The sequence below is a fragment of the Mycobacterium kiyosense genome (genome assembly GCA_021654635.1).
Taxonomy (GTDB): Bacteria; Actinomycetota; Actinomycetes; order Mycobacteriales; family Mycobacteriaceae; genus Mycobacterium; species Mycobacterium kiyosense.
Window position 1 is genome coordinate 978,474 of the sequence record AP025179.1, and the last position, 115,343, is coordinate 1,093,816.

Annotated in this window: 96 protein-coding genes, 3 tRNA genes and 19 pseudogenes (2 of these 118 cut by a window edge); 75 read left to right on the forward strand and 43 right to left on the reverse strand. The window is 67.1% G+C overall.

The window, feature by feature from the left end; all coding sequences use genetic code 11:
* Positions 1–1,643: the 5' portion of a lysylphosphatidylglycerol synthase transmembrane domain-containing protein gene (locus tag L6444_RS04615; protein WP_236983807.1), read on the reverse strand. Its footprint begins 733 nt before the window's first position; only the first 1,643 of its 2,376 coding nucleotides appear in the window; it begins with the start codon at positions 1,641–1,643; its stop codon lies off the left edge, out of view.
* Between the two features lie 144 nt (positions 1,644–1,787).
* Between L6444_RS04615 and L6444_RS04620 the strand changes: the two genes are divergently transcribed.
* Positions 1,788–2,741 (forward strand): class I SAM-dependent methyltransferase, encoded by a 954-nt coding sequence (locus tag L6444_RS04620; protein ID WP_236981035.1) that lies wholly within the window; start codon positions 1,788–1,790, stop codon positions 2,739–2,741.
* Between the two features lie 6 nt (positions 2,742–2,747).
* Here the strand turns inward: L6444_RS04620 and L6444_RS04625 are convergent, their stop codons facing one another.
* Complete coding sequence (locus L6444_RS04625; RefSeq protein ID WP_236981037.1) at positions 2,748–4,019, reverse strand: metal-dependent hydrolase family protein; 1,272 nt, start codon at positions 4,017–4,019, stop codon at positions 2,748–2,750.
* Between the two features lie 83 nt (positions 4,020–4,102).
* Positions 4,103–4,654, reverse strand: coding sequence for a DUF2510 domain-containing protein (locus L6444_RS04630; protein WP_236981039.1), 552 nt, complete (start codon positions 4,652–4,654; stop codon positions 4,103–4,105).
* 90 nt (positions 4,655–4,744) lie between these two features.
* Here L6444_RS04630 and L6444_RS04635 point away from each other — a divergent pair, with 90 nt between their 5' ends.
* Positions 4,745–7,840, forward strand: a complete 3,096-nt coding sequence (locus L6444_RS04635; RefSeq protein ID WP_236983809.1) for a DUF3427 domain-containing protein — start codon at positions 4,745–4,747, stop codon at positions 7,838–7,840.
* Here L6444_RS04635 and L6444_RS04640 read toward each other — a convergent pair.
* Positions 7,837–8,934: pseudogene (locus L6444_RS04640) on the reverse strand (HNH endonuclease). The gene L6444_RS04635 and the pseudogene L6444_RS04640 sit on opposite strands and share 4 nt — an antisense overlap.
* A 118-nt stretch (positions 8,935–9,052) precedes the next feature.
* Here L6444_RS04640 and L6444_RS04645 point away from each other — a divergent pair.
* Positions 9,053–9,154 (forward strand): annotated as a pseudogene (locus L6444_RS04645) (VapC toxin family PIN domain ribonuclease); the annotation flags it as partial.
* Here L6444_RS04645 and recD read toward each other — a convergent pair.
* From recD to recC, 3 genes and pseudogenes are all read right to left on the reverse strand, one after another.
* On the reverse strand, positions 9,151–10,923 hold the full coding sequence (recD, locus tag L6444_RS04650) for an exodeoxyribonuclease V subunit alpha (protein ID WP_236981041.1): 1,773 nt from the start codon (positions 10,921–10,923) through the stop codon (positions 9,151–9,153). The pseudogene L6444_RS04645 and the gene recD sit on opposite strands and share 4 nt — an antisense overlap.
* Positions 10,920–14,234 carry an exodeoxyribonuclease V subunit beta gene (gene recB / locus L6444_RS04655; RefSeq protein WP_236981043.1) on the reverse strand — a complete coding sequence of 1,105 codons (3,315 nt, stop codon included), beginning with the start codon at positions 14,232–14,234 and terminating at the stop codon, positions 10,920–10,922. Before recB ends, recD begins: the two co-directional genes overlap by 4 nt.
* A pseudogene (gene recC, locus L6444_RS04660) lies at positions 14,234–17,531 on the reverse strand (exodeoxyribonuclease V subunit gamma). The gene recB and the pseudogene recC overlap by 1 nt, the downstream one beginning before the upstream one ends.
* 106 nt (positions 17,532–17,637) lie before the next feature.
* Between recC and cynS the strand changes: the two are divergent.
* Entirely contained in the window at positions 17,638–18,093 is a 456-nt protein-coding gene (cynS, locus tag L6444_RS04665; protein ID WP_444980218.1) for a cyanase, read from the forward strand.
* 25 nt (positions 18,094–18,118) lie between these two features.
* Here the strand turns inward: cynS and L6444_RS04670 are convergent, their stop codons facing one another.
* Positions 18,119–18,895 (reverse strand): SDR family oxidoreductase, encoded by a 777-nt coding sequence (locus L6444_RS04670; RefSeq protein WP_236981048.1) that lies wholly within the window; start codon positions 18,893–18,895, stop codon positions 18,119–18,121.
* 74 nt (positions 18,896–18,969) lie between these two features.
* Here L6444_RS04670 and L6444_RS04675 point away from each other — a divergent pair, with 74 nt between their 5' ends.
* Complete coding sequence (locus L6444_RS04675; RefSeq protein ID WP_236981050.1) at positions 18,970–20,031, forward strand: patatin-like phospholipase family protein; 1,062 nt, start codon at positions 18,970–18,972, stop codon at positions 20,029–20,031.
* Between the two features lie 6 nt (positions 20,032–20,037).
* On the opposite strand, the gene L6444_RS04680 is transcribed toward L6444_RS04675, so the two are convergent.
* The 3 genes from L6444_RS04680 to L6444_RS04690 form a co-directional block, all read right to left on the reverse strand.
* Positions 20,038–20,733, reverse strand: coding sequence for a crotonase/enoyl-CoA hydratase family protein (locus L6444_RS04680; RefSeq protein WP_236981052.1), 696 nt, complete (start codon positions 20,731–20,733; stop codon positions 20,038–20,040).
* A 42-nt stretch (positions 20,734–20,775) separates the two neighbouring features.
* Positions 20,776–21,609, reverse strand: coding sequence for a hypothetical protein (locus L6444_RS04685; RefSeq protein ID WP_236981054.1), 834 nt, complete (start codon positions 21,607–21,609; stop codon positions 20,776–20,778).
* A gap of 121 nt (positions 21,610–21,730) precedes the next feature.
* Entirely contained in the window at positions 21,731–22,447 is a 717-nt protein-coding gene (locus L6444_RS04690; RefSeq protein WP_236981056.1) for an MBL fold metallo-hydrolase, read from the reverse strand.
* A gap of 84 nt (positions 22,448–22,531) precedes the next feature.
* On the opposite strand from L6444_RS04690, the gene L6444_RS04695 reads away from it, so the two are divergent.
* From L6444_RS04695 to rplA, 12 genes are all read left to right on the forward strand, one after another.
* Positions 22,532–22,750 (forward strand): type II toxin-antitoxin system VapB family antitoxin, encoded by a 219-nt coding sequence (locus tag L6444_RS04695; RefSeq protein ID WP_236981058.1) that lies wholly within the window; start codon positions 22,532–22,534, stop codon positions 22,748–22,750.
* A gap of 111 nt (positions 22,751–22,861) precedes the next feature.
* Positions 22,862–22,935: transfer RNA gene (locus tag L6444_RS04700), tRNA-Thr, on the forward strand.
* 48 nt (positions 22,936–22,983) lie between these two features.
* Positions 22,984–23,057: transfer RNA gene (locus L6444_RS04705), tRNA-Met, on the forward strand.
* 56 nt (positions 23,058–23,113) lie between these two features.
* Positions 23,114–23,281 carry a 50S ribosomal protein L33 gene (gene rpmG / locus L6444_RS04710; protein WP_205876410.1) on the forward strand — a complete coding sequence of 56 codons (168 nt, stop codon included), beginning with the start codon at positions 23,114–23,116 and terminating at the stop codon, positions 23,279–23,281.
* 58 nt (positions 23,282–23,339) lie between these two features.
* Positions 23,340–23,819 carry a (3R)-hydroxyacyl-ACP dehydratase subunit HadA gene (gene hadA / locus L6444_RS04715; protein ID WP_236981060.1) on the forward strand — a complete coding sequence of 160 codons (480 nt, stop codon included), beginning with the start codon at positions 23,340–23,342 and terminating at the stop codon, positions 23,817–23,819.
* Positions 23,806–24,234: a (3R)-hydroxyacyl-ACP dehydratase subunit HadB gene (gene hadB, locus L6444_RS04720; RefSeq protein ID WP_236981062.1), complete on the forward strand. Its 429-nt coding sequence runs from the start codon at positions 23,806–23,808 to the stop codon at positions 24,232–24,234. The genes hadA and hadB overlap by 14 nt, the downstream gene beginning before the upstream one ends.
* A gap of 4 nt (positions 24,235–24,238) precedes the next feature.
* Entirely contained in the window at positions 24,239–24,739 is a 501-nt protein-coding gene (hadC, locus tag L6444_RS04725) for a (3R)-hydroxyacyl-ACP dehydratase subunit HadC (protein WP_236981064.1), read from the forward strand.
* 118 nt (positions 24,740–24,857) lie between these two features.
* Positions 24,858–24,930 (forward strand) — tRNA-Trp (locus L6444_RS04730).
* A 126-nt stretch (positions 24,931–25,056) separates the two neighbouring features.
* The gene (gene secE / locus L6444_RS04735) at positions 25,057–25,566 is read left to right on the forward strand and encodes a preprotein translocase subunit SecE (protein ID WP_236981066.1); all 510 of its coding nucleotides are present in this window, start codon (positions 25,057–25,059) and stop codon (positions 25,564–25,566) included.
* Between the two features lie 26 nt (positions 25,567–25,592).
* Positions 25,593–26,324, forward strand: coding sequence for a transcription termination/antitermination protein NusG (gene nusG, locus L6444_RS04740; RefSeq protein WP_236981067.1), 732 nt, complete (start codon positions 25,593–25,595; stop codon positions 26,322–26,324).
* Positions 26,325–26,366: 42 nt separating this feature from the next.
* Positions 26,367–26,798, forward strand: a complete 432-nt coding sequence (gene rplK / locus L6444_RS04745) for a 50S ribosomal protein L11 (RefSeq protein ID WP_180916890.1) — start codon at positions 26,367–26,369, stop codon at positions 26,796–26,798.
* Positions 26,799–26,875: 77 nt separating this feature from the next.
* Positions 26,876–27,586: a 50S ribosomal protein L1 gene (rplA, locus tag L6444_RS04750; protein WP_236981069.1), complete on the forward strand. Its 711-nt coding sequence runs from the start codon at positions 26,876–26,878 to the stop codon at positions 27,584–27,586.
* 210 nt (positions 27,587–27,796) lie between these two features.
* On the opposite strand, the gene L6444_RS04755 is transcribed toward rplA, so the two are convergent.
* The 9 genes and pseudogenes from L6444_RS04755 to L6444_RS04795 all read right to left on the reverse strand — a co-directional run bounded on the left by L6444_RS04755 (position 27,797) and on the right by L6444_RS04795 (position 36,691).
* A complete protein-coding gene (locus tag L6444_RS04755; RefSeq protein ID WP_236981071.1) occupies positions 27,797–29,014 on the reverse strand; it encodes an RNA polymerase sigma factor in 1,218 nt (405 codons plus the stop codon).
* A gap of 9 nt (positions 29,015–29,023) precedes the next feature.
* Positions 29,024–29,723, reverse strand: a pseudogene (locus L6444_RS04760) (YciI family protein).
* 96 nt (positions 29,724–29,819) lie between these two features.
* Positions 29,820–30,719 (reverse strand): hydroxymycolate synthase MmaA4, encoded by a 900-nt coding sequence (gene mmaA4, locus L6444_RS04765; protein WP_236981073.1) that lies wholly within the window; start codon positions 30,717–30,719, stop codon positions 29,820–29,822.
* Between the two features lie 144 nt (positions 30,720–30,863).
* On the reverse strand, positions 30,864–31,745 hold the full coding sequence (locus L6444_RS04770) for a cyclopropane mycolic acid synthase family methyltransferase (protein WP_236981075.1): 882 nt from the start codon (positions 31,743–31,745) through the stop codon (positions 30,864–30,866).
* A gap of 144 nt (positions 31,746–31,889) precedes the next feature.
* Positions 31,890–32,753: a cyclopropane mycolic acid synthase family methyltransferase gene (locus L6444_RS04775; protein WP_236981077.1), complete on the reverse strand. Its 864-nt coding sequence runs from the start codon at positions 32,751–32,753 to the stop codon at positions 31,890–31,892.
* A gap of 155 nt (positions 32,754–32,908) precedes the next feature.
* Positions 32,909–33,769: a cyclopropane mycolic acid synthase family methyltransferase gene (locus L6444_RS04780; RefSeq protein ID WP_236981079.1), complete on the reverse strand. Its 861-nt coding sequence runs from the start codon at positions 33,767–33,769 to the stop codon at positions 32,909–32,911.
* Between the two features lie 84 nt (positions 33,770–33,853).
* Positions 33,854–34,756 carry an alpha/beta fold hydrolase gene (locus L6444_RS04785; RefSeq protein ID WP_236981081.1) on the reverse strand — a complete coding sequence of 301 codons (903 nt, stop codon included), beginning with the start codon at positions 34,754–34,756 and terminating at the stop codon, positions 33,854–33,856.
* A 5-nt stretch (positions 34,757–34,761) separates the two neighbouring features.
* Complete coding sequence (locus L6444_RS04790) at positions 34,762–36,108, reverse strand: ABC1 kinase family protein (protein ID WP_236981083.1); 1,347 nt, start codon at positions 36,106–36,108, stop codon at positions 34,762–34,764.
* A 26-nt stretch (positions 36,109–36,134) separates the two neighbouring features.
* Positions 36,135–36,691 (reverse strand): annotated as a pseudogene (locus L6444_RS04795) (DinB family protein).
* Positions 36,692–36,773: 82 nt separating this feature from the next.
* On the opposite strand from L6444_RS04795, the pseudogene L6444_RS04800 reads away from it, so the two are divergent.
* The 3 genes and pseudogenes from L6444_RS04800 (at position 36,774) to L6444_RS04810 (ending at position 42,508) form a co-directional block, all read left to right on the forward strand.
* Positions 36,774–40,972, forward strand: a pseudogene (locus tag L6444_RS04800) (glycoside hydrolase family 38 N-terminal domain-containing protein).
* A complete protein-coding gene (locus tag L6444_RS04805) occupies positions 40,942–41,586 on the forward strand; it encodes a DUF7158 domain-containing protein (protein WP_236983811.1) in 645 nt (214 codons plus the stop codon). The pseudogene L6444_RS04800 and the gene L6444_RS04805 overlap by 31 nt, the downstream one beginning before the upstream one ends.
* Before the next feature lies 1 nt (position 41,587).
* Complete coding sequence (locus tag L6444_RS04810; RefSeq protein ID WP_236983813.1) at positions 41,588–42,508, forward strand: ROK family protein; 921 nt, start codon at positions 41,588–41,590, stop codon at positions 42,506–42,508.
* A 14-nt stretch (positions 42,509–42,522) separates the two neighbouring features.
* Here the strand turns inward: L6444_RS04810 and L6444_RS04815 are convergent, their stop codons facing one another.
* Positions 42,523–42,843 carry a hypothetical protein gene (locus L6444_RS04815; protein WP_238305404.1) on the reverse strand — a complete coding sequence of 107 codons (321 nt, stop codon included), beginning with the start codon at positions 42,841–42,843 and terminating at the stop codon, positions 42,523–42,525.
* A gap of 219 nt (positions 42,844–43,062) precedes the next feature.
* Between L6444_RS04815 and rplJ the strand changes: the two are divergent.
* Together rplJ and rplL are read left to right on the forward strand one after the other, a co-directional pair.
* Positions 43,063–43,646 (forward strand): annotated as a pseudogene (gene rplJ, locus L6444_RS04820) (50S ribosomal protein L10).
* Positions 43,647–43,694: 48 nt separating this feature from the next.
* The gene (gene rplL, locus L6444_RS04825) at positions 43,695–44,087 is read left to right on the forward strand and encodes a 50S ribosomal protein L7/L12 (RefSeq protein ID WP_236981085.1); all 393 of its coding nucleotides are present in this window, start codon (positions 43,695–43,697) and stop codon (positions 44,085–44,087) included.
* Positions 44,088–44,136: 49 nt separating this feature from the next.
* Here rplL and L6444_RS04830 read toward each other — a convergent pair whose 3' ends face one another.
* Positions 44,137–44,820, reverse strand: coding sequence for a TetR/AcrR family transcriptional regulator (locus L6444_RS04830; RefSeq protein WP_236981087.1), 684 nt, complete (start codon positions 44,818–44,820; stop codon positions 44,137–44,139).
* 83 nt (positions 44,821–44,903) lie between these two features.
* Here L6444_RS04830 and L6444_RS04835 point away from each other — a divergent pair, with 83 nt between their 5' ends.
* The 4 genes from L6444_RS04835 (at position 44,904) to L6444_RS04850 (ending at position 55,621) form a co-directional block, all read left to right on the forward strand.
* Positions 44,904–46,427 carry a carotenoid oxygenase family protein gene (locus tag L6444_RS04835; RefSeq protein WP_236981089.1) on the forward strand — a complete coding sequence of 508 codons (1,524 nt, stop codon included), beginning with the start codon at positions 44,904–44,906 and terminating at the stop codon, positions 46,425–46,427.
* Between the two features lie 126 nt (positions 46,428–46,553).
* A complete protein-coding gene (locus tag L6444_RS04840; RefSeq protein WP_236981091.1) occupies positions 46,554–47,558 on the forward strand; it encodes an ABC transporter ATP-binding protein in 1,005 nt (334 codons plus the stop codon).
* Between the two features lie 557 nt (positions 47,559–48,115).
* Entirely contained in the window at positions 48,116–51,607 is a 3,492-nt protein-coding gene (rpoB, locus tag L6444_RS04845) for a DNA-directed RNA polymerase subunit beta (protein WP_370653077.1), read from the forward strand.
* Between the two features lie 63 nt (positions 51,608–51,670).
* Positions 51,671–55,621: a DNA-directed RNA polymerase subunit beta' gene (locus L6444_RS04850; RefSeq protein WP_236981095.1), complete on the forward strand. Its 3,951-nt coding sequence runs from the start codon at positions 51,671–51,673 to the stop codon at positions 55,619–55,621.
* A 197-nt stretch (positions 55,622–55,818) separates the two neighbouring features.
* Here the strand turns inward: L6444_RS04850 and L6444_RS04855 are convergent, their stop codons facing one another.
* On the reverse strand, positions 55,819–57,759 hold the full coding sequence (locus tag L6444_RS04855; protein ID WP_236981097.1) for a neutral ceramidase: 1,941 nt from the start codon (positions 57,757–57,759) through the stop codon (positions 55,819–55,821).
* 80 nt (positions 57,760–57,839) lie between these two features.
* Between L6444_RS04855 and L6444_RS04860 the strand changes: the two genes are divergently transcribed.
* The 5 genes from L6444_RS04860 to L6444_RS04880 are packed head-to-tail and all read left to right on the forward strand — an operon-like array spanning position 57,840 to position 62,712.
* Entirely contained in the window at positions 57,840–58,598 is a 759-nt protein-coding gene (locus L6444_RS04860; protein ID WP_236981099.1) for a deoxyribonuclease IV, read from the forward strand.
* A gap of 51 nt (positions 58,599–58,649) precedes the next feature.
* A complete protein-coding gene (locus L6444_RS04865) occupies positions 58,650–60,278 on the forward strand; it encodes an acyl-CoA dehydrogenase family protein (protein ID WP_236981101.1) in 1,629 nt (542 codons plus the stop codon).
* Positions 60,278–61,216 carry a crotonase/enoyl-CoA hydratase family protein gene (locus L6444_RS04870; RefSeq protein ID WP_236981103.1) on the forward strand — a complete coding sequence of 313 codons (939 nt, stop codon included), beginning with the start codon at positions 60,278–60,280 and terminating at the stop codon, positions 61,214–61,216. Before L6444_RS04865 ends, L6444_RS04870 begins: the two co-directional genes overlap by 1 nt.
* A 3-nt stretch (positions 61,217–61,219) precedes the next feature.
* A complete protein-coding gene (locus L6444_RS04875) occupies positions 61,220–61,948 on the forward strand; it encodes a PaaX family transcriptional regulator C-terminal domain-containing protein (RefSeq protein ID WP_236981105.1) in 729 nt (242 codons plus the stop codon).
* Positions 61,945–62,712 carry a crotonase/enoyl-CoA hydratase family protein gene (locus tag L6444_RS04880; protein WP_236981107.1) on the forward strand — a complete coding sequence of 256 codons (768 nt, stop codon included), beginning with the start codon at positions 61,945–61,947 and terminating at the stop codon, positions 62,710–62,712. The genes L6444_RS04875 and L6444_RS04880 overlap by 4 nt, the downstream gene beginning before the upstream one ends.
* 6 nt (positions 62,713–62,718) lie before the next feature.
* Here L6444_RS04880 and L6444_RS04885 read toward each other — a convergent pair whose 3' ends face one another.
* Together L6444_RS04885 and L6444_RS04890 are read right to left on the reverse strand one after the other, a co-directional pair.
* Complete coding sequence (locus tag L6444_RS04885; protein ID WP_236981109.1) at positions 62,719–63,225, reverse strand: DUF3060 domain-containing protein; 507 nt, start codon at positions 63,223–63,225, stop codon at positions 62,719–62,721.
* 40 nt (positions 63,226–63,265) lie between these two features.
* The gene (locus tag L6444_RS04890) at positions 63,266–63,643 is read right to left on the reverse strand and encodes a DUF3060 domain-containing protein (protein ID WP_236981111.1); all 378 of its coding nucleotides are present in this window, start codon (positions 63,641–63,643) and stop codon (positions 63,266–63,268) included.
* A 168-nt stretch (positions 63,644–63,811) separates the two neighbouring features.
* Here L6444_RS04890 and L6444_RS04895 point away from each other — a divergent pair, with 168 nt between their 5' ends.
* The 8 genes and pseudogenes from L6444_RS04895 (at position 63,812) to L6444_RS04930 (ending at position 72,324) form a co-directional block, all read left to right on the forward strand.
* Positions 63,812–64,465, forward strand: a complete 654-nt coding sequence (locus L6444_RS04895; protein ID WP_236981113.1) for a TetR/AcrR family transcriptional regulator — start codon at positions 63,812–63,814, stop codon at positions 64,463–64,465.
* 262 nt (positions 64,466–64,727) lie between these two features.
* Entirely contained in the window at positions 64,728–65,102 is a 375-nt protein-coding gene (rpsL, locus tag L6444_RS04900; protein WP_007167812.1) for a 30S ribosomal protein S12, read from the forward strand.
* Positions 65,102–65,574 (forward strand): annotated as a pseudogene (gene rpsG / locus L6444_RS04905) (30S ribosomal protein S7). Before rpsL ends, rpsG begins: the two are co-directional and overlap by 1 nt.
* Before the next feature lie 70 nt (positions 65,575–65,644).
* Positions 65,645–67,753, forward strand: a pseudogene (fusA, locus tag L6444_RS04910) (elongation factor G).
* A gap of 99 nt (positions 67,754–67,852) precedes the next feature.
* Positions 67,853–69,043, forward strand: a complete 1,191-nt coding sequence (gene tuf / locus L6444_RS04915) for an elongation factor Tu (RefSeq protein ID WP_236981115.1) — start codon at positions 67,853–67,855, stop codon at positions 69,041–69,043.
* 388 nt (positions 69,044–69,431) lie between these two features.
* Positions 69,432–70,214 carry an SHOCT domain-containing protein gene (locus L6444_RS04920; RefSeq protein WP_236981117.1) on the forward strand — a complete coding sequence of 261 codons (783 nt, stop codon included), beginning with the start codon at positions 69,432–69,434 and terminating at the stop codon, positions 70,212–70,214.
* A gap of 87 nt (positions 70,215–70,301) precedes the next feature.
* A pseudogene (locus L6444_RS04925) lies at positions 70,302–71,125 on the forward strand (mycofactocin-coupled SDR family oxidoreductase).
* A 25-nt stretch (positions 71,126–71,150) separates the two neighbouring features.
* Positions 71,151–72,324: pseudogene (locus L6444_RS04930) on the forward strand (NAD(P)/FAD-dependent oxidoreductase).
* Between the two features lie 16 nt (positions 72,325–72,340).
* Here L6444_RS04930 and L6444_RS04935 read toward each other — a convergent pair.
* Genes L6444_RS04935 through mftR form a run of 4 tightly spaced genes read right to left on the reverse strand, consistent with a single transcriptional unit; the run spans position 72,341 to position 75,788 of the window.
* Positions 72,341–73,579 carry a VOC family protein gene (locus tag L6444_RS04935; RefSeq protein ID WP_236981125.1) on the reverse strand — a complete coding sequence of 413 codons (1,239 nt, stop codon included), beginning with the start codon at positions 73,577–73,579 and terminating at the stop codon, positions 72,341–72,343.
* The gene (locus L6444_RS04940) at positions 73,576–74,085 is read right to left on the reverse strand and encodes an RNA polymerase sigma factor (RefSeq protein ID WP_236981126.1); all 510 of its coding nucleotides are present in this window, start codon (positions 74,083–74,085) and stop codon (positions 73,576–73,578) included. The genes L6444_RS04935 and L6444_RS04940 overlap by 4 nt, the downstream gene beginning before the upstream one ends.
* A gap of 54 nt (positions 74,086–74,139) precedes the next feature.
* Complete coding sequence (locus L6444_RS04945) at positions 74,140–75,198, reverse strand: DUF2332 domain-containing protein (RefSeq protein ID WP_236981128.1); 1,059 nt, start codon at positions 75,196–75,198, stop codon at positions 74,140–74,142.
* Complete coding sequence (gene mftR, locus L6444_RS04950) at positions 75,195–75,788, reverse strand: mycofactocin system transcriptional regulator (protein WP_236983815.1); 594 nt, start codon at positions 75,786–75,788, stop codon at positions 75,195–75,197. The genes L6444_RS04945 and mftR overlap by 4 nt, the downstream gene beginning before the upstream one ends.
* Before the next feature lie 118 nt (positions 75,789–75,906).
* On the opposite strand from mftR, the gene mftA reads away from it, so the two are divergent.
* The 7 genes and pseudogenes from mftA (at position 75,907) to mftG (ending at position 82,463) form a co-directional block, all read left to right on the forward strand.
* Positions 75,907–75,996, forward strand: coding sequence for a mycofactocin precursor MftA (gene mftA, locus L6444_RS04955; RefSeq protein WP_236981137.1), 90 nt, complete (start codon positions 75,907–75,909; stop codon positions 75,994–75,996).
* The gene (mftB, locus tag L6444_RS04960; RefSeq protein WP_236981139.1) at positions 75,981–76,310 is read left to right on the forward strand and encodes a mycofactocin biosynthesis chaperone MftB; all 330 of its coding nucleotides are present in this window, start codon (positions 75,981–75,983) and stop codon (positions 76,308–76,310) included. Before mftA ends, mftB begins: the two co-directional genes overlap by 16 nt.
* A complete protein-coding gene (gene mftC / locus L6444_RS04965) occupies positions 76,307–77,509 on the forward strand; it encodes a mycofactocin radical SAM maturase (protein WP_236981149.1) in 1,203 nt (400 codons plus the stop codon). The genes mftB and mftC overlap by 4 nt, the downstream gene beginning before the upstream one ends.
* Before the next feature lie 2 nt (positions 77,510–77,511).
* Positions 77,512–78,688 (forward strand): annotated as a pseudogene (mftD, locus tag L6444_RS04970) (pre-mycofactocin synthase MftD).
* A gap of 216 nt (positions 78,689–78,904) precedes the next feature.
* The gene (gene mftE, locus L6444_RS04975; protein WP_236983816.1) at positions 78,905–79,603 is read left to right on the forward strand and encodes a mycofactocin biosynthesis peptidyl-dipeptidase MftE; all 699 of its coding nucleotides are present in this window, start codon (positions 78,905–78,907) and stop codon (positions 79,601–79,603) included.
* On the forward strand, positions 79,600–81,012 hold the full coding sequence (mftF, locus tag L6444_RS04980; protein ID WP_236981151.1) for a mycofactocin biosynthesis glycosyltransferase MftF: 1,413 nt from the start codon (positions 79,600–79,602) through the stop codon (positions 81,010–81,012). The genes mftE and mftF overlap by 4 nt, the downstream gene beginning before the upstream one ends.
* 8 nt (positions 81,013–81,020) lie before the next feature.
* Positions 81,021–82,463: a mycofactocin dehydrogenase MftG gene (mftG, locus tag L6444_RS04985; RefSeq protein WP_236981153.1), complete on the forward strand. Its 1,443-nt coding sequence runs from the start codon at positions 81,021–81,023 to the stop codon at positions 82,461–82,463.
* Between the two features lie 30 nt (positions 82,464–82,493).
* On the opposite strand, the gene L6444_RS30010 is transcribed toward mftG, so the two are convergent.
* The 5 genes and pseudogenes from L6444_RS30010 to L6444_RS30980 form a co-directional block, all read right to left on the reverse strand.
* Entirely contained in the window at positions 82,494–83,216 is a 723-nt protein-coding gene (locus L6444_RS30010; RefSeq protein ID WP_459551906.1) for a PE family protein, read from the reverse strand.
* A 143-nt stretch (positions 83,217–83,359) separates the two neighbouring features.
* A pseudogene (locus L6444_RS04995) lies at positions 83,360–84,611 on the reverse strand (cytochrome P450).
* Positions 84,612–84,664: 53 nt separating this feature from the next.
* Positions 84,665–85,594, reverse strand: a pseudogene (locus L6444_RS30015) (PE family protein); the annotation flags it as partial.
* A 246-nt stretch (positions 85,595–85,840) separates the two neighbouring features.
* Positions 85,841–86,062: pseudogene (locus L6444_RS30975) on the reverse strand (PE family protein); the annotation flags it as partial.
* Positions 86,063–86,349: 287 nt separating this feature from the next.
* A pseudogene (locus L6444_RS30980) lies at positions 86,350–86,597 on the reverse strand (hypothetical protein).
* Between the two features lie 127 nt (positions 86,598–86,724).
* On the opposite strand from L6444_RS30980, the gene rpsJ reads away from it, so the two are divergent.
* From rpsJ to rpsQ, 11 genes and pseudogenes are all read left to right on the forward strand, one after another.
* Complete coding sequence (rpsJ, locus tag L6444_RS05005) at positions 86,725–87,030, forward strand: 30S ribosomal protein S10 (RefSeq protein ID WP_003873519.1); 306 nt, start codon at positions 86,725–86,727, stop codon at positions 87,028–87,030.
* A gap of 16 nt (positions 87,031–87,046) precedes the next feature.
* Positions 87,047–87,700 (forward strand): 50S ribosomal protein L3, encoded by a 654-nt coding sequence (gene rplC, locus L6444_RS05010; RefSeq protein WP_236981155.1) that lies wholly within the window; start codon positions 87,047–87,049, stop codon positions 87,698–87,700.
* Positions 87,700–88,359 (forward strand): 50S ribosomal protein L4, encoded by a 660-nt coding sequence (gene rplD, locus L6444_RS05015; RefSeq protein ID WP_236981157.1) that lies wholly within the window; start codon positions 87,700–87,702, stop codon positions 88,357–88,359. The genes rplC and rplD overlap by 1 nt, the downstream gene beginning before the upstream one ends.
* Positions 88,359–88,661 carry a 50S ribosomal protein L23 gene (gene rplW, locus L6444_RS05020; RefSeq protein ID WP_180916934.1) on the forward strand — a complete coding sequence of 101 codons (303 nt, stop codon included), beginning with the start codon at positions 88,359–88,361 and terminating at the stop codon, positions 88,659–88,661. The genes rplD and rplW overlap by 1 nt, the downstream gene beginning before the upstream one ends.
* 32 nt (positions 88,662–88,693) lie before the next feature.
* The gene (gene rplB / locus L6444_RS05025) at positions 88,694–89,536 is read left to right on the forward strand and encodes a 50S ribosomal protein L2 (RefSeq protein ID WP_180916935.1); all 843 of its coding nucleotides are present in this window, start codon (positions 88,694–88,696) and stop codon (positions 89,534–89,536) included.
* A gap of 12 nt (positions 89,537–89,548) precedes the next feature.
* Positions 89,549–89,830: a 30S ribosomal protein S19 gene (gene rpsS, locus L6444_RS05030; protein ID WP_011739061.1), complete on the forward strand. Its 282-nt coding sequence runs from the start codon at positions 89,549–89,551 to the stop codon at positions 89,828–89,830.
* On the forward strand, positions 89,827–90,363 hold the full coding sequence (rplV, locus tag L6444_RS05035; protein WP_236981159.1) for a 50S ribosomal protein L22: 537 nt from the start codon (positions 89,827–89,829) through the stop codon (positions 90,361–90,363). The genes rpsS and rplV overlap by 4 nt, the downstream gene beginning before the upstream one ends.
* Positions 90,363–91,205 (forward strand): 30S ribosomal protein S3, encoded by an 843-nt coding sequence (gene rpsC / locus L6444_RS05040; RefSeq protein WP_236981161.1) that lies wholly within the window; start codon positions 90,363–90,365, stop codon positions 91,203–91,205. The genes rplV and rpsC overlap by 1 nt, the downstream gene beginning before the upstream one ends.
* Positions 91,206–91,208: 3 nt before the next feature.
* Positions 91,209–91,625 (forward strand): 50S ribosomal protein L16, encoded by a 417-nt coding sequence (gene rplP, locus L6444_RS05045; protein WP_047313519.1) that lies wholly within the window; start codon positions 91,209–91,211, stop codon positions 91,623–91,625.
* Positions 91,625–91,877 (forward strand): annotated as a pseudogene (gene rpmC / locus L6444_RS05050) (50S ribosomal protein L29). The gene rplP and the pseudogene rpmC overlap by 1 nt, the downstream one beginning before the upstream one ends.
* A gap of 7 nt (positions 91,878–91,884) precedes the next feature.
* Positions 91,885–92,243: pseudogene (gene rpsQ, locus L6444_RS05055) on the forward strand (30S ribosomal protein S17).
* On the opposite strand, the gene L6444_RS05060 reads toward rpsQ, so the two are convergent.
* Positions 92,244–92,822 (reverse strand): TetR/AcrR family transcriptional regulator, encoded by a 579-nt coding sequence (locus L6444_RS05060; RefSeq protein ID WP_236983817.1) that lies wholly within the window; start codon positions 92,820–92,822, stop codon positions 92,244–92,246. It lies immediately after the preceding pseudogene.
* A gap of 104 nt (positions 92,823–92,926) precedes the next feature.
* On the opposite strand from L6444_RS05060, the gene L6444_RS05065 reads away from it, so the two are divergent.
* The 4 genes from L6444_RS05065 to L6444_RS05080 all read left to right on the forward strand — a co-directional run bounded on the left by L6444_RS05065 (position 92,927) and on the right by L6444_RS05080 (position 99,053).
* Positions 92,927–94,246, forward strand: coding sequence for an oxygenase MpaB family protein (locus L6444_RS05065; RefSeq protein ID WP_236981169.1), 1,320 nt, complete (start codon positions 92,927–92,929; stop codon positions 94,244–94,246).
* A gap of 448 nt (positions 94,247–94,694) precedes the next feature.
* Positions 94,695–97,052 (forward strand): arylsulfatase, encoded by a 2,358-nt coding sequence (locus L6444_RS05070; protein WP_236981171.1) that lies wholly within the window; start codon positions 94,695–94,697, stop codon positions 97,050–97,052.
* A 69-nt stretch (positions 97,053–97,121) separates the two neighbouring features.
* Positions 97,122–98,012, forward strand: a complete 891-nt coding sequence (locus L6444_RS05075) for a formylglycine-generating enzyme family protein (RefSeq protein WP_236981173.1) — start codon at positions 97,122–97,124, stop codon at positions 98,010–98,012.
* Between the two features lie 90 nt (positions 98,013–98,102).
* Positions 98,103–99,053 carry a DUF4436 domain-containing protein gene (locus L6444_RS05080; protein WP_236981175.1) on the forward strand — a complete coding sequence of 317 codons (951 nt, stop codon included), beginning with the start codon at positions 98,103–98,105 and terminating at the stop codon, positions 99,051–99,053.
* Between the two features lie 4 nt (positions 99,054–99,057).
* Here the strand turns inward: L6444_RS05080 and pstS are convergent, their stop codons facing one another.
* Positions 99,058–100,182: a phosphate ABC transporter substrate-binding protein PstS gene (pstS, locus tag L6444_RS05085; protein WP_236981177.1), complete on the reverse strand. Its 1,125-nt coding sequence runs from the start codon at positions 100,180–100,182 to the stop codon at positions 99,058–99,060.
* A 445-nt stretch (positions 100,183–100,627) separates the two neighbouring features.
* On the opposite strand from pstS, the gene L6444_RS05090 reads away from it, so the two are divergent.
* The 12 genes from L6444_RS05090 to rplO all read left to right on the forward strand — a co-directional run bounded on the left by L6444_RS05090 (position 100,628) and on the right by rplO (position 106,940).
* Positions 100,628–101,455 (forward strand): DUF4436 domain-containing protein, encoded by an 828-nt coding sequence (locus L6444_RS05090; protein WP_236983818.1) that lies wholly within the window; start codon positions 100,628–100,630, stop codon positions 101,453–101,455.
* A gap of 305 nt (positions 101,456–101,760) precedes the next feature.
* Positions 101,761–102,585 (forward strand): DUF4436 domain-containing protein, encoded by an 825-nt coding sequence (locus L6444_RS05095; protein ID WP_236983819.1) that lies wholly within the window; start codon positions 101,761–101,763, stop codon positions 102,583–102,585.
* Positions 102,586–102,773: 188 nt separating this feature from the next.
* Positions 102,774–103,142: a 50S ribosomal protein L14 gene (gene rplN, locus L6444_RS05100; protein WP_003403649.1), complete on the forward strand. Its 369-nt coding sequence runs from the start codon at positions 102,774–102,776 to the stop codon at positions 103,140–103,142.
* Entirely contained in the window at positions 103,143–103,460 is a 318-nt protein-coding gene (gene rplX, locus L6444_RS05105) for a 50S ribosomal protein L24 (protein WP_236981179.1), read from the forward strand. It begins immediately after the preceding gene.
* Positions 103,460–104,023 (forward strand): 50S ribosomal protein L5, encoded by a 564-nt coding sequence (rplE, locus tag L6444_RS05110; protein WP_236981181.1) that lies wholly within the window; start codon positions 103,460–103,462, stop codon positions 104,021–104,023. The genes rplX and rplE overlap by 1 nt, the downstream gene beginning before the upstream one ends.
* A 4-nt stretch (positions 104,024–104,027) precedes the next feature.
* Positions 104,028–104,213, forward strand: a complete 186-nt coding sequence (locus L6444_RS05115) for a type Z 30S ribosomal protein S14 (RefSeq protein WP_011739072.1) — start codon at positions 104,028–104,030, stop codon at positions 104,211–104,213.
* 23 nt (positions 104,214–104,236) lie between these two features.
* A complete protein-coding gene (gene rpsH / locus L6444_RS05120) occupies positions 104,237–104,635 on the forward strand; it encodes a 30S ribosomal protein S8 (RefSeq protein ID WP_236981183.1) in 399 nt (132 codons plus the stop codon).
* A gap of 14 nt (positions 104,636–104,649) precedes the next feature.
* Positions 104,650–105,189, forward strand: a complete 540-nt coding sequence (rplF, locus tag L6444_RS05125; protein ID WP_236981185.1) for a 50S ribosomal protein L6 — start codon at positions 104,650–104,652, stop codon at positions 105,187–105,189.
* Between the two features lie 41 nt (positions 105,190–105,230).
* Positions 105,231–105,599: a 50S ribosomal protein L18 gene (gene rplR / locus L6444_RS05130; protein WP_236983820.1), complete on the forward strand. Its 369-nt coding sequence runs from the start codon at positions 105,231–105,233 to the stop codon at positions 105,597–105,599.
* A 53-nt stretch (positions 105,600–105,652) separates the two neighbouring features.
* The gene (gene rpsE / locus L6444_RS05135; protein ID WP_236983822.1) at positions 105,653–106,324 is read left to right on the forward strand and encodes a 30S ribosomal protein S5; all 672 of its coding nucleotides are present in this window, start codon (positions 105,653–105,655) and stop codon (positions 106,322–106,324) included.
* A complete protein-coding gene (gene rpmD, locus L6444_RS05140; RefSeq protein ID WP_236981186.1) occupies positions 106,321–106,503 on the forward strand; it encodes a 50S ribosomal protein L30 in 183 nt (60 codons plus the stop codon). The genes rpsE and rpmD overlap by 4 nt, the downstream gene beginning before the upstream one ends.
* A complete protein-coding gene (gene rplO / locus L6444_RS05145) occupies positions 106,500–106,940 on the forward strand; it encodes a 50S ribosomal protein L15 (RefSeq protein ID WP_236981188.1) in 441 nt (146 codons plus the stop codon). The genes rpmD and rplO overlap by 4 nt, the downstream gene beginning before the upstream one ends.
* Here rplO and L6444_RS05150 read toward each other — a convergent pair.
* A complete protein-coding gene (locus tag L6444_RS05150; RefSeq protein WP_236981190.1) occupies positions 106,937–107,863 on the reverse strand; it encodes an LLM class flavin-dependent oxidoreductase in 927 nt (308 codons plus the stop codon). The genes rplO and L6444_RS05150 overlap by 4 nt on opposite strands.
* Before the next feature lie 50 nt (positions 107,864–107,913).
* Between L6444_RS05150 and sppA the strand changes: the two genes are divergently transcribed.
* Positions 107,914–109,710: a signal peptide peptidase SppA gene (sppA, locus tag L6444_RS05155; RefSeq protein ID WP_236981191.1), complete on the forward strand. Its 1,797-nt coding sequence runs from the start codon at positions 107,914–107,916 to the stop codon at positions 109,708–109,710.
* Between the two features lie 11 nt (positions 109,711–109,721).
* On the opposite strand, the gene L6444_RS05160 is transcribed toward sppA, so the two are convergent.
* The 3 genes from L6444_RS05160 to L6444_RS05170 all read right to left on the reverse strand — a co-directional run bounded on the left by L6444_RS05160 (position 109,722) and on the right by L6444_RS05170 (position 112,393).
* Positions 109,722–110,633: a class I SAM-dependent methyltransferase gene (locus L6444_RS05160; protein ID WP_236981193.1), complete on the reverse strand. Its 912-nt coding sequence runs from the start codon at positions 110,631–110,633 to the stop codon at positions 109,722–109,724.
* A gap of 14 nt (positions 110,634–110,647) precedes the next feature.
* Entirely contained in the window at positions 110,648–111,610 is a 963-nt protein-coding gene (locus L6444_RS05165; protein WP_236981195.1) for a class I SAM-dependent methyltransferase, read from the reverse strand.
* Positions 111,611–111,733: 123 nt separating this feature from the next.
* Positions 111,734–112,393, reverse strand: coding sequence for a class I SAM-dependent methyltransferase (locus tag L6444_RS05170; protein WP_370653078.1), 660 nt, complete (start codon positions 112,391–112,393; stop codon positions 111,734–111,736).
* Between the two features lie 65 nt (positions 112,394–112,458).
* Between L6444_RS05170 and L6444_RS05175 the strand changes: the two genes are divergently transcribed.
* The gene (locus L6444_RS05175) at positions 112,459–113,316 is read left to right on the forward strand and encodes a helix-turn-helix transcriptional regulator (RefSeq protein ID WP_236981199.1); all 858 of its coding nucleotides are present in this window, start codon (positions 112,459–112,461) and stop codon (positions 113,314–113,316) included.
* Between the two features lie 109 nt (positions 113,317–113,425).
* Here L6444_RS05175 and L6444_RS05180 read toward each other — a convergent pair whose 3' ends face one another.
* The 3 genes and pseudogenes from L6444_RS05180 to L6444_RS05190 all read right to left on the reverse strand — a co-directional run.
* A complete protein-coding gene (locus L6444_RS05180) occupies positions 113,426–114,337 on the reverse strand; it encodes an MBL fold metallo-hydrolase (protein WP_236981201.1) in 912 nt (303 codons plus the stop codon).
* Between the two features lie 92 nt (positions 114,338–114,429).
* Positions 114,430–115,083 (reverse strand): L-fuculose-phosphate aldolase, encoded by a 654-nt coding sequence (locus L6444_RS05185; protein ID WP_236981202.1) that lies wholly within the window; start codon positions 115,081–115,083, stop codon positions 114,430–114,432.
* Positions 115,080–115,343 (reverse strand): annotated as a pseudogene (locus tag L6444_RS05190) (NAD(P)-dependent oxidoreductase) (it continues 720 nt past the right edge of the window). The gene L6444_RS05185 and the pseudogene L6444_RS05190 overlap by 4 nt, the downstream one beginning before the upstream one ends.

Consider the following 115,343-nt stretch of genomic DNA (forward strand, 5'->3'; position numbering starts at 1 on the left):
CCGTCGGCGCAAGCCCACAGCGCACCGGCCGCACCGACATAGGTCAACGCCGACACCGTCAAGCCCAGCAGCGCCCACCACCAGTTCGCATTGCGGAGTTCGGAGAAGAACGTCGGCACGGTGCTGATGAACGGGTACGCGACATAGACCAGGGCTCCGATCAGCACCAGCTGAATGACCTGGCTACGGCTGAACCGGGTGATCGTCTCGTCTTTGATCTGGTCGGCACCGGTCTGGCGCTTGACCTCTGCACGGGCATCGGCGATCACCGCTTTGGCATTGGGCACCTGTGCCCGGATCCGTTTGGGCACAGCGGATTTCGTGAGACGCCGGGAGGCGTCGAGGATGGTGGGCTTGCCGAACGCGTCGATCGCGGCGGCCACCGCGGCCTGCGCGTCGTACAACGCCGAAGTGGTCACCAGCAGGTGGGCGATGTCGGACTGCAGCTGGGCGTCGGTGGCGCCGTATTCGGCAGCGCCGAAACCACCGAACAAAACTCGGCCCTCGGCGACGGTGATCTCGTGGCAGCGCAGGTCGCCGTGGGAGACCTGGTGGTCGTTGAGGGTCCGCAGCGTCTTCCACACCTCCGACACCGGCGTCTGGGCAGCGCACTCGTCCAGCGGGATGCCCTGAACGGGGTTGTGCGCGTACAACGTCCAGCCGCGGTCGAGCGCGGCCATCGCGATCGTGGCGGAATTGGCGACGCCGATGTCGCCAATCGCGATGGCCATCAGCGCCCGGTGCTCGACGGCACGGCGCAGCGAGGTCTGCAGGGGAGCGGTCTCCGATCCGCGCAGCCGCAACTTCCACCAGAGCTGGCGCAGGGCGCCGCCGCTGCGTTGATGCGGTCCGTACAGTTCGACGGTCGCGGTGGCCTCGGGATCGGTGGATTCGGCCGACAGCACCAGCGGTCCGGGGCCACCGGGCCGAACCACCAGCAGCCTGGACGCCAGAAATCCGCGCTTGGCCAGCGCGCGGACCGCGCCGTCCAGCGGCACCTCGAGTGCCGGAGTTCCGACGACGAGCACCACGAATGCGCCGACGAACCAGCCCACCGCCAGTCCGACCACGGCGCGGGCCGGGACGATGGCGCTGACCACCAGGTGGATCGGCACGAAGGCCAGCAGCAGACCCCACCACCAGTGCCGCCAGCGGGCCGGCAGCCACGGCCCCGACACCGTCAGCACCGCCGCAAGCATCGCGATCCACCGGGGATCGTCCAGAAACTGGGCGGGCAGCGTGCTGAGTTTGTCGGATAGGTCGAAGTGCCAGCGCGGCGCGGCGATCCGGTTGCTGCTGATCGACAGCGGCAGGAAGGCCATCAACCCGGCCGCCGCGTACGCGGCGAGCAGCTTCCACTGCCGGGAAACGATCAGTCCGATCAGGATCACGAACGGCAGCGCCAGGATCGCGGTGCCGTACACCAGGTACACCAGATCGGCCTGGTTGGGGCTGAGCACGCCCACGATCTCGGAGATGGACTTCTCCAGGGCCACCCACCGCGGCCGGGTGATCAGCGAACTGGTCACCACGGCTATCAGTGCCACCGTTGCCAGCGCCAGCCGGATGATGTCGTTGGTCCGCCGGGTGAGTGGTTGCAGCAAGTTGCCGGACACGGTGATGTCGCGACCGTCAACTCGCATGTGCACGGGTCGTCCTTCGGGGTCCTTCGGATCGGTTGCGCGTGCCGGCGTCGGCTGTTCTACGACAACTTAACGTGCCGACCTCCGCCGATCCTGCTCAAGTAGGGTCGGCACGGATGTGTCCTGCGACGAGGAGGGCTGGGCGTGGCGCGCAGCGATGGCGACAGTTGGGAGATCACCGAAAGCGTGGGGGCGACCGCGCTGGGGGTGGCCGCGGGCCGGGCCGCCGAGACCGAGAGTGAAAATCCGCTGATCAGCGACCCTTTTGCCCGCGTATTTCTGGATGCCGCCGGTGATGGGGTGTGGAACTGGTTCGCGACCGTGGAGCTGCCCGACGAGGTGCTCGAGGCCGAGCCGCAGTTGCCCCAGCAGATGCAGTCGATGGTGGACTACATGGCGTGTCGGACCGCGTTCTTCGACGGCTTTTTCCTCGACGCCGCCCGCGCCGGGGTGCACCAGGCGGTGATCCTGGCCGCCGGACTGGACTCGCGGGCGTGGCGGTTGCCTTGGCCCGACGGCGTCACGGTGTACGAACTCGACCAGGCCAAGGTGCTGGATTTCAAGGTGTCCACGCTGGCCGATCATCCGTCGGGCGGCGCTGCCGCACCGTCCTGCCACCGCGTCGGTGTCGCGGTGGACCTGCGCGAGGACTGGCCTGCCGCGCTGCGGCAGGCCGGGTTCGACGCCTCAGCTCCGAGCGCGTGGTCGGTCGAGGGTCTGCTGCCGTATCTACCGGCCGCGGCGCACGAGTTGCTGTTCGAGCGCATTCATGCGCTAGCCGCCGCGGGCAGTCGGATCGCGGTGGAGGCGCCCGGCCCCGACTGGATGGACCCGGATCTGCTGGCGCGGCGGCAGGAGCGAATGCAGCGGCTGCGTGAGCTGATCGCCGAGGCGGACCCGGATCGGGAGATGCCCGCCACCCAGGAACTGTGGTACTTCGAGGAGCGCGAAGACGTCGGCGCCTGGCTGAGCCGACACGGGTGGAACGCGAATGTGACTCCGGCCGATGAACTGATGGCTGGTTACGGTCGCGGAGTCCCCGACGGGGTCGAGGACACCACGCCGCGCACGCTGTTCGTCTCGGCGGTGCGCTCGTAGCCGCCGCTAGGCCACGCTGCCCTTGACCAGACTGCCGCCCTTGATGATGGCGCTGAACGTCTCGGCGGGCCGGGTGATCAGGGAGATGTCGGCGACCGGGTCGCCGTCGACCAGGATCAGGTCGGCCAGGGCTGCTGCGGCCACCACTCCCAGCTGTCCCGGGTAGGGGTTGCGCGGCCCGGACATGGCCAGCAGCTGAGCGTTGTGAAATGTCGCCTGCTGCAACACTTCTGCCGGTGTGAACCATCGGGTCAGCTTGGCCAGCTGAGCGCCCTGGCGCGTCGCGAGGTGTGCGTCGAACAAGGTGTCGGTGCCGAACGCAATCTTGACTTTGTGCTTGATCGCGAGTTCGTAGGCGCGGTCGGTGCCGGCAACCATCTGTTTGAACTTGGGGAGGCTGGCCGGGGGCAAGGGGGTCGCGTCTTCGTCGTCGAGGAACGGCTGCAGGCACCACCAGATGTCCTTTTCGGCAAGCATCGCGACCGTCTCCTCGTCGAGCAGTTGGCCGTGCTCGATACACCGGACTCCGGCCGCCACCGCGGTGCGGACAGCTCGCGGGGTATAGGCGTGCACCGTGACGTAGGTTCCCCAGTTCTCGGCGGCCTCCACCGCCGCACGCATTTCGGCGAGGGTGAACTGGGAGACGTCGAGCGGGTCGTAGCTCGACGCGACGCCGCCGCCGGCCATCAGCTTCACCTGAGATGCACCGCGGCGCAGCACTTCTCGCGCGCCGCGCAGCACTTCGGCCTCACCGTCGGCGATGACCGCCGCACCGACGATCTCGGTGTAGCTCAGGTGGCCGCAGATGCCGCGCGGCACCTCGTTGGGCAGCCGGAAGTCGCCGTGCCCGCCGGATTGCGAGATGAAGGCCCCGGCCGGAAAGATGCGCGGCCCCAGGATCGCGCCCTCGTCGATGGCCTGCTTGATACCGAACACCGGGCCGCCCAGATCGCGGACGGTAGTGAACCCACGCAACAGCGTCTCCTCCGCGCTGACGACGGCTTTGGCGAAGACATAGCCGATCTCGCTGAGCTGCGCCATGATCGCCGGGATGGTGGTGAACGCGGCGTGCCAGTGCGCATCGATCAGGCCCGGCAGTAGCGTCTTGCCGGTGCCGTCGATCGTTGGGCCGGTTGATGTTTCGGCTCCGTTGTCGGCAGTCGGGGTGACCGCGGCGATCAGACCGCCGCGGACCGTGACGTCCATAGGTTCGGTGATGCGGGCGTCGACGCTGTCGAAGACGTGGACGTTCGAGATGCGGAGGTCGTGCGTTTCCATCCGGGACTCCTCGTCGAGACGCGGGAAACTGCCGTCGCTGGACGCCGCCAAGCATCCGTGGCCAGCCTAAAGAACGCGTCTGTTCATCGTGGAGGCGGTGGCGCGGGTGGGTACTGGCCATAGATTCCCCACGGCTCACCGGATAGGAACGCTTGGTGCTGGCCGTCGGCGCGGGCCGCGATCCTGGCCTGCTCCGCACGACGGTCGAGCGCGCGTTCGTAGGCCCGGTAGCCGAGATAGCCCAGGCCCGCCAGCGCCACCACCCCGAGGAACACCGCGGGATGGCTCACCGCCACGCCCAGCAGGAACAGGCCGCCGAAGACGCCGGCGATGATCAGGCCGGTGTTCGACTGGCCCGCGACCCGGGGCCGGGACGGGCTGGCGATCGCCACGATCAGCCAGATGGGTAGCCACATGCCGCAGGTCAGCAACGTCAACACCAGGTGCAGGGCGTGGTTGGGACCACCGGTGAGCACCACAGGCGGTGGCGTGCCGACGTTGTTGTTGATGATGATCGCCGGCGCGGGCGGGGGCGGCGGCTGACGGTAGGTCCACTGCCGGCCGTCGAAAAAGCGTTGTCCGGGCACGCCGGACGGATCCGGGTACCAGCCGGGAGAAGGTGTATTGCTGTGCATGGTGCGAATGCTAGGACCAGGGTCCGACAGCCCCGATCGAGTCGACCGGTGGTCCGGTGATGTGTCGGTTCGATGCGTTACGGTGCCGGCGTGGAGGAAGGTCTCTATGAATCGCTGGTGACCGAGCGGCTGAGCCGGGCGCTGGCCGCGCGTGCGGATCTCGAACCCGATATCGGGCCGGTCGACGACGCCGAGCAGCCGCTCACGCTGACCAGGCATCTGACGCCGCTGATCGAGCGCTCGCTGCGCGCGTCCAGGACTGCGCAGGCGCGGGCCCGGTTGGTGGACAAAATCTTGGCCGCGCTTTCGGATCCCGCGGTGCTGGACGAGACGCTGCATCAAGACGACCCGGCCAGGATCGACCGACTCGAATCCGTGGTGCGGGCGCACAAGCTCGGCGCGTCCCGCCCGGTGCGTCCGGTCACTCCGTTGTCGGATGCCGCGCTGATGACCAACGCCCGCAACGAGCCGACGCTGGCCGCGGAGCTGCGGGCTGAACTAGCCAGCGCTGATCGGGTGGATCTGTTGTGTGCCTTCGTCAAATGGCAGGGGTTGCGGCTACTCGAGGACCAACTGAACGAGCTGCGGCGCCGCAACGTGCCGGTGCGGGTGATCACGACAACCTATCTGGGGGCTACCGACGCGAAAGCCTTGGATGCGCTGGTTGACGACTTCGGTGCCGAGGTGCGCGTCAACTACGAAACGGACCGGACCCGTTTGCACGCCAAGGCCTGGCTACTGCGGCGAAACACCGGATTCGACACCGCGTACGTGGGCTCGAGCAATCTGTCGCACGCGGCGTTGGTGGACGGGTTGGAGTGGAATGTGCGGCTGTCGGCGATTGCGACGCCGCACTTGCTGGAAAAGTTTCGCGCTACCTTCGAATCATATTGGGAGAACTCGGAATTCGTCCATTATCAGCCGTCCGCCGATGGCGAGAAGTTGCGGCGTGCGCTTGACGTCGCCTCCGGGGCGCAATCGCGCGACCGGCTGACCGTCACGCTGTCCGGCCTGGATGTACAGCCCAAACCCTTTCAGGCCGAAATGCTGGAGGAGCTTGACGCAGAACGGGTTCTGCATGATCGTCACCGCAATCTGATCGTCGCGGCCACCGGAACCGGGAAGACCGTGGTTGCTGCGCTGGACTACCGGCGGCTCGCTCGAGACGTGCACGGTCGCGACCTGAAGTTGCTGTTCGTCGCGCACCGCAAGGAGATCCTGACGCAAGCGCGTCGCATTTATCAGGAGGTACTGACAGATCCCACCTTCGGTGAGCTGCTCGTCGACGGCCAGGTCCCGGTGCGATGGCGTCAAGTGTTCGCCAGCATCCAATCACTGTCCGCCGAACGGCTTGCCAAGCTGGAACCAGAACATTTCGACGTCGTCGTCGTCGACGAGTTCCACCATGCCGAGGCATCCTCGTACCGGCGTCTGCTCGATCATGTGAAACCGTTGGAACTACTCGGTCTAACGGCTACCCCTGAGCGCGGCGACGGCGTAGACGTACGCGAATTCTTCGACGGGCGGGTGGCCGCCGAGCTGCGACTCTGGGAGGCGCTGGAGCAGAACTTGCTCTGCCCGTTCCATTACTTCGGGATCCACGACGGTACGGATCTGGCAGACCTGCAATGGAAGCGCGGCGGCTACGACCTGGATGCGTTGAGCAATCTCTACACCGGCAACGACGCGCGGACCCGCGTCGTGCTCAAGGAGTTGCGCGACAAGGTGTCCGACGTGGCGGCCATGCGGGCGCTGGGTTTCTGTGTGAGCGTCGACCACGCGCGCTACATGACGCAACGTTTTCTCGCAGCGGGGATCAAGGCCCGGGCGGTGTGGGCGCAGACCGGGCCTGCCGAACGCCGGGCGGCGCTGACCGACCTGCGCAATCGGGAGATCAACGTGCTGTTCGCTGTTGATCTGTTCAACGAAGGACTGGACATTCCCGAGGTCGATACCGTGCTGTTCCTCCGGCCGACCGAGAGTGCCACGGTCTTCCTTCAGCAATTGGGCCGTGGTTTGCGGTTGACGCCGGGTAAGACGGTGCTCACCGCGCTGGATTTCGTCGGTAACCAACGCCGGGAGTTCCGTTTCGATCAGCGGTTCCGTGCGCTGACCGGGTTGGGGCGAAAAGCTTTGGAACGCCAGATACAGAACGGGTTTCCGTTCTTGCCGTCAGGTAGCCAGATCGTGCTCGACCCGGTGGCGCAGAATCTGGTGCTGGAAAACATTCGTCAGCAACTCGCACCGCGCTCCGCCGCGTTGGTGTCCGAGATCCGCTCTCATCCCAACGGCGAACTGTCTTCCTACCTGGACGAGTACGGACGCAGTCTCGAGGATCTGCTGCGACCGGGACGCTCATGGACGACGTTGTGCCGCGAAGCCGGCAAGCCGGTAGCCGCGCCAGGTCCACAGGAGCGCGTCCTGGTCAAACGGGTGCGAGCCGTTGCCCACGTCGACGACAGGCGACGCCGCGCTGCCTATCAGGCGATGTTAGGCGGTGAGACGCCGAGTCCCGCGGAAGAGCGTTTGGCGGAGATGCTGTTCTTCTCGCTATTTCCCGACGGCGGTGGCTTTCCAAGCGCCGCAGCAGGTCTCGCTGCGCTGCGGCAGGAGCCGGTCGCCGATGAGATGCGCCAAGTGATCGACATCGCCTTCGATGGTGCGCACCGCAGCACATACCCGTTAGGCCAGTTCGTTCCCGAACTCGACCGAGTGCCACTGGCCGTGCATGCCAGCTACTCCCGAGAGGAGATACTCGCCGCGCTCGGGTTCGCGTCACTGCGTCGCACCCCGAGCACCATGCGCGAGGGTGTCGCCTGGTGTGAATCGGCGCGCACCGATGCATTCCTGATCACGTTGAAGAAGAGTGAAACGGATTATTCTCCGACGACGATGTACCGCGACTTCGCGCTGAACCAGCAGCTATTTCACTGGGAATCGCAGTCCACCACCACTTCGGCGTCGCCGACCGGGCAGCGTTACATCAATCACCGTGAACGTGGCTCCCACATCTTGCTGTTCGTGCGCGAAACGAAGGGAAACGCATTCGGGGCCGCCCCGTATGTCTTCCTCGGTCCCGCTGACTACGTGTCGCACGAGGGCGAACGGCCCATGGCGATCACCTGGCGACTGCGTTGCCCGATGCCCACCGAGGTATACATGGCAGCGCGTGCTGCGGTCGCCTAGAAACGATCAGGGCCGGCTTCGATCCACCAGGGTGGGACGCTGATATCCAGTCGGGTGCTCGCGCGATATCCGGCCCACGTGGGCACGCCCGCCGGCTGCCCACGGTAAATGCCGCGCGCGGCCGCGATGACCCGGGGCCGCTGAGTTGGCCACTGGATGTCATTGGCAATCTGCTCCAACAGATTTGGGTCGCGCTCCAAGACCCGGTCGACGATGTCCACGGCGGGCAGCGCACCGCTCTTGTCGCTGTTGCATCTGCCGCACGCCAGCACCAGGTTGGCTTAGCCGTCGATTCCGACCAACGACCAGGGGAGCACATGGTCGATCGGGTTGTTGGTCGGTAAATGCGTATTGCAGTAGAAGCAGTGCGCGCCGAAAGCTTCTTTCAGTGGATCCCGGACAATGGCCAAGGCGGTACGCTCCCTGCCGAAGAGATGTCCCGCGACGTCGGGCACCTCGGCGTCGAGAAACCTGTTCATCCGGCGGACGTCGTCGACCCACATGATTTCCAGCGCGGGTTTGAGCAGTCCGGACAGCCGTGCCAGGCCGTGCGCCACCCCTGGGTGCAGCACGATGGCGTCCCCGTGGGCGCGCAGCGACGACCGGGAAACGTGATCGTGCAGGAACGAGTCGTCGTACAGAAACGGATCGCTTTGCGCCGACCCGGGCAGCCGTTGCAGCCGGTGCAGCGGCTGCTGCGCCAGGCACAGCGCAATCTCGTCAAGTGCACGCCGATATACCTCCGGCACGCGGATCATCGCCACGTCCAGCGAGCGTCCACTGTTTCCGACAGCGGACGCTATACGTAACTGGTTGACGGTGTGCAGGATCCGGGCTTTGGGTTGGGTGGACTGCTGCAATTCATGTCCGTCGAAGGGGCGCACCTGGCGCCAGTAGATCTCCAACACCCGGTGGGCCAGATCGGGAATCGGGACCGTCAACCTGTCCTCGGGTGCCGGCGGCAGATTCTCGATGCAGAAGTCGATGAGCGCGGTCAGGGTCGCCAGTTTGTAGGTCGCGGTGCGCAACCCGGTCTCCAGGATCGCCACGACGCGCTGCCCCAGTAGCAGCGGATCCAAACGATTCTCGTCCATCGCCCACAGTCACCTCTTCATCCACAATCCTAGGGTTTCCGGTGCCTGCGACCCAGGCTCGGCGCCCTCTCGTGTCAGAACTCGGCGCGACACTCGAGGCAGTCGAAACTTCGAGTTGCAGCTCGCGCGAAAAGACAACGGGCAGTTGGCAACTCTGGATAGCGGGCTGGCGGCCCTGCACAGCGACGTCGCCGTGCTCGTTCCCGTCGCGCCCGGCTAAATCGCCCGAGTGGCGTGCAGCCGATGCGCAAGCCCGCTGGCCCGGATCGCCCGTCGGCCGACGGCGGCGCGCACCGTGCTCTCGGAACCGACTACTCGGACCTTCTTCTTGGCCCGGGTGACCGCGGTGTAGAACAGCTCACGCGTCAGCAGCCGCGAATCCTCCGGCGGCATCAGCACAGTGACGTCGTCGGCCTGGCTGCCCTGGCTCTTGTGGATCGTCATCGCGTGCATGGTCTCGACATCGGACAGCCGGCTGGAGGCGAACCCGAGCAAGCCGTCGGTGCCGGCGATGACGACGCGAAGCGCACCTTCGTGCTCCGCGTCCAGGACAGTCACCCCGGCGTCGCCGTTGTAGACGCCCAGCCCATAGTCGTTGGTGGTGACAAGCACCGGTCTGCCGACGTACCAGGACGACCAGATCGGCTCGCCGGTAGCCTCGGCCAGCCAGCGCTCGACCTGTCGGTTCCAATATTGGATACCGTGCGGACCGCGGCGGTGCGCACACAACAGACGATGCTCGTCGAGGGTCGCCAGCGCGGCCGTCGCATCACCCAGCACCGCTGCCGCACGCAACCGAAGCGCGTGCGGGACAAGTACCTTACGCAGCTCATCGGTGGGCTCGGCGGTGTCGATCCACTCGACGTGATCCCCGCCGGCCCGCAACACTTCGACCGCCAGGTCGGCGTCACCGTCGCGGATCGCCAACGCCAGCGCACCGATCGACTCACCGAAGCGATGGGAGGTCTTCAACACCGCCAGTGCCTCGTCCTGCGGGCCCAAGCCGTCCACCAGGTCGGCCAGCACAGCGCCGGCCTCCACCGATGCCAACTGGTCCGGGTCGCCGACCAGCAGCAGACGCGTCTGGGGGCGCACCGACTCGAGCAGCCGGGCCATCATGGTCAGCGACACCATCGAACACTCGTCGACCACGATGACGTCGTGCGGCAAACGGTTGGCGCGGTGATGGCGAAACCGCGACGAGGAATCCGGCCGACTGCCCAACAACCGGTGCAGTGTGGTGGCGCGCAGACCCGAAACCCGTTGCTGGTCAACCTCACTGAGCTCACCGATCTCCAACTGTACCGCCTCGTTGAGCCGAGCCGCGGCCTTGCCCGTGGGCGCCGACAATGCGATGCGCAACCGCGGCCCGCCGGCCAGCTCCTGCTGCTCGGCGAACAGCGCCAACAACCGTGCCACCGTGCTGGTCTTGCCGGTGCCCGGCCCGCCGGTGAGCACCGTCAAGCCTTGGCGCAGTGCGGTGTTCGCGGCCGCCCGCTGTTCTTCGTAGTCGTGGGGGAACAGCCGGTCGAGCCCGGATATCTGCCCCGCCGCGCGGTTCGACAACAAGGCGCGGTTTGACAACAAGGCTACGAAATCGTCGGCGACCTGTTGTTCCTCCCGCCAATACCGGTCCAGGTACAGCAGGCGGCCGTCGTAAACCCGCAGCACGGGCGGGGATCCGGCCAGCGGGCTGGCCAGGACGGCGGCCAGCCACTCGTCGGGATCCGGCCACGGCAACCTCGGCACACCGACCTGTGCCTCCACCATGCGCAGGTCCAGGCAGACCGAGCCGCCCCGCAACGCGCGCACCACCAAGGCCACCGCCAGCGAAACCGACGGATCCGATTCGCCCGACATCTCCGAAAGCCGCTGCGCGACATGGACGTCCGCCGATTCGATCACGCCGGCCTCGTTGAAGGTCCGCAAAATCCCGGCAGCCCCCACGGCCTGCCGCCAGTCGGCCGGGTCGACGATCTCCACCGTCATGCCGCAGCCCTGCCGGCGTCGAGCAAATCAGAAATCGACGTCACCAGCGCCGCCGGCGGCGCCCAACTGAACACCCCGGCCGGATGCCCGTCCACCACCGGGGTGTCCGGTCCGCACATGCCGCGCAAGAACAGATACAGCACCCCGCCCAGGTGACGGGCCGGATCGTAGTCGGGCACGCGCCAGCGTAGAAAGCGGTGCAGCACAACGCTATACAGCAATGCTTGCAGCGGATAGTCCGAATGCAGCATCGCCTCGACCAGTCGCGGTCGGGTGTAATCGGCCGCCGTCAGCGAGGACCGGTCCGCATCGCCGAGCCAGTTGGTCTTGTAGTCGACCACCAGATACCGGTGTTCGGTGCCGTCGGGAATCCGCAACACCGCGTCGACCGAACCACTGAGATACCCGCGCAACGATTGGTCGCCCAGCGGTTCGCCGGCCAACCTGTCGGCATAGCAGGCCAACGGGTCATCGGCGGGTAGGTGCGAGCGCAACAACAAACCGACATCGGACAGCCGAACATCGGCCGCGCCCGCGCGGACGTCACCGCCGGCCAGGGGAAACTCGAAGTCCAACTCGCGCAGCCGGTCCGGCAGACCGATCTGCCGTAGCGTCACCCCCGCGGCCAGCGGGCCCAGGGGAGTGTCGTGCATCGTGACCAGAGCGGCGGCCAGTTCCGCGGCAGGCGTGTCCACCGGCCACCAGACCGAATGCACCCGGATCTGCGCTTCGAGCTCAGCGGCGAGATCGGCGGCGAACGGATCGGCCGTCTCCAGCACCGCGTGGACCAACGAACCGAACTTCGCGCCGGTCGGCAGTGCGGCCATCGGCGAGGGCACCGCGGATGTGGCTGCCGGCCTGGTCAACGGAATGTCGCCGACTTCGTCGTCCAGCTCGGCCACCTCAGGCTCGCTGCTCACGCCGACGGACACCCCCGGCCGCTCCGAGACCCGGATCAGCCCCGAGTAGGACGTGCGCCGCCATGCGGTGTCGATGGGCCGATGGAAGTGCCGAATGTCCAGGTCCGACGGCGCCATGCGGTCCGGAACGCCGGGCGACGGGCCGATCACCGATTCCTCGATGACCGGACCACTGGCGTCTTCCCACTCCCGCAGTCGCAACCACGCTTCCTCGTCGCTGATCTTGGCGGGCGTGCAGCGGTCGGGCACCACGGAATCCCCGGGGCGCCGGCCCCGCAGCAGCCGGGACAGGCCGCCGTTGGGTTCGTCGTGTGCTGGCGACCACCAGGCCACCACCTGTGACTGGGCCCGCGTCAGCGCGACGTACGTAAGCCGGCTGTCGTCGCTGGCCGCCTCTTGACAACCCAGCTGTTCCACCGCGGCGAAATCCGGACTGTCCTTGCCACCGACATGCAGGCAACGCACATCCCCGTCGTGGAACAGCACCAGATCGCGTTCCTGGATGTTGCGATTGAACGCGAACGGCAGGTACACGACGGGATATTGCAGGCCCTTGCTCACCCACACCGTCATGATCTGCACCGCCGCGGCGTCGCTGTCCAGCCTGCGGTTGCGCTCGGTGGCGCCACCCCGCTCGTCGCGCTGGTCGCGCAGCCAATCCCGCAGCGCGGGCAGCGAATACTGCTCGCGGTGGGCGGTTTCCTGCAGTAGCTGCGTCAAATGCGCCAGGTCGGTCATGTGTCGCTCGCCGCCCTGCCAGGACAGCACCCGATCGCTCATCCCGGCCATCTGCGCCGCCTCGAATATCGCCGCCACGCCGCGCTGCCGGGCGTGGTCGGCCCAGCCGCGCAAGGTGTCGGCGACGCGGTCGGTGAGCGCGTCCCCGCCGCTTGCCAGGTCCTCGGCGGTGTGGCCGAAGAACATCGTCGCCGCGGCGGCGCGCACGATGCCGGGGCGGTGCGGTTGGTCGAAGGCTTCCAGCAGCGCCAGCCAGTCGTCGGCGGCGGCTGAGGCGAACACATCCGAATCGCCGGTGTACACCGCGGGGATACCGGCGTCGGCAAGGGCGCGATGGCAGGCGCGGGCATCCTTGTGCGTCTCGACGATCACCGCGACGTGACCGGCCCCCAGCGGTTTGCCGTCGAACGTGGCGCCGCCGGCCAGCAGCGCGCCGATGTCCGCGGCGAGGTCGCGACCGATGTGCTCCCGCAGTTCGCCGATAGGAAGATTTTGAAGTCCATTGCGGCCCAATGTTTCTCGTTTCACAACGCGAAGCCGGAACGGATGGTTGCGGGGCGCCCCGGCCAGGCGGTGGCCCTGATGACAGGCCGTCACGTCGCGGACGACGATGTCGGGGCCGCCGAGTTCGGCACCCAGCAGCACCGCCTGCAGCCGGTCGACGAGCGCGGCGTCGCTGCGCCAGTTCATCGCCAGCGTCCGTTTGTCGCCCGCGGTCGCGGCGGCATGCAGGTAGGTCACGATGTCGCCGCCGCGAAACGCGTAGATGGCCTGCTTGGGGTCACCGATGAGGATCAGCGTGGACCGGCCGCTGAACGCACGCTGCAACACCTGCCACTGCACCGGGTCGGTGTCCTGAAACTCGTCGACCATCACGATCGGCCAGCGTTGATGCATGCGGACCCGGGCCGGGGAATCGTCGGTGTCGAGGGCGTCGGCCAACCGGATGAGCAGATCGTCGTAACCCAGGATGCCGCGCTTTCGCTTGCGCCTTTCCAGCTCGGCGAGAACGCTTTTGACGAAATTCACGCGCACCGCGGCCGGGGAGCCCTGCGCCGGATCGAGTGGCCGCAGCTGCGTCGACGGGTTGTTCACCGCCTTGCGGGCGATCCGCAGCGCCTCGGGATAATCCAGTACCGGATCGTCACGCTGCTGCCCGAAATGCGCAAGGTACAGATCGTCGACGATCTCGGTGACCAACTCGTCGAGATCTTCAACCAGAGTGACGCCGGCGTCCGTATCACCGGCCACACCAAGTGATTTCAGCACCAACTGGCAGAACTGGTGGATGGTGGCGATGGTCGCGGAGTCGAAGTCGGCCAACGCATCCCGCAGGCGTTGCCGGCGCCCCGCACGTTCGGAATCGGTGCCCGCGACGAGACGGCCCACCAGCTGGTTGTCGCCGACCGCGCCCGGATCGTCGAAAGCATTGAGCGTATCCACGATTTGGCATCGCACCCGTTCGCGGAGCTCCTGGCTGGCCGCCCGCCCGAACGTGATGAGCAACATTTCATCCAGGGTGGCCCGGCCCTCGGCGACGTACCGGGTCACCAGGCCGGCCAACGCGAACGTCTTACCGGTTCCGGCGCTGGCCTCCAGCACCGTGGTGGAGCGCGCGCCGGGCAGCGGGCCGAGCAGGTCGAACGGTTGCATCAGCGGTGGCTCCGTTCCGCGTGCACTTCGGCCCGCAGCATCGGCAGCCAGAGTCGAGCGGCGTAGGCGCCCAGGCGATTGTCTTCTCCCTCGTATTCCTCGCCGGGGCGCAGCGGCTGCATCAGATCAGTCAGCGGGGCGTGCCGTCCCCAGGCTCGCACGTGAGCCGGCTCGTCGTCCTCGCCGGGGTACCGGTCGGATTTCCACCGGTACCGGGCCTTGGTAATCGGGTCCTCACCGGCATAGCGGGCCACCGCCCACGCGTAGGAAGTCTTGACGGGCAACGGAATCGGCTCCCGGCGTCCGGCGTCGTAGATGGCCACCAGGTCACGCAACAGATCGGCGGCGGGCTGCGGTGGTTGTCCGAGGCACTCCTCGCGCGCAGTAGTGCCCCCGCTTCGGCCGGCCGATGCAGACGGCCGACCAGTCACGCCCGGGGAACTGGGCGAACAACGCCAACAACGGGATCCACGATTGCAGCAGATGCTTGCCGTCGAGCTTGGAGTACGTCACCGACACCAACCGGTCGCCGAACACATGCGGCACCGTGCCCGTCAACCGTCGACCGCCGAGGTCGATGTCGACGTCGTAGGCGGCCGCGTCGACGTGCCGGTGCTGCCGCGCCGCGTCCGCGAGCAGGGCGGCCTGGTCGCGGATCTCGGTCACCTTGCGCCAGCCGAGCCGGCCGGGTGGCAGCGTCCCGCGCCGCCACTCCGCGTGCCGGGCCTGGTCGGGAGCCATGCCGGCCAGGATGTCGTTGAGCATCCGATCACCGACGGTCCACGCCTCCAGCGCGTCGATCTCCACCGGCATGGCGTCCGCGACGCCGTCGACGTCCCACGGCAACGTGTACTCCAGCGCCCGGAAGAACCCCTTCACCGGATCTTTGAAGAACGAGACCAGGTCTGCGAGTGCGATGTCGTCGATCGGTGGGGGCGGCAGCGGCCCGCAGATGAACTTCGGTTGCTCGGCGCGCACACCGCTGGCCGACCGGGCCGCGCGCAAGACGGTCGGATCGAAGCTGAACGGCACCCCCGGGACCAGTCGGCCACGCTCGACGTTACGAATATCGAAGGGCTGCAACGGATGTTCGGTGACTATCCGGGAACGAACGTGTTGCTCGGTCGTGTTGTCCAGGGTGTCGAGCAACTCGGCCAGCGGGACCGCGGGTGGCCGACGTTGACCCGAATACTCGTTCGCGCCGGTGTAGGTGATGACCAGATGGTCGGTGGCCGCCCCGACGGCGTCGAGCAGCAGTTGCCGGTCCTCGGAACGGATGTCGCGCTCACCGGTCAGCGGGCGGCGGGCCAGCACGTCGTCACCGTCGACGACACCCAAGCGCGGGAAGACGCCGTCGTCCAGACCCACCAGGCAGATCACCCGGTGTGGGACCGAACGCATCGGGACCATGGTGCAAACGGTCAGCGTGCCGGTACGGAAGTTCGCCCGAGTGGGACGCCCGGCGAGGTGGCGTTGCAGCAGTGCGCGCACGTCGGTCAGCCGCAGCGGCGTCTGCGATCGGTCTCCCGCGGTACGGAGCACGTCGCCGAACTCGCGCTGCAGCTGGCTGGTCTGCCACGCATCGGCATCGTCGATCGCCGTCAACAGGGCGACGCCGTCGGTCAACGCGGTCAACCACTCCCGCAGCGCGCGGATCCCGGTGAGGGAATCGACCGCACGCCGCAACCGGTCGACGAACTCGGCGAACTGGCCCACCAGTTCGACCCGGTTGCTGCCGACATCGTCGAGCGGCAGCGTCGAATCGATCCACGAATGCGAAGCCTCCGACAGTGCGACCCCGGCCAGCACGCGGTCGACCCCGAATCGCCAAGTGTTGTGCACGAAGTCGACCCCGAACGGCGCGCGGTGCTCCTTGTCGAAACCCCACCGGATGTTCGCCTGGCGCACCCAGCGGGTGATGCCCTCCAGGTCGTCGTCGCCGAACCCGAAGCGCGCTCGCACCGGAGCGGCTTGGGCAAAGTTGAGCACCTCGCTCGCCGTCACCCGGCCGTTCGCCAGCTCGAGCAGCTGGGAAGCCACGCCCAGCAGCGGATTGGTTTGCAGCAGTGAACGATCGGCGAGCCGCACCCGCAGCCGGTGGCCGGGATGGACGCCCGGAACCACATCGCCGAGCCCGAAGTCGGCCACGATCAACGGCGCATAGGTCTCGATGTCGGGGCACATCACCAGGATGTCCCGCGGCTCCAGGGTGGGGTCGTCGGCGAGCAGGCCGAGCAGCACCTCGCGCAGCACGTCGATCTGGCGGGCCGGGCCGTGACAGCTGTGCACCTGGACCGAGCGGTCGTTCGGCGCAAGTGTGCGTCCCTGGGGCCGAACAGCGTTGGCGGTCAGGTCGGACTGCAGCCAGCCGAGCAGGGTGTCGGGTCTCTCGGCGCCGGCGAGTGCCTCGTCGGTCGCGGGATGAGCGGGCAGGCTACGTTGCAGCTCGCGCAGATCCCTGCCCAGCGTGGCCAACAGCGGATGCCCGACCTCGCGGTGACTGGTGTCCTCCCGGCGCGGCAGGACACCGTGACTGCCGGCCAGCGCCTGCCACAGCGCGTCGCTGGGATGCGGCAGCCACAAGTGCAGCTCGTGGTGGGTGGCCACCGCCTCGAGCAGTTCTACGTCGGTACCGGCCAACCGGGTATGCCCGAACAGGGACAACCTGGGCGGTAGCTCCGCGCGGCCGGCGTGCAAACGGGTGAGCGTCTTTTCGTGCCGGACGTGCGGTGGATCCGCGGGGACCCGGGCGACCAGCGCGCGCCACAATTCGGGCTGCCAGGCCAGATCCTCGTCGAGGTTGCCGCCGTTGCCGTCCAGCCAGTCGACCAGCAAACCGGGGCGTTGCCGAGCGTAGGAGGCGAACAGCCCGGCCAGCCGACGCGCCACCGCGTAACGTCGTCCCCGACGCAGTTCGGCTTCGTCTCCAATTTCGAAGTGCCCCAAATGTTTTGCCAGCGAGGCACACCACGGCTCGTCCAGTGAACAGTCGATCACCTCCAACAGCGGCCACGTCATGGCCTCGGGCGACCACGGATCGTCGTCCACGGTTCCGGTGACCTCGGCGATCAGCGACGCCGGGCTGCGGAACGACACGCCGGCGCACACACCGTCGCCACGATCCGGCTTGCGCCCCAATCGGTGGGACAGCCGCTGACTCAACCAGCGCTCGACCCCGCGGGCCGGCACCAGGACCAGCTCCAGGGCAAAGGGGTCCGCCAGCGGCTCGGCCAACAGGGCGCCCAGACCGTCGGCAAGCAGATCGGTCCGTTCGGCACGGTGTAGATGAAGCGCCATCGCGGGCCACCATAGTCCGTGGGGCCGACACGTCGCCGTCATGCTCGGCTTCCGATCGGGGGCTGCGGTGCGTCGACTCACGCCGGATCACGGCATGCTGGGGGACGTGAACAGACACGAGATCACCGAACAGATCGTCGTCGCCCGGTTGACCAGGGGTCTGAGCTGGCAGCAGCTGGCCGACGCCATCGATCGGCCGCTGCTGTGGACGACGTCGGCGCTGCTGGGCCAGCACCCGATACCCGCCGAACAGGGCAAGATCCTGGTCGACCTGCTGGGGCTGGACGAATCCACCGTGCCGATATTGGCGGCGACCCCGATGCGTGGCGGACTGCCGACCGCGGTGCCCACCGACCCGACCATCTACCGCTTCTACGAGGCGCTGCAGGTCTACGGCGGCGCGCTCAAGGAAGTTATCCACGAGCAGTTCGGCGACGGCATCATGAGTGCCATCAACTTCAGCATCGACCTACAGAAGAAGCCACACCCGTCGGGGGACCGCGTCGTGGTGACCTTCGACGGGAAATTCCTTCCCTACCAATGGACTTCGGCCCATCAGTGAGCCGCCAGCGTAACCGCACTCAGGGTTACTTGGGGGGCATCCGGATTCCACCGTCCACCCGGACGACCTCGGCGTTCATGTAGGAGTTGCTGAGCAACTCGAGAACCATCGAAGCCAGTTCGTCGGGCTTGCCCAACCGGTGCGGGAACAGCACCGACTCGCCCAGCTTCGCCTTGAACGCCTCGGAAGCTTCGCCTTCGCCGTAGATCGGGGTGTCGATCAGACCGGGAGCCACCGTGTTGACCCGGATCCCGACCGCGGCCAGGTCGCGGGCCACCGGCAGTGTCAGCCCGACCACGCCGCCCTTGGACGACGAATACGCGGCCTGGCCGATCTGGCCGTCGAAGGCGGCGACACTGGTCATGTTGACGATCGCCCCGCGCTCACCGGTCGCGCTGGGTTCCAGCCGGCTCATGGCCGTTGCCGCCAAGCGGATGCAGTCGAACGTGCCGACCAGGTTGATCGCCAACACCTTCTTGTAGGCATCCAGGTTGTGCGCCGAGGCGAACTCGCCGTCCTTGCCGATGGTTCGCTGCGCCCAGCCGATGCCCGCCGAATTGACCAGAGCACGCAACGGGCCCAGGTCGACCGCGGTGTTCACCGCATCCTCGATCTGCTCGGTCTTGGTGACGTCGACGGTGACGAAGGCGCCGCCGATCTCGTGAGCGAGCTCCTTGCCGCGCTCCTCCTGCAGATCGGCGACGACGACCCGGGCGCCCCGGGCAGCCAGTTGCCGAGCGGTGGCCGCACCGATTCCCGAGGCCCCACCGGTGACGATTGCACTGATTCCGTTGATATCCACCAGGCAACACTAACTATCCCCCGAATCGGAGATCGCCAGAGGATCTGCCCGCAGCGGTGACTCGGCCCCAGCCGATGGCTAGTCTCGACGGTATTCCTGATACCAAAGCACAGAATTCGAAGCCGGCGCGCCGCAAACCCGTCGACCTGGTGCTCTCCGGCGGCGGCGTCAAGGGCGTCGGTCTGGTCGGCGCCGCCGTCGCCGTCCTGGACGCGGGGTACACGCTCAAACGGGTTTCCGGCGTCTCCGCCGGATCACTGGTCGGGTCGATTCTGGCAGCCGCAGCCAACGGCAACCAGCTCACCACCGACCAGATCAAAGAGATCGCGCTCACCCTGCCCTACGACAAATTCCGGGACAGCGGACCCGTCGGTCAGCTACCGCTGGTCGGCTCGGCATGGGGACTGCTACGCGAAAACGGTTTATATCGAGGCGATTTCGCCCACCAATGGATCCGCAGTGAACTGAAGAACCTGGGCGTGACGACATTCGGTGACCTGGCCCTGACCGACCGGCAGATCAGTGTCGAGCGACGCTACCGGTTGGCGGTCACGGTCACCGACATCACCACCGGTCAACTCGCGCGGCTGCCCTGGGACTACCAACGGCTCTACGGTCTGGATCCCGACGAACAATTCGTTGCCGACGCGGTCCGCGCCTCCATGTCGATACCGTTCTTCTTCCGGCCCGTCACCCTGACCAGCAACACCGGACTCACCTCCACCCTGGTGGACGGCGGTGTGCTGTCGAATTTTCCGATCGACACCTTCGACCGGCCCGACTGCAAGCCGCCGCGCTGGCCCACCTTCGGCATCACCGTGGTGCCGGAACTGCCCGGCGACAACGAACAGGTGATCCCCGGCATCGGCGCGCTGCGCCTGCTGGGCCCGCCGTCAATACTGCTCGAACAACTGATCACCACCCTGATCGTCGGACACGATCAGACCTATCTCAACCAGCCCTGGGTCAAGGCCCGCGCGATCAGGGTCGACTCGACGGCGGTCAACTTCCTGGACTTCGGCATCACCCGCAACGACGCCGAGGCCTTGTACGACAAGGGTTACGCGGCGGCCCAAACATTCCTGTCGACGTGGAATTGGGTTGAGTACCTCGAGCGGTACCGCCAATACCAGTAGCCCCGGTTACCGGCCGAACTCCTTCTCGATGCCGTCGATGCCGGCGCGGATCGCCTTGAGGGCATCCGCGCGGGCCCGCAACTTCGTCGCGGCGTGCGCGGCCTGCTTGAGACGGGCGAATTCGTGCGCGGACTCCTCGGCGCGGGCGACCACCCGGTCGGGCAGCGCCATCTCGTCGATGAAGCCCGCGGCCAGCGCCGTCTCACCGAAGAAAGTCTTTGCCAGGCCGGCGGCCTGCTGGTAGGCCGACGGAGTCAGCCGCAGCTTCATGATTTCCATTGCGGCCCACGGGATCACCATGCCGATCGCGACCTCGTTGGCCTGAATGTTGGACGCGTGGGCGGCGATCCGGTGGTCGCCCGAGCACAGCAGAAACGCGCCCATCGCGATCGCCGGACCGGTGCAGGCCATCACCACCGGCTTGGGGTAGGTCAACAGCCGGTAGGACAACTCGAAGCCGCCGCGCAGCATGTCGATCGCCGGCTGCAGATCCCCGGACGTGAGGATCTTCAGGTCGAATCCGCCACTGAACACCCGCTCGTTCCCGGTGATCACCAACGCGCCGACCTCGTCGCGGTCAGCCTGGTCGATCGCGTCGTTGAGGGCCTGCTGCATGGTCGGCCCCAGCGCGTTGACCTTGCCGTCGTCCATCCGGATGACCCCAATGGCCTCGTCGTGGGTGTAAACGACCGGACCGCTCATCGAGTCTCTCCTTCGGTGTTCGATTGTGTCGCGTCGACGGTGCTACACGCGTTGGCTGTGATGCTTACCCAGCTCATTCTCGGCGTCACCCCAGCGCAGGCTGACGTCGGTCGGCTCGTCCAGCTGCCGCGTGCGCCACCTGTCCTGGGTTTCCTGCACCGCCCGGTTGATGCGGTCGATCTCGCCGCGGAACACCTCGGGGCGCGTTTCCTTGCTCGCGTAGTGGAAATAGGTGAGCACGCTGCGCAGCAGCTCGAGCTTCTGCTTCTCCCGCTTGGCCAGGTCGTGCGTCGTCATCAATTCGATGCGCTGCACGGGCGGCAGCGCGTCCCAGTCCAGCACCACCTTGGTCTCCAGCGGCTGTCGCTCCCGCTGCCAGAACTTCCAGCCCCGCGGCCGCTGCGGCCGGTCGTAGTAACTGACGGTGCCCTCGAAGCGGGACTCGACCCCGTGTCCGATCTCGGCCCGGTCGAGCGCCGAATCCCACACCATTCGCCACTCCTGGCCCGGCGCCAGCATCGGCAATTCCCGCGGCAACTGCAGTTCGACGACGTCGGCGTAACCGTCGGAAGCGTTTTCGTATTCGGCGACGGTCGGGGGATTGGGGAAGTTGAACCGGATATCATACGCCGCGGTGCGACCGAAATTGCGCACCACCAGCTCGATGACGTGCCAGTCCGCCACGTGCGGTTCCATCAGCATGGCGACGTACGGGCGCGTCTTCTCCGCGGCCAGCGCGCGGTTCCGCTGCAGCTGGCGGTAGGTGAAGATCAGCGCGACGACCCCCAACGCGAGTGCCGCCCATGCGGCCCACGCCAACCAGGTGCTGGACTCGGCGTTGGCGATCCCTTGCCAGCTTCCTTGGACCCAACCCATCGAATCCGCCCTCCGCTCGGGAATGTAGCTTCGATGATCGTAGAAGGACTAGCTGTGTATTGCTGCCGGACCTATCGATCGTGCCCAGAATGGCCATTCGTGTTCGCCCGAAAAACGACTATCAGCCGCCCATCATCATTCGCCACTGGTCGAGGTTAGCGGGCCGGTACACATAATTTGTGCGTTTGACCTCCGAGAGTGAGGCATTGGGCTCAGGCGCATACCAGTGCCCGGGAAACACCGTCGGGTCGCCCGGCAACGCCGCCAGCTGCTGCAGGCTGCGGAACATCTCGTCGGAGTCGCCACCGGGGAAGTCGGTGCGCCCGCACCCTTCCAGGAACAGCGTGTCGCCGGCCACCAATCGTCCGTCCAGCAGGAAGCACTGGCTGCCCGGCGTGTGCCCCGGGGTGTGCAGCAACTCGATCTCGATGTCTCCGATGCTGACCTTGTCCCGGTGCTCGTGGGTGGTCAGGTCGCTCAACGGGATCCCGGTTACCCGGGACACCCACAGCGCCTCATGGGTATTGACGTGTACCGGCACGCTCGCCCGGTCGAGCAGCTCAGCCAGGCCTTTGAGCTCGAAACCCATCATCGATCCGCCGACATGGTCCGGGTGGTGATGGGTGACCAGCACTCCCGACAAGTGCATGCCGTCGGCCTCGAGCGCGTCGACCAGATCGCCGGCGGCGTACGCCGGATCGACCACCACACAGTCGCCCGTTTGCCGATCGCCGATCAGGTAAGCGAAGTTGCGCATCTGCGTCGCGATCGGGTCGCCGGTGGCGAAATCACGGCCGGAAAGCAATTGACGGAAATACAGTCGATCGGTGTCAGGCATCCCATCAGAGTATGGGTTGGCCGAAGTAACCCCAATGCGGCCTTCGACCAGGGCAGACCTTGCCAGGGCTCGTAAAATGGATACATGCTGAAAAGGGTCGAGATCGTGGTTGAAGACTCTTTGCTTCAACAGGTCATAGGCAAGTACCACCTGGCCGACGCGCGCGAAGCCGTCTTCCTGGCGCTGAAAGCTCTCCTGGACGAAGCCGACGAGCCCGAGCACGAGCCGCAGGACGAAGAGTACGACGAGTTCAGCGACCTGAGTGCCTGGCGTCGCGACCCCATCGCGACACCGGCGAGCTGACTGCTGTTTGCGGAGTGCGGTCACCTCAACCGCCCCGTGGTTTGGAGACGTTGCGCGCCAGGCTGTACCCTCTTTTAGGCCCGGGACCGGACTGGTCGGCGCGGGCGAACGGCCCCCTTAGCTCAGTCGGTAGAGCGTTTCCATGGTAAGGAAAAGGTCAACGGTTCGATTCCGTTAGGGGGGCTCGGCGGACGCCGAGCAGGCGACGGCCCCGACCCTCGGGTTGGCGCTGAGGCGGTGTAGCTCAGTTGGTTAGAGCGAACGACTCATAATCGTTAGGTCGCCGGTTCGAGTCCGGCCATCGCTACAAGGCAACATTGGATTTAGACAGTTCTGAACGACAGACGCGAGAGAGATTGAGTCATGGCTTCCAGTACCGACGTCCGCCCCAAGGTCACTCTGGCGTGCGAAGTGTGCAAGCACCGCAACTACATCACCAAGAAGAACCGCCGCAATGACCCCGACCGGCTGGAGCTCAAGAAGTTCTGCCCGAATTGCGGCAAGCACCAGGGACACCGCGAAACTCGATAGCAGCCGCTGCAGTCGGTTTCAGATCTCCCGGGAAATACTTTAGGTAGGTTCAAGAGCTGTGGCGTTGTCCAAAGACATAGTCGGGATGCATTACCGCTACCCCGACTATTACGTGGTGGAGCGGGAGAAGATTCGCGAGTACGCCACTGCTGTCCAAAACGACGAACCCTACTTCTACGACGAGGATGCGGCGGCTGAACTCGGCTACAAAGGGCTGGCGGCACCGCTGACGTTCATCTGCGTGTTCGGTTACAAAGCTCAGACGGCGTTCTTCGACTACGCGAACATCGCGATCTCGGACGAGCGGATCGTCCAGATCGACCAGGTACTCAAGTTCGAGCGGCCGATCGTGGCCGGCGACAAGCTGTACTGCGACGTGTATGTGGACTCGGTACGCGAGGCACACGGCACCCAGATCATCGTCACCAAGAACATCGTCACCAACGACGCTGGTGACATCGTGCAAGAGACCTACACGACCCTGGCTGGTCGTGCCGGCGAAGATGGGGAAGAAGGATTTTCGGATGCCTCTGCGTGAGTTCAGTTCGGTAAAGGTGGGTGACCAGCTCCCGGAGCGGACCTACCCGCTGACCCGCCAAGATCTGGTCAACTACGCCGGTGTCTCGGGTGACCTCAACCCGATCCACTGGGACGACGAGATCGCCAAGCTGGTGGGGCTGGACACCGCGATCGCGCACGGCATGCTGACCATGGGTATCGGTGGCGGCTACGTCACGTCGTGGGTCGGCGACCCGGGCGCGGTGACCGAGTACAACGTGCGGTTCACCGCCATCGTCCCGGTGCCCAACGACGGCAAAGGCGCCGAGCTGGTGTTCAGCGGTCGGGTGAAGTCCGTCGACCCGGAAAGCAAGTCGGTGACCATTGCGCTGACGGCCACCACCGGTGGCAAGAAGATCTTCGGCCGGGCCATCGCCTCGGCGAAGCTGGCGTAGCGGGATGGCTCTCAAAACCGATATTCGCGGGATGACCTGGAAATATCCAGACTATTTCGAGGTGGGGCGCGAACAGGTTCGGCAATTTTCCCGCTCGGTCAAGTGCGATCATCAGGCCTACTACGACGAAGCTGCCGCCGCCGAGATCGGCTACGACGCCATTCTCGCCCCCCTGACCTTCGTGTCCATCCTGGCGAAACTGATCCAGGACGATTTCTTCCGCAACGTCGACGTGGGCTTCGAGACCATGCAGATCGTGCAGGTCGACCAGAAATTCGTCTACCACAAGCAGATCAAGGTAGGCGACAAGCTCTATGGCAGCCTGCGCATCGAATCGGTCGACGAGCGTTTCGGCGCCGACATCGTCGTCACCAAGAACTTCTGCCACAACCAGGACGGTGAGTTGGTCCTGGAGGCCTTCACCACCCTGATGGGTCACGAAGGAGACAATTCCATCCAGCTCAGGTGGGACAAGGAAACCGGGCAGGTAGTCAGGACCGCGTAATTAGTATCTGGGTCCTGCGTCGATGTACACTCGGACCTCGGGTTTTCCCATTACCAGCGCGCTGTCCGTCGGTTCGCCTCACCGCACGGGGAGCGCGCGAGTCATGTAAGCCCGCCGAAGGGGCGTAGCTCAACTGGCAGAGCAGCGGTCTCCAAAACCGCAGGTTGCAGGTTCAAGTCCTGTCGCCCCTGCTGAAGGCTGAAAGGCCCGAGGAGGAGCCGGACCATGGTGGTGCCGTGCCATGGTGGACACTGGAAGTGTGGCCACCGAAAGTGGCACGGGGGGCGCGGAACAGCTAGCGAACGAAGGAGCATGCGGTGAGCGACGAAGGCGACGTTGCCGACGACGCCGCAAGCAACGGCGGTGAGACCGAGGACAACGGCGGTCGGACGGCCGTGGTGACCAAGGCGGTAACGAGGCCGCAACGCCCGACGGGCAAGCGGTCCCGGCAGCGCGTGGAGATCGACGACGAGTCCTCGTCAGACGAGGAGACGTCCGCCGACGCCAAGGCCGGCAAGGTCTCCGTCACGAAGGACGCCAAGAAAGACAAGAAGGGCGCTGCGAAGTCGTCTTCGGCCAAAGCCAAGTCGGCCGGCAAGGACAGCAAGTCCAAGAAGGCCGGTTCGTCGGGTGCGGTCAACCCGTTCGTCTTCGTCTACAACTACCTCAAGCAGGTTGTAGCCGAGATGCGCAAGGTGATCTGGCCCAACCGCAAGCAGATGCTCACTTACACATCGGTGGTGCTGGTTTTCCTGGCCTTCATGGTCGCGCTGGTAGGCGGCGCGGACCTGGGCCTGAGCAAGCTCGTGCTGCTGGTGTTCGGCTGAGACAGAAATAGAGAGGACCGAAAACCGTGACTACCTTCGACGGTGACACGTCCGCGGGTGAAGCGGTCGACCTGCAGGAGGCCCAGGACGCAGGCGCCCCGGCTGAAGACGCAGGCGCCGCCCCGGCTGAAGACATCGACCCGGCCGCCGCGCTCAAGGCAGAACTTCGCGCCAAGCCAGGAGACTGGTACGTCATCCACTCCTACGCGGGATACGAGAACAAGGTGAAAGCCAACCTCGAGACCCGTGTGCAGAACCTCGACGTCGGCGACTACATCTTCCAGGTGGAGGTGCCCACCGAAGAGGTCACCGAGATCAAGAACGGCCAGCGCAAGCAGGTCAATCGCAAGGTGCTGCCCGGCTACATCCTGGTGCGGATGGATCTGACCGACGACTCCTGGGCAGCCGTGCGTAACACGCCCGGAGTGACCGGGTTCGTCGGCGCGACCTCCCGCCCGTCGGCGCTGGCGCTCGACGACGTGGTGAAATTCCTGCTGCCGCCGGGATCGGCCAAGAAGGTCGCCAAAGGCGCGGCCAGCACCGCCGCCGCGGCCGAGACGGGTGGGCTGGAACGCCCGGTTGTCGAGGTCGACTACGAGGTCGGCGAATCGGTAACGGTGATGGACGGCCCGTTCGCGACGTTGCCGGCCACGATCAACGAGGTCAACGCCGAGCAGCAGAAGCTCAAGGTGCTGGTCTCCATCTTCGGCCGGGAAACACCGGTGGAACTGACCTTCAGCCAGGTCTCCAAAATCTAGCCCGCTGGGCACCCAAATCACGGAAGGAACGTAGGACAACTCATGGCCCCGAAGAAGAAGAAAGTCGTCGGGCTGATCAAGCTGCAGATCGTGGCGGGTCAAGCCAACCCAGCACCGCCCGTCGGCCCCGCGCTCGGCCAGCACGGCGTCAACATCATGGAATTCTGCAAGGCGTACAACGCCGCGACAGAAGCCCAGCGCGGCAACGTCATCCCGGTGGAGATCACGGTCTACGAGGACCGCAGCTTCACCTTCGCGCTGAAGACCCCGCCCGCCGCCAAGCTGCTGCTCAAGGCCGCCGGCGTGGGCAAGGGCTCGGCGGAACCCCACAAGACCAAGGTCGCCAAGGTCACCTGGGACCAGGTGCGTGAGATCGCTGAGACCAAGAAGACCGACCTCAACGCCAACGACATCGACGCTGCGGCCAAGATCATCGCCGGCACCGCCCGGTCGATGGGCATCACCGTCGAGTAGTTCCCGCAGTAACCCGAAAGCGTGGGAGGGCCAGCTTCGGCCCGCTGACCACGGACCCAACCCAGATTGGATATCGAATGAGCAAGACCAGCAAGGCATACCGCGCCGCCGCCGAGAAGGTGGACCGCAACACCCTCTACACCCCGTTGCAGGCGGCCAAGCTCGCCAAGGAGACCTCCTCGACCAAGCAGGACGCGACCGTTGAGGTGGCGATTCGCCTCGGCGTCGACCCGCGCAAGGCCGACCAGATGGTGCGCGGCACGGTCAACCTGCCGCACGGCACCGGCAAGACCGCCCGCGTCGCGGTGTTCGCGGTGGGCGAGAAGGCCGAACAGGCGCAAGCCGCGGGTGCGGACATCGTCGGCAGCGACGACCTGATCGAGAAGATCCAGGGCGGCTTCCTGGACTTCGACGCCGCGATCGCGACCCCGGACCAGATGGCCAAGGTCGGTCGGATCGCCCGGGTGCTGGGCCCTCGCGGGTTGATGCCCAACCCCAAGACCGGCACCGTCACGCCCGACGTCGCCAAGGCCGTCGCCGACATCAAGGGCGGCAAGATCAACTTCCGGGTCGACAAGCAGGCCAACCTGCACTTCGTCATCGGTAAAGCGTCGTTCGACGAGAAGGCCCTTGCCGAGAACTACGGGGCTGCGCTCGACGAGGTGCTGCGCCACAAGCCGTCGTCGTCCAAGGGGCGGTACCTGAAGAAGGTGACGGTGTCGACGACCACGGGTCCGGGTATCCCGGTTGACCCGTCGATCACCCGCAACTTTGCTTCGGAGGGGTAGCGAGCAGCGCCGTAGGCGCTGCGAGCGGACCCGACCGTCGATCTGGCTGGGGTAGCGAGCAGCGCCGTAGGCGCTGCGAGCGGACCCGACCGTCGATCTGGCTGGGGTAGCGAGCAGCGCCGTAGGCGCTGCGAGCGGACCCGACCGTCGATCTGGCTGGGGTAGCGAGCAGCGCCACAGGCGCTGCGAGCAGCGCCACAGGCGCCGGGGCTAGCCACCGCACTCGGCAATACGCCGGCGCAAGAAGGCATGGCTCGGCGCAGAACCGTTGGACGCCAAGGCAATTCGATACCAGTCCACAGCCTCGCCGCGCCGGCCGGCGCGGCGTAGCAGATCCGCCCGCACCGACGGGACCAGATTCGACCGGGCCAACCGCGGATCGTCGGCCACCTGCGCCAAGGCAGCCAATCCGGCGTCGGGCCCATCGCGGAACCCGACCGCCACGGCCCGGTTGACCGCCACCACCGGCGAATCGGCGAGCCCCTGCAAGCGGTCATAGGCCGCGCAGATCGTCCGCCAGTCGGTCTGTTCCCAGGACCGCGCGGTAGCGTGTGCCGCCGCGATCACCGCCTGCGGCAGATATGGGCCCGTCGATCCCGCTGCCAGCCGCAACCGCTGCAGGCCGCGGTCGATCCGACTCCGGTCCCAGCGATGCCGGTCCTGCTCCTCGAGCGGCACCAGCCCTCCCGCGTCGTCGACGCGCGTCGTCCGGCGCGAATCGTGCAGCAGCATCAGGGCCGCCAAGGCGTGGCACTCCGGCTCCTGCGGCATCAGCGCACACAGCTCCCCGCCCAGCCGGACACCCTCGTCGCACAGTTCGTCGCGAATCGCCGACGGGCCGGCCGTCGACCAGTAGCCCTCCGTGAAAACCGAGTAGATGCAGCTCAGCACATGCGGGGTGCGTTCGGGCAGCAACTCCGCGGGCGGGACCCGCAGCGGGATGTTGGCGTGCCGAACCTTGTTCTTGGCCCGCGTGATTCGCTGACCGACGGCACTCTCGGTCTGCAGCAGCGCGCGGGCAATCTCGGCGACGGTCAGCCCCGACACCAGGCGCAGCGTGAGCGCCAGCTGCGACTGGCGGTCCAGCGCGGGATGCGCGCAGGTGAACATCATCCGCAGCTCGTCGTCGGGCACCGGCTGCGGCTCGGTGTCGTCGGTGCGCGCCCGGATGTCGTCCACCACGGCCGCCAATTCTTTTCCGGGACGCACTGATTCACGACGCAGCCGGTCGCGGGCACGATTGCGCGCCACCGTCACCAGCCAACCGCCGGGACTATCCGGAAACCCGTCGCGCGGCCAGGACCGAAGCGCCTCGGCGCACGCCTCCTGGACGGCGTCCTCGGCGAGGGTGAGGTCACCGGACCACCGCGCGAGCGCGGCGACGGCCGGACCCCACTCCCGCCGGAAGACGCCTTCCAGGCTGGTCACGTGGTGCGGCTACAGTCCGGAAATGCCGGCCAGACGGCGCAACTCCACCGCGGTGGCCGGGATCATCGACGCCACCTTCACGGCCTCGTCGCGGTCGTCGGCACCCAGCAGATACATTCCGGTGGCGATCTCCGCGCCCTCGGCGAACGGGCCATCCGTGATCAGCGTTTCGCCGTCACGGACGCGCACCGTCGTCGCGGTGGACCGGTCGTGCAGCGCGGCGCCCCCGATCACGTGGTCGCCCGCGGCGGCTGCGAAGTCCGCGTGCCGAGCCGACGCCGCCTCCCACTCCGGGGTGCCGGGCGGGTGCGCGGAGCCGGGCGGCTCCAGCAGCAGCGCAAGCCAGTCGTCACCGGTAAGCCGGCGCGACGGTTCGAGGGAGTGGACCACCGGCCACAATTCCACCGCCCCGAATGCGGCCACGGGGACGTCGCGTGCCAACGCCAGTGCGTCGTCGAGGTTCTCCACCTCGAACACGTAGTAGCCGCAGGCAATCTCGGCGGACTCGGCGAACGGACCGTCGGTGGCGATCGGCGCATCCTGCCCGCCGGTGATCCGCACCCCCGCCGCCATCGGCGCCAGCGCGTCGCCGGCCCGGATCGCCGGACCCGCCTTGGCGTGGAAGTTCTGAAAAAGCTGCCATCGCGGCCGCGCCGTCATCGGGCGTGCGGTCCTGCTCCCTGCTGATCAACAAAGCCAGATACTGCATGTGTCTCACCTCCGGCAGTGAGCGAAACCCTGATGTTCCACTCTCTACCTGTCCGACGAACGGCGCCCGGCGAATCCGACAGCCGGCCGGAGAAATCTAGGCGCTGACCGCCCCCGGCTTGAGGTAGGTGACCAGGCTGCAGTCGAGCATCTCGTCGTCGAAGTAGTGCTCGCAACCCCGCAGGTACTTCATGTACCGGTCGTACACCTCTTGCGAGGTCACCTCGATCGCCTTTTCCCGGTTCGCCTCCAGGGTGTTACCCCAGATGTGCAGGGTTTTGACGTAGTGCGACCGCAATGAGACAGGTTCGGGGACAACGAAACCGGCCTTCTCGCCGTGCTCGACCATCATCTCGGTGGTCGGCAGCCGGCCGCCCGGGAAAATCTCGGTGATGATGAATTTGATGAAGCGCACGGTCTCGAAGGTGAGCTTCTTACCCCGAGCGTGCATGTTGTACGGGTGGTAACTGACGCTGCTTTGGATGATCATCCGGCCGTCGTCGGGCAGGATGTCGAAACAGCGCTTGAAGAAGTCGTCGTAGTTCTCGTGCCCGAAGTGTTCGAATGCCTCGATCGACACGATCCGGTCAACGGGTTCGTGGAAGTCTTCCCAGCCGTGCAGCAGCACCCGACGCGACCGGTCGGTGTCGATGGAGTCCAGCACCTGCTGACTGCGGGCGTGCTGGTTCTTGGACAGCGTCAACCCGATGACATTGACGTCGTACTTCTCGACGGCGCGCTTCATCGTGTTGCCCCACCCGCAGCCGATATCCAGCAGCGTCATCCCCGGCTTGAGGTCCAGTTGGTCCAGGTTCAGGTCGACTTTGGCGATCTGGGCCTCTTGCAGAGAGATGTCCGGCGGCTCGAAGTATGCGCAGCTGTAGGTTCGCGTCGGGTCCTGAAACAGGGCGAAGAAGTCGTCGGAGACGTCGTAGTGCGCCTGGATGTCCTCGAACTGTGTCGGCTTGGTCGCGACGTCGTGGGATTTCTCGGCCATTAGCGGTGGTGTTCTCCTGGTGATGTGGCATTGCCGCGTCGCGCGCACGCGTCTCAAGTCATTGACGTGCAACCCTACCCGATCTGGCAGGTCAGCTGATCGGTTCGGGGCTGCCGCCGATGCCCGTCTGTGACACCGGAAAGTCTACTTCTGCAGGGTGAAGTGGTGGCAGTCGATGTAGCCGATCCGGAAGGACTTGGCAGAGCCGGTCAGGTATTTCATGTACCGCTCATAGATTTCCTCGGACTGGAGCTCGATGGCCGCTTCCCGGTTGGCTTCCAGGGCTTCGGCCCACAGGTCCAGCGTCCGGGCGAAGTGCAGCTGCAGCGATTCCACGTGGGTCACCGAGAACCCGGCCTTGGTCGCGTGCTCCTGGACCTTCTCGATCGACGGCAGCCGGCCGCCGGGGAAGATGTCGGTCACGATGAACTTGATGAACCGCGCCATCTCGAACGTGACGGGCATGCCTCGCTCGACGATCTGGCCGCCGGTCAGTCCGGTGATCGAGTGCAGCAGCATCACCCCGTCCGCCGGCAGGGCGTTGTAGACGAACTTGAAGAAGTCGTCGTAACGCTGGAAACCGAAATGCTCCAGCGCCTCGATGGTGATGATCCGGTCCACCTGCCCGTCGAAGTCCGCCCAGTCGCTCAGCAGCACCTGGTGCGTGCGGTTGGTGTCGACCTGGTCGAGCAGCTGCTGGCAGTAGGCGTGCTGATTCTTGGACAGCGTCACCCCGACCACGTTGACGTCGTACTTCTCCAGCGCCCGCTTCATGGTCGAACCCCAGCCACAGCCGATGTCGAGCAACGTCATGCCCGGCTCGAGTCCCAGCTTGCCCAGCGCCAGGTCCAGCTTGGCGATCTGGGCTTCCTCCAACGTCATGTCGTCGCGCTCGAAATAGGCGCAGCTGTAGGTCCGGGTGGGATCGGTGAACAGCTCGAAGAATTCGTTGGAGATGTCGTAGTGCGCCTGGACGTCGTCGTTGTTCTCTCGCCTGCTTCGGGCGCGAGTCAAGTTGTTAGACATTTGCCCTCCCGATGGGACCTGACCATCCCCCCGCGAGGTGGCCATCTCGGCACCCTACACGCGTGCTCGGGGCAACGTTCGTATCTGAAGGCCCCGGATGCCGCATTTTTCGAATTAGACCTACCAGACGTCACTTTGGTCTCTTTACTTCTCCAGCGTGAACTGGTTGACGTCGATGTATCCCACCCGGAACGCATCGGCACAACCGGTCAGATACTTCATGTATCGGTCGTAGACCTCTTCGGACTGCACCTTGATCGCCTCGTCCCGATGAGCCTGCAGCGCTTCGGCCCAAAGATCGAGGGTCCGCGCGTAGTGCGGTTGCAACGACTGGCGACGGGTCAGCTTGAAACCGGCCTTCGACGAGTGCTCCTCGACCTTCTCGATCGACGGCAGCCGGCCGCCGGGGAAGATCTCGGTCACGATGAACTTGATGAAGCGGGCCATCTCGAACGTCAGCGGCATGCCTCGCTCGATCATCTGATCCGGAATCAGCGCGGTGATGGTGTGCAGCAGCATCACGCCGTCATCGGGCAGCACCCGGGCGGCCAGCGCGAAGAAGTCGTCGTAGCGGTCGAAGCCGAAATGCTCGAACGCGCCGATCGACACGATCCGGTCGACGGGTTCGTCGAAGCGCTCCCAGCCTTCCAGCAGCACCCGCTTGGTCCGCGGCGAGTCCAGCTCATCGAACGACTTCTGGACGTGGGTGGCCTGGTTCTTCGACAACGTCAGGCCGACGACGTTGACGTCGTACTTCTCGATCGCGCGGCGCATCGTGGCACCCCAGCCGCACCCGACGTCCAGCAGAGTCATACCGGGCTGGAGTCGGAGTTTGCCCAGCGCCAGGTCGATCTTGGCGATCTGAGCTTCCTCCAGAGTCATGTCGTCGCGCTCGAAATAGGCGCAGCTGTACGTCTGGGTCGGGTCCAGGAAAAGCCGGAAGAAGTCGTCGGACAGGTCGTAGTGCGCCTGCACGTCGTCGAAGTGCGGTTTCAGCTTCTGAGCCATGATGCCTTTCCGGAACCCCGAAGGCCCCACGATCGCATGCCGAAGTCGTGCCTGATTTCATGCGAGCCCCCCGGCGCATGCCGCAGGCATCTTATCCGACACGACGTCGCATCGCTAAACCACGGCAGTGTCTTGCCAGGTGAAAGGGGTGGCCGCTACTTCGTCAGGGTGTACTGAGCGACGTTGGACAAACCCTTGCGGAAAAGGCCTGCGCAGCCGGTCAGATAACGCATGAAACGGTCGTAGACCTCTTGCGACTGGATTTCGATGGCGCGCTCGCGGTTGGCTTCCAAATTGGCCGCCCACATGTCCAATGTCCGCGCGTAATGCGGCTGCAGGTATTGGATTTGCTCGACCGCGAAACCACTGTTCTTCGCGTTGTCGATGATGTCGACTTCGCCGCACATGCCGCCGCCGGGGAAGATCTCCGTCGCCAGGAAGCGGAAGAAACGCAGATCGCTCATCGTGACGGTGATGCCTTGGTCGCGCCAGTACGTCTGCTCGTGGGTGAAGATGCTGTGCAGCAGCATCCGTCCGTCGTCGGGCAGGATCTCGTAGGCGCGGTCGAAGAACGCCGGCCAGCGTTCCTTCTTGAACGCGTCGAAGGCTTCGAAGCTGACGATCCGGTCGACCTTCTCGTCGAACTCTTCCCAGCCTTGCAGTCGCGCTTCGGTGTGGCGCGTAGTCGGGATCGCGGCGAGTCGGGCCTGGCTGCGCGCGGCGTGATTGCGGCTCAGCGTGATCCCGATGACGTTGACGTCGTACTTTTCCACGGCGCGCACGACGGCGCCGCCCCAGCCGCAGCCGACGTCGAGCAAGGTCATCCCCGGCTCGAGGTTCAGCTTGTCCAGCGCCAGATCCAGCTTTGCGATCTGCGCCTCTTCCAGCGTCATGTCGTCGCGTTCGAAATACGCACAGGTGTAGACCATGTTGGGGTCTAGGAACAGGGCGAAGAAGTCATCGGAGATGTCGTACGTCGCTTGCGACTCTTCGTAATATGGTCTCAATTCGGCCACTTGCGGCCACCTCCCGCGGACACGACTGCACCTCTCATATGCGTGTTACCCGAACACATTCTTCCTAAGCTGCCGGCTGATGTCTTAACCGGCAGCGGTGAAATTGCTTGTCAACTCTTCGATGACGCGATCCCAAAGTTGTCTGGGCAGATCATGACCCATACCGTCGACCAACACCAATCGGGCCCCATTGATAGCACGCGCGACCGCGCGACCACCGGCAGGGCGCATCAGTTTGTCGGCGCGGCCGTGAATCACCACCGTCGGCGCGGTGATGCGCCGGTCGTAGTGCAGTAGGCTGCCGGTGCCCAGGATGGCGCCGAACTGTTGGGTGATGCCCCACGGGTGGAAGTTGCGGTCGTAACTTTCGGCGGCGTCGGCGCGCATCTGTTCTTCCGGCGTCGGGTAGGCCGGGCTGCCGATGATCCGGCTGACCCGCACCGAGTTCTCGATGATGGTCTCGCGCGGCGAGCTCGGCGGCGGACCTTTGATGAGCGAGAACAGCGCACGCGGTGCCGGTGGCGGCAGGAATCGGTGGTTGTTGCTGGAGAAGATGATCGACAGCGACTTGGTGTGGTGGGCGAACCGCGCCGCGAAGACCTGCGCGATCATGCCGCCCATCGACGCCCCGACGATGTGCGCGTGCTTGATGTCGAGGTGTCTGAGCAGGGCCGCGGCGTCGTCGGCCATGTCTTCCAGCGTGTACGCCGCCCGGCTGGGCAGACCCAGCCAGGACCGCGCCATCCGGGTCACCAGCGGTGGCGGGGAGTAACGCTGCGTCTTGGTCGACAGGCCGACGTCGCGGTTGTCGAACCGGATGACCCGCAGCCCCTGAGCGACCAGTCGCTCGCAGAACGCGGTCCGCCACAGCAGCAGCTGGGCACCTAGTCCCATGATCAGCAACACGGGGGGATCCTCGAGGTCACCCATGTCCTCGTAATAGAGCTTCACATCGCTTGACTCGGCGAAGCCGCTTCGAACTTCCACCGCGCTCAGACCTCGACGTCGGATTGATGCTCGCGGCTGACCTCGACCATGAAGTTCGCGAAGTAGCCGGTGAGCTGCGGGTCGGACATCATCTGCCACTTGGGCGCCAGCAGCTTCATGTACCGCTCCACGTAGAGGAACTGCTTGCCGATCAGCACCAACTCGCGGGGCAGCTTGACGTCGTAGGCGTCGGCCAGCGCAGAAAGCTGGCGGCCGATGTCCGCGTAGGACATGTCGCCCAGCGACTGCATGGTCAGCGGGGTGGCGAACTTCTCCAGGTCCTTGGCGGCCTGCGCCTCGGGTTTCATGGTCCCGACCGCTCCCATCAGCACCACGATCTTGCCGGCCGCGGCGTGGTCCTTCTTCACCAGCAGCGCGTAGACCAGTTCACGCAACAGCCAGCGGGTACGCGGGTCGATCCGGCCCATGATGCCGAAGTCGAAAAACACGATCCGGCCCTCGTCGTCCACGTAGAGGTTGCCCGCATGCAGGTCGCCGTGGAACAACCCGTGCCGCAGCCCACCCTCGAACACGCTGAACAGCAGGGCTTTCACCAGCTCGGTGCCGTCGAACCCGGCCTTGCGGATCTCGGCGACGTTGTCGATGCGGATGCCGTGTACCCGCTCCATCGTCAGCACCCGTTCGCTGGTGAAGTTCCAGTGCACCTGAGGCACCCGGATGTTCTTGCCCAGCGGTGACGAGTGCAGATGCGACACCCAGGCGTCCATCGACTGCGCTTCCAGGCGGAAGTCGAGTTCCTCGGCCAAGTTGTCGGAGAAGTCGGCGACCACGTCCTGCGCCGAGAGCCGGCGACCCAGCTTGGCCAGTTCGACGGCCTGGGCGAAGCGCTGCAGAATCTGCAGGTCCGCGGCCACCCGACGCCGAATGCCCGGCCGCTGGATCTTGACCACGACTTCCTCGCCGGTCTTGAGGGTCGCGTAATGCACCTGCGCAATCGACGCAGACGCGAACGGCTTCTCCTCGAATGACGCGAACAGATTCGAGGGCTCGTCGCCGAGTTCCTCGACGAACAGCCGGTGTACCTCGTCGGTGTCAGCCGGCGGAACCCGGTCGAGCAGGGTGCGGAACTCACGGGACAGCGATTCGCCGAAAGCCCCCGGGCTGGACGCGATGATCTGTCCGAACTTCACATATGTCGGGCCCAGATCGGCGAAGGTCTGCGGGATTTCCTTGATGATCTTCTGCTGCCAGGGCCCCTTGCCCGGCAGTTTGGTGACCACGCGCGCGGCGGTGCGGGTGACCTGCCAACCGGTGACAGCGACCCGGGCCGCTTCGACCGGCAACGGCACCCGGTCGAGCTTGGCCACATCGCGGTGTTTGGTGGAGCTCATTGGAGCAGTGTGCCAAATCCGGGGAGTCAACTCCCAATCTGCGTGATGTCGCTCACCAGCGGGGCAGCTCGTTGGTGCAGGTAAAGGTCGCGCAGACAAGCGATCTCGGCGCCGTGGTGGATCGCCTCGCGGTTGACGTGCAGAACCAGCTCGCTCAGCGCGTACTCGGCGTAGGGGCCCTCGGCGGGGCCGCACGGCCGGTACAGGTCGGCACCGGTCAGCGACCGCACCCCGGCGATCCACCCCGCGTAGGCGTCGTCGAGCTGCCGCAGCGCAGTGCCGGCGTCGGTGGCGTAGGGCCAACTCTGGTAGTCGGCGGGCGGCCCGCCGAAGTGGTGGTGTGTCCGCATGGCGAACACGCCGACGATCAGATGGGCCGCGCGCCAGGCGATGGTGGTGAACGGTGCGGGGTCGGGTGCCGGGTACGCGAAGTCGATGGTCCCGTCGGGATGCACGGTCCAGCAGTCCGGTACCGGCTGCCAGAAGTATTCGTCGTCGGTCAGGCCGTCCAGGCGCGGCCGCAACTGTCCACACTCCAGTGCCAGTCGAGTTGCTCGACGAGTTGCGTCGTGAGGTCCGCCATGTCTTCCAGGCTGCCACCGATCGCGGCGCGCCCGGTCGTCAAACGCCTTCAGCAGGCCTGCGCAGCGCCGTAAGGTGCTGATATGCAGCTGATTTCGGCGGGCTCGACCGAGCTGTTCGTGGGCCCGCCGAAGCGCCCGCTGCAATTGGCGCGGGTGACGGTCGGCGGCTGTACCGCACCCACCCAGCTGCGTATCGACGGCAACGGTCTACGCGGCGAAGTGGTGGTTGCGGCGGGCCAAGAGGTGGTCGAGGTTCCAGTCGTCGTCGAACGCGCGGTGATCGGCCAGCGCCGCGACGCCGCGGTGCGGGCCGGGGCGGCGCAGCTGTCCTTCGAGTTCGTGGTTGCCGAGCCCGGCTGGACGATGTTCATGGTCAGCCACTTCCACTACGACCCGGTCTGGTGGAACACCCAGGGCGCCTACACCAGCGCATGGACCGAGGACCCGCCGGGACAGTGCCGCCAGACCAACGGCTTCGAGCTGGTCCACGCGCACCTGGAGATGGCGCGCCGGGAACCCGAGTACAAATTCGTGCTCGCCGAAGTCGACTACCTCAAGCCGTACTGGGACACCCACCCCGAGGACCGGGCGGACCTGCGCCGGTTCTTCGCCCAGGGCCGGGTCGAGGTGATGGGCGGCACCTACAACGAGCCCAACACCAACCTCACCAGCCCGGAAACAACCATCCGCAACCTGGTGCACGGCATCGGTTTCCAGCGCAACGTGCTGGGGGCCGAGCCGGCCACCGCCTGGCAGCTCGACGTGTTCGGCCACGACCCGCAGTTCCCGGGAATGGCGGCCGATGCCGGGCTGACCTCGAGTTCGTGGGCACGCGGACCGCATCACCAGTGGGGTCCGGCGCAGGGCGGCGACGTCGAGCGCATGCAGTTTTCCAGCGAGTTCGAATGGATCTCGCCGTCGGGACGCGGCCTGCTCACCCACTACATGCCGGCGCACTATTCGGCGGGCTGGTGGATGGACTCCTCGACCACGCTGGCGGCGGCCGAGGAGGCGACCTACGCGCTGTTCGAACAGCTCAAGAGGGTTGCACTGACGCGCAATGTGCTGCTGCCGGTCGGCACCGACTACACCCCGCCGAACAAGTGGGTCACCGAGATCCACCGCGACTGGGCCGCCCGCTACACCTGGCCGCGGTTCGTGTGCGGGCTGCCGCGGGAGTTCTTCGCGGCAGTGCGGGCGGAGCTGGCCGACCCGAAACGGGTTGCCTCGCCGCAGACCCGCGACATGAACCCGATCTACACCGGTAAGGACGTGTCGTACATCGACACCAAGCAGGCCAACCGGGCCGCCGAGAACGCGGTACTGGACGCCGAGCGTTTCGCCGTGTTCGCCGGGGTGTTGACGGGAGCCGAGTATCCGCAGGCGGCGTTCGCCAAGGCGTGGGTGCAGTTGGCCTACGGCGCACACCACGACGCCATCACCGGCTCGGAATCCGACCAGGTGTATCTCGATCTGCTGACCGGCTGGCGCGACGCGTGGGAGCTGGGCCGCGCCGCGCGGGACGCTTCCCTGCAGGTGCTGTCGTCGTTGGCGGCCGGCGCGTCCGACTCGGTGGTGGTCTGGAATCCGGTGACGCAGCCGCGCAGCGACATCGTCACCGCCCGGCTGGATGCGCCGCTGCCGGCCGGGGTGCGGGTGCTGGACTCCGACGGTGTCGAGCATCCCGCCCAGGTGGACGACGGCGGCCACTCGGTGAGCTGGCTGGCCCGCGACGTGCCGTCGCTGGGCTGGCGGACCTACCGGTTGATTCCGCGTGGTGCGGCCGCCGGCTGGCGGCCCGTGGCCGGGGTGCGGATCGCCAACGAGCACTACCGGCTCACTGTCGACCCGGCGCGCGGTGGGGCGGTGGATTCCCTGGTACGGGCCGGTCGCGAGTTGATCGCCGACGGCCGGGTGGGTAACGAGCTCGCCGTCTACGAGGAGTATTCGTCGCATCCGAGCCAGGGGGAAGGGCCGTGGCACCTGCTGACCAAGGGGCCGGTGGTCGGTTCGTCGGAGTCGTCCGCCGCCGTGCAGGCCTACCACGGTCCGCTCGGCCAGCGGCTGGTGGTGCAGGGCCGCATCGGCGAGCTGCTGCGGTACACCCAGACGCTGACGCTGTGGCACCACATCGACCGGCTGGACTGCCGCACCACCATCCACGAGTTCACCGGCGCCGACCGGTTGCTGCGGCTGCGCTGGCCGTGCCCGGTGCCCGGCGCCACCCCGGTCAGCGAGGTCGGGGACGCCGTCGTCGGGCGCGGATTCGCGCTGCTGCACGACGGGGATCGCGCGGTGGACACCGCCGAATACCTGTGGACGCTGGACAACCCGGCTTACGGCTGGTTTGGGTTGTCCTCGGCGATGCGGGTCCGCGTCGGGGAGGCGACGCGGGCGGTGTCGGTGGCCGAGGTGATCGCGCCGTCGGAGCACGAATCCGGGCCCTTGGCCCGCGACCTGATGGTGGCGCTGGTCCGCACCGGCGTGACGGCCACCTGCAGCGCTGCCGATCGGCCCCGGTACGGACATCTCGACGTCGACTCCAACCTGCCCGATGCGCGGATCGCGCTGGGCGGTCCCGGCCGCAACGCCTTCACCGCCGCGGTGCTGGCCGAGGCGGACCCGGTTTACGCCGCCGAACTGCGCCGGCAGCTGGCAGCCGACGGCGCGGCCCGGGTGTGGGTGCCCGCGGCCACCCGGCTGGCGGACGTCTGGGTACCCGACGCCGACCTGCGCGCACCGCGCGCACTGCCGGTGCTGATCGTCGACGGCCGCGACGACAGGAAACTGGCTGCCGCCATCGCCGCGCTGGTCGGTGACCTCGCCGACGCGCAGATCGTCGTCGACCAGCAGGCGCCGTCGGGGCCGGAACCGTTCGACGACCGCACCGTCGCGTTGCTCAACCGTGGCGTGCCGAGCTTCGCTGTCGAGGGACCGGGCACCGACGGCACCCTGCACACGGCGCTGATGCGGTCCTGCACGGGCTGGCCGTCGGGAACCTGGATAGACGAGCCGCGCCGCACCGCGCCGGACGGTTCCAACTTCCAGCTGCAGCACTGGACCCACGATTTCGACTACGCGCTGGTCTGCGACAGCGGCGACTGGCGCCGCGCCGGGCTGCCGGCACGCAGCGCGCAGTTCGCCAACCCGCTGCTGGCGGTAACCCCGCGGGAGCGGCGGGCAGTGCTCCCGCCGGTCGGTTCGTTGCTGCGGGTCGAGCCCGCCGGGGCGGTGCACCTCGCTGCGCTCAAGGCGGCCGGCAATCCGCTGACGGCCGGCCGCACCGACCCCGTCGCACCCCACGAGGTGGCGTTGCGGTTGGTGGAGTCGGTCGGGTCCGGAACCCGGGTGGTGATCGGCTCGGACCTCGGCGCACTGCGTGCGCTGCGCCAGGCGGACCTGTTGGAGCAACCGCTGCGTCGCAAGCGAATGATCGAGCTGCACGGCTACGAGATCGCGACCGTGCTGGCGCGGCTCGACGTCCCCGCCGTGCGTGCCGCGCCGACGCAATTGGCCCCGCACGCGGAGTCGGCCCAGCCGCTCTACGCGCGATATTGGCTGCACAACCGCGGTCCCGCACCGCTGGGTGGGTTGCCGGCCGTGGCCTACCTGCATCCCCGGCAACTCAGTGCCGGCGCCGGTGACCGCCTGCGGCTGCGGCTGACCGCGGCCAGCGACTGCACCGATGCCACGCTGGGCGGCACGGTCGAACTGCTGGGGCCGGACGGCTGGCTGGTCAGCCCCACTGAGCTGCCGTTCACGCTGGGCGCCGGGGAGCATCTGGAGAACGAGGTTGTGGTGACTGTCCCGGCGGATGCCGCGACCGGGCTGCACCCGATCCGGGCTCAGCTGCGCGTCACCGACGCCGACACTCCGGCGGCGTGGCGGCAGGTGGTGGAGGACGTCGCCGTGGTGGCCGTCGGGACCGAGGACACCGAGCTGATCTACCTGATCGACGGTCCGGCCGAGGTCGAGCTGGCCGCCGGCCAGCGGTCGCGCCTGGCCGTGACGATCGGCAGCCGTGCCGGGGCCGACCTGGCCCTGGAAGCGCACCTCATCAGTCCGTGGGGGACCTGGGATTGGATCGGTCCGGCCGTCATCGGCGCGACGCTTCCGCCGGCGGCACCGCCGAACTCGCCTTCGAGGTGTCGCCGCCGACGTGGGTGGCGCCGGGGAGCTGGTGGGCGCTGGTCCGGGTCGGCTGCGCGGGCCACCTGGTGTATTCGCCGGCCGCGCAGGTGACGGTGACATCGGGCGGACCTGCAGGAGGAGACGCGTGAGCGAGCATCCCGTTGCGACCGTGGGAGGGGCGGGGGTCGCCGTCGCCGAAGTCGACGAGCGCGAGGCGCGGCTGCGGGCCGGACCTCAGGCCGCCGCTTTGCCGCGGTCCGGTACCAGCGAGGGCCGCCAGCTGCGCCGCTGGCTGACTCAGCTGATCGTGACCGAGCGGGTGGTCGACGTGGAGGTGTCCGCGCGCGGCCTGGACGTGGCTGACGCCCCGGCCGAATCCGAGGTGTTGCCCGATGTCACCGCGCGGTTGGAGATCGGCAGCATCGCGGCGGCCACCCTGGCCCGGCCGGCTGCGCGGGCCTTGTTCGCCGACGTCACGGCCGGCGTCACGGTTAGCGAGGCCGAGGTCGCCGACTACCACGCCCGCAATCCGCTGCGCTTTGCGGCCGAGCGTGCCGGCGACCACGGCTGGCGGGGTCCGGCACTCGCCGGGCCGCCGCTGGAGCAGGTCCGGGCCGCGGTCACCGAGCATCTGCTGGGGGCCGCTCGCCGGCGCACGTTCCGGGTGTGGCTGGACGCGCGGCGGGAGGCTCTGGTGCACCTTGCGCCCGGCTATGAGCATCCCGGTGACCCCCGTCAGCCCGACAACACCCACCGGCACTGACATGCTGACCCTCTGCCTCGACATCGGCGGCACCAAGATCGCGGCCGCACTCGCCGACCCCGCCCGTGCCCGTCCCGCCGATCTGCTGGTGTACAACGCCAAGCGCCCGACTCCGCAAGGTGTGAACGCCGACCAGGTTTGGCAGGCGGTCGCCGCGTTGATCGACGAAGCGGTGCAGGCCGCCGGGGGTGCGGTCGCCGCGGTGGGCATCGCGTCGGCCGGGCCCGTCGACCTGGGGGAGGGCACCGTGAGCCCGGTCAATATCGCGGCTTGGCGCGGATTCCCGCTGCGGGACCGAGTGGCGGCGCTGTTACCCGGTGTGCCGGTGCGGCTCGGCGGCGACGGGGTGTGCATGGCGGTTGGTGAGCACTGGCTCGGTGGCGGACGGGGTGCCGGGTTCATGTTGGGCATGGTGGTCTCGACCGGGGTCGGTGGCGGATTGGTGCTCGACGGCGTTCCCTACGACGGCCGCACCGGAAACGCCGGCCACGTCGGCCATGTCGTCGTCGATCCGGACGGCCGGGCCTGCGCGTGCGGCGGGCGGGGCTGCGTGGAGACCGTGGCATCCGGTCCGTCGATGGTGCGCTGGGCGCGGGAGAACGGCTGGGCCGCGCCCGCCGGGGCCGGCGCCAAGGAGTTGGCCGACGCGGCGGCGAGTGGGGATCCGTTGGCGCAGAAGGTGTTTCGGCGGGGCACGCGAGCGTTGGCGGCGATGATCGCCTCGGTGGGTGCGGTCTGCGACCTTGACCTGGTGGTGATCGGCGGGGGAGTGGCGAAGTCCGGTGACGTGCTGTTCGACCCGCTGCGGGCGGCACTGTCCGAATATGCAGGCCTTACCTTTCTGTCCGGACTGCGGGTGGTGCCCGCCGAACTGGGCGGTGCGGCCGGGCTGATCGGGGCAGCCCGGCTGGCCGGGCTGTAGGCAGCCGCGGAGCGCTACTGCGGCGTTCCGGCCTGCCCGTCGAGTCCGAGCAGCAGGCCCCCGTCGCCGCCGGCGCCCGCAGTGCCCTGGGTGCTGGCGGCGTTTCCGCCGAGGCCCGGATTACCTCCGTTACCGCCGCTGCCGATCAGCCCGGCCGTACCGCCGTCACCTCCGTCGCCGCCGGTGGTGATGGGGCCGGTGCCCGCGCCGCCGGCCCCGCCGGCGCCGCCGAAGCCGGACAGCAACCCGGCGTCGCCGCCGCGGCCGCCGTGGCCCCCGTGGTACCCGTTCCCGCCGTTTTGGCTGATCGACGCCCGCCGCGCTATGGTGGTCACCGATCCACCGAAGACCGTCGGTCACCGAGCAATCGGTTGAAAGTCCGGGAGAATCCCGGCGGCCCACGCAGGAGGACGAGGTGTTATCCGTCGGCGCATGCGTCGGCGCATCCCCAACGCCCCGGCCGCATCCTGCGCCGGGGCGTTCGTCGTTCTCAGGTGATCCGGCAGACCAACAGACTTTCCAGCACATCGGTACTTCGACCACAGGAGGCAGGCATGGCCAAGGCTGACAAGGCCACCGCCGTTGCAGACATCGCCGAGCACTTCAAGGCCTCGAGCGCGACCGTCATCACCGAATACCGCGGCCTGACCGTCGCCAACCTGGCCGAGCTGCGTCGGTCGCTGAGCGGCTCGGCCACCTACGCGGTGGCCAAGAACACCCTGATCAAGCGGGCTGCCTCGGAGGCCGGGATCGAAGGCCTCGACGAGCTGTTCGCCGGGCCGACGGCGATCGCGTTCGTCACCGGTGAGCCCGTCGACGTCGCCAAGGCGCTGAAGACCTTCGCCAAGGAGCACAAGGCGCTGATCATCAAGGGCGGCTACATGGATGGTCACGCCCTGAGCGTGGCCGAGGTCGAGCGCATCGCCGACCTGGAATCCCGCGAGGTGCTGCTGGCCAAGCTGGCCGGCGCCATGAAGGGCAACCTCGCCAAGGCCGCGGGGCTGTTCAATGCGCCCGCGTCGCAGATGGCCCGACTGCTGGCCGCTCTGCAGGAAAAAGAAGGACTCCGAAGGCTCCCGCGGCGGCCGCCGCGCCGGCCGCAGAGGCACCAGCCGAGGCAGCTGCCGAAGCCGAGTAACACCCGCAAACCCCGACAAACCCGGAAATATCAGGAAGGACCCACACCATGGCCAAGCTGTCCAGCGACGACCTGCTCGACGCATTCAAGGAAATGACCCTGTTGGAGCTCTCGGACTTCGTGAAGAAGTTCGAGGAGACCTTTGAGGTCACCGCGGCCGCCCCGGTCGCCGTTGCCGCTGCCGGTGGTGGCGGCGGCGCCGCTCCCGCTGAGGCCGCCGAGGAGCAGAGCGAGTTCGACGTGATCCTCGAGGCCGCCGGCGACAAGAAGATCGGCGTCATCAAGGTGGTCCGCGAGATCGTCTCGGGCCTGGGCCTCAAGGAGGCCAAGGACCTGGTCGACGGCGCCCCCAAGCCGCTGCTCGAGAAGGTCGCCAAGGAGGCCGCCGACGAGGCCAAGGCCAAGCTCGAGGCCGCCGGCGCCACCGTCACCGTCAAGTAGTTCAGAACCACGCGCAAACCCCCGGATCGACATCCGGGGGTTTTTGCGTTCAGCCGGCCGACGCCCGCGCCGAACGCCGCACCAGCTCCGGCGAATCGCCAAGGGCCACAAGAAGATTCGTGGTCATGGAACTGAGCACCGGCCCGACGGCGGCGTCGTCGTCGCCGTAGAACCCGGCCAGTTCCAGCATCACGAAACCATGCACGCACGCCCAGAATTGGGCGGCGGTGGCCACGATTTCCCGATCCGACCCGGCCTCGGTGGCCGCGGCGCCGGCGCTGATTCGGCCGGCATCCATCGCCCGTTGCACCGCGCGCACCAGGTGCGCGAAGCTCGGGATGCCTTGATAGATCTGGTCCAGCGTCAGCGTCAGCACATTGCCCGCGGGGGCGTTGATGCCGTGTGCGCTGGTGCTGCCGAACATCAAGCGGTAGAGGTGTGGTCGTTGTATCGCGTACCGGCGGTACGCGGCGCCCACCGACAGCAGGTCGGCGACCGGATCGGCGGTCTCGGGCATGCGCAAAGCCACGTCGAACTGCCGTAACCCCTCCTCGGCGACGGCGGCGATCAGCCCGCGCATGCCGCCGAAATGGGTGTACACCGCCATCGTCGAAGTCCCGGCTGCGCCGGCCACCTTGCGCGTCTGCAGCGCGTCGGGACCGTGCTCGTCCAGTAGGGCCACGGCCGCGTGCAGCAACGCGTCGCGCACGTTGCGCTCAGTCTGCGAAGTCATCTCGAGAGACATTATTGCCATCTTCCCGTCGGCGGCGTAGCGTGCCAATAACTAGGAAATAACAATGTTATAGGAGTTCAGGCATGACTTCCGTGCAGACTGCCCAATCCCGGAACCCCTACCTGGAAGACTTTCTGGCGCCGGTGGACGCCGAAGTGACCGCGACCGACCTGCCGGTCACCGGACATATCCCCGACCACCTGCACGGGCGCTACCTGCGTAACGGCCCCAACCCGGCCGCCGAGGTGAACCCGGCGACATATCACTGGTTCAGCGGGGACGGGATGGTGCACGGCGTCGCACTGCAGGACGGCCAGGCGCGCTGGTACCGCAACCGCTGGGTGCGCAGTCTGCCCGTGTGCGCCGCACTCGGCGAACCCCGGCCGGCGCGGCTTGACCCGCGGGCGGGGCTGCTCGCCTTGGGCGCCAACACCAACGTGCTGGCCCATGCCGGCCGAACCCTCGCGCTCGTCGAGGGCGGCGTCGCCAACTACGAACTCACCGACGACCTGGACACCGTCGGTACCTGGGACTTCCGCGGCACCTTGTACGGCGGCTACACCGCCCACCCGCACCGGGACCCCCACACCGGCGAATTGCACGCCGTCTCCTATTCCTTTGCGCGCGGGCGGACGGTCCAGTACTCGGTGATCGGCGTCGACGGCCGCGCCCGCAAGACGGTCGACATCGCCGTGTCGGGGTCGCCGATGATGCACGACTTCTCGCTCACCGACAAATATGTGGTGCTCTACGACCTGCCGGTGACGTTCGACACCGCCCAGATGCTGCCCGCGAACCTGCCGCGCTGGCTGTCGCGGCCGGCGCAACTGGTGGTGCAATCGATGGTCGGCCGGGTGCGGATGCCCAGCCCGATAGCGGCGATGGTCAACCGCAACCCCAATCCGTCGGACCGCATGCCCTACGCCTGGAACCCGAACTACCCGGCACGCATCGGCGTCATGCCGCGGGAGGGATCCGGGAAGGACGTCCGGTGGTTCGACATCGAACCCTGCTACGTCTACCACCCGCTCAACGCTTATTCCGAACAGCGCGGTGAGGCCGAAGTCCTGGTGCTGGATGTGGTGCGTTATGACCGGATGTTCGATCGCGACCGGCGCGGCCCCGGGGAGAGCCGGCCGATGCTGGACCGCTGGACCATCAACCTGTCCACCGGCGCGGTGTCCACCGAACGTCGTGACGACCGGCCGCAGGAGTTTCCCCGCATCAACGAGGCCCTGACCGGTGCCCGGCATCGGTTCGGCTATGCGGTGGGTATCGGCGACGGGTTCGTCGACAGCTACGGCAATCAGGCCGCCCCGATGTCCACCGCGCTGTACAAGCACGACTTTGCGGCCGGGGCCAGCGAAGTCGCCGTCCTCGACCCTGACCTCGTCCTCGGCGAGATGTCGTTCGTCCCCAACCCCGCGCCGGACGGCCGCACTGCGGCCGAGGACGACGGGATCCTGATGGGCTACGGCTACCACCGTGGCCGCGACGAAGGGCAGCTGGTGATGCTGGACGCCCAGACGCTGGAATCGGTCGCCACCGTGCACCTGCCGCAGCGGGTTCCGATGGGCTTCCACGGGAACTGGGCGCCGGTGGCCTGACGGACGGCGTCACCCGATCGGAGGATTGTTACCTCCCAACCCTGATGCCGTGGTGAGGGCGTGCGCTACAGTGACTCAAGCCACACGGGCTGGTGGCTGATACGCGCGTCGACGGAAGGGTTTCCTATGGGTGTCGCGATCGAGGTCAACGGGCTCACCAAGTCGTTCGGATCCTCGAGGATCTGGGAAGACGTCACGCTCACGATCCCCGCCGGCGAAGTCAGCGTGCTACTGGGCCCGTCGGGTACCGGTAAGTCGGTGTTCCTGAAGTCCCTGATCGGTCTGCTGCGCCCGGAGCGCGGCTCCATCATCATCGACGGCACCGACATCATCGAGTGCTCGGCCAAAGAGCTCTACGAGATCCGCACCCTGTTCGGCGTGCTGTTCCAGGACGGCGCGCTGTTCGGCTCGATGAACCTCTACGACAACACCGCCTTCCCGCTGCGCGAGCACACCAAGAAGAAGGAAAGCGAGATCCGTAACATCGTTATGGAGAAGCTGGAGATGGTGGGCCTCGGCGGCGACGAGAAGAAGTTCCCCGGGGAGATCTCCGGTGGTATGCGCAAGCGTGCCGGTCTGGCCCGCGCGCTGGTCCTCGACCCGCAGATCATCCTGTGCGACGAGCCCGACTCCGGTCTGGACCCGGTCCGTACCGCGTACCTGAGCCAGCTGATCATGGACATCAACGCCCAGATCGACGCGACCATCCTCATCGTCACGCACAACATCAACATCGCCCGCACCGTGCCGGACAACATGGGCATGTTGTTCCGCAAGCACCTGGTCATGTTCGGACCGCGGGAAGTGCTGCTGACCAGCGACGAGCCGGTGGTGCGCCAGTTCCTCAACGGCCGCCGGATCGGGCCGATCGGTATGTCGGAGGAAAAGGACGAGGCCACCATGGCCGAGGAGCAGGCGGCGCTCGAAGCCGGCCAGCACGCCGGCGGTGTGGAAGACATCGAGGGTGTGCCGCCGCAGATCGAAGCCTCGCCCGGCATGCCGGAACGCAAGGGCGTGGCTCGCCGCCAGGCCCGGGTGCGCGCCATGTTGCACACGCTGCCGCAGAAGGCCCAGCAGGCGATCCTCGACGATCTCGAGGGCACCCACAAGTACCAGTCGCACGAATTCTGATCGGCTGCCGGCCGCCCGCCCGGCAGTTCGGATCGGAAACGTGAGTTCGGCTCCCTGAGATTCGACGGGTTGTCCGGCACGTTCCAGGTCTGTCCAGAGCTGCGTGCAGCGGCCTGTTCAGCCACGTCACCCCGGGAATTTCCCACAACTTGCCGCGCCCACCTCTTGACGGAAGGGCCTAAACGGGTCAATCTGTTGGGCAGCATGTGTGCGTGTGAAACCAGAGGTGCCAGCCAGCGCCGTTTCCCGTGCACGCTTGATCGTGCTGGGTATTTGAGGAATGCGCCGTCCTGCGCTATTGTTGGACGTTGCGCTGGCTACCTCCTGCCCACCTCACAATCGCCACTTGGCCGCTAAAGACACTGTGGTCTTAGCCTGAGCTCCTTTTTGCGGCTCAGCTATTCAGTTGCGTGCGTGAGATCCGGACAGTTCGTTCGCCAGCCGATACCGACAAAATATCTGCGGCGAACAGCTCAGCAGGCACCGGCTCGCGCCGGCTCGCTCAATGGCTTCGGGGTCCCTCCCGTACGTCGCACGAGGTGCTGGAAGGACGCATCTTGGCCGATTTCCGCCAGAGCAACACAGGTAGCCCACAAAGTTCTTCGAACAGTTCGGTACCCGGAGCGCCCAACCGGGTTTCCTTCGCCAAGTTGCGCGAACCCCTCGAGGTCCCCGGGTTGCTCGACGTTCAGACCGACTCGTTCGAGTGGCTGATCGGCTCCCAGCGTTGGCGCGACACTGCCGCCAAGCGCGGCGACGTCAACCAGATGGGTGGGCTCGAAGAAGTACTGCACGAGCTCTCGCCGATCGAGGACTTCTCGGGCTCGATGTCGCTGTCTTTCTCCGACCCGCGCTTTGACGAGGTCAAGGCGCCGGTCGACGAGTGCAAAGACAAGGACATGACGTACGCGGCCCCGCTGTTCGTCACCGCCGAGTTCATCAACAACAACACCGGCGAGATCAAGAGCCAGACGGTGTTCATGGGTGACTTCCCGATGATGACCGAGAAGGGCACCTTCATCATCAACGGCACCGAGCGTGTCGTGGTCAGCCAGCTGGTCCGGTCGCCCGGTGTGTATTTCGACGAGACCATCGACAAGTCCACCGAGAAGACGCTGCACAGCGTCAAGGTGATCCCCAGCCGCGGCGCGTGGCTGGAGTTCGACGTCGACAAGCGCGACACCGTGGGTGTGCGCATCGACCGCAAGCGCCGCCAGCCGGTCACCGTGCTGCTCAAGGCCCTGGGCTGGACCAACGAGCAGATCCACGAGCGGTTCGGCTTCTCCGAGATCATGATGGGCACGCTGGAGAAGGACAACACCGCCGGCACCGACGAGGCGCTGCTGGACATCTACCGCAAGCTGCGTCCGGGCGAACCGCCGACCAAGGAGTCCGCGCAGACCCTGCTGGAGAACCTGTTCTTCAAGGAGAAGCGTTACGACCTGGCCCGGGTGGGCCGGTACAAGGTCAACAAGAAGCTCGGCCTGCATGTCGGGGATCCGATCACCAGCTCGACGCTGACCGAGGAAGACGTGGTCGCCACCATCGAGTACCTGGTGCGCCTGCACGAGGGCCAGCACTCGATGACGGTTCCCGGCGGCACCGAGGTGCCGGTGGAGACCGACGACATCGACCACTTCGGCAACCGCCGGTTGCGCACCGTGGGCGAGCTGATCCAGAACCAGATCCGGGTCGGCATGTCCCGCATGGAGCGTGTCGTGCGCGAGCGGATGACCACTCAGGACGTCGAGGCGATCACGCCGCAGACCCTGATCAACATCCGGCCCGTCGTCGCCGCGATCAAGGAGTTCTTCGGCACCAGCCAGCTGTCGCAGTTCATGGACCAGAACAACCCGCTGTCGGGTCTGACCCACAAGCGTCGTCTGTCGGCGCTGGGCCCGGGTGGTCTGTCCCGTGAGCGTGCCGGCCTGGAGGTCCGCGACGTGCACCCGTCGCACTACGGCCGGATGTGCCCGATCGAGACGCCGGAAGGCCCGAACATCGGTCTGATCGGGTCGCTGTCGGTGTACGCGCGGGTCAACCCGTTCGGCTTCATCGAGACGCCTTACCGGAAAGTCGTCGACGGTGTGGTCTCGGACGAGATCCACTACCTGACCGCCGACGAGGAGGACCGCCACGTCGTGGCGCAGGCCAACTCGCCGATCGACGCCGAGGGTCGCTTCATCGAGCCGCGCGTCCTGGTCCGCCGCAAGGCCGGTGAGGTGGAGTACGTGCCGTCATCCGAGGTGGACTACATGGACGTGTCACCGCGCCAGATGGTGTCGGTGGCCACCGCGATGATCCCGTTCCTCGAGCACGACGACGCCAACCGCGCCCTGATGGGCGCGAACATGCAGCGTCAGGCGGTTCCGCTGGTGCGCAGCGAGGCACCGCTGGTGGGCACCGGCATGGAGCTGCGGGCGGCCATCGACGCCGGCGACGTCGTCGTCGCCGAGAAGGCGGGCGTGATCGAGGAGGTCTCGGCCGACTACATCACCGTCATGCACGACGAGGGCACCCGGCGCACCTACCGGATGCGCAAGTTCGCCCGCTCCAACCACGGCACCTGCGCCAACCAGTCGCCGATCGTCGACGCCGGCGACCGGGTGGAAGCCGGCCAGGTGATCGCCGACGGCCCCTGCACCGAGAACGGTGAGATGGCCCTGGGCAAGAACCTGCTGGTGGCGATCATGCCGTGGGAGGGCCACAACTACGAGGACGCCATCATCCTGTCCAACCGCCTGGTTGAAGAGGACGTGTTGACCTCGATCCACATCGAGGAGCACGAGATCGACGCCCGCGACACCAAGCTGGGCGCCGAGGAGATCACCCGGGACATCCCGAACGTCTCCGACGAGGTGCTGGCGGACCTGGACGAGCGGGGCATCGTGCGTATCGGCGCCGAGGTTCGCGACGGCGACATCCTGGTCGGCAAGGTCACACCCAAGGGTGAGACCGAGCTGACCCCGGAAGAGCGGCTGCTGCGCGCGATCTTCGGCGAGAAGGCCCGCGAGGTCCGCGACACCTCCCTGAAGGTGCCGCACGGCGAGTCCGGCAAGGTCATCGGCATCCGGGTGTTCTCCCGCGAGGATGACGACGAGCTGCCCGCCGGCGTCAACGAGCTGGTCCGCGTGTACGTGGCCCAGAAGCGCAAGATCTCCGACGGCGACAAGCTGGCCGGCCGGCACGGCAACAAGGGCGTCATCGGCAAGATCCTGCCGGTGGAGGACATGCCGTTCCTGCCGGACGGAACCCCGGTGGACATCATCCTGAATACCCACGGGGTGCCGCGACGGATGAACATCGGCCAGATCCTGGAGACCCACCTCGGGTGGGTGGCCAAGGCCGGCTGGAACATCGAGGGCAGTCCGGAGTGGGCGGCGAACCTGCCCGAGGATCTGCGCCACGCCCAGCCGAACCAGATCGTCTCCACGCCGGTGTTCGACGGCGCCAAGGAGGAGGAGCTGCAGGGCCTGCTGTCGGCCACGCTGCCCAACCGCGACGGCGAGGTGCTGGTCAACGAGGACGGCAAGGCGGTGCTCTTCGACGGGCGCAGCGGGGAGCCGTTCCCGTACCCGGTCACGGTCGGCTACATGTACATCATGAAGCTGCACCACCTGGTGGACGACAAGATCCACGCCCGCTCGACCGGCCCGTACTCGATGATCACCCAGCAGCCGCTGGGCGGTAAGGCGCAGTTCGGCGGTCAGCGGTTCGGTGAGATGGAGTGCTGGGCCATGCAGGCCTACGGTGCCGCGTACACGCTGCAGGAGCTGCTGACCATCAAGTCCGACGACACCGTCGGGCGGGTCAAGGTCTACGAGGCGATCGTCAAGGGCGAGAACATCCCCGAGCCCGGCATCCCCGAGTCGTTCAAGGTGCTGCTCAAGGAGCTGCAGTCGCTGTGCCTCAACGTCGAGGTGCTCTCGTCCGACGGTGCGGCCATCGAGCTGCGCGAGGGCGAGGACGAGGACCTGGAACGGGCTGCCGCCAACCTGGGAATCAACTTGTCGCGCAACGAATCTGCTTCGGTAGAGGACCTTGCCTAATTTGTGAGCGCTCGCGCGAAGAACTAATAACCGAGCTAATCCCGCAAGGGGAAAGGGAGTTACGTGCTAGACGTCAACTTCTTCGATGAACTCCGGATCGGCCTGGCTACCGCGGAGGACATCCGTCAGTGGTCCTACGGTGAGGTCAAGAAGCCGGAGACCATCAACTACCGCACGCTCAAGCCTGAGAAGGACGGCCTGTTCTGCGAGAAGATCTTCGGACCGACTCGCGACTGGGAGTGCTACTGCGGCAAGTACAAGCGGGTGCGCTTCAAGGGCATCATCTGTGAGCGCTGCGGCGTCGAGGTCACCCGCGCCAAAGTGCGTCGGGAGCGGATGGGTCACATCGAGCTGGCCGCTCCGGTCACCCACATCTGGTACTTCAAGGGCGTGCCCTCGCGGTTGGGCTACCTGCTCGACCTGGCCCCGAAGGACCTGGAAAAGATCATCTACTTCGCCGCGTATGTGATCACCGCGGTCGACGACGAGATGCGGCACAACGAGCTGTCCACGCTCGAGGCCGAGATGGTGGTCGAGCGCAAGGCCGTCGAGGACCAGCGCGACGCCGACCTGGAAGCCCGCGCGCAGAAGCTCGAGGCCGACCTGGCCGAGCTGGAGGCCGAGGGCGCCAAGGCCGACGCCAAGCGCAAGGTCCGCGACGGCGGTGAGCGCGAGATGCGTCAGCTGCGCGACCGCGCCCAGCGCGAGCTGGACCGGCTCGACGACATCTGGAACACGTTCACCAAGCTCGCTCCCAAGCAGTTGATCGTGGACGAGAACCTGTACCGCGAGCTGCAGGACCGCTACGGCGAGTACTTCACCGGTGCCATGGGCGCGGAGTCGATCCAGAAGCTGATCGAGAACTTCGACATCGACGCCGAGGCCGAGCAGTTGCGGGATGTCATCCGAAACGGCAAGGGGCAGAAGAAGCTTCGTGCCCTCAAGCGCCTCAAGGTGGTGGCCGCGTTCCAGCAGTCGGGCAACTCCCCGATGGGCATGGTGCTCGACGCGGTGCCGGTGATCCCGCCGGAGCTGCGCCCCATGGTGCAGCTCGACGGTGGCCGGTTCGCCACGTCCGACCTGAACGACCTGTACCGCCGCGTGATCAACCGCAACAACCGGTTGAAGCGACTGATCGACCTCGGCGCGCCCGAGATCATCGTCAACAACGAGAAGCGGATGCTGCAGGAGTCCGTCGACGCGCTGTTCGACAACGGCCGCCGCGGCCGGCCCGTCACGGGTCCGGGTAACCGTCCGCTGAAGTCGCTGAGCGACCTGCTCAAGGGCAAGCAGGGCCGGTTCCGGCAGAACCTGCTCGGTAAGCGGGTCGACTACTCGGGCCGTTCGGTCATCGTGGTCGGCCCGCAACTCAAGCTGCACCAGTGCGGTCTGCCCAAGCTGATGGCGCTCGAGCTGTTCAAGCCGTTCGTGATGAAGCGCCTGGTCGACCTCAACCACGCGCAGAACATCAAGAGCGCCAAGCGGATGGTGGAGCGTCAGCGGCCCCAGGTGTGGGACGTGCTCGAAGAAGTCATCGCCGAGCACCCGGTGCTGCTGAACCGTGCACCCACCCTGCACCGGCTGGGTATCCAGGCCTTCGAGCCGATGCTGGTGGAAGGCAAGGCAATTCAGCTGCACCCGTTGGTGTGTGAGGCGTTCAACGCCGACTTCGACGGCGACCAGATGGCCGTGCACCTGCCGCTTTCGGCGGAGGCGCAGGCCGAGGCGCGCATCCTGATGCTGTCGAGCAACAACATCCTGTCGCCGGCATCCGGCCGCCCGCTGGCCATGCCGCGGCTGGACATGGTGACCGGGCTGTACTTCCTGACCACCGAGGTCGAGGGCGACAAGGGCGAGTACCGGCCGGCCGGGCAGGACACGCCGGAGTCCGGTGTGTACTCCTCACCGGCCGAGGCGATCATGGCGGCCGACCGCGGTGTGCTGTCGGTGCGCGCCAAGATCAAGGTGCGGTTGACGCAGCTGCGTCCGCCGGCCGAGATCGAGGCCGCGCTGTTCGGCGCCAACGGCTGGCAGCCGGGCGACGCCTGGGTGGCCGAGACGACGCTGGGCCGGGTGCTGTTCAACGAACTGCTGCCGCTGGGCTACCCGTTCGTGAACAAGCAGATGCACAAGAAGGTGCAGGCGTCGATCATCAACGACCTGGCCGAGCGCTACCCGATGATCGTGGTCGCGCAGACCGTGGACAAGCTCAAGGACGCCGGCTTCTACTGGGCGACGCGCAGTGGCGTCACGGTCTCGATGGCCGACGTGCTGGTGCCGCCGCGGAAGAAGGAGATCCTCGACCACTACGAGGAGCGGGCCGAGAAGGTCGAAAAGCAGTTCCAGCGTGGTGCTTTGAACCACGACGAGCGCAACGAGGCGCTGGTGGAGATCTGGAAGGAAGCCACCGACGAGGTGGGTCAGGCGCTGCGGGAGCACTACCCCAGCGACAACCCGATCATCACCATCGTCGACTCGGGTGCCACGGGTAACTTCACCCAGACCCGGACGCTGGCCGGCATGAAGGGTCTGGTGACCAACCCCAAGGGTGAGTTCATCCCGCGTCCGGTCAAGTCCTCCTTCCGTGAGGGCCTGACCGTGCTGGAGTACTTCATCAACACCCACGGCGCGCGAAAGGGCTTGGCGGACACCGCGTTGCGTACCGCCGACTCGGGTTACCTGACCCGTCGTCTGGTGGACGTCAGCCAGGACGTCATCGTGCGCGAGCACGACTGCGAGACCGAGCGGGGCATCATCGTCGAGTTGGCCGAGCGTCAGCCCGACGGCACCCTGATCCGTGACCCGTACATCGAAACCTCGGCGTACGCACGGACTTTGGGAGCCGACGCGGTCGACGAGGCGGGCAACGTCGTCGTCGCCCGTGGCGAGGACCTGGGTGACCCGTCGATCGAGGCGCTGCTGGCCGCGGGTATCACGCAGATCAAGGTGCGTTCGGTGCTCACCTGCACCACCGGCACCGGCGTCTGCGCCACCTGCTACGGCCGCTCGATGGCCACCGGCAAGCTGGTCGACATCGGTGAGGCGGTCGGCATCGTCGCCGCCCAGTCCATCGGTGAGCCCGGCACGCAGCTGACCATGCGTACCTTCCACCAGGGTGGTGTGGGTGAGGACATCACCGGCGGTCTGCCGCGTGTCCAGGAGCTGTTCGAGGCGCGCGTCCCGCGCGGCAAGGCACCCATCGCCGACGTCACCGGTCGGGTTCGGCTCGAGGACGGGGAGCGCTTCTACAAGATCACCATCGTCCCCGACGACGGCGGCGAGGAAGTGGTCTACGACAAGCTCTCCAAGCGTCAGCGGCTGCGGGTGTTCAAGCACGAGGACGGCTCCGAGCGGGTGCTGTCCGACGGCGACCACGTCGAGGTGGGTCAGCAATTGATGGAAGGCTCGGCCGACCCGCACGAGGTGCTGCGTGTGCAGGGCCCGCGCGAGGTGCAGATCCACCTGGTCCGCGAGGTCCAGGAGGTGTACCGGGCGCAGGGTGTGTCGATCCACGACAAGCACATCGAGGTGATCGTGCGCCAGATGCTGCGCCGGGTCACCATCATCGACTCGGGCTCGACGGAGTTCCTGCCCGGCTCGCTGATCGACCGTGCCGAGTTCGAGGCGGAGAACCGCCGGGTGGTTGCCGAGGGTGGCGAGCCCGCGGCCGGCCGTCCGGTGCTGATGGGTATCACCAAGGCATCGCTGGCCACCGACTCGTGGTTGTCCGCGGCGTCGTTCCAGGAGACCACCCGGGTGCTGACCGATGCGGCGATCAACTGCCGCAGCGACAAGCTCAACGGTCTGAAGGAGAACGTGATCATCGGAAAGCTGATCCCGGCCGGTACCGGCATCAACCGGTACCGCAACATCCAGGTGCAGCCGACCGAGGAGGCCCGCGCCGCGGCGTACACGATCCCGTCCTACGAGGATCAGTACTACAGCCCGGACTTCGGTCAGGCCACCGGTGCCGCGGTCCCGCTGGACGACTACGGTTACTCCGACTACCGGTAAACGATACGAGCGAATCAGCCCCCGCCGCCCCGACTTTGGGGCCGCGGGGGCTGTTCGTATCGCGCGGCGTTTGCTGCTTGTGCGCCCGCCCGCCGTCGGCCCCAACCTTCCGCCCGAGCGTCACGCCAGCGTGACGCTCGGCGTCGACGGTTGCGCTGGCGTGATGTTCGGCGGACAGGGGTGGTGATGTGCGCCCTCTAGCGCACGGTGAACTCGTGCGTCGTCGACCGGAACGGCTCGATGCGGCCGTGCCGGTCCCGGGTCGCGCCGTGGTGGACGATGCGGTACTGCCCGGCCGCGGCGTCGGCGGGGATCTCCCACCGGATCCGGACGCGCGACCCGGCTCGCCCCTCGCGCTCCCACTCGAATGTGGTCGACCAGTCGCCGTCGTCGGCGACCCGCGTCCACTGGCCTTGCGCGAGGTGCAGCACTTCCAGAAAGGTGCTGTTGCGGTGCAAGTCGTTGTTCGGATAACCGCTGACGAACGCGGCTTCCACCGTGTCGCCGGGCCGGTACGTCCCGTCCGGCTGTGCCAGGATCGCGCCGAAGGAGCCGTTGTCGGCGGGCGGTACCCGCAGCCAGCTGCGTGGTTTACGGCGCCGCGGCCCGCCGCCGGGCGACACCGGTCGGCCATCACGCATCGCTTCGGCCAGCGCGGCGACGGTCTGCATGAGGGCGGGCAGCTCCCAGCGCCCGAACAGGGTGCTGCCGCCCTCGTAACGCTGCTCGAGGTATTCCTCGGGCGTGGTCACGTAATGGATGTAGGCGTTCGAATAGCCCACGCACAGCACGTCATTCAGATCAGCTCCGAGGATCGACGCCACGGTGCGACGCAGCCGCAGGCCCGAGGTGATGGTCGGCTCGCCGGGAATGCCGATCAGATAAAGGCGCCCGATCCGGATCAGTTGTACCGGCACTGTCTCCTGGATGAAGGGCTGCAACCGGTTCAGCAGGTGCGCCGGAATCACCATGCCCTTGGGTTCCTGCGCCGCCCGTGTTCTGGCGCCGAGCCGGTATACCAAGCGGGATATGTTGTCCCAGAGAAAATTTCGCCCCTGTCTGAACCCGGGGAAGCCTTCCCCTTCGTCGGTCCCGGCGAACATCGCGGCGGCGATCATCGGCCGGCCGGTGCGGTGCTCGCGGCCGTCGGGTGTGTACTGCCCGCCGACCAGCACGTCGGTCAGGTCGACGTAGGTGAACCGGGCGTCGACGTCGGTGCCGATCGGCGTGCCGCTGCCCAATTGTGCTGACGCATCCTCGAATTGGGCCAGTCCGATCCGCCGGGTGTTGGCCCTTTCGTCCTCGGAGCGGCGCGGCCCGTAGTCGACGGGACCGTCGACGTGCGGGCTCATGTCACCCGCGTTGGTCTGGGCGAACGCGCCGACGAATTCGGGTTGACCGGCCAGGTAATCGGCGCCGCGCACGGTGCGCTCCCAGTGGTGGGCGGCGAAGCCCTTGTTGTCTCCGGTGATGAGCAGGTTGCGGTTGGTCATGCTGGTGCCGTGGGTGGCGAAGAAGTGGATTGCGCCCACGGTGTCCTGGCCCCGGTCGATCTGGATCAGGGTGGTGAGCGGGTCGATGCGGCCGGGGAAGAAGTCCCGGTCGGATGCCGGGTTGCGGTCGAACGACGACGGCGACCTGTTGATGCTCGCGTCGTGCAGTTCACCGTGGGACAGCAGTACCTCCGCGGGCGCCAGGTCTTCGTGGGCGTGCCGGATGGACTCGACGATTCCGTCGACGATCGCGGTGAAGGTGGCCGGCCGGAAGCCGCCGGTCGACAAGTTGTACAACAGCTGGCCGCAGTACCCGCCGGGACCGGCGTGGGTGTGGGTGGTGGTGATCAGCGTGTTGCCGGCGGTGTAGGTGTTGCCGTAGGACATTGCCAGCAGGCGCAGCACCTCGTCGGTCACGTTCTGCATGGGCAACGGCAGCTCGGCGACCACTAGCAGCACCCGTTGCCGCCCGTCGTCGAAAACGAAAGCGCGCGAACGCAATCGGAGATGGATGCCGGCGGTGCGCTGCTCGATCTTGCCGTACCCGAGCATGCCGCAGTCGGCCGCTTCGCCGGTGATGTCGGAGATGCCCCGCCCGACCGAAAGCCCAGCCGACAGCCCGGCCGAAAGTCTCTCCGAAGCCATCGCCGCACCCTCCACGACCGGTGTTCCTACGGATTCACACCATATGCGCCGTGTCGGGGTGTCTCGTTAAACTCGCCAGGGTGCTGATCGGTTCACATGTAAGCCCACAGGATCCGCTGGCCTCGGCGCAGGCTGAAGGCGCCGACGTGGTGCAGATCTTCCTCGGCAATCCGCAGAGTTGGAAGGCGCCCAAACCGCGTGACGACGCGGCGGCGCTCAAGGCTGCGAAACTGCCCATCTATGTGCACGCGCCGTACCTGATCAACGTGGCGTCGGCCAACAACAAGGTGCGAATTCCGTCGCGCAAGATCCTGCAGCAGACCTGTGACGCGGCCGCTGAGATCGGCGCAGCGGCGGTGATCGTGCACGGTGGCCACGTTGCCGACGACAGCGACCTGGACGCGGGGTTCGCCCGCTGGCGTAAGGCGCTCGACCAGCTGCGCACCGAGGTCCCGGTCTATCTGGAGAACACCGCGGGCGGCGACCACGCGATGGCACGCCACTTCGACACCATCGCCCGCCTCTGGGATGTCATCGGCGACACCGGCATTGGCTTCTGCCTGGACACCTGTCATACCTGGGCGGCGGGCGAGGCGTTGGTGGATGCGGTGGACCGGATCAAGGCGATCACCGGTCGCATCGACCTGGTGCACTGCAACGACTCCAAGGACGCCCCCGGTTCGGGCCGGGACCGGCACGCCAACCTCGGTGCCGGTGAGATCGACCCCGAGTTGCTCGTCGCGGCGGTGAAGGCTGCGGACGCTCCGGTGATCTGCGAGACGGCCGAGGAAGGCCGCAAGGACGACATCGCGTTTCTGCGGGAGAAGACGGGCGGCTGACCGCACATTACGGATCTTGTGCGGTTGTCGGAAAAATGTAATATCGAGGTCATGCCGGATACGCACGTCGTCACCAACCAAGTCCCGCCGCTGGAGAACTACAACCCCGCCACGTCACCGCTCATCGTCGAGGCCCTGATCCGCGAGGGCGGGCAATGGGGGCTGGACGAGGTGACCGAACTCGGAGCCATCAATGGCAGCCGCACCGCGCAGCGCTGGGGCGAGCTGGCCGACCGCAACAGGCCCGTGCTGCACACCCACGACCAAACGGGTCACCGCATCGACGAGGTCGAGTACGACCCGGCCTATCACGAATTGATGCGCACCGCGATCGCCCACGGTCTGCACGCTGCGCCCTGGGCCGACGACCGGGCGGGCGCCCACGTGGTGCGCGCGGCCAAGACGTCGGTGTGGACGGTGGAACCGGGCCACGTCTGCCCGATTTCGATGACCTACGCGGTGGTCCCGGCGCTGCGGTTCAACCCGGAGCTGGCGGCCGTCTACGAGCCACTGCTGACCAGCCGCGAGTACGATCCCGAGCTCAAGGTGGCCACCGCCAAGCCCGGTATCACCGCGGGCATGTCGATGACGGAGAAGCAGGGCGGCTCCGATGTGCGCGCCGGCACCACGCAGGCCAGTCCCAATGCCGACGGCACCTACACACTGGTCGGGCACAAGTGGTTCACCTCGGCGCCGATGTGCGACATCTTCCTGGTGCTCGCGCAGGCGCCAAAAGGCTTGAGCTGCTTCATGTTGCCGCGGATCCTGCCCGACGGCACCCGTAACCGGATGTTCCTGCAGCGCCTCAAGGACAAACTCGGTAACCACGCCAACGCCTCCAGCGAGGTCGAATACGACGGCGCCACCGCGTGGTTGGTGGGTGAGGAGGGTCGCGGCGTGCCGACCATCATCGAGATGGTCAACCTCACCCGGCTGGACTGCACGCTGGGCAGCGCCACCAGCATGCGCACCGGGCTGACCCGCGCCGTCTATCATGCCCAGCACCGAAAAGCCTTCGGCGCCTACCTGATCGACCAGCCGTTGATGCGCAACGTGCTGGCCGATCTTGCGGTGGAGGCCGAGGCCGCGACCATGGTCGCGTTCCGGATGGCCGGGGCCACCGACCAGGCGGTGCGCGGTGACCAGCGCGAGGCGCTGTTGCGTCGCATCGGCCTGGCGGCCAGCAAGTACTGGGTGTGCAAGCGGGCCACGCCGCACGCCGCGGAAGCGCTGGAGTGCCTGGGCGGCAACGGTTATGTCGAGGACTCCGGCATGCCGCGGCTGTACCGAGAGGCCCCGCTGATGGGCATCTGGGAGGGATCGGGCAATGTCAGCGCGCTGGATACGTTGCGCGCCATGGAAACTCGTCCGGAATCCGTCGAGGTGCTGTTCGACGAGCTGGGCCAGACGCACGGTCAGGACCCCAGGCTGGACAGCCACGTGGCGGCGCTGCGAACCGAACTGGCCGACCTGGACACCATTCAGTACCGGGCCCGCAAGGTCGCCGAGGACATCTGTCTGGCGCTGCAGGGTTCGCTGCTGGTGCGCCACGGACATCCCGCGGTCGCCGAGGCGTTCCTGGCCACCCGGCTCGGCGGTCAGTGGGGTGGGGCGTTCGGCACCATGCCCGCCGGGCTGGATCTGGCGCCGATCCTCGAGCGTGCGCTGGTCAAGGGCTGATGACGCACGCGATCAGGCCCGTCGACTTCGACAACCTGAAGACGATGACCTACCAGGTCACCGACCGGGTCGCTCGCATCACCTTCAACCGGCCCGAGAAGGGCAACGCGATCATCGCCGACACGCCGCTGGAGCTCTCGGCGTGTGTCGAGCGCGCCGACCTCGACCCCAACGTCCACGTCATCCTGGTCTCCGGGCGCGGCGAGGGGTTCTGCGCGGGTTTCGACCTGTCCGCGTACGCCGACGGCACCGGCTCGGCCGGCGGGACGGGTGCGTACAGCGGCACCGTGCTCGACGGTAAGACCCAGGGCATCAACCACCTGCCGAATCAGCCGTGGGACCCGATGATCGACTACCAGATGATGAGCCGGTTCGTGCGCGGGTTCGCCAGCCTGATGCATGCCGACAAGCCGACCGTGGTCAAGATCCACGGCTACTGCGTGGCCGGCGGCACCGACATCGCGCTGCACGCCGACCAGGTGATCGCGGCCGCCGACGCCAAGATCGGCTACCCGCCGACCCGGGTGTGGGGCGTTCCGGCGGCGGGGCTGTGGGCGCATCGACTCGGCGATCAGCGTGCCAAACGGCTGTTGTTCACCGGCGATTGCATCACCGGCGCGCAGGCCGCCGAGTGGGGTCTGGCGGTCGAGGCGCCCGATCCGCAGGACCTCGACGAGCGCACCGAACGGCTGGTGCAACGGATCGCCGCGCTCCCGGTCAACCAGTTGATCATGATCAAGCTGGCGCTCAATGCGCCGCTGCTGCAGCAGGGCGTGGCCACCAGTCAGATGGTCAGCACCGTTTTCGACGGCATCGCCCGGCACACGCCGGAGGGGCATGCGTTCGTCGCCGACGCGGTCGAGCACGGCTTTCGCGACGCGGTCAAGCACCGCGACGAGCCGTTCGGTGACTACGGCCGGCAAGCGTCCCAGGTGTAGGCCATGCGGAAGATGACCGCCCGGTCGGTGGTGCTCAGCGTCTTGCTGGGGGCCCACCCCGCGTGGGCCAGCGCCAGCGAATTGATCAGGCTGACAGCTGATTTCGGGATCAAGGAGACCACCCTGCGGGTGGCCTTGACCCGCATGGTCAGTGCCGGTGACCTGATCCGCTCCGCCGACGGTTACCGCCTCTCGGAGCGATTGCTGGCCCGCCAGCGCCGTCAGGACGAGGCCATGCGCCCGCCCACCCTGCCCTGGCGCGGCACCTGGCACCTGGTCGTCGTCACCAGCGTGGGCACCGACCCCCGGACCCGCGCCGCGCTGCGAAACACCATGCACGACAGCAGGTTCGGTGAGTTACGTGAGGGCGTGTGGATGCGGCCGGACAACCTCGGCCTGAGCCTGGATCTCGACGTCGCCGCCCGGGTGCGGGTACTGACTGCGCGCGACGACGCCCCGGTGCAGTTGGCCGGCCAGCTGTGGGACCTGGCCGAGTGGGTGGCCGTCGGGCACCGGCTCCTCGACGAGATCGCGCGGGCCACGGAGGTCCCGGAGCGGTTCGTGGTGGCCGCGGCGATGGTGCGGCATCTGCTGACCGATCCGATGCTGCCCGACGAACTGCTGCCCACCGACTGGCCGGGTGCCCGGTTGCGGGCGGCCTACCACGATTTCGCCGCCGAACTGGCCCGGCGACGCGACGAGGCGGAACGAGAACTGCAGGAGGCGACATGAGCGATCTGGTGCGGGTAGAGCGCAACGGCCCGGTGACCACGGTGAGCATCAACCGGCCGCAGGCGCGCAACGCCGTCAACGGACCGACGGCGGCCGCGCTGTACACCGCGTTCGAGCAATTCGACCGTGACGAGTCCGCTTCGGTCGCAATTCTACGGGGGGAGGGCGGAACCTTCTGTGCGGGAGCGGATTTGAAAGCGTTCGGCACATCGGAGGCCAACTCCGTGCACCGCAGCGGGCCCGGCCCGATGGGTCCGTCGCGAATGATGTTGTCCAAACCGGTGATTGCCGCGGTGGACGGCTACGCGGTGGCGGGTGGTCTGGAGCTGGCGCTGTGGTGCGATCTGCGGGTGGCCGAGCAGGACGCGGTGTTCGGGGTGTTCTGCCGTCGCTGGGGGGTTCCGTTGATCGACGGCGGCACGGTGCGGTTGCCGCGGTTGATCGGGCATAGCCGGGCGATGGACATGATCCTCACCGGCCGTCCGGTCAAGGCCGACGAAGCGCTGGCGATCGGGCTGGCCAACCGGGTGGTCCCCAACGGTGAAGCGCTGCAGGCGGCGCAGCGGCTGGCCGCCGAGCTGGCCGCGCTGCCGCAGCAGTGTCTGCGCTCGGACCGGCTGTCGGCGATGCACCAGTGGGGTCTGCCCGAGTCCGCGGCGATGGACCTCGAGTTCGCCAGCATCTCCCGGGTGGCCGCCGAGTCACTGGAGGGCGCATCGCGGTTCGCCGCGGGCGCCGGCCGACACGGCGCGGCCGCCGATTAGCCGCGTTTAACCCTTGGTGACGGTGTTGCCGGGGCCGATCTTGTCGACCTTCGGGTCGCCGTTCTTGTAGGTGATGGTGTTGTCCATCCCCAGCACGGTGATGCGGGTCTTGACGTTGTCGATGGTGATCTTGTTGTTCATCCCGCCGACGCTGACGGTGTCGCAGTTGCCGTTGACGGTCAGGGTGTTGTCCGACCCGGTGACGTTCAGCGACTTGCCCTCTTCGCACGAGATGGTGGCGGTCTGCCCCTTGTATGCGTAGACCACGGTGTTGCCCACCTGCACCGAGGTGCTGATGGTGGGGCCGTTCTCGCCGGTGGTCGTCTCCGCCGTGCCGCTACTCGACGTGGCTGTCGACGACTTGGCCGACGACGAAGCCGAGCTGCTGCCACCTGGCGGGGTGGCGGTCGAACTGCAGCCGACCAGCGCTGCCGCGCCGGCGACAGACAGCGCGCCCACCAGGGCCGCCAGCCCCCTCACCCGAGGCGGTAAACCAGTTGTGTTGGCGCGCATAGTTTTTCGATCCTCTCCAGGTTTGAGGGGTTGGCTGGGTTCAGGCGCCGACGCGCTGGATCCGGTTGGTCATGCCCAATTCGCGACCGCGGTCCCAGATGAACGGGTCGCCGTTGTGGAAGAACACGGTGCCGTCGTAGCCGTAGACCGTGATGTCGTTGATCACCGTGTCGGCGATGACGGTGTTGGACGTCCCCATCATCGTGACCGCCCAGCAGGTGCCCTTGGCGGTGACGATGTTGGCGGTCCCGTTGACGATCAGGGTGGAGTCATTGCAGTCGATCGTCGTCTCGATGCCCTGCCCGGTGATGTGGGTGTCGCCGTTCTTGGCATGCGCGACCGGGGCCGGGGCGGCGCAGATGGCAGCAATGCTCGACGCACTGAGTGCCAGTGCTGCGGCGGCGGTTGTCCATCTCACTGCGGGCCCCCCTGTCGTCGGGCGGGTGATGTGCGTCTGAGCCTACGTCGAAGGGCCGGTGGGACGACAGACCCAACACGAGAACCGCGCGTGGGTGTCGGCCGCTGCTGGTCGGAGTCAACTAGAGTCATTAGTTGAACGGCCATCTGAACCGAAGGGCGAACCGCCATGGCAGCTCAGCCGGATCCACCGTCGACCGGTGCCCGCGCGCGCGGCGGGAAGTCCGGGACCCGCCAGGCCAAGCTGAGTCGCGACGGCATCGTCGAGGGCGCGCTGACGTTCCTGGACCGCGAGGGCTGGGATTCGCTGACCATCAACGCCCTGGCCACCCAGCTCGGGACCAAGGGGCCGTCGCTGTACAACCATGTCGACAGCCTCGAGGACTTGCGCCGGGCGGTGCGCATCCGGGTCATCGACGACATTATCACGATGCTGAATCGGGTCGGGGAGGGCCGGGCCCGCGACGACGCCGTGCTGGTCATGGCCGGCGCCTACCGCAGCTACGCGCATCACCATCCGGGCCGGTACTCGGCGTTCACCCGGATGCCGTTCGGTGGCGAGGACCCCGAGTACTCGGCTGCGACCAAGGGGGCGGCGGCACCGGTCATCGCGGTGCTGTCGTCCTACGGCCTGGACGGCGAGGACGCGTTCTACGCCGCGCTGGAGTTCTGGTCGGCGATGCACGGCTTCGTGCTGCTGGAGATGACCGGCGTGATGGACGACATCGACACCGACGCCGTCTTCTCCGACATGGTGTTACGGCTGGCGGCTAGCATGGACACCCGCAGCGCGGTGTCCGCCGACCGGGATGTGCTCCGCTGACCGCTCCGGCGCCGGTGGAAGGACCGCTTTGACCTGCCAGACCAGCGGCGGGTATTGTGGTGGCTCGTGCCTGGCGGCTTACGGCGCCTGACGTAAGGGAACGAATGCCGGGCTAATTCGCATGTCCACGACGCATCGGAGCTGGCTCCGGTGCCCCGCGTATGCGACACGCCCGGACGTGGGGTGACGAGTGAACCCCTTCGCGGGGCATAACTGCAGTACAGAGACTTGACGTAGAACGAGAGACAGAGAAAGCCGGTAGATGCCAACCATCCAGCAGCTGGTCCGCAAGGGTCGTCGCGACAAGATCGCCAAGGTCAAGACCGCGGCTCTGAAGGGCAGCCCGCAGCGTCGTGGCGTGTGCACTCGCGTGTACACCACCACCCCGAAGAAGCCGAACTCGGCGCTCCGGAAGGTCGCCCGTGTGAAGCTGACCAGCCAGGTCGAGGTGACCGCCTACATTCCCGGTGAAGGGCACAACCTGCAGGAGCACTCGATGGTGCTGGTGCGTGGCGGCCGGGTGAAGGACCTGCCCGGTGTCCGTTACAAGATCATTCGCGGTTCGCTGGACACCCAGGGCGTGAAGAACCGCAAGCAGGCTCGCAGCCGTTACGGCGCCAAGAAGGAGAAGAGCTGATGCCGCGCAAGGGGGCCCGCACCCAAGCGTCCGTTGGTCAACGACCCGGTCTACGGGTCGCAGCTGGTCACCCAGCTGGTGAACAAGGTTTTGCTGCAGGGGGAAGAAATCGCTGGCCGAACGCATTGTCTATGGTGCGCTCGAGCAGGCCCGCGACAAGACCGGCACCGACCCGGTGATCACCCTCAAGCGTGCTCTGGACAACGTCAAGCCCGCTCTGGAGGTGCGTAGCCGCCGCGTCGGCGGCGCGACCTACCAGGTGCCCGTCGAGGTGCGTCCGGACCGGTCCACCACGCTGGCACTGCGCTGGCTGGTCAGCTTCTCGCGGCAGCGCCGGGAGAAGACGATGGTCGAGCGGCTGGCCAACGAGATCCTCGATGCCAGCAACGGCCTGGGTGCCTCCGTCAAGCGGCGTGAGGACACCCACAAGATGGCCGAGGCAAACCGCGCCTTCGCGCACTATCGCTGGTGACGCAGCCGGCGCAGTAGCCGGAGCGCTGACAGCGAACTAACCAAGCAATCGAAAGAGTGGGAAGACTTCTGTGGCACAGAAGGACGTGCTGACCGACCTGAGCAAGGTCCGCAACATCGGCATCATGGCGCACATCGATGCCGGCAAGACCACGACCACCGAGCGCATCCTCTACTACACCGGTATCAGCTACAAGATCGGTGAGGTGCACGACGGTGCCGCCACCATGGACTGGATGGAGCAGGAGCAGGAGCGGGGTATCACCATCACCTCGGCCGCTACCACGACGTTCTGGAAAGACCACCAGATCAACCTGATCGACACCCCCGGGCACGTCGACTTCACCGTCGAGGTGGAGCGCTCGTTGCGGGTGCTGGACGGCGCTGTTGCGGTGTTCGACGGCAAGGAGGGCGTCGAGCCGCAGTCCGAGCAGGTCTGGCGGCAGGCCGACAAGTACGACGTCCCGCGCATCTGCTTCGTCAACAAGATGGACAAGATCGGCGCCGACTTCTACTTCTCGGTGCGCACCATGGAAGAGCGGTTGGGCGCCAACGTCATTCCGGTGCAGTTGCCGATCGGTTCCGAGGGCGACTTCGAGGGCGTCGTCGACCTGGTCGAGATGAACGCCAAGGTGTGGCGGGGCGAGACCAAGCTGGGCGAGACCTACGACACCATCGAGATCCCGGCCGATCTGACCGAGCGGGCCGACGAGTACCGCACCAAGCTGCTCGAGGCGGTCGCCGAGACCGACGAGGCGCTGCTGGAGAAGTACCTGGGCGGCGAGGAACTCACCGTCGAGGAGATCAAGGCTGCGCTGCGCAAGCTGACGATCAGCTCCGAGGCGTACCCGGTGCTGTGCGGCAGCGCGTTCAAGAACAAGGGCGTGCAGCCCATGCTGGACGCCGTCGTCGACTACCTGCCGTCGCCGCTGGACGTGCCGCCGGCCGTGGGCCACGCCCCGGGCAAGGAGGACGAGGAGATCGTCCGCAAGCCGTCCACCGACGAGCCGTTCTCGGCGCTGGCGTTCAAGGTCGCGGCGCACCCGTTCTTCGGGAAGCTGACCTACGTCCGGGTGTACTCGGGCAAGGTCGACTCCGGTTCGCAGGTCATCAACGCGACCAAGGGCAAGAAGGAGCGGCTGGGCAAGCTGTTCCAGATGCACTCGAATAAGGAGAACCCGGTCGAAACCGCTTCGGCGGGCCACATCTACGCGGTGATCGGGCTGAAGGACACCACCACCGGCGACACCTTGTGCGACCCGAACAACCAGGTCGTGCTGGAGTCGATGACCTTTCCGGACCCGGTGATCGAGGTGGCCATCGAGCCCAAGACCAAGAGCGACCAGGAGAAGCTGAGCCTGTCGATCCAGAAGCTCGCCGAGGAGGATCCCACCTTCAAGGTGCACTTGGACCAGGAGACCGGCCAGACCGTGATCGGCGGGATGGGCGAGCTGCACCTGGACATTCTGGTGGACCGGATGCGCCGCGAATTCAAGGTCGAGGCGAACGTCGGCAAGCCGCAGGTGGCCTACAAGGAGACCATCAAGCGCAAGGTGGAGAACGTCGAGTTCACCCACAAGAAGCAGACCGGTGGCTCGGGTCAGTTCGCCAAGGTGCAGATCAGCCTGGAGCCCTTCACCAGCGAGGACGGCGCCACCTACGAGTTCGAGAGCAAGGTCACCGGTGGGCGCATCCCGCGCGAGTACATCCCGTCGGTGGATGCCGGTGCGCAGGACGCCATGCAGTACGGCGTGCTGGCCGGCTACCCCCCTGGTGAACTTGAAGGTCACGCTGCTCGACGGCGCTTTCCACGAGGTTGACTCGTCGGAAATGGCGTTCAAGATCGCCGGTTCGCAGGTTCTGAAGAAGGCTGCGCAGCAAGCGCAGCCGGTGATCCTGGAACCGATCATGGCCGTCGAGGTCACCACACCCGAGGACTACATGGGTGATGTGATCGGCGACCTGAACTCCCGCCGTGGCCAGATCCAGGCCATGGAGGAGCGGGCAGGAGCGCACGTGTCGTCAAGGCGCACGTGCCGCTGTCGGAGATGTTCGGCTATGTCGGCGACCTGCGGTCCAAGACGCAAGGCCGGGCGAACTACTCCATGGTGTTCGACTCCTACGCCGAAGTGCCGGCGAACGTGTCGAAGGAAATCATCGCCAAGGCGACCGGCGAGTGATCTTCAGCCAGGAGTAACCTGGCCCGGTTACAACCGCGGCAAAACCTAGAAAAATCAAAACTGCTTTAACGAGCACCAACAGTCCAGGAGGACACAGAAGTGGCGAAGGCGAAGTTCCAGCGGACCAAGCCCCACGTCAACATCGGGACCATCGGTCACGTTGACCACGGCAAGACCACCCTGACCGCGGCTATCACCAAGGTCCTGCACGACAAGTACCCGGACCTCAACGAGTCCAAGGCGTTCGACCAGATCGACAACGCTCCTGAGGAGCGTCAGCGCGGTATCACGATCAACATCGCGCACGTGGAGTACCAGACGGAGAAGCGTCACTACGCGCACGTCGACGCCCCCGGCCACGCGGACTACATCAAGAACATGATCACCGGTGCCGCCCAGATGGACGGCGCGATTCTGGTGGTCGCGGCGACCGACGGCCCGATGCCGCAGACCCGTGAGCACGTGCTGCTCGCGCGTCAGGTGGGCGTGCCCTACATCCTGGTGGCGCTGAACAAGTCGGACGCCGTCGACGACGAGGAGCTGCTCGAGCTCGTCGAGATGGAGGTCCGCGAGTTGCTGGCCGCCCAGGAGTTCGACGAGGACGCCCCGGTGGTTCGGGTCTCGGCGCTCAAGGCGCTCGAGGGCGACGCCAAGTGGGTCGAGTCGGTCGAGCAGCTGATGGACGCGGTCGACGAGTCGATTCCGGACCCGGTCCGCGAGACCGACAAGCCGTTCCTGATGCCCGTCGAGGACGTCTTCACCATCACCGGCCGCGGCACCGTGGTCACCGGTCGGGTGGAGCGCGGCGTGGTCAACGTGAACGAGGAAGTCGAGATCGTCGGCATCCGCCCGACCACCACCAAGACCACGGTCACCGGTGTGGAGATGTTCCGCAAGCTGCTCGACCAGGGTCAGGCCGGCGACAACGTCGGTCTGCTGCTGCGTGGTGTCAAGCGTGAGGACGTCGAGCGCGGTCAGGTCGTCATCAAGCCCGGCACCACCACGCCGCACACCGAGTTCGAGGGCCAGGTCTACATCCTGTCCAAGGACGAGGGCGGCCGGCACACGCCGTTCTTCAACAACTACCGTCCGCAGTTCTACTTCCGCACCACCGACGTGACCGGTGTGGTGACGCTGCCGGAGGGCACCGAAATGGTGATGCCCGGTGACAACACCAACATCTCGGTGAAGCTGATCCAGCCCGTCGCCATGGACGAGGGGCTGCGGTTCGCGATCCGGGAAGGTGGCCGCACCGTCGGCGCCGGCCGGGTCACCAAGATCATCAAGTAAGTCTGTTCGGAACGGAGCCCGGACCGTCATGTGGCGGTCCGGGTTCTGTCGTTTCTGGGTCGTTTCCGGTGTAGTTTCCCGGGGCCGTTTCCGGGGTTCGTGCGGGCCGCGCCATCGCCTTACCGCCCCGCCCAACGTCACGCTGGCGTGACTCTCGCCGCTCGAGCGTCACGCTGGCGTGACGCTCGGCGAGGTGGCGGGCGGCGCCGGGGCTCGGCGGCGAGGTGGCGGGCGGGGCCCGGGGCTCGGCGGCGAGGTGGCGGGCGGCGCCGGGGCCCGGCGGCGAGGTAAGGAGGCGGCCTTGCCGGCGGCGCGAATTTGGGATCGGTAGCCCCAACCCGAGCGCTAGTGTGACATCACCTTTCGGGCTCTAGCGAGGAGTGGGCACATGCTGGCGCGGTATATCAAGATGCAACTGCTGGTGCTGTTGTGCGGCGGCCTGGTCGGGCCGATCTTCCTGGTGGTCTACTTCGCGACCGGGTTCGGGCAGGTGCTGTCGTGGATGTTCTACGCCGGCCTGCTGATCACGGTCGCCGATGTGCTGATCGCCATCGCGATGACGTATTACGGGGCGAACGCGCAGGCCAAGTCGGAGTTCTTAGAGCAGCACGGGGTGCTGGCGCTGGCGCAGATCGTCGGGCTCACCGAGACCGGAACCCGCATCAACGACCAGCAGGTGGTCAAGGTGCGCCTGCACGTTTCGGGGTCGGGGATCACGCCGTTCGAGAGCGAAGACCGCGTCATCGCCAGCGTGACCCGGCTCGGCAACCTCACCGCGGGCAAGCTCGTCGTGCTGGTCGACCCCGCCACCAACGAATACCGAATCGACTGGGAGCGAAGCGCATTGATCAACGGGCTGGTGCCCGCCCAGTTCTCCGTCGAGGAAGACGGCCGAACCTACGACCTGCGTGGCCAGTCCGGGCCGTTGCTGGAGATTCTGCAGATCCTCAAGGCCAACAACATCCCGCTGAACCGGATGGTCGACGTCCGTTCGAATCCGGCACTGCGGCAACAGATTCAGGGGGTGGTGCGCCGGGCCGCCCAATCGCAGGCGGCGCCGCAGTCCTCGGTCGCCGACCGCCTGCAGGAACTGGACTCGCTGCGCGCCAGCGGCGCGGTCAACGACCAGGAGTACGCCAGCAAGCGCGCCCAGATCATCTCCGAGATCTGACCGCGCCGCCCTCGCGGACCAGCAGTGAGCCAACTAGAACACGTTTCAATTCCGCTGCTAACGTAACGGGCAGCGAAAGGGGAGCCGATGGCTGGATCACTGCAAGGACAGGTCGCCTTCATCACCGGGGCCGCCCGCGCCCAGGGCCGCTCGCACGCGGTGCGGCTGGCCCGCGAAGGAGTTGACATCATCGCCTCCGACATCTGCGCGCCGGTGTCGGACACCATCAGCTACCCGCCGGCCACACCGGAGGATCTGGCCGAGACCGTGCGCGCGGTCGAGGCCGAGGGGCGCAAGGTGCTGGCCCGCCAGGTCGACATCCGCGACGACGCGGCGTTGCGGCAACTGGTCTCCGACGGTGTCGAGCAGTTCGGCCGCCTCGACATCGTCGTCGCCAACGCCGGAGTGCTCGGCTGGGGCCGGGTGTGGGAGCTCACCGACGAGCAGTGGGACACCGTCGTCGGGGTCAACCTCACCGGCACCTGGCGGACGCTGCGGGCCACGATCCCGGCGATGATCGAGGCCGGCAACGGCGGTGCCATCGTGGTGGTCAGTTCGGCGGCCGGGCTGAAGGCCACCCCCGGCAACGGTCACTACGCGGCCAGCAAGTTCGGGCTGACCGGGCTGACCAACACTTTGGCCCTCGAGCTCGGTGAATACGGTATTCGGGTCAACTCCATCCACCCCTATTCCGTCGATACCCCGATGATCGAGCCGGAGGCGATGATGGAGGTGTTCGCCAAGCATCCCCGCTTCGTGCATGCGTTCCCGCCAATGCCCATGCAGTACAAGGGTTTTATGTCACCCGACGAGGTGTCCGACGTCGTCGTGTGGTTGGCCGGGCCGGCCCGGGCTCGGGCACCTTGTCCGGTACCCAGATCCCCGTCGATAAGGGTGCGCTGAAGTACTGAGCGGCCGCCGTGGTATGAACACCACGTGACCAACGGAATCGTGATCGTCGGCGGCGGCCTGGCAGCCGCCCGGACCGCCGAGCAGCTGCGCCGCGCCGAATACGACGGCCCCATCACCATCGTCAGCGACGAGGTACACCTGCCGTACGACCGGCCTCCACTGTCCAAGAGGAGGTGCTGCGCAGCGAGGTCGAGGACACGGCTCTCAAGCCGCGCGAATGGTACGACGAGAAGAACATCACCCTGCGGCTGGGATCGGCGGCCACCGGGTTGGACACTGCGGCAAAGACTTTGACGCTGGCTGACGGATCCACCGTCGGCTACGACGAACTCGTCATCGCGACGGGCCTGGTGCCGCGGCGCATCCCGAGCTTCCCCGCGATCTGGAGGGCGTCCGGGTGCTGCGATCGTTGGACGAGTGCCTGGCGCTGCGCAACCACGCCACCTCGGCGAAGAAGGCGGTGGTGATCGGGGCCGGCTTCATCGGCTGCGAGGTGGCGGCCAGCCTGCGCGGCCTCGGTGTGGACGTGGTGCTGGTCGAGCCGCAGCCGACCCCGCTGGCCTCGGTGCTGGGCGAACAGATCGGCGCGTTGGTGACACGCCTGCACCGGGACGAGGGCGTCGATGTTCGCACCGGCGTGGGGGTGGCCGAGGTACGCGGCGATGGGCACGTCGACGCCGTGGTGCTCAGCGACGGCACCGAACTGCCGGCCGACCTGGTGGTCGTCGGCATCGGGTCGCACCCGGCGACCGACTGGCTCGACGGCAGCGGCGTCGAAGTCGACAACGGCGTCGTCTGTGACGAGGCGGGCCGTACCAGCGTGCCCAACGTGTGGGCGCTCGGCGACGTCGCTTCCTGGCGTGATGCGACGGGACATCAAGCGCGCGTGGAGCATTGGAGCAATGTCGCCGATCAGGCCAGGGTCGTGGTGCCGGCGCTGCTGGGCCGCGAAGTGCCGTCGGTGGTGGTCGTCCCGTATTTCTGGAGCGACCAGTATGACGTGAAGATTCAGTGTCTCGGTGAGCCGGAAGCCACCGACATCGTGCATATCGTCGAGGACGACGGGCGCAAGTTCCTGGCCTACTACGAGCGCGACGGCGTGCTGGTCGGCGTGGTCGGCGGCGGGCTGCCGGGCAAGGTGATGAAGACGCGCGCCAAGATCGCCGCCGCGACACCCATTTCCGAGATGCTGAGCTAGCCCCGCTCGCGCCCCTTCAGGACTGTCCCAGATAGAACCGCGAGCCCTGGTCGTCGGTGCATTCGGCGGACAGTCCGTACGGTTGCCGGGACGGTTCGGCCAGCACGGTGCCGCCGGCTTCGCGGACCTTGGCGACCGCGGCGTCGATGTCGGCCACCGTCCACATCGGCACCACAGCCGGACGCCGGCTGCCGCCCGCGGCGCCCGACATCGGGTGGGCATCGCGCACCGCCCAGCCGTCGTCGATGCGACCCGGTTCGAACGTCCACCCCAGCACCCGGCCGTAGAAGTCGCGGAACGCCGCGGAGTCGGCCACCTCGTAGGTGACGTAGGAGACTTCACCGGGCCCGGATCCGTTGAGCTCCGGGCGTTTGACGCCCGGGGTCGCTGCGAAGACGGCGAACGCCATGCCCTGGGAATCCGTCGCGTCCAGGACGGCGCCGTGCTCGGTTTGCCGGACCTCGCCGGTGCTGCCGCCGGCCTCTGCGATGGCGGCGCGGGCAGCGGCGAGGTCGGCGACCGCGTAGCAGCAGAACAGGGTCGGCGTGCCGGGACCGGCGAAGATCCCGGTGGGCAGGTCGGTGTTGGTCACCTGCTGCGACGCCGGGTCGTAGCTCCAACCCAGCACCTTGCGGTAGAAGGTGGCCGCGCGGTCGGCGTCGGGAACGCGCACCGAGATGTACCCGATGTCGCCGGGACGGATCGGTGTGGCCAACGGTCCGCTGAGCATCCAGCGGTGACCGAACGGGTCGATGATCGTCGCGTTGCGCGATCCGTGGTTTTCATAGATTTCGCGCACCACCTCGGCGCCGTGGGCGCGGGCCTGTCGCAGCGTCGCGTCGGTGCTCGCGACGTGCAGCATCAGGCTCACCGAAACAGCTTCCGGGGCAGGTGCTTTCAGTCCCATCTCGGGAAACTCGTCGGCCAGGTACAGCACACCGCGGCCGATTTCGAGCTCGGCGTGGCCGATTCGGCCGTCCGGCATCACGATCGGTTCACCGATCACCGCCGCACCGAAAGCTTCGGTGTACCAGGCGATTGCGGCGCGGGCATCGGCGACGCTGAGGTAGGGCAGCGCGGCCGGTCGTGGTTCGGTCAGTTCGGCGACGGCCGCGGCGGATCCGCTCATGGTGATTCCTTCCGGTAGTGCCAATGCGGTTTGCAGGCGCCGGCGCAATTGCGCCGCGAACGCCGGATCGGGTTGTACCGGAAGGTCATCGGTGCGCAGCACGTGCAGCGGGTCTTGTCGACTCATGACGTGCCTCCTTCCGGATACTCTTTCCTGAACGCTCGTTTGGCGCGGATCAACAGCGCCTCGGTGGCAGGCACGGTGCGGCCGAGCAGTTGGGCGCATTCCCCGACGGTGCAATCGTCGAGATAGCGCAGCACCAACACCGCGCGGTGTGGGTCGCCGAGACGGTTCAGCACGTTCTCGGCGACCAGCCGGTCCAGTTCGGCGTCCCAGTCGTCGAACGCGTCGGTCGGCGGCTCGGCGATCGGCTCGGGATCCTGCCGGCGCCGGTAGTGGTCGGCGAGCTTGTGCCGCGCGACGCCGAGCAACCACGGGACCGAGATCGGCGGCGGGTCGCCGCGGCGCGCCACGTCCATCGCGGCCAGGAACGTCTCGGAGGTAAGGTCCTCGGCCGTTCCCCGGTCCCGGCAGCGCCGCACGAAGTAGCCGTACACCACCGGTAGCGCCTCGTCGTACAGCGCCAACAGCGCGCCTGCGGCGTCGCCACGGTGATCCGATTGGGCGCTCACACTCTTATCGTCGCGTCAACGGCCCGAAATCCGACGCCCTGCATCCAAAAATTTTCATTGCCAGTGCACCGGCGGTCCGTGCGCGTGGCATTCGGCCAGCACCCGGTTACCGCCGCGCGGCCAACTGGCCAGCCGCACCAGGAACTTCAGCGGTGCACCGGGGCCGTCGCGGGCGGGCTCCATGGTCAGATGTGCCAACGGGGCGCGGCTGGTGGCCGCGGCGGCCAGCGCGCCGACCGCCTCTCGGATCGTTGTCTGTTCCTCGGCGGGCAGATACTGCCAGGTGACCGAATGCCACAGCACGGTCAGCGCCCCGTCGGCCAGGGTCAGCCCGGTGACGGCGGCACCGGCCGTTCGGCGTTCCAGCTGTGCGGGCACCTCGCGCGCGACCGCGATCGCGCCGCGCAACCTGCGCAGCCGCGCGTCCTGGTCGGGCCAGACATAGCTCAACACGGTCAGTTCCCCGTCGGTGCCGGTGACGTCCAGCGGGGCGATGTCGAAGCCGCGTCGTTCGACGATGCGCACCTCGCCGGCCGGGGGCAGTTCGCCGCGCCAGGCGTCTTCGAGCAGCACCGGGGAGTCCTGCGGTCCCCAGCGGCCACCGGTGAATCGGTAGTGGTAATGGTCTGCGCGCAAATTCAGGCCCGCGCTGCACCCGATCTCGAAAAGCCTTACCGGTAGCCCGAATTCGTTGGTCAGGCGGCGCAGGCCGCCGATCAGCGCGGCCGAGCGGCCCACCTCGTTGGTCTGCGGTGGCGCCGTTAGAGCCGCGCGCAGCACGCCGGCATGTTCGGCCGCCACTCGCACGATCTCGGGCCAGGCGCGCTGCGCGTCCCAGCGGCCCCCGGCACTGGGGTACCAGCGGCGCAGGTCCGCGGCCCGGCCTTCGAGCACCATCCGGTGCAGGCCGCCGAGTAACCGCAACGGCACCGCGTGGCGCGAGGGTGCGTCCTCGTAGCCGGCCAGGATGCCGGCGAACTCGCCGCCGGCCGCCACGTCGGCGGCGACCCGCTCGAACAGTTCGCCGTACATCGGCGAGCCGGAACCGGCGCAGAAGCGCCCCTGCGAGCGCAAGGTGTGCAGCAGGTGCTCGGTGCCGTGTCTGTCGCTCACCCGATCCCGTCCAGGCTGGCGCCGACGACGTCGTAGGCGGTGCCGAGTGCGGCGGGCAACGGGACCGATTCGTCGCCCAGCCAGAATTCGTATGCGCTCAGTGCCACGCCGAGCATCGTCCAGGCAACGGTCTGCGGCAGCAGGTCGGTGGCTTTGCAGTTCGTCCGGTGCGCGACGAACCCGGCGATCACCTCCCGCCACCCGGCGTACATGGTCATCGAATACGCTTGCAGCTCAGCGGTTTCCAGTATCACGCGCATCCGCTGGCGATGCCTTGCCGCTTCGCATTCGTCGAAGGTGTTGAACTCCAGCAGCGCCGTCCGCAGTGCCTCACGCAACGGAACACCAGGGTCGACGCCGTCGAGCAACTCGCGCAGCTGAGCGAGATAACTGTCGAATTCGCCCCAGGGGATCGCGTTCTTCGACGCGTAGTAGCGGAACAGCGTGCGGCGGGAGATACCGGCGGCCTGGGCGACGTCGTCGACGCTCACCTCGGCGAAGCCGCGGGCGGCGAACAGGTCGATGGCGACGTCGGCGATGTGCAACGGCGTCGTCGAGCGGCGCCGGCCGACCCGCGATTCGGGCAACATCAGCACCCGCCCTTCCATTACGGCACTCGATGCCATATTCTTGTCGACGATTGTGACCCCAACCACTCACAATGTCTATCCCCGGCTATCCCCGAGTTCAGCGAGAAAGGCAAGCGATATGGACAACGAGAACCAGACCGAGACCGAACTGGTCACCGAGATCCTCGTCGAAGAGGTTTCCATCGACGGCATGTGCGGGGTCTACTGACCGTGCCTGCGCCCGCGCGGACGGGGCGGCTCGACGTGACCGAGTTCGACCCCGACCGCGGCTGGCGCCTGCACCCGCAGGTGGCCGTTCGACCGGAACCATTCGGCGCGCTGTTGTACCACTTCGGTACCCGCAAGCTGTCGTTCCTGAAGAACCGCACCATCCTGGCGGTGGTGGAGTCGCTGGCCGACCATCTCGACGTCCGGTCCGCCTGCCGCGCCGCCGGAATAGACGATCACGAGCAGGCGCCCTATCTGCACGCCCTGGGCGTGCTGGCCCGCTCCGACATGCTGGTACCCAGGGAGACTCCATGACAGTGCCCGTCCAAGCCGCCCCAGTCCCCAGCTTGATCGAGCAGTTCGAGCACGGCCTCGACGCGCCGATCTGCCTGACCTGGGAGCTCACCTACGCCTGCAATCTGGCGTGCGTGCACTGCCTGTCGTCGTCGGGCAAGCGCGATCCGCGCGAGCTGTCCACCCGCCAGTGCAAGGACATCATCGACGAGCTGGAACGCATGCAGGTGTTCTACGTGAACATCGGCGGCGGCGAACCCACTGTGCGCCCAGACTTTTGGGAATTGGTGGACTACGCGACCGAACACCATGTCGGGGTGAAGTTCTCCACCAACGGGGTGCGCATCACGCCCGAGGTGGCCGCGCGGTTGGCCGCCAGCGACTACGTCGACGTCCAGATCTCGCTGGACGGCGCGACCGCCGAGGTCAACGACGCGGTGCGGGGCGAGGGATCCTTCGCCATGGCGTGCCGGGCCTTGGAGAACCTCGCCGCGGCCGGCTTCAAAGACGCGAAGATCTCGGTGGTGGTCACCCGGCACAACGTCGGCCAGCTCGACGAGTTCGCCGCGCTGGCCAGCCGGTACGGGGCGACGCTGCGGATCACCCGGTTGCGGCCCTCCGGGCGCGGCGCCGACGTCTGGGAGGATCTGCACCCGACCGCAGAGCAGCAGAAGCAGCTGTACGACTGGCTGGTCGCCAAGGGTGAGCGGGTGCTCACCGGCGACTCGTTCTTCCACCTGGCGCCGCTGGGTGCTGCCGGCGCGCTGTCGGGTCTGAACATGTGCGGCGCCGGCCGGGTGGTGTGCCTGATCGACCCGGTGGGCGACGTCTACGCCTGCCCGTTCGCCATCCACGACCGCTTCCTGGCCGGAAACATCCTGTCCGACACAGGTTTCGGTACCGGCTTTGCGAATGTCTGGAAGTACGCCCCGCTGTTCCGCGAGCTGCGTGAGCCGCAGTCGGCAGGTGCGTGCGGCAGCTGCGGGCACTACGACAGTTGCCGCGGCGGCTGCATGGCGGCGAAGTTCTTCACGGGTCTGCCGCTGGACGGTCCGGATCCCGAATGCGTCCAGGGCTACGGCGGCCCGGCGCTGGCAGCCGAACGCCAGACACCGCGTCCTCGTGTCGACCACTCGCGCGGCCGGCGGCTCAGTGCCCCGGTGCCGCTCACCCTCTCCGTGAGACCGCCGACCCGGCTCTGCAACGAAAGCCCCGTGTAGTCATGGCAGACCAATGGTTTGAAACCGTCGCAATCGCTCAACAACGCGCTAAGCGGCGGCTGCCGAAATCGGTCTATTCGTCTTTGATTTCCGCCAGCGAAAAAGGCGTGACGGTTGCCGACAATGTCGCGGCGTTCAGCGAACTCGGCTTCGCGCCCCACGTCGTCGGCGCGAGCGAAAAGCGGGACCTCGCAACCACCGTTATGGGACAAGACATCTCGCTGCCGGTGCTGATCTCGCCCACCGGAGTGCAGGCGGTGGACCCGGACGGCGAGGTGGCCGTCGCGCGGGCCGCTGCGGCCCGCGGCACCGCAATGGGCCTGTCGTCGTTCGCCAGCAAGCCGATCGAGGAAGTCATCGCCGCCAACCCCAAGATCTTCTTCCAGGTCTACTGGCTGGGCAGCAGGGACTCGATCGCCGAGCGGGTCGAGCGGGCCCGGCAAGCGGGCGCGGTCGGCTTGATCGTCACCACCGACTGGTCGTTCTCGCACGGGCGCGACTGGGGCAGTCCCAAGATTCCCGAGCAGATGAACCTCAAGACCACGTTGCGGATGTCGCCGGAGGCGATCTTCAAGCCGCGGTGGTTGTGGAAGTTCGGCAAGACGTTGCGACCGCCGGACCTGCGGGTGCCCAATCAGGGCCGGCGCGGCGAGACCGGCCCGACGTTCTTCGAGGCTTACGGCGAGTGGATGGGAACGCCGCCACCGACCTGGGAAGACATCGCCTGGCTGCGGGAGTTGTGGGGCGGTCCGTTCATGCTCAAGGGGTGTGATGCGCGTCGATGACGCGAAAAGGGCTGTGGATGCCGGTGTTTCGGCGATCTCGGTGTCCAATCACGGCGGCAACAACCTGGATGGCACGCCGGCCTCGATCCGTGCTCTGCCGCCCATTGCCGACGCGGTCGGCGACCAGGTCGAGGTGCTGTTCGACGGCGGTATCCGGCGCGGCAGCGATGTCGTCAAGGCGGTGGCGCTGGGGGCGCGCGCGGTGATGATCGGGCGGGCGTACCTGTGGGGGCTGGCCGCGGCCGGCCAACCCGGTGTCGAGAACGTCCTGGACATCCTGCGCGGTGGCATCGACTCGGCGCTGATGGGCCTCGGGCTCTCGTCGATCCACGACCTGCGTCCCGATGACATTTTGATCCCGGACGGCTTCACCCGGGCATTGGGCGTGGGCTGAGGCGGATTGCGCGACTTGTACCACAGACTTCGACGGCGCGAAAGAGGCTGAAACGCCTAACGAAAATCGGGTCTTGAATAGGTGATACGGGCGTGGCAGTCGTGGCGAACGAGCACTGATTTTTTCCGCCAATCAAGAGGGTTGAAAAATTTTTGAATTGGTAGGGCAACAATTGGTGCACGCCAGGTTAATTCGTCCTACCATCGGCAAGTGCCAATGCTCGGCGGACTGGGAAGTGCGACGTCTAGTCAGCTATTGATATCCACCCCGTCGTCAATTTTGATTCCGTTGGGTTCCACCGAACAGCATGGCCCGCACCTGCCGTTGGACACCGACACCCGAATCGCGACCGCCGTCGCCGGCGCGATCGGTGCCCGCCTCGACTGGCCGGTGGCGCCCGCGATCGCCTACGGCGCCAGCGGCGAGCACCAGAGTTTCGCCGGAACGATCTCGATCGGCACCGAGGCTCTGGCCGCCCTGCTGGTCGAGTACGGGCGCTCGGCCACCGGCTGGACGCGGCGCCTGGTCTTCGTCAACGGCCATGGCGGCAATGTCGCAGCCCTGACCCACGCGGTCAGCTTGTTGCGGTCCGAAGGCCGCGACGCCGGCTGGTGCCCGTGTGTGTCCGGCGGCGGCGACGCGCATGCCGGTCACACCGAAACTTCGGTCCTACTGCACATTTCACCGGAGGCCGTCCGCACCGAGCGGATCCGGGCGGGCAACGACGCGCCACTGCGCGAGTTACTACCGGCGATGCGCCGGGGCGGGGTGGCGGCAGTGAGCGACATCGGCGTGCTGGGGGACCCCACCACGGCCACCGCGGTCGAGGGGAGGCGGATCTTTGCTGAGATGGTCGACGACGGTATCGGTCGTATCGCCCGGTGGCGGCCCGGGGCCGACGGGATGTTGACATGACACAAACCCGACTGCCGAACGGGTTTGCGGTGCAGGTCGATCGTCGCGTGCGGGTACTCGGCGACGGCAAGGCCCTGCTCGGTGGCTCACCGACCCGGTTACTGCGGTTGGCGCCCGCCGCGCAGAGCATGCTGTGCGACGGCCGCCTGCAAGTCCAGGACGAGGTCAGCGCCCAGCTGGCCCGCACCCTGCTCGACGCGACGGTAGCCCATCCACGGCCGGCCACCGGTCCGTCACACCGCGACGTCACCGTCGTTATTCCGGTGCGCGACAACGTAATCGGCGTGCGCCGGCTGGTGGAATCACTGCGCGGCCTGCGGGTCATCGTGGTGGACGACGGCTCGGTGCGCCCGGTGGAACTCGACGATTTCGCCGGCGTCTACTGTGACGTCGAAGTTCTGCACCACCCCCGCAGCAGGGGCCCGGCGGCCGCCCGCAACACCGGCCTGGCCGCCTGCACCACCGACTTCGTCGCGTTCCTGGACTCGGATGTGGCGCCGCGACGCGGGTGGCTGGAGGCCCTGCTCGGCCACTTCTGCGATCCCACTGTCGCGCTGGTGGCGCCGCGCATCGTCGGCCTGATGCCGACCGAGAATGTGATTGCCCGCTACGAGGCCGTGCACTCGTCGCTCGACCTGGGCCTGCGGGAGGCGCCGGTACTGCCGCACAGCACGGTGTCCTATGTGCCCAGCGCCGCGATCGTCTGCCGCACCTCGGCGATCCGCGGGGTGGGTGGCTTCGACGAGACACTGCACTCCGGAGAAGACGTCGACTTGTGTTGGCGGCTGGTGGAAGCCGGTGCCCGGTTGCGCTACGAACCGATCGCGCGGGTCGCGCACGACCATCGGACCGAATTGCGGGACTGGATCGCCCGTAAGGCCTTCTACGGTGGTTCGGCGGCACCGCTGTCGGTGCGGCACCCCGACAAGACCGCACCGGTGGTCATCTCCGGGTGGGCATTGATGGCCTGGATCCTGATGTCGCTCGGGACCGGACTGGCCCAGCTGGCCTCGATAATGGTGGCGCTGGTCACCGGTCGGCGCATCGCCAAGGCGATGCGCAGCGCCGAGACGTCACTGTGGGATGTGATCGTGGTCGCCACCCGGGGGTTGTGGTCGGCCGCGCTGCAACTGGCGTCGGCGCTGTGTCGGCATTACTGGCCGGTGGCGCTGATCGCGGCGATCGTGTCCCGGCACTTCAGGCGGGTCGTGGTGGTCGCGGCGGTGGTGGACGGTGTGGCGGATTGGCTGCGCCGGCGCGATGCGGCGGAGGACGACGCCGAACCGATCGGATTGCTGACCTTCCTGTTGCTCAAGCGGGTCGACGATCTGGCCTACGGAATCGGCTTGTGGTACGGGGTGCTGCGGGAACGCAACCTCAGCGCGCTCAAGCCGCAGATCCGGACGTAGCGGCCGGCTTGTCCGCGGTCGCCGGGCACAGCGACGTCTTGGTCGTCGGCGCCGGAAGCGCTGGTTCGGTTGTTGCCGAACGTCTTTCCACCGACCCCAGCCGCACCGTGCGGGTTCTGGAAGCCGGGCCCGGATTGTCCGATGCCGCCCTGTTGGCCCGCACCCGCAACGGGCTGCAACTGCCGATCGGGTCGGGCAGCCCGCTGGCCGAGCGTTATCTGACGACGCTGACCGATCATCCGGTGCACCGGATGCCGATCGTGCGGGGCACCACGTTGGGCGGTTCCGGCGCCGTCAACGGCGGCTACTTCTGCCGGGGCCTACCCGGCGACTTCGACGGGCTCGGGCTGCCGGGTTGGGCGTGGTCCGACGTGCTGGAGCATTTCCGTGCCATCGAGACCGACCTCGATTTCGACACTGCCGTGCACGGTGGCAGCGGGCCCATCGCGGTTCGGCGGACGTCGGAGTTCACCGGTACCTCCGATGCGTTCGTCGCAGCTGCCGAGCGTGCCGGATTCAGCTGGCTGCCGGACCTCAATGATGTTGGGCCGCAGCTACCTTCGGGTATCGGCGCGGTGCCGCTGAACATCGTCGACGGCGTGCGTACCGGCCCTGGGGCGGCCTTTCTGTTGCCGGCGCTGCGGCGCCCCAATCTGACCCTGTCGGAGCGCACCCGCGCCCTGCGGTTGTGCTTCTCCGGCGTCACCGTGGCGGGGGTCGATGCGGTCGGTCCGGACGGCCCCGTGGTTTTTACTGCTGATCGAATCGTATTGTGCGCGGGCGCGATTCGATCGGCGCAGTTGCTGATGCTGTCGGGGGTGGGGCAGGAGGCGATGCTGCGGGAGGCCGGGGTCGACGTGCGCGCGACGTTGCCGGTCGGTGCCCGGTGCAGCGATCATCCGGAATGGGTGATGCCCACCGACTGGAACGTGGCAGTGGATCGGCCGGTGCTGGAGGTGGTGCTGACCACCGCTGACGGCATCGAGATTCGGCCGTACACCGGCGGTTTCGTGGCGATGACCGGTGATGGCAGTGCCGGGCACCGGGACTGGCCGCATGTCGGTGTTGCGCTGATGCGGCCGCGGTCGCGCGGACGGATCACCCTGACCTCAGCGGATCCCGGTGTGCCGCCCCGGATCGAACATCGCTACGACAGCGAACCCGGTGACGTCGCAGACCTGCAGGCGGGTGTCGAGCTGGCTCGCGAATTATGCGGTACCGCAACGCATATCGGACCGTCGGCTTGGTCGACGTCGCAGCACCTGTGCGGCAGCGCCCCGATGGGCCGCACGGGTGATTCAAATGCTGTCGTCGACAATAAGTGTCGCGTTGTCGGCTTCGAAAACCTCTGGGTGATAGACGGTTCCGTGCTGCCGGTGGTCCCCAGCCGCGGGCCGCACGCCACCATCGTGATGCTTGCGCACCGTGCGGCGGAATTCGTTCAGGAGTAAATCTCGCCAAAGCGCGCGGCGGTCGGAAAATCAGCCGCTAGCAGCCGAGCTCTCGTAGATCGTTCCGACGCGTCCGGTCGAGGATGTGGTGGTCGCGGGTACCGCCCGTGCCGCCAGCGGAGCCGGCAGCGCCGAGACCGCTGACGCCTGAGTGTCCACTTCGACGACCTGCGCGGCGCCGGCCTGCAGCGACGGGATCGGTTGACGCGTCACCGACCCCACCGATCCCGCCGCTACTGCCGACCCCGGCGAACCCACCGACCCGAGCTGGGTGGCCGGTGTTGTCGCAGGGCCCCCCGGCCCCAACGGTCCAACAAGTGCCGTCGGCGTTGGTGCGCCGGCGGCGGGCGCCACCTGGGCGCCGTGACTGAGTACCGAGCGTCCCAGCGTCGGCGCAGGCAGGGCCGCGTCGGTCTGGATGCTTGCGACGTTCGTCGCTTCGCTCAGGCCGTACTGCTGAGCGCCGAGACCCATCAGTTCCACGAACTGGTTGTGGAAGGCCGCGGCCTGCGCGCTGATCGCCTGGAATGCCTGGGCGTGCGCCCCGAACATGGCCGCGATCGCTGCCGAGACCTCGTCCGCGCCCGCGGGTGCCAGTGCGCCCATCGTCGGACCTACCGCCATTGCGGTGGCGTCGTTGACCGCCGTACCGATATTCGCCAAATCCGTTGCCGCAGCGGCAACATAGTCTGGCGCGGCGATTACATACGACATTCCGGTCCCCCAGCTAGCTGGATAGAGTCCGCTGCCCACCTACGAACCTTGCCCCCAGGGTCAAATGCTAGCCACGGGCGCGGGGTCGCCGCGGGGTTTTCGCGAAATCCGTTCCGGCCGCCTGGCCGGGCGCGGCTACCGCCGACCGGACACGATGCGGCGGACCGGGTGCAGCCGGCGGGCTACCGCAGCGAGTAGCGAATCGGCATGTGCTTGAGCCCGCCCACGAAAGTGGTGGCGGACAGCTGGGGTTCGCCGTTGAATTCGATGGACTTCAGTCGCGGCAGCAGCTCGGAGAAGAAGCTGCTGATCTCCATCCGGGCCAGGGCCGCGCCCAGGCAGAAGTGGATCCCGTGGCCGAATGCCAAGTGCCGGTTCGGGTCTCGTGCGACGTCGAAGCGGAACGGATCGTCGAACACCTCCTCGTCGCGGTTGGCCGAGACGTAGGACAGATACACCGATTCGCCTTTGGCGATGGGGACTCCGCGCACGGTGGTGTCAGCCGTGGCGGTGCGCATGAACTCCTTGACCGGCGTCACCCAGCGGACCATTTCCTCGGTGGCCAGCGGCATCAGTTCGGGGTGGTCGGTCAAGCGCCGTAACTGATCCGGGTTTTCGATCGGCGCTCGCAGTCCACCGGAGATGGTCGCGCTGGTGGTGTCGTGACCGGCGGTGGCCACGATCACGTAGTAGGACGCGGTGTCCATGTCCGACAACGGCTCGCCGTCGATGCGGGCATTGGCGATGGCCGACGCCAGGTCCTCGGTCGGGTTGGCCCGTCGCGAGGCGGTGAGCTCGTTGAAGTAGGCGAAGAACTCGAACAGCACCTGCAGCTGCTCTTCGGGGGTGGTGCCGCGCCGGAACTCGGTGTCGTCACCGCCGAAGAGCTCCTGGGTGAGGCTGAGCATCCGGGGGGAAGTCCGACTCGGGCAGACCCAGCAGCGACAAGATGACATAGAGCGGGTAGCGCTGGCCGACCTCGGTGGCGAAGTCGCATTCGGTACCGGCTTCCAGCATCTTGTCGACGTGGATCTTGGCCAGCTCGTCGACCCGTACCTTCAGCGCCCGCATCGCCTTGGGGCGAAACCAGTCCGCCCCGATGGCCCGGACCGCCCGGTGCTGCGGGTCGTCCATGTGCACGAGGGTGCGCAGTCCCATCCCGCTGTCGAGCAGCGACTGCGCCAGGTCGTCGGCCTCGGCCGGTGCCAGCAGCGGGCGGGGTGCACTGATGAACAGCTCGTTGTTGCGTTCGATCTCCATGACGTCGGCGTGCTTGGTGATCGCCCAGAACGGCCGGAACGGGGGACGATCGACCAGCGACACCGGCGCGTGTGCCCGCAGGTGGGTCATGGCCGCGTGCAGCCGCGGCTCGTCGGCGTAGGCGGTGGGGTCGGCGAAGATCTTGGCGGCGTCTTCGATGATCGGTGTGCCCATCTCTTGAGTGTCGGTCATCGGGGGTCCGTGTGGCGAGGGTCGCCGGGTGGCGGCTATGCGATCCCCGGCAGACCGTCCAGACCGAGGAGGCCGCCCGCGCCACCGGCTCCCAGGTGGCCGTTGGTGTCGGACACACCGGCGTTGCCGCCGCCGCCGCCGTTTCCGATGATCTGAGCGTCGCCGCCCTTACCGCCGTTGCCGCCGAAGCCGGCCGGTGGGCCGATGGGGACGTCGCCGCCGGCACCCCCCGCACCTCCGTTGCCGATCACCCCGGAGCGGCCGCCGGCACCGCCGTCCCCGCCTTGGCCTCCGCCGCTGTGATGGACGTCGGTATGGCCCGACCTGGTGCCGCCTTCGCCGCCGGCTCCGCCATTGCCGAAGAAGAAGCCCGCGTTTCCGCCGGCCCCGCCGTCTCCGCCGTCACCGATCTCGTTGACCCCACCGCCGACGCCGCCGGCCCCGCCTTGTCCGCCGTTGCCGCTGAAGAAGCCGCCCTCGCCCCCGGCTCCGCCCGCGCCGGCGATCATCCCGTTGCCGCCTCTGCCGCCGGCGCCACCGGCGCCGCCGAACCCTCCGCCGTTGCCGCCGGCACCGCCGGTGCCGCCCAGTCCGGCCTCGGGGTAGCTAGGGGAAGCATCTCCGCCGGCCCCGCCGGCTCCGCCGTTCGCAAACAGCCCGCCGGCCCCGCCGTGGCCGCCGGCACCGCCGTAACCGACCTGCCCGGCGGTGCCGCCCGCGCCACCAGCTCCGCCGGGGGCGAACAGCCCGCCGTTCCCCCCATTGCCACCGGTCCCCGCCGTCGCCAGGCCGGTGCTGGCGCCGAGGCCGCCGGTGCCGCCGGCGCCTCCGGCCCCGCCGAGAAATCCGCCCGCCCCGCCGTTGCCGCCGCTTCCCACGACGCCGCCGACGTTGGCCAATCCGCCGGCACCGCCGGCGCCACCGCTGCCTGCGAAGAAGCCGCCTGCGCCGCCGTTCCCGCCGTTATGGCCGGTCCAACCAGAGCCGCCCGCGCCACCGTTGCCGACCAGCCATCCGGCGTCGCCGCCGTTGGCGCCGGTTCCGGGAGCGCCGTTGGCGCCGTCACCGATCAGCGGGCGTCCGGTCAGTGCCACGCTCGGCGCGTTGACTGCGTTGAGTAGGCCCTGTTCGAGGGTCTGCAGCGGGTTGACCGCGGCGGCCTCGGTGGACGTGTACTGGCCGGCGGCGCTATTCAGCAGTTGCACGAACTGCTGATGGAACTGCTCCGCGCGGGAACTCAAACTCTGGTAGCTCTGCGCATGGGAGTTGAAAATTCCGGCGATCGCCTCCGACACTTCGTCAGCGGCGGCCGCCAGGAGATTCGTGGACGGACCCGCTGCTGCCGAGTTGGCCGCGCTGACGATCGACCCGAGGTTGGCCAGATCTGAAGCCGCGGTGATCATTTGGTCCAGACCAGCGCTCACATACGACATGTCCAACCGCCTCCCCGACTGGGATCGACTGCCCGCCGCACCGACGAGTTACGAGAATCAGACATTAACACCGCATCGGAAACTCAAATTGATTTCAAATGAAATGACGTCTGCGCCTCCTTACGGGTGCCGGCTGCGTCCAGCAGGGCTGACTTTTCCGACCGGTCCGGTGGGTCGCGCGGACGCTCCGGGGTGGCTCCGTCAGGTCGCCGGTGGCCCCCGGAGCGGGTCCGGCAACGGATTTACGCTGGTAAGGCTAGTGAGCGCGAGGGTTTCTGCCGATCGAATCAGTGTGCCGAACCGAGCGGATGGGGCTCTTTGGACGCGCAACCGTCTCGGTCGGTCGGGGATTTGGCCGCGCCGCCGATCTGAGGCATACTGTTCAGGTTGCCCAGCGCCAGGTTTGCGCCTGGACGGGCATACGACCAGCGCCCACCAGGGCGCGTCCGGTCCCATCCTTGGAGAGCGACTATTTCGGCCGCCTACAAGGCTGCGTGCGGGTGACACACCCGACCGCGGGGAGCGGATGGACCACGACAGGTAAACAGCGGCGCAGTTCCGGCGCAACGCTCGATCGGCCCTCCTCAGGGCGGCCGGTCCGCGCGCCGGGGCGCACCAGGTCCGGACCCGGGCTCGAGTGTGGAAGATGAGGTAGGAGAAGCGTGGCGGGACAGAAGATCCGCATCAGGCTTAAGGCCTACGACCATGAGGCTATTGACGCGTCGGCGCGCAAGATCGTCGAGACCGTCGTACGCACTGGGGCCAGCGTCGTAGGACCGGTGCCGCTGCCGACAGAAAAGAACGTGTACTGCGTCATCCGCTCACCGCATAAGTACAAGGACTCGCGGGAGCACTTCGAGATGCGCACGCACAAGCGGCTGATCGACATCCTCGACCCGACGCCGAAGACCGTTGACGCGTTGATGCGCATCGATCTGCCGGCCAGTGTCGACGTCAACATCCAGTAGGGGATCGGCGAAGCAAATGGCGAGAAAAGGCATTCTGGGTACCAAGCTGGGCATGACGCAGGTATTCGACGAGAACAACCGAGTCGTGCCTGTCACGGTGGTCAAGGCTGGACCGAACGTGGTGACCCGCATCCGCACCCCGGAGCAGGACGGGTACAGCGCGGTGCAGCTGGCGTACGGCGAGATCAGCCCGCGCAAGGTGAACAAGCCGGTGACCGGTCAGTACGCGGCCGCGGGCGTCAACCCGCGCCGGCACCTGGCCGAGTTGCGGCTGGACGATGCGGCGGCAGCGGCCGAGTACGAGGTCGGCCAGGAGCTGACGGCGGAGATCTTCGCCGACGGCGCCTACGTCGACGTGACCGGCACCTCCAAGGGCAAGGGCTTCGCCGGAACCATGAAGCGGCACGGTTTCCGCGGCCAGGGCGCCAGCCACGGTGCCCAGGCGGTGCACCGCCGGCCGGGCTCGATCGGCGGATGTGCTACTCCGGCAAGGGTGTTCAAGGGCACCCGGATGGCCGGGCGGATGGGCAACGACCGGGTCACCGTGCAGAACCTGGTGGTGCACAAGGTCGATGCCGAGAACGGCGTGCTGCTGATCAAGGGTGCGGTCCCCGGCCGCACCGGCGGACTCGTCGTGGTCCGCAGCGCGATCAAGCGAGGTGAGAAGTGATGGCGCTCAAGATCGACGTCAAGACGCCGGCAGGAAAGGTCGAAGGCTCCATCGAGCTGCCGGCCGAGCTGTTCGACGCTCCGGCGAACATCGCGTTGATGCACCAGGTGGTCACCGCGCAGCGCGCGGCCGCCCGGCAGGGTACGCACGCGACGAAGACCCGCGGCGACGTCAGCGGCGGTGGCCGTAAGCCTTACCGGCAGAAGGGAACCGGCCGCGCCCGCCAGGGTTCGACACGGGCCCCGCAGTTCACCGGTGGTGGCACCGTGCACGGTCCGCAGCCGCGCGACTACAGCCAGCGCACGCCCAAGAAGATGATCGCCGCCGCATTGCGGGGCGCGTTGTCGGACCGGGCGCGCAACGGACGCATCCATGCGGTCACCGAGCTGGTGGAAGGTCAGACGCCCTCGACGAAGAGTGCCGCGGCGTTTCTGGCCACGCTGACCGATCGCAAGCAGGTCCTGGTGGTCGTCGGCCGCAGCGACGAGGCCGGCGTGAAGAGTGTGCGCAACCTGCCCGGTGTGCACATCCTGCCGCCGGACCAGCTCAACACGTACGACGTGTTGCGGGCCGACGACGTGGTGTTCAGCGTGGAGGCGCTCAACGCCTACATCGGCTCACACACCGGAACCGCGACCGCCGAGGAGGTTTCGGCCTGATGACGACCATCGCTGACCCCCGCGACATCATCCTGGCGCCGGTCATCTCGGAGAAGTCCTACGGACTGCTCGACGACAACGTGTACACCTTCGTGGTGCACCCCGATTCGAACAAGACGCAGATCAAGATCGCTGTCGAGAAGATCTTCGCCGTCAAGGTCGCATCGGTGAACACCGCGAATCGGCAGGGCAAGCGCAAGCGCACCCGCACCGGTTACGGCAAGCGCAAGAGCACCAAGCGCGCGATCGTGACGCTGGCGCCGGGCAGCAAGCCGATCGACCTGTTCGGAGCACCGGCCTAAGCGCCGCGCGCGAGAGAAAGATCTGATTAGACATGGCAATTCGCAAGTACAAGCCGACGACTCCCGGTCGCCGTGGCGCGAGCGTGTCGGACTTCGCCGAGATCACTCGCTCGACCCCGGAGAAGTCTCTGGTACGCCCGCTGCACAGCAAGGGCGGGCGTAACGCGCACGGCCGCATCACCACCCGGCACCAGGGCGGTGGCCACAAGCGTGCCTACCGGGTGATCGACTTCCGTCGCAACGATAAGGACGGCGTCAACGCCAAGGTCGCGCACATCGAGTACGACCCGAACCGCACGGCAAGGATTGCACTCCTGCATTTTCTTGATGGCGAGAAGCGCTACATCATTGCGCCGAACGGCCTTTCGCAGGGCGACATCGTGGAGTCGGGTGCCAACGCCGACATCAAGCCCGGCAACAACCTGCCGCTGCGCAACATCCCGGCCGGCACCCTGGTGCACGCCGTGGAGTTGCGCCCCGGCGGCGGAGCGAAGCTGGCGCGTTCGGCCGGCTCCAGCATCCAGTTGCTCGGCAAGGAAGCCACTTACGCCTCGCTGCGCATGCCCAGCGGTGAGATCCGCCGCGTCGACGTGCGCTGCCGCGCCACCGTCGGCGAGGTCGGCAACGCCGAGCAGGCAAACATCAACTGGGGCAAGGCCGGTCGTATGCGGTGGAAGGGCAAGCGCCCGTCCGTCCGCGGTGTGGTGATGAACCCGGTCGACCACCCGCACGGTGGTGGTGAGGGTAAGACCTCCGGCGGTCGTCACCCGGTGAGCCCGTGGGGCAAGCCGGAGGGCCGCACCCGCAACCCGAACAAAGCCAGCAACAAGCTCATTGTCCGACGCCGGCGCACCGGCAAGAAGCACGGCCGGTAGGAGTAACCAACCATGCCACGCAGCCTGAAGAAGGGCCCGTTCGTCGACGACCATCTGCTCAAGAAGGTCGACGTGCAGAACGAGAAGAACACCAAGCAGGTCATCAAGACCTGGTCGCGTCGTTCGACCATCATTCCGGACTTCATCGGCCACACCTTCGCGGTGCACGACGGCCGCAAGCATGTTCCGGTGTTCGTCACCGAGTCGATGGTGGGTCACAAGCTCGGCGAGTTCGCCCCGACGCGCACCTTCAAGGGACACATCAAGGACGACCGGAAGAGCAAGCGGCGATGACTACCACTACCGAATATCCGTCGGCGACCGCCAAGGCGCGGTTTGTCCGGGTGTCGCCTCGCAAGGCGCGCCGGGTGATCGACCTGGTGCGTGGCCGCTCGGTGACCGACGCGCTCGACATTCTGCGCTGGGCGCCGCAGGCGGCCAGCGAGCCGGTGGCCAAGGTGATCGCCAGTGCCGCGGCCAACGCCCAGAACAACAACGGACTCGACCCCGCCACTCTGGTGGTCGCGACGGTGTACGCCGACGAGGGCCCGACGGCCAAGCGCATCCGGCCGCGTGCCCAGGGGCGTGCCTTCCGGATCCGCCGCCGCACCAGCCACATCACCGTGATCGTGGAGAGCCGGCCGAGCAAGGACCAGCGTTCTTCGAAGTCCGCACGGACCCGGCGCGCCGAGGGCAGCAAGGCCGCCACCAAGGCCGGGCCGGCTTCCGGCGCCAAGAAGGCCGCTACCAAGGCGCCCGCGGCCAAGAAGGCCGCACCCGAGGCCAAGACGTCTGAGGCTGCGCAAGCGAAGGGAGGCTCAGACTAGTGGGCCAGAAGATCAATCCGCACGGCTTCCGGCTGGGCATCACCACCGACTGGAAGTCGCGCTGGTACGCCGACAAGCAGTACGCCGAGTACGTCAAGGAGGACGTCGCGATCCGGCGTCTGCTGTCCACCGGACTGGAGCGCGCCGGCATCGCCGACGTGGAGATCGAGCGGACTCGCGACCGGGTTCGGGTGGACATCCACACCGCACGCCCGGGCATCGTCATCGGCCGTCGCGGCACCGAGGCCGACCGCATCCGCGCCGACCTGGAGAAGCTGACCGGCAAGCAGGTTCAGCTCAATATCCTCGAGGTGAAAAACCCTGAGTCGCAAGCACAATTGGTGGCCCAGGGCGTCGCGGAGCAGCTCAGCAACCGGGTGGCGTTCCGCCGGGCGATGCGCAAGGCCATCCAGTCGGCCATGCGTCAGCCGAACGTGAAGGGCATCCGGGTGCAGTGCTCGGGCCGCCTCGGCGGCGCGGAGATGAGCCGCTCGGAGTTCTACCGCGAAGGCCGGGTTCCGCTGCACACGCTGCGTGCCGACATCGACTACGGCCTCTACGAAGCCAAGACCACCTTCGGCCGGATCGGCGTGAAGGTGTGGATTTACAAGGGCGACATCGTCGGCGGTAAGCGTGAGCTGGCCGCCGCCGCGCCGGCCGGCGCCGACCGTCCGCGTCGCGAACGTCCCTCGGGCACCCGCCCGCGTCGCAGCGGTGCCTCGGGCACCACGGCGACGGGCACCGACGCCGGCCGCGCCGCCGGTGGTGAAGAGAGCGCAGCGACGCCCGCGGCAGACAGTGCAGCCGCGGCGCCCGCCGAAGCGCAGAGCACGGAGAGCTGAATCATGTTGATTCCCCGTAAGGTCAAACACCGCAAGCAGCATCACCCCCGGCAGCGTGGCATCGCCAGCGGCGGCACCACGGTGAACTTCGGTGACTACGGCATTCAGGCCCTCGAGCACGCCTACGTCACCAACCGGCAGATCGAGTCCGCTCGTATCGCCATCAACCGGCACATCAAGCGTGGCGGCAAGGTGTGGATCAACATCTTCCCGGACCGTCCGCTGACCAAGAAGCCCGCCGAGACCCGGATGGGTTCGGGTAAGGGTTCGCCGGAATGGTGGGTTGTCAACGTCAAGCCGGGCCGGGTGCTCTTCGAATTGAGCTACCCCAACGAGCAGACCGCTCGGGCGGCACTCACCCGTGCGATCCACAAGCTGCCGATCAAGGCACGCATCGTTACCCGAGAGGAGCAGTTCTGATGGCAGTGGGAGTTTCCCCCTGGCGAACTGCGTGAGCTCACCGACGAAGAGTTGCAGGAGCGGGTTCGCGAGTCCAAGGAAGAGCTGTTCAACCTGCGCTTCCAGATGGCGACCGGCCAGCTGAGCAACAACCGCCGGCTGCGTGTCGTGCGCCAGGAGATCGCGCGCGTCTACACCGTGCTGCGCGAAAGAGAGCTGGGTTTGGCATCCGGGCCGGACGGTTCCGATGTTGCCGACGAGAAGGACGCGTGAAGGAATCGTGATGGCAGAGGCTAAGACTGACGCGAAGAAGGCCACGGCATCCAAGGCGGCGGACGGCGCGCCGAAGGAGAAGGGCCCCAAGAACACTCTCCGGCCACACCCAAGCCCCGTGGCCGTCGTAAGACGCGCATCGGCTACGTGGTGAGCGACAAGATGCAGAAGACGATCGTCGTCGAGCTCGAAGACCGCGTTCGGCACCCGTTGTACGGCAAGATCATTCGGACCACCACGAAGGTCAAGGCGCACGACGAGAACGGCATCGCCGGCATCGGCGACCGCGTCTCGCTGATGGAGACGCGTCCGCTGTCGGCGACCAAGCGCTGGCGGCTCGTCGAGATTCTCGAGAAGGCCAAGTAGCTATCGGCGCGGGCCGATAAGGTCGGCGCGCAGGTTGTGCAGGAAGCTGCGCAACCTTTCCCGGGTGGCGTTTTCGGGGTCGCTGAGTCGTAGCTGCAGCAGTTCGCGGCCGGCGGCGTAGAGGATCCGAGCGGTGAATTCGGGATCGTGCAGATCCGGGTTGCTGCGTAGTAGTTCGGCGGTCAGGAATTCCCGCACCAGTTCCTGGGATTGAGCCAGCCGGGTATGCAGTTCCGGCGGCGCGCCCTGCGGTGGGAACAAGAACAACCGCCACGTCGCCGGATGGGTGTCCACGGCGGCCAGCACGCCGTCGAGTGCGCGCACCAACGTCTGATTCTGTGCGCTGGGCTCGCCCAGGCCGCTGATCGCCTCGAAGAACTGTCCGCCGGCGCGCCCGGCTTCCCGGTCGATCAACGCGACGAACAGGCCCGCCGGCCCACCGAACTGCTGGTAGATCAATGATCGGTTGATACCGGCTGCCGCGGCGACACGGTTCGGTGTCGCGGCATGAAACCCTTCGGCGTCCACGATGGCGTGGGTGATGTCAAGGATCTGCTCACGCCGGCTTTCGGCGGTCATGCGCCGCTTCGGCACATCCTTAGTGGCGGGAGTCACGCTTGACAGCATAACTAACACTTTGTGAGTATTGCTCACAACTTGTCATTTACGTCAGGGGTTTCTTGATGGTCGCGTATTTCCCGGAGCTCGCCCAGCGGGTCGCAAGCCAGCGCGAGTTGCAGCCAGATCTCTACGGCGACATCAACTTTGACGAACACCCGTACCGCCTGACCGAGGATCCCGAGGACAAGTCGGCGCTGCCCCGGTGGGTGGGCGACCGTGAGTCGATCCTGCAGGACGACCGCATCCGCGAATTGATGGAAACGGCCACCATGCTCGGCGACGTCGTGGCGGACCCGTATGCGGCCCTGATGAGCCGCTACAGCGTGGCGGAGCTGATCGACATGCTCAAGACGGCCTGCCGGCAGGGCATCGAGGCGGTGCCCGACGCGCCGGACGAGTTGCGGGCGTTCCTCGCCGCCATGGAAGCCACCCCGGACTGGATCAACCTCGACCTGGTGGAGGAGGGCGCCCGGAGCGCGCGCATCGCCGCGGCGCTGCTGGCCCACTTCATCACGCGCGGTGCCTTCATCGCGACCTTCACCAACACCTACGCCGCGCTGCCGATGGGCCTGACCGGTGCGCTCTCGGGTCGCCGCGCCGCACGGCGGGTCAACGAGACGGCCAGCTTCTTCGCGGTCACCACCCTGCCCGGCGCGCTGCAGCGCTTCGGCCCGGGGTTCGAGGCGGCCGCGATGGTCCGGTTGATGCACTCGATGGTCCGGTACAACGCGCTGAAGAAGTCCGAAAAGTGGGACACCGCCATTTATGGAGTGCCGGTCCCGCAGGTCGACCAGATGCCGGCCGGGATGATCGGGCAGTATCTGACCTCGCAGCAGGTGTTGCGGCAGGGGCGCACGGAGTTCAACGACGAGGAACGGGCGCTGGTCGAATTCGGGCGCTACCGCTGCTTTCTGCTCGGTCTGCCGGAGGAGTTGCTGCCCACCACGCCCGTCGACACCGTGCATGTCATGCACGCCCGCGCCGCGATGCTGCGCGACGGCTTCGATTCGGTGTGCCGCGAACTCGTCGACTCCACGATGGACGCCTACCTGCGGCCCGACACCACGTTGTTCGACCGGGCGGCCGAGGCGGTCGAGAAGAGCTACAGCAAGGAGACTTTCGTGCGGGCGTTCTGCAACGGCGACCGCGCCGTCGCCGCCGGCATGGGTGTCTCGATCGGGCTGGCGGATCGGGTGCGCATCGCGCTGACCGGACCGTTCATCGCCGGCCGGTTCCTGGCGGTCAACCGCGCCGCCCGGATCCCGGCACTGCGTCAGATCGTCGACGCGTACATCATCAGGCTGCTGAAGCTCCGGTTGGCGACCTACGGCAAGCCCGAATTCACCAGTGACTCAGCGCATTACACGCCGATCGCGGGCTGAGGGCAGGCGGCAGGCGGCAGTGTCAGGCAGCGCCGGGCCCAACCGGCCGGCGCGGGCCTCCCCCGATCGGGGGAGCGCGAATCAACCTGATTCGGCCGGATCGGTGGAGTCCGCGGCACGCGTGACGGCAGTAACTTGGGCGTCAGCGATTCGCGCGTCCCGCGGGTCGAGCAACCATGACGTAGATTCCGGGTCCCACGGAGTGCACCTGCTGCGCACCGTCCTCGGGGTCGGGAAAGACTGTCTACCAATGTTTTTCGGAATTTTTCGGTATCCCGGCGGAAGTCTTCGTGACGGCCCGCGGACGCGCCGAATCGGCCGATTCTGGCCGGGCAGCTGCGCTGAGGCGTTTTCTCAGGGTTTTCATCGGTCCGGCCACTAGCGTGTGCGCGGGTGTAATCTCGCACGCGATGTTCGATGGGTCATTACGGGAGTGAGGCGGGCAGGCATGACAGGGTCGACCGAGTTTCAGGGCAAGATCGCGCTCGATATCCGCGATTCCGAGGCGGATTGGGGTCCCTACGCGGCGCCGACCGCGCCGGAGAACTCACCGAACGTCCTCTACGTGGTGTGGGACGACACCGGAATCGCGACCTGGGACTGCTTCGGGGGTCTGGTCGAGATGCCCGCGATGGCGCGCATCGCCGAACGCGGGGTGCGGTTGTCGCAGTTCCACACCACGGCGTTGTGCTCGCCCACCCGGGCGTCGCTGCTGACCGGACGCAACGCGACGACCGTCGGTATGGCCACCATCGAAGAATTCACCGACGGCTTCCCGAACTGCAACGGCCGCATCCCCCTCGACACCGCGCTGCTCTCCGAGGTGCTCAACGAGCGCGGATACAACACCTACTGCGTGGGGAAGTGGCATCTGACCCCGCTGGAAGAGTCCAGCTTGGCCGCGACCAAGCGGCACTGGCCGCTGGCGCGCGGTTTCGAACGCTTTTACGGCTTCCTGGGCGGCGAGACCGACCAGTGGTACCCGGACCTGGTGTACGACAACCACCCGGTGAACCCGCCCGGCACCCCCGAGGACGGTTACCACCTGTCAAAAGATATCGCGGACAAGGCAATTGAATTCATCCGCGACGCCAAGGTGATCGCCCCCGACAAGCCGTGGTTCAGTTATGTCTGCCCCGGCGCCGGGCACGCGCCGCACCACGTGTTCTCCGAGTGGGCCGACAAGTACCGCGGTGTCTTCGACATGGGTTATGAGAAGTACCGCGAGATCACGCTGGAGAAGATGAAGGCGATGGGGGTGGTGCCCGCCGATACCGAGTTGTCGCCGATGAACCCCTATCTCGACATCAAGGGCCCCAACGGGGAGCCCTGGCCACTGCAGGACACGGTGCGGCCGTGGGACTCCCTCGACGACGAAGAGAAGAAGCTGTTCGCTCGCATGGCCGAGGTGTTCGCCGGCTTCCTGAGCTATACCGACGCCCAGATCGGTCGCATCCTGGACTATTTGGAGGAGTCCGGTCAGCTGGACAACACCATCATCGTGGTGATCTCCGACAACGGCGCCAGCGGCGAGGGTGGGCCGAACGGTTCGGTCAACGAGGGCAAGTTCTTCAACGGTTATATCGACACCGTGGAGGAGAGCATGAAGGTCTTCGACCACCTCGGCGGACCCGAGACCTACAATCACTATCCGATCGGTTGGGCGATGGCCTTCAACACGCCCTACAAGCTTTTCAAGCGCTACGCGTCGCACGAGGGCGGGATCGCTGACACCGCAATCATCTCCTGGCCCAACGGTATTGCCGCCCACGGCGAGGTTCGTGACAACTACATCAACGTCTGCGACATCACCCCGACCGTCTATGACCTGCTGGGGATAACCCCGCCGGACACCGTCAAGGGCATTCCGCAGAAGCCGCTGGACGGCGTGAGTTTCAAAGCGGCCCTGGATGACCCGGCCGCCGACACCGGTAAGACGACCCAGTTCTACGCCATGCTGGGCACCCGCGGGATCTGGCATGAGGGCTGGTTCGCCAACACGTTGCACGCCGCCTCCCCGGCGGGCTGGTCGCATTTCGACCGGGACCGCTGGGAGCTGTTCCACATCGAGGCCGACCGCAGCCAGTGCCACGACGTGGCCGCCGAGCACCCGGACAAACTCGAGGAACTCAAGGCACTGTGGTTTGCTGAAGCCGACAAGTACAACGGGCTGCCGCTGGCCGATCTGAACCTGATGGAGACGCTGAGCAGGTACCGGCCCAGTCTGGCCGGCGACCGCAACAGCTACGTCTACTACCCGGACTGCGCCGACGTGGGCCTGGGCGCCGCCGTGGAGCTCCGCGGCCGTTCGTTCGCCGTGCTGGCCGACGTGACGGTGGACAGCACCGGCGCCGAAGGGGTCTTGTTCAAACACGGCGGCGCGCACGGCGGGCACGTGCTGTTTTTCCAGGACGGTCGCTTGCACTACGTGTACAACTTCCTCGGTGAACGCCAGCAACTGGTTTCCTCCAACGGCCCGATCCCGCTGGGCAGACACGTCTTCGGCGTCCGCTACGAACGCAGTGGCACGGTCGAGAACAGCCACACCCCCCTCGGCGACCTGACGTTGTACTTCGACGACCACCCGGTGGGAACACTGGCCGACGTGGTCAGCCACCCGGGTACGTTCGGGCTCGCCGGCGCAGGAATCACGGTGGGACGCAACGGCGGGTCCAGTGTGTCCAGCCGCTACAAGGCGCCGTTCAAGCTGACCGGGGCCTCCATCGCCCAGGTCACCGTGGATTTGTCCGGGCGCCCCTACCAGGACGTGGAAAAAGATATCGCGCTTGCCTTTTCGCGAGACTGAGTCGGCGGTGTGCCGCGCGGCGACGCTGGGCCCTGACCCAGGAGTTCGGGGTCGTCATACCCTGATGCTGTGCTGACCGAGTTGATCGAGCTGCCCGGCGGGACCTTCCGCATGGGCTCGACGAGCTTCTACCCCGAAGAGGCGCCGATCCACACCGTGGCCGTGGCGGCCTTCGCGATCGAGCGGCACCCGGTGACCAATGCGCAGTTCGCCGAATTCGTCGCCGCCACAGGCTATGTGACGGTCGCCGAGCAGCCGCTGGACCCCGCGCTGTATCCGGGAGCCGATCCCGGCGACCTGACACCGGGGGCGATGGTGTTTCGACCCACCGCGGGGCCGGTCGACCTGCGGGACTGGCGGCAATGGTGGGATTGGGCGCCCGGCGCCTGTTGGCGCAACCCCTTCGGGCCCGGCAGCGACATCGGCGACAGGGCCGATCATCCCGTCGTGCAGATCGCCTATCCGGACGCCGCGGCCTATGCGCGGTGGGCGGGCCGCCGGTTGCCGACCGAGGCCGAGTGGGAGTACGCCGCGCGGGCCGGGGCGACGGGGGTCTACTCCTGGGGCGAGGACGAGAAGCCCGGCGGGGAGCTGATGGCCAACACCTGGCAGGGCCGGTTCCCGTACCGCAACGACGGTGCGCTGGGCTGGGTCGGCACCTCACCGGTCGGCATTTTTGCGCCCAACCGTTTCGGTCTGGTCGACATGATCGGCAACGTATGGGAATGGACCACAACGGAATTCAGTGCCCACCATCGATTGGATCAGCCGCCGAAGGCGTGCTGTGCCCCGACCGGCCCCGCCGACCCGGCGATCAGCCAAACACTCAAGGGCGGCTCGCACCTGTGCGCGCCGGAATACTGCCACCGGTACCGGCCGGCGGCGCGGTCGCCGCAGTCACAGGACACCGCGACCACCCACATCGGGTTCCGGTGCGTGGCGGATTCGGCAACAGGGTAACGAAATTCGCGTATCTCTCGCTCCGCCGTAGGCCTGCGGTTAATGTGTGAGTTTCGCCGGTACACCCCCAGATCGAAAGGCCGCGACCAGATGAGCCACCAGGCCCCGCCCGCACCGCCGCCTACACAACCGTCGGGCCCGCCGCCGACACCCCCGTCGGGGCCGCCGGCGCCGAAGTCCCCGTCGCGGGGGAGACGGATCATCATCGACCTCGGCGTGCTGTTGGCCGTCGTGGTGGTCTATGTGCTCTCGCTATACGGCGTCCACCTGCTGGCCACCTCGGCGGAGGAGATGGAGCAGCCGAACCTGGACACCAGCGACAACACCGTGGTGCAGGTGAAGCTGGAGGAGCTGGACACGGTCAACAACCGGCTGAAGGTCAGTGTGCTCGTCAAGCCGCAGAAAAACCTGATCAACCCGAAGTACTACGTGCTGGCCCAGGACGTCACGGTGCGAATGTTCCCCGAGAACGACCTCGGCGACCTGGTGTATCCGGTCGGCAAGGCGCCGGCGCAGCAGACCACCTATATCGACGCCGAGGGCGATCCCGCCAACTGGCCTTTCGACACCTACCGGACTCCGAAGATCTCCGCCGAGGTTTTCGCCGGGACGGCTGACAACCGCACCGTGGAAGATGCCCGTGTCGAAATCACGGGTTCGGTCGGCGGCTGGGACGTCAGCCTGCGCCGGGTTCAGTCCCCGGGTGACGAAGATCCCCGCCCGGACGATGTGATCATCACCCTGCAAAGGTCCAAGAGCACGCTGATCTTCGATATCGGCATCATCTTGGTCCTGGTCTCGCTACCGGCGCTGGCGCTGTGGGTGTCCATCCCGATGGTCCTGGGCAAGAAGAAGTTCCTGCCACCGTTCGTGTCCTGGTTTGCCGCGATGCTCTTCGCGGTGGTCCCGTTGCGAAATATCTTCCCCGGCAAGCCGCCGGAGGGTTCGTGGGTCGACCAGGCCATCACGTTGTGGGTGCTGCTGGCGCTGATCGTGGCGATGACGCTGTTCATCATGGCCTACCGAAAACAGTCGGACTGAGCGGTCAATCCGACGGGATCGAGCCACCGACCGCGCTGATCGCGTCGACCGCTTCGGAGACCCTCGCCTGGAATGCGGGCGACAGCGGGATGTAACCGGACTTGTTCAGGTCGACCTGTCCCGGCCCAATTGCGGCCTGTAAGAAGGCCTTTACCGCTTGGGCGACCTCGGCCGTGGGGTATCGGGAGCACACGATCTCGTAGGTGGCCAGGACGATGGGGTACACGTCGGGGTGGGCGGGGTTGTAGAACGACGAGATGTCGAGCACCAGGTCGTTGCCGGTTCCGACGATCTTGGCGGCGGTGATGGTCTTGCCCACCGTGTCGGTGCCGATCCGTACCGGCCGCAGCGACCTGCGGCTGGCCGGCGTCTTGATCTCGGCGGCGTACAGGCCTTGCTCGAGGGCGAAGGACAGTTCGTTATAGCTGATCGAGCCTTCGGTGGATCTGACCAACTCCGAAGTGCCCTTGTTGCCGGTGGCGCCGACGCCGACGTCGCCGTGGAACTTCTTACCCGTGCCTTGCTGCCAGACCCCGCCGGAGGCGGCCTGCAGATAGGACTGGAAGTTCTCGGTGGTGCCGGATGCGTCGTTGCGGTAGACGACGCGAATCTCCTCGGCGGGCATGGACGCGTTGAGTGCGGTGAGGGCCGGGTCGTCCCAGCGGGTGATGGTGCCGTTGAAGATCTTGGCCAGGGTGGGCCCGTCGAGCACCAGCGTGTCCACGTTGGCCAGGTTGTAGGTGATGGCCAGCGGGCCGAAAACCACCGGCAGGTTCCACGCGTCGGCGCCACCGCAGCGCACTTTGGCCGCGGCATACTGCTCCGCCGACAGCGGCGTGTCCGAACCTGCGAAATCTGTTTTCCCGGAGAGGAATTCGGTGATTCCGGCACCCGACCCGTTGGCGTTGTAGTTCAGCGTCTGATCGGGGCAGGCTTTGTGGTACGCGCTGACGAAGCGGGTCATCGCGTGGGCCTGCGCGGTCGAGCCGCTCGCAGCCAGCGTCTGCTTACCGCCACAGTCCACCTTCGCGCCACTGACGTAAGGCAGGGTGGCCGGGGCGTTGTCGCACGCCGACAGTGCCAATGCCATTGCGGCGAGCAACGGCACGGCGGCCCGAGTTCGATTCATATTGCGATATATGACTGTCCAACCGGCCCGGAAGCGAACAGCAGGTGAACCGGACTCCGGAACCGGATGAATCTCTGGTGTCCCGGCCGCTTTGCGGCCCCTGCCCGGACGCGCTTTGCCCAGCTGCCGCATCGACCGCCGGATTACGGCCAGATGTATTGCGGGTGAACCGCAATCGGTAGCTGCGCCAGGCGCATTCGGGTTCGCTAGCATCAGTGCCCGTGTCGTGCCGACAAGCCGGATCGGGCATGCCGGAGCCGAACGGAGATGCTCAGTGACCACCGAGGCGCCCCCTACCGAGTCGGCGGAAACCGAGCAGAAACCCGAGAAACCGGCGAAACCTCCCGAGGCGGCGCGCAAGTCGGACAAGAAGATCGCCAAGCAGCGGGCGGCGCAGAAAGCGCACCAGCGCCGCGTCGTGATCGGTGTCAGCGTCTTGGCGGTCATGGCGATCGTCTATGCGCTGTCGCTGGTGGGCGTGCACTATCTGCAGAAATCGGAAGGTCCGCTGCCGCCGCTGGATCTGAGCCAGGGTGGCAGCGATGCCACGATCGTGCAGCTGCGGCTGGAGGAACTCAAGCCGGTCGCCAACCGCTTGACAGTGAATGTGCTTGTCTACCCGGGCATTTCGTTGTACGACAATCGCTACGACGTGCTGGCCACTGACGTCGCCGTGCGCCTTTATCCGACGAGCGACCTGGGCGACCTGCACTACCCGAAAGGTAAGGCGCCGGCACAGCTCACCACCACCGTCGAGGCGCACGGCGACCCCGGTAACTGGCCGTTCGATTCCTACCGCACCGAGCCGATCGCCGCCGACGCGTTCGTCGGCTCCGGCGACAACGTGCGCAAGGTGCCCGCCCGGGTCGAGGTGACCGGCGGGCTGGACGGCTGGGATGTCAGCGTCAACCGCAGGCACGCCGCCATGCTGCCGACTTCCCGCGGGACGGACAACGGGGACGTCGTGATCACGTTCAAGAGGGCGAAAGGGCCGCTGATTTTCGACCTGGGCATCTGCCTGGTGCTGATCGCCCTGCCGACCTTGGCGTTGTTGGTGGCCGTCCCGATGGCGATGGGTAAGAGAAAGTTCCTACCCCCGTTCGCGACGTGGTACGCCGCCAACCTGTTCGCGATCGTCCCGCTGCGCAACATCCTTCCGGGCGCCCCACCGCCGGGGTCCTGGATCGACCAGGCCATCGTGCAGTGGGTGCTGATCGGCCTGGTGACGGCGATGAGCCTGTACATCTTCGCCTGGGTGCGACAGGGCGACTGACCTCGCGTGCCGCCAAACGCGGCGAACCGGAATCCGTACCGGGGTGTCCTGCTGTTAACGCTGGTGACGCGCATTGTTACGGGCGCGTAGCGCATCGCTTCACAAGCTGCCAGCAAACACCTACGTTGCTAACATCACGCTCCGTGACAGTTCAGAGGGACCTGGCGTTGTCGGCCGAGCTGTCCGACACGCTCGCGCTGCCCGCGCGCAGCCCCCAGCAGTCCCCGGTCGAGGCCCCGCCGCGGCGATCGGCGGCCGAATCCAAGCGCCGGCGGCGCCGCCGCCATCTGGCGTTCGACATCTGCATGGTGATCGGGGTTGCCCTGGTCTATCTGCTGTCGTTGTTCGGTTACCACTGGCTGGCCACCACACCGGGACCGCTGCCGGACCCCGACGTGAGCACCGCGGACAACAGCGTGGTGCTGGTGCGGATCGAGCAACTGCACCCCGCCGAGCATCGCCTTGACGTCAAAGTGCTTGTGATGCCCGATGATTCGATGATCGACAAACGGCTCAACGTGCTCACCACGGACACCTCGGTGCGCTTCTTTCCGCAGAACGACCTCGGCGATCTGCAGTATCCGGTGGGCAAGTCGCCGGCACAGGTCGCGACCACCATCCCGGCCCACGGCGATCCCGGTGACTGGCCGTTCGACGGCTACAAGACCGACACCATCCAGGCTGACGTGCTGGTGGGGACGGGGGAGGGGCGGCAGTACAAGCCTGCCCGGGTAGAGGTGACCGGGGTGCTGGAAGGCTGGGACGTCACCGCGACCCGGGTCGGGCGGGACAGCCACGACCCCAACCGTCCCGACAACGTCATCATCACCATCAAGCGGGCCAAGGGGCCGTTGGTGTTCGACCTCGGCATCTGTCTGGTGCTGATCGCCCTGCCGACGCTGGCGCTGTTCGTGGCAATCCAGATGGCCAGTGGCCGGCGCAAGTTCCTGCCGCCGTTCTCCACCTGGTACGCGGCGATGCTCTTCGCCGTGGTGCCGCTGCGCAATATTCTTCCCGGTTCACCGCCGCCCGGCTCCTGGGTGGACCAGGCCGTGGTGATCTGGGTGCTGATCGGGTTGGCGACGGCGCTGGTCCTCTATATCGTCGCCTGGCACCGGCAGGGTGACTGACCGCAATTTGGTGCTGAGCAGGCTGTCCCCTAGACTCTAGGGGTTGCCTTGGGCAGACCTCGGCTGGCTGTGCGTCAAGCAAAGCCGGCCCCGCGTGCCCTTCGGCGATAAAGACCGCGCACGGCAGGGTGCTCACTTGAGCTGGTTTTCGCTTGCCGTGCACACGCGAAACCAGGTCAGGAGATCGAGTGATTCAGCAGGAATCGCGGCTCAAGGTCGCCGACAACACGGGCGCCAAGGAGATCTTGTGCATCCGGGTGCTCGGTGGCTCGTCGCGACGGTACGCCGGCATCGGTGACGTGATCGTCGCGACCGTCAAAGATGCCATCCCCGGTGGCAACGTCAAGCGCGGGGACGTCGTCAAGGCCGTCGTGGTCCGCACCGTCAAGGAGCGCCGCCGTCCGGACGGCAGCTACATCAAGTTCGACGAAAACGCCGCGGTGATCATCAAGCCCGACAACGACCCGCGCGGCACCCGCATCTTCGGGCCGGTCGGTCGCGAACTGCGCGAGAAGCGGTTCATGAAGATCATCTCGCTCGCCCCGGAGGTGTTGTAGGTGAAGGTCCACAAAGGCGACACCGTGCTGGTGATCGCGGGCAAAGACAAGGGCGCCAAGGGCAAGGTCATCCAGGCCTACCCGGACCGCAACCGGGTGCTGGTCGAAGGTGTGAACCGGATCAAGAAGCACACGGCGATCTCGACCAACCAGCGCGGCGCGCGTTCGGGCGGCATCGTCACCCAGGAAGCGCCCATCCACGTCTCCAACGTGATGGTGGTCGACTCCGACGGCAAGCCCACCCGCGTCGGCTACCGGGTCGACGAGGAGACCGGCAAGCGCGTCCGCATCTCCAAGCGCAACGGCAAGGACATCTGATGACCACTGCAGAGAAAACTCAGCCGCGCCTGAAAGAGCGCTACCGCAACGAGATTCGCGATGCGCTGCACAAGCAGTTCGGTTACCGCAACGTCATGCAGATCCCGACCGTCACCAAGGTCGTGGTCAACATGGGCGTGGGCGACGCCGCCCGCGACGCGAAGCTGATCAACGGCGCGGTCAACGACCTCGGCCTGATCACCGGGCAGCGGCCCGAGATCCGCAAGGCGCGCAAGTCCATTGCACAGTTCAAATTGCGCGAGGGCATGCCGATCGGTGCCCGGGTGACACTGCGCGGCGACCGGATGTGGGAGTTCCTCGACCGGCTCACCTCGATCGCGCTGCCCCGTATTCGTGACTTCCGCGGCTTGTCGCCCAAGCAATTCGACGGTGTCGGCAACTACACCTTCGGCCTGGCCGAGCAGTCGGTGTTCCACGAGATCGACGTGGACAAAATCGACCGGGTCCGCGGCATGGACATCAGCGTCGTCACCTCGGCGACGAACGACGACGAAGGACGAGCGCTGTTGCGGGCCCTCGGCTTTCCCTTCAAGGAGAACTGAGCAGATGGCGAAGAAGGCACTGGTCAACAAGGCCGCGCGCAAGCCGAAGTTCGCGGTGCGCGGCTACACACGCTGCAGCAAGTGTGGTCGCCCGCGCGCGGTGTTCCGCAAGTTCGGGTTGTGCCGGATCTGCTTGCGCGAGATGGCGCACGCGGGTGAGCTGCCCGGCGTGCAGAAGAGCAGCTGGTGACGGGACACAGGGACTAAACCAAAATGACTATGACGGATCCGATCGCAGACTTCTTGACCCGCCTGCGCAACGCCAACTCGGCGTACCACGACGAAGTGAGCCTGCCGCACTCGAAGATCAAGGCCAACATCGCCGAGATCCTCAAGAACGAGGGCTACATCACCGACTTCCGGACCGAGGACGCCCGGGTGGGCAAGTCCCTGGTGGTGCAGCTGAAGTACGGGCCGAGCCGGGAACGCAGCATCGCGGGCCTCAAGCGCGTCTCCAAGCCCGGTCTGCGGGTCTACGCGAAGTCCACTAACCTGCCGCGGGTCCTCGGTGGCCTCGGTGTGGCGATCATCTCGACGTCGTCGGGTCTGCTGACCGACCGTCAGGCGGCCAGGCAGGGCGTGGGCGGCGAAGTCCTCGCGTACGTCTGGTAAGGGGGTAGGCAAACATGTCGCGTATTGGAAAGCAGCCGGTTCCGGTCCCCGCCGGAGTCGACGTAACCATCGAGGGCCAGAACGTCTCGGTCAAGGGGCCCAAGGGCACCCTGGCGCTGACGGTGGCCGACCCGATCACGGTGTCGCGCAACGACGCCGGCTCGATCGTGGTCTCCCGTCCGGACGACGAGCGGCGCAACCGCTCGCTGCACGGGCTGTCCCGCACCCTGGTGGCCAACCTGGTCACCGGCGTGACCGAGGGTTACACGACCAAGATGGAGATCCACGGCGTCGGCTACCGCGTGCAACTCAAGGGTTCCAACTTGGAGTTCGCGCTGGGATACAGCCACCCGGTGGTGATCGAGGCGCCGGAAGGCATCACTTTCGCGGTGCAGGCTCCCACCAAGTTCACGATCTCTGGCATCGACAAGCAGAAGGTCGGCCAAATCTCGGCGAACATCCGTCGTCTGCGCCGTCCCGACCCGTACAAGGGCAAGGGCGTGCGCTACGAGGGCGAGCAGATCCGCCGCAAGGTCGGAAAGACAGGTAAGTAGTCATGGCGCAATCACAGGCTGCATCCGATGCGCGTAAGCCGGTGGGGCAGAACGTATCCGCGACTCGGCGGGTGTCCCGGCTGCGCAGGCACGCACGGCTGCGCAAGAAGGTCTCCGGTACCGCCGAGCGTCCCCGCTTGGTGGTGAACCGCTCGTCGCGGCACATTCACGTGCAGCTGGTCAACGACCTCGACGGCACCACGGTGGCCGCTGCTTCGTCGATCGAAGCAGACGTCCGCGGCGTGGATGGAGACAAGAAAGCCCGTAGCGTGCGGGTGGGCCAGTTGATCGCGGAGCGGGCCAAGGCCGCCGGCGTCGACTCCGTGGTCTTCGACCGCGGCGGCTACACCTACGGTGGACGAATCGCGGCTCTGGCCGATGCCGCGCGCGAGAACGGATTGCGATTCTGATGAACCACGCAAGCCTGATGAACGGAAGGACCGCATAATGGCGGAACAATCCGCTGGGAGCCCGACGGATAACCGGGGGGTCCGACAGCCGCGACTCGCGCGACGGGCGGGACGGCCGGGGACGCCGCGACGGCGGTGGCCGTGGTGGCCGCGACCGCGACCGCGACGGCGACAAGAGCAACTACCTCGAGCGGGTCGTCGCGATCAACCGTGTCTCCAAGGTGGTCAAGGGTGGTCGGCGATTCAGCTTCACCGCCCTGGTCATCGTGGGTGACGGCAACGGCATGGTCGGCGTCGGCTACGGCAAGGCCAAGGAAGTTCCGGCCGCCATCGCCAAGGGTGTCGAGGAGGCCCGCAAGGGCTTCTTCCGGGTTCCGCTGATCCGCGGCACCATCACTCACCCGGTGCAGGGCGAAGCCGCCGCCGGTGTGGTGCTGCTGCGCCCGGCCAGCCCCGGTACCGGGGTGATCGCCGGCGGTGCCGCGCGTGCGGTGCTGGAATGCGCCGGCGTGCACGACATCCTGGCCAAGTCGCTGGGCAGTGACAACGCGATCAACGTGGTGCACGCCACCGTCGCGGCACTGAAGATGTTGCAGCGTCCCGAGGAGGTGGCCGCCCGGCGCGGTCTGCCCATCGAGGACGTCGCCCCGGCCGGCATGCTCAAGGCGCGCCGGGAAAGCGATGCGATGGCCGCGGCTGCGGCCCGGGAGGCTACCCAGCCATGAGTCAACTGAAGATCACCCAGGTGCGCAGCACCATCGGGGCGCGCTGGAAGCAGCGCGAGAGCCTGCGCACGCTGGGCCTGCGCAAGATTCGCCACTCGGTGATCCGCGACGACAACGCACAGACCCGCGGCCTGATCGCGGTTGTGCAGCACCTCGTTGAGGTGGAGGAGGCCAAGTGACCATCAAGCTCCACGACTTGAAGCCCGCGCCCGGGTCGAAGACCGCGCGCACCCGAGTCGGCCGTGGTGAAGGATCCAAGGGGAAGACCGCGGGTCGCGGCACCAAGGGTACGAAGGCGCGCAAGAACGTGCCGGCAACCTTCGAGGGTGGGCAGATGCCCATCCACATGCGGCTGCCCAAGCTGAAGGGTTTCCGTAACCGGTTCCGCACCGAGTACCAGGTGGTCAATGTCGGTGACATCGACCGGCTGTTCCCCGAGGGCGGCACCGTCGGCATCGACGAGTTGGTGGCCAAGGGCGCCGTGCGCAAGAACTCTCTGGTCAAGGTGCTCGGCGACGGCAAGTTGTCCGCCAAGGTCGACCTGACCGCGCACAAGTTCAGCGGCAGCGCGCGGGACAAGATCACCGCCGCCGGCGGCTCCGCCACCGAGCTCTAGCCCAGCCGCGAGATCACTTCCAGCGCAAGGCGTTCCATCTGCTCGCGGTCCTGCGCGACGTTCGCGCCGAGCGGGTTTAGCAGGAGCATCTGCGCGCCCGCGTACATCACCCGGGACAGCTCGCCGGCGACCCGCGCGGCGTTGCCGGCCACCGCGACCGTGTCCAGGTCGGGCCGCTCGCCGTAGATGCGTCGCAGTCCGGCCAGCGCACGCTCGCGGGCCCGTTCGGTGTCGTCGTCGACGACCACGTACACCCGCTTGGCGATGGTGAAGCCCGCCGGGTCCTTGTGCTGCGCGTCGAGTTCGCGGCGCACGATGGCCACGGCGTCGGCGAACGCCTCAGTGGTGGCCGACCCGGCCCCGATGAACGCGTCCCCGAGCCGAACCGCCCGGGCCAGCGCCGCGGGTGCGTGACCGCCGAACCAGATCGGCGGATGCGGGCGCTGCACCGGCTTGGGCTGGATCGGAAGATCGTCGAGCTCGCGGAAGCGACCGTGGAACGTGATCCTGGGCTGATCGGACCAGGCGGCTCGCATCAGCTCCAAGCCTTCGGTGAAATAGCTTACGTGCGTGGCCTTTTCGACGCCGAAGGCGCCGAACTTGCGGGACCCACCGCCGGCCACCACACCGAGGTCCAGCCGGCCGTTGCTGAGCCGGTCGACGGCGGTCACGGCGGCGGCCAGCTGCAGCGGATCGTGTAGCGAGGTCACCATGACCGCGACGCCCAGTCGCATACGCCGGGTGCAGGCCGCGGCGAAGGCCAGCACCTCCAGCGGCGCAAGCAACGCCGACTCCCCGATGGCCTGCTCCAGGGTCCAGCCGCCCTCGAAGCCGAGTTCCTCGGCGCGCACCAGATAGTCCCGCAACCCGGTGGTATCGAAGTCGTCGGTACCCAGTTGGGGAATCGCGATGGAGAATCTCACGGTTTCCACCGTACGGGTGGGGCGTCGTCGCCGATCGGTACGCTTCAGACATGTTCGCGTTTTTGCCTGACCTGCCCGGGGTGAACGACATACGCGCCTTGGCCGACCGCGTCGACACCGCCCGCCACCACGGCGTACCGAATGGTTGCGTGCTCGAATTCAGCCTGCGCAGCCTGCCGCCGGAGACCACCGGATTCGACCCGGTCACCATCATCACCGGTGGTGGCCGGCAGCTGCCGTTGCGCGAGGCGGTCGCCGCGATACACCGCGCCGCCGAAGATCCGCGGGTCGCCGGGCTGATCGCGCGGGTGCAACTGCCGGCGTCGCCCATCGGCGCGGTCCAGGAGTTGCGCGACGCCATCGCTGCCTTCAGCGCGGTCAAGCCGTCGCTGGCCTGGGCCGAGACCTATCCGGGCACCTTGTCCTACTACCTGGCGTCGGCTTTCGGCGAGGTCTGGATGCAGCCATCCGGTGAGGTGGGATTGATCGGGTTCGCGGCCAATGCCATGTTCCTGCGCGATGCGCTGGACAAGGTGGGTATCGAGGCCCAGTTCATTGCGCGCGGCGAATACAAGTCGGCGGCAAACCTTTTCACCGAAGACGGGTTCACCGACGCGCACCGCGAGGCGGTGACGCGGATGCTGGAAAGCCTGCAGGACCAGGTCTGGAAGGCGGTCGCCGAATCGCGCGGCATCGATGCCGGCACCCTGAACGGCGTTGCCGACCGCGCCCCGCTGTTGCGCGACGACGCGGTGGCCGCGGGCCTGGTCGACCGCATCGGGTTCCGCGACGAAGCGTACGCGCATATAGCGGAATTAGTTGGTGCACCGGGTAATTCGCATTCTGAAGAGGTCGCCGACCCGGACCGGGACCCGCCGCGGCTGTACCTGGCCCGGTACGCCGGTTCGGCCCGATCGCGGCTGGCGCCGGCGACGCCGTCGCTGCCCGGACGCCGGCCCAAGCCGGCGATCGCCGTGGTCACCGTGGCGGGGGCCATCGTCAATGGTCGCGGCGGCCCGCAGGGCCTCCCGTTCGGTCCGTCCAACGCCGGCGGCGACACGATCGCCGCGGCGCTGCGGGAAGCGGCCGCCGACGAGTCGGTGGCGGCGATCGTGCTACGGGTGGACAGTCCCGGCGGTTCGGTGACCGCATCGGAGACCATCTGGCGGGAGGTGAAGCGGGCCCGGGAGCGGGGCAAGCCGGTGGTGGCGTCGATGGCTTCGGTCGCCGCGTCCGGTGGCTACTACGTCTCTATGGTCGCCGACGCGATCGTGGCGAATCCCGGCACCATCACCGGTTCCATCGGCGTCATCACCGGCAAGCTGGTGGTGCGCGATCTCAAGGATCGCCTCGGCGTCGTCTCCGAAACGGTTCGCACCAACGCCAACGCCGACGCCTGGTCCGCCGACGCACCGTTCACCCCGGAGCAGCGGGCACATCGGGAGGCCGAGGCGGACCTGATCTACACCGACTTCGTGGAGCGCGTCGCACAGGGCCGCAACCTGTCCACCGAGGCGGTGGATCTCGTTGCGCGCGGCCGGGTTTGGACTGGGGCGGACGCACTCGAGCGCGGTCTGGTGGACGAACTGGGCGGCTTTCGCACGGCGGTCCGCCGGGCCAAGGTGCTCGCCGGACTGGACCCCGACGCGCAGGTGCGCCTCGTGGACTACCCGGGCTCGTCGCTGCTGGACATGCTGCGCCCGCGGGCCTCGTCGCAGCCGGCCGCCGCATCGCTGCCGGAAGCCGTCGGCGCGTTGCTCACGCGTTCGGTCGCCGGCGTCGTAGCGAATCTGGAGCAGACGATCAACGGGTCCAGCGTGTTGTGGGTGGGCCAGACCCGCTTCTGACCCGGTCGTCGTCAGGCCAGTCGGCCGCTGATGAAGATGATCTCGCCGAGCGGATCGTTGTCCTGCGGGTCGGGAACGTGCAATCCGTGCCGCTCGAACAACTCGGTGCGCGTCACCCCTTCGACGTCCCAGCCCTTGCCGCGCAGGTAGTCGACGACATGGTTGCGTGCACCGGAGTACACCAGTGACGCCATGTCGATGTCGACACCGTGGTCGCGGAATCCGCCGGACATCTGGCTGACCTTGTCGGCATCGAAATCGATTATGCCGGGCACGAATTCGGTCGCCACCGTGCTTCCGGGCACACTGAGTGCGGTGATGTTGTCGAACAGCCGGTCCTGGGCGTCCGGGGGCAGGTAGATCAGCAGTCCCTCAGCCAGCCAGGCCGTCGGCTGCGTCGGGTCCAGACCGGCTTGCCTCAGCGCCGTCGGCCAGTCCCCGCGCAGGTCGATCGCGACGGTGCGCCGGGTCGCGGTGGGCTGCGCGCCGAGACCGGCCAGCGTGTTTGTCTTGAATTCGATGACCTGGGGCTGGTCGATCTCGTACACCACCGTTCCGTCCGGCCAGGGCAACCGGTAGGCCCGCGCGTCCAGCCCCGAGGCCAGGATGACCACCTGCCGGATCCCGGCCTCGGTCGCCCGCGCGAAGTAATCGTCAAAGTACTTGGTGCGCACGCCCATTCCGTCGATCATCGCCTGCACCCGCTCCGGCGTGATGTTCTCGAAGGACTCGGGGTCGAGCTCACCGTCCATCATCTTGGTGAAGAAATCCACCCCGACCGCGCGCACCAGCGGTTCGGCGAACGGGTCGTCGATCAACCCGTCGGGCGCGTTGGTCACCATTGCCCGGCCAGCCGCGACCATGGTCGCGGTGGCGCCAACGCTGGACGCGAGATCCCAGTTGTCGTCGTGAGCGCGTGGCATGCCCGTCCTACCTCTCAGTTCGCTGCGTGCTTCCGGTCCAGGGTGCCACTGACGTAGACCATCTCGATTTTGGGTGCACCCTCCTCCTCGACTGCCGGCGGAAGGCCGTTGGCGGCCCGCAGCTCGGGCAGTGGGACCGTGTCGAGCTTCCACCCGTGGTCGGCAAGATAGGACGCTGCCTCGTTGCGCTCACCGAGATAGATCAGGGCGCTCATGTCCAGGTCGAAACCATGCGCGCGCCAACGCTCGGACGTCTTCTGCATGTGCTGCTTGAGTAGCGCCTCGTCGGTCGTCTCGGTGCCCCGCATGCTCTCGGTGGCCAGTCGGCTGCCCGGCGCGCTGAGTTCGGTGATGGTGTCCAGCAGCCGGTCCTGAGCTTCCGGTGGCAGGTACCCCAGCAGTCCCTCGGCGCTCCACGCCGTCGGCTTGCCGGGATCGAATCCCGCCTCCCGCAACGCAGCCGGCCAGTCGTCGCGCAGGTCGACAGCGACCGCGCGCCGGATTGCGCTGGGCGTGGCGCCCAGCTCGGCCAGGGTGCGCGACTTGAACTCGATGACTTGCGGCTGATCGATCTCGTACACCACGGTGCCGTTCGGCCACGGCAGCCGGTAGGCGCGAGCGTCAAGTCCCGAGGCCAGGATCACCGCCTGTTTGATGCCCGAGCTGGTGGCCTCCAGGAAGAACTCGTCGAAGAATTTGGTGCGCACCGCCATGTTCTCGGCCACGTTGGCCACTGGGGCGAAGGGGCGCTGCGGGTCGTTGTCGAGGTCGGCGACCGTCATCTCCCCGGTGGCCAGCCGCGTGAGCAGGTCCACCCCGACCGCCTGTACCAGCGGTTCGGCGAACGGGTCGTTGATCAGCGGATTGTCCGCGCGGGTTGCCATTGCCCGGCCGGCGGCGACCATGGTCGCGGTGACCCCCACGCTGGACGCGAGATCCCAGGTGTCTCCGTCGTGCCGTGAACTGCTTGATGTCATGGCGAGCCTCATTCCGAAGTCACAGGATGATACTTAGCCAATATAACAAAATTTTTCCGGCGGGATTCCGGTCCCGGCGGCGTCGGGGTGGGGGCGGGCGCCGGAACCGCGCTGGTCCGGGATCTAGTCCGGGCGGGTCGCCTGGTAAAAGGCGAGTTGCCCGAGCAGCCGGTGTGGCTGCGCGGCGACCTGAGCGCAGTCGAAACCGACGCCGCGCAGCAGATTCGGGATCGCGTCGCCCAGATTGCCGGCCGCGTGATGGTTGCGTTTCATTATTCGCGCCAGCAATCCGCCGTGGTGCGCCGCGTCTCCGCCGAGGTCGACCAGATGCAACCGGCCGCCGGGCCGCAGCACCCGGAATACTTCCTGTGCCGCTGCGGCTTTGGCCTGTCCGTCGAGATGATGAAACATCATCGACGACAACACCCGGTCGAATTCGCCGTCGCCGTAGGGGAGCCGCTGGGCGTAGACCTGCTCGAACCGGATCCCGCTCAGTCCGGTGGCCTTTCGCCGGGCCCGGGCCAGCGCCCGCGGGTCCGGGTCGGAGCCGACCGCGTCGATGCCGGGACGAGCCCGCTTGGCCGCGATCGTCACATTTCCGGTGCCGCAACCGATGTCCAGCACCCGCTGGCCGTCGGTGAGCTCGGCCTGCTCGATCAGTTTCGGATAGCTGTCACGCATACCCATCAACCGGGTGATCAGGTCGTACGCGGGAAGCAGCGCGTCGTGGCCGGCCGCCGGCAAATAGTCGTGGTGTGAATGATTTGTCGTCACATGATCCATGATGAGCGGTTGCAGCAGGCCGTGATTGGGTGATCTTCGCCAAAAGTAGGATTATCTTTGGCACGGTGCCCTCACCTGCCCGGCTGGCCCGGTACCGCGGCGGCGTGCCCGTCTATCAGTATCGAACCGGTCCTGACACGCCTCCGGTGTCGGTGGCGCGGCGCGGCGACCTCACCGAACGCGAACGACACATCCACGACTTCCCGGCGCTCTGGTATGTCCCCGCCGCCGGGCAGGTGTACGTTGCGGCCGCGGGCGAAATTCTGGACCCTCGCGACGTCGTTCCCCCCGCCGAGGGAGTCGCGGTCTTCTTCGACCCCGCGGCGCTGGGAGAGGACGTGCGATCGCCCTGGCCCACCTGGCAGTCGCACCCACTGCTGTTCCCGTTCCTGCACGGACACTCCGGTGGGGTCCTGCTCCTGGATGTGCCGGCTGCACGAAGAACGCTATGGGACAACGCAATCCGGTCCATCGAGTCCGAACTGAGCACGCGGCAACGGGGGTACCGGCAGGCTGCCCTGGCGCATCTGACCCTGCTATTGATCGAGCTAGCCCGGATCTCCGGCGACGTGGTGGCCGATCTACGGCGCAGCGGTGAACCATTGTTGGCCGAGGTGTTCGCGGTGATCGACCGCCGCCTCGGCGATCCGCTGTCGCTGCGGGGTGTGGCGGCCGAGGTCGGCATGACCCCGGGCCATCTCACCACCGTGGTGCGCCGGCGCACCGGGCGCACCGTGCAGGACTGGATCATCGAGCGGCGCATGGCGCAAGCCCGAGACCTGCTGACCGAGACCGACCTACCCGTCGCGGAGGTGGCCCGGCGGATCGGCATTGGCGATCCCGGCTACTTCAGCCGGCTGTTCCGCCGGACGCACGGCAGCACGCCCCGGCAGTGGCGGACGGATCAGCGCCTACAGCGTTGAGGTCCCGCATCCAACGGAATCCTGTTGAACACCAACCAGGTCGAGGCCGGGGAGCCGAAGCCACTGCTACCAACATGACCGTGTACAAGTCGCTGCCGGTACGCCTGGGCTAGAGCCGCGCGAAGTCCAGCCAGCGCTCGACGTCGAAGCCGCTGTCGACGGGACGCAGCGTCGCACCACCGTGGCCGGGGTAGTGCGCGGGCACCACGGCCGCGCCCGACTGGGCGGCCTCGCTGAAGATGCGACGCCGGGCAGCCGCGGCGGCGCCGGCGTCGACGTCGAACCCGCAGGCGTCGTCGGGCCGGCGCAGCTGCACCGGGCTGTGGGTGAGGTCGCCGACGAAGACGGCGGGCCGGCCGGCGTCCAGCCACAGCACCGAGGCACCCGGGGTGTGGCCGGCCGCCGGCCGTAACCGCAGCGCAGGGCTGATCTGGTAATCGTCGGACCATTGGACGATCTGTTCGTCGACGGGCAGCACGCTGTCCTCGAACACCAGGCGATTGCCGCGCTGGGCCAGCTCCTCCTCCGCGCTGCGCGGCGGTTGCCGCGCCGCCGGCCCGTCCGGATGGAAGTGGCGGTAATCGGCCGCCGGCACCAGATATCGGGCATTGGGGAAGGTCGGCACCCAAGAACCCTTGTCCAGCATGGTGTTCCACCCGACGTGATCGGAGTGCAGGTGGGTGTTGACCACCACATCGACGGCGCGGCGGTCGATGCCGGCGCCCTGCAGCGCGGCCAAAAAGCCGGTGTCGAGGTGATCCAGCGGCGGCATGTGGGGCCGGACGCGGCCGTTGCCGACGCCGGTGTCCACCACCACGGTCAGCCCGTCGACCTCGACGACCCAGGTTTGGATGGCAATGTGCCACTGGTCGGTGTCCAGGTCGACGAAGTCCGGCACCAGCAGGTCGTCGTTGTCACGCCACACCGGCGGCGGCGTGTGCGCGAAGGCGCGGGTGGGCAGCTCGAACCGCAGTTCCACCACCCGCGTCACGGCGGCGCGGCCGAGCTGGACTCGATCCATCACACTCCTCGCCTCCGCCACGGTGGGTGTGAATCGTACGACGCGTTCGCGTCGCGTCGCGTCGCAGGATCCACAGTCGGCGAGCCGAGGGGCTAAGTGTTGGCCCTCAAGTAGCGGTACACACCGGCGAAGTTGCGGTTCACATCCTCCGGAACCGGCACAGCTCCACCCAGAGCCCTTGCCCCCCAGGCGATTTGAGCGGTCCGCTCAACCAGTGCGGTGATGTGCAACACCTTGTCGGGGCGCGGTCCCACGGCCACCAGGCCGTGATTGGCGATCAGCGCCGCGCCCCGGCCCTCCAGCGCCTTGACCGCGTTGGCGCCGACATCCGGGGTGCCGGAAGCGGCGTAGTCGGCGCAGCGCACGTCGCCGCCGCAGTACACGGCGAACTCGTCGATGCAGGCCGGGATCGGCTGATGGGCCACGGCGAACATGGTGGCCCACACCGGATGGCTGTGGATGACCGCGCCGATGTCGTCGAAGGCCTGAAAACAGGCCAGGTGCAACGCCATCTCGGTGGACGGCATCCGGCCGTCCTTGGCTTGCAGCACAGCACCTTCCGGGTCGACGAGCACCAGGTCGTCGAGTTTCATGTCGGCGTAGTCGACCGACGACGGCGTGATCACCAGGTTCCCGTCGGAGCGGCGCGCCGAAATGTTGCCGGCGGTGCCCTCGACCAAACCGCGGCGCAGCATGTCCTTGGCCGCGGCCAGCACCGCCGCTTCGGTGTTCTCGACATATTTCACGAGCCCAGCACCTCCGGGTTGACGATATGGGCGGGTCTTGCGCCGGACAACAGTGCCTCCAGATCGTCGGCGACCAGCTGCGCCTGCCTGGCCTCGGTGTTCCAGGTGGCTCCGCCGATATGCGGGGTCAGCACCACGTTCGGCATGGCCGCCAGCGGATGGTCGGTGGGCAGCCACTCGCCGGCGAAGTGGTCCAGCCCGGCGGCGGCGACCTTGCCGCTGCGCAGCGCGTCGAGAAGGGCATCGGTGTCGTGCAGCTG

Coding starts and splice junctions, on each gene's coding strand:
- L6444_RS04625 (WP_236981037.1), bottom strand. CDS start 4,019: ATGGAAACGCACGACCTCCGCATCTCGAACGTCCACGTCTTCGACAGC.
- L6444_RS04630 (WP_236981039.1), bottom strand. CDS start 4,654: ATGCACAGCAATACACCTTCTCCCGGCTGGTACCCGGATCCGTCCGGC.
- recD (WP_236981041.1), bottom strand. CDS start 10,923: ATGACGGTGGAGATCGTCGACCCGGCCGACTGGCGGCAGGCCGTGGGG.
- recB (WP_236981043.1), bottom strand. CDS start 14,234: ATGCAACCGTTCGACCTGCTCGGCCCGCTGCCCGGCGCGCGCTCCACC.
- L6444_RS04675 (WP_236981050.1), top strand. CDS start 18,970: ATGGCTAGTCTCGACGGTATTCCTGATACCAAAGCACAGAATTCGAAG.
- L6444_RS04680 (WP_236981052.1), bottom strand. CDS start 20,733: ATGAGCGGTCCGGTCGTTTACACCCACGACGAGGCCATTGGGGTCATC.
- L6444_RS04685 (WP_236981054.1), bottom strand. CDS start 21,609: ATGGGTTGGGTCCAAGGAAGCTGGCAAGGGATCGCCAACGCCGAGTCC.
- L6444_RS04690 (WP_236981056.1), bottom strand. CDS start 22,447: ATGCCTGACACCGATCGACTGTATTTCCGTCAATTGCTTTCCGGCCGT.
- L6444_RS04695 (WP_236981058.1), top strand. CDS start 22,532: ATGCTGAAAAGGGTCGAGATCGTGGTTGAAGACTCTTTGCTTCAACAG.
- rpmG (WP_205876410.1), top strand. CDS start 23,114: ATGGCTTCCAGTACCGACGTCCGCCCCAAGGTCACTCTGGCGTGCGAA.
- hadB (WP_236981062.1), top strand. CDS start 23,806: ATGCCTCTGCGTGAGTTCAGTTCGGTAAAGGTGGGTGACCAGCTCCCG.
- hadC (WP_236981064.1), top strand. CDS start 24,239: ATGGCTCTCAAAACCGATATTCGCGGGATGACCTGGAAATATCCAGAC.
- rplK (WP_180916890.1), top strand. CDS start 26,367: ATGGCCCCGAAGAAGAAGAAAGTCGTCGGGCTGATCAAGCTGCAGATC.
- rplA (WP_236981069.1), top strand. CDS start 26,876: ATGAGCAAGACCAGCAAGGCATACCGCGCCGCCGCCGAGAAGGTGGAC.
- mmaA4 (WP_236981073.1), bottom strand. CDS start 30,719: ATGGCCGAGAAATCCCACGACGTCGCGACCAAGCCGACACAGTTCGAG.
- L6444_RS04770 (WP_236981075.1), bottom strand. CDS start 31,745: ATGTCTAACAACTTGACTCGCGCCCGAAGCAGGCGAGAGAACAACGAC.
- L6444_RS04775 (WP_236981077.1), bottom strand. CDS start 32,753: ATGGCTCAGAAGCTGAAACCGCACTTCGACGACGTGCAGGCGCACTAC.
- L6444_RS04790 (WP_236981083.1), bottom strand. CDS start 36,108: ATGAGCTCCACCAAACACCGCGATGTGGCCAAGCTCGACCGGGTGCCG.
- L6444_RS04810 (WP_236983813.1), top strand. CDS start 41,588: ATGCTGACCCTCTGCCTCGACATCGGCGGCACCAAGATCGCGGCCGCA.
- rplL (WP_236981085.1), top strand. CDS start 43,695: ATGGCCAAGCTGTCCAGCGACGACCTGCTCGACGCATTCAAGGAAATG.
- L6444_RS04830 (WP_236981087.1), bottom strand. CDS start 44,820: ATGACTTCGCAGACTGAGCGCAACGTGCGCGACGCGTTGCTGCACGCG.
- L6444_RS04835 (WP_236981089.1), top strand. CDS start 44,904: ATGACTTCCGTGCAGACTGCCCAATCCCGGAACCCCTACCTGGAAGAC.
- L6444_RS04840 (WP_236981091.1), top strand. CDS start 46,554: ATGGGTGTCGCGATCGAGGTCAACGGGCTCACCAAGTCGTTCGGATCC.
- L6444_RS04855 (WP_236981097.1), bottom strand. CDS start 57,759: ATGGCTTCGGAGAGACTTTCGGCCGGGCTGTCGGCTGGGCTTTCGGTC.
- L6444_RS04865 (WP_236981101.1), top strand. CDS start 58,650: ATGCCGGATACGCACGTCGTCACCAACCAAGTCCCGCCGCTGGAGAAC.
- L6444_RS04870 (WP_236981103.1), top strand. CDS start 60,278: ATGACGCACGCGATCAGGCCCGTCGACTTCGACAACCTGAAGACGATG.
- L6444_RS04875 (WP_236981105.1), top strand. CDS start 61,220: ATGCGGAAGATGACCGCCCGGTCGGTGGTGCTCAGCGTCTTGCTGGGG.
- L6444_RS04880 (WP_236981107.1), top strand. CDS start 61,945: ATGAGCGATCTGGTGCGGGTAGAGCGCAACGGCCCGGTGACCACGGTG.
- L6444_RS04885 (WP_236981109.1), bottom strand. CDS start 63,225: ATGCGCGCCAACACAACTGGTTTACCGCCTCGGGTGAGGGGGCTGGCG.
- L6444_RS04895 (WP_236981113.1), top strand. CDS start 63,812: ATGGCAGCTCAGCCGGATCCACCGTCGACCGGTGCCCGCGCGCGCGGC.
- rpsL (WP_007167812.1), top strand. CDS start 64,728: ATGCCAACCATCCAGCAGCTGGTCCGCAAGGGTCGTCGCGACAAGATC.
- L6444_RS04920 (WP_236981117.1), top strand. CDS start 69,432: ATGCTGGCGCGGTATATCAAGATGCAACTGCTGGTGCTGTTGTGCGGC.
- L6444_RS04935 (WP_236981125.1), bottom strand. CDS start 73,579: ATGAGTCGACAAGACCCGCTGCACGTGCTGCGCACCGATGACCTTCCG.
- mftR (WP_236983815.1), bottom strand. CDS start 75,788: ATGTTGCCCGAATCGCGGGTCGGCCGGCGCCGCTCGACGACGCCGTTG.
- mftA (WP_236981137.1), top strand. CDS start 75,907: ATGGACAACGAGAACCAGACCGAGACCGAACTGGTCACCGAGATCCTC.
- mftC (WP_236981149.1), top strand. CDS start 76,307: ATGACAGTGCCCGTCCAAGCCGCCCCAGTCCCCAGCTTGATCGAGCAG.
- mftE (WP_236983816.1), top strand. CDS start 78,905: ATGCTCGGCGGACTGGGAAGTGCGACGTCTAGTCAGCTATTGATATCC.
- mftF (WP_236981151.1), top strand. CDS start 79,600: ATGACACAAACCCGACTGCCGAACGGGTTTGCGGTGCAGGTCGATCGT.
- rplC (WP_236981155.1), top strand. CDS start 87,047: ATGGCGAGAAAAGGCATTCTGGGTACCAAGCTGGGCATGACGCAGGTA.
- rplD (WP_236981157.1), top strand. CDS start 87,700: ATGGCGCTCAAGATCGACGTCAAGACGCCGGCAGGAAAGGTCGAAGGC.
- rplW (WP_180916934.1), top strand. CDS start 88,359: ATGACGACCATCGCTGACCCCCGCGACATCATCCTGGCGCCGGTCATC.
- rplB (WP_180916935.1), top strand. CDS start 88,694: ATGGCAATTCGCAAGTACAAGCCGACGACTCCCGGTCGCCGTGGCGCG.
- rpsS (WP_011739061.1), top strand. CDS start 89,549: ATGCCACGCAGCCTGAAGAAGGGCCCGTTCGTCGACGACCATCTGCTC.
- rplV (WP_236981159.1), top strand. CDS start 89,827: ATGACTACCACTACCGAATATCCGTCGGCGACCGCCAAGGCGCGGTTT.
- rplP (WP_047313519.1), top strand. CDS start 91,209: ATGTTGATTCCCCGTAAGGTCAAACACCGCAAGCAGCATCACCCCCGG.
- L6444_RS05060 (WP_236983817.1), bottom strand. CDS start 92,822: ATGACCGCCGAAAGCCGGCGTGAGCAGATCCTTGACATCACCCACGCC.
- L6444_RS05065 (WP_236981169.1), top strand. CDS start 92,927: ATGGTCGCGTATTTCCCGGAGCTCGCCCAGCGGGTCGCAAGCCAGCGC.
- L6444_RS05070 (WP_236981171.1), top strand. CDS start 94,695: ATGACAGGGTCGACCGAGTTTCAGGGCAAGATCGCGCTCGATATCCGC.
- L6444_RS05080 (WP_236981175.1), top strand. CDS start 98,103: ATGAGCCACCAGGCCCCGCCCGCACCGCCGCCTACACAACCGTCGGGC.
- pstS (WP_236981177.1), bottom strand. CDS start 100,182: ATGAATCGAACTCGGGCCGCCGTGCCGTTGCTCGCCGCAATGGCATTG.
- L6444_RS05090 (WP_236983818.1), top strand. CDS start 100,628: ATGGCGATCGTCTATGCGCTGTCGCTGGTGGGCGTGCACTATCTGCAG.
- L6444_RS05095 (WP_236983819.1), top strand. CDS start 101,761: ATGGTGATCGGGGTTGCCCTGGTCTATCTGCTGTCGTTGTTCGGTTAC.
- rplE (WP_236981181.1), top strand. CDS start 103,460: ATGACCACTGCAGAGAAAACTCAGCCGCGCCTGAAAGAGCGCTACCGC.
- L6444_RS05115 (WP_011739072.1), top strand. CDS start 104,028: ATGGCGAAGAAGGCACTGGTCAACAAGGCCGCGCGCAAGCCGAAGTTC.
- rpsH (WP_236981183.1), top strand. CDS start 104,237: ATGACTATGACGGATCCGATCGCAGACTTCTTGACCCGCCTGCGCAAC.
- rplF (WP_236981185.1), top strand. CDS start 104,650: ATGTCGCGTATTGGAAAGCAGCCGGTTCCGGTCCCCGCCGGAGTCGAC.
- rpmD (WP_236981186.1), top strand. CDS start 106,321: ATGAGTCAACTGAAGATCACCCAGGTGCGCAGCACCATCGGGGCGCGC.
- sppA (WP_236981191.1), top strand. CDS start 107,914: ATGTTCGCGTTTTTGCCTGACCTGCCCGGGGTGAACGACATACGCGCC.
- L6444_RS05160 (WP_236981193.1), bottom strand. CDS start 110,633: ATGCCACGCGCTCACGACGACAACTGGGATCTCGCGTCCAGCGTTGGC.
- L6444_RS05165 (WP_236981195.1), bottom strand. CDS start 111,610: ATGACATCAAGCAGTTCACGGCACGACGGAGACACCTGGGATCTCGCG.
- L6444_RS05170 (WP_370653078.1), bottom strand. CDS start 112,393: ATGGATCATGTGACGACAAATCATTCACACCACGACTATTTGCCGGCG.
- L6444_RS05180 (WP_236981201.1), bottom strand. CDS start 114,337: ATGGATCGAGTCCAGCTCGGCCGCGCCGCCGTGACGCGGGTGGTGGAA.